We start from the raw sequence: 90,380 nt of genomic DNA, 5'->3' as shown, positions 1-90,380 counted from the left end.
CAGGTCCCACCCCCGCCAATTTCCCGATGACGGATCGAACATCCACATCGTTCGTCGTCGAAATCCGTCAGATATCGATATTGATCGAGTGAGATTCGACAGATCGCGGAAAACTGTCGAAGGTGGGGTGGGTCCGGTTGAGGGGGTGTGAGCGGCATGGATGCCGCGACCAAGCCCCCATGGATGGGTTTACGGCGTCCCCCTCAACCGGACCCACCCCGCCTACCCACAGGAACCCGGCTTTTGACGTTGCTCTGGCCTTGGCTCCGGCCTCTGCGGGTGCAGGGCGCAGCCCTGCAGACAGAACCACTACCTGAACGGGCCATTTTGCGCGGGGTCTCAACCATCGGTTAGACTATGCGGGTCTGCAGCGGCCGTCCGTTTCCCTCCGGGATCGCCGGCGACCTGGGTCCGCCCACTTCGCCCGCCCCCACTCCGACGCCGTTCGTCACGCATTCCAGCCTGCGCTCCGTGCCGGCTGCACCCAATTCTCGCAGCGCGGTTCACGGGAACGCTCCGAGTCAGCCGATCAGTTTGATCTGCCCCCGTCTGTCCGTTCGGACAGGCGTTTCTTGTACTTGGAGCAATCTCAATGTCTTTTGAATCCCTGGGCCTTGCGCCCTTCCTGCTGCGTGCGCTCGCCGAGCAGGGCTACGAAACCCCGACCCCGATCCAGCAGCAGGCGATCCCGCTGGTGCTGGCCGGCCGCGACCTGCTGGCCGGCGCGCAGACCGGTACCGGCAAGACCGCCGCCTTCGGCCTGCCGCTGCTGCAGCACCTGGGCACCGCCTCGCAGGAAGTGCGCACCGGCCCGCGCAAGCCGCGTGCCCTGATCCTGGCCCCGACCCGCGAGCTGGCCACCCAGGTGCATGACAGCCTGCGCGGTTACAGCAAGTACCTGCGCATTCCCAGCGCCTGCATCTACGGCGGCGTCGGCATGGGCAACCAGCTGGACATCCTGCGCCGTGGCGTGGACCTGCTGGTGGCGTGCCCGGGCCGCCTGATCGACCACCTGGAGCGTCGCAGCATCGACCTGTCCGGCATTGAACTGCTGGTACTGGACGAAGCCGACCGCATGCTGGACATGGGCTTCCTGCCCTCGATCAAGCGCATCCTGGCCAAGCTGCCCAAGCAGAACCGCCAGACCCTGCTGTTCTCGGCCACCTTCGAGGACAACATCCGCCAGCTGGCGCTGGAATTCATGCGCAACCCGGAGCAGATCCAGGTCACGCCGAAGAACACCGTCGCTGAAACCATCACCCATCGCGTGCACCCGGTCGATGGCGGCCGCAAGCGCGACCTGCTGCTGCACCTGCTGGCGCAGGACAGCCGCGAGCAGACCCTGGTGTTTGCCCGCACCAAGCACGGCAGCGACAAGCTGGCCGCGTTCCTGGAAAAGTCCGGCATCAAGACCGCGGCGATCCACGGCAACAAGAGCCAGGGCCAGCGCCTGCGTGCACTGGGCGATTTCAAGGCCGGCCGGGTGACCGTGCTGGTGGCTACCGATATCGCTGCGCGCGGTATCGACATCAACGAGCTGCCGAAGGTGATCAACTTCGATCTGCCGATGGTGGCCGAAGACTACGTGCATCGCATCGGCCGTACCGGCCGCAACGGCGCCACCGGCCAGGCAATCTCGCTGGTCGCGCAGGATGAAGTGAAGCTGCTGCGTGCGATCACCCGCCTGCTCGGCCGCGACATGGATATCCGCGATGTGCCGGGCTTCGAGCTGCAGGTGCCGATCCGCTGGGGCAACAGTGCACCGGGCAAGGCCGAGCACGAAACCGGTGAGCGCGCACCGCGCAAGAACCACGCGCGCCGTCCGCACGGCGATGCACCGCGTCACGCGCATGCCGGCCCGAAGAAGGCTGGCGGTGGTCGTCGTGAGGGCGGTGGCAATGGCCAGCAGCGTGCCGGTGCAGGCGCCGGTCAGGGCCAGCGTCGTGGCGGTGGTGGCAATGGTGGCGGCCGTGGCCGCGGCCAGGGCGGCGGCGGCGGTCGCGCCGGCTGATCCCAGCTGACATGGATGGCGCTTCCCGCTGCGCGGGGGGCTATCGAGGGACGGCGCTGACGCGCCGTCCCTTTTTTGTTGCCAGCTACCGTGAGTAGAGCCGGCGGTGTATTGCGCTGAGGGCGGATGGGCGTGGGGCCAGCGCAAAACACGCCGTAAACCCATCCATGGGGGCTCGGTCGGCGCATCCATGCGCCTCACGGTTTTGCGCTGGCCCCACGCCCATCCGCTTCAAGCATTACCTGCGCCTTCTTCTCCCTCCGGGTAGCCGTGGGAAGAAAGATCAAATTCAAATTCAAATTCAAATTCAAATTCAAAGGCAAAAGCCGAAGTCGCAATTCCTGGCTTTGCTTTTTCCCTTGCTCCCGCCTTGCGGTTTGATGCGTCCGCGCCCGCAGGAAACTGTCGAGGGGAGGCCGGGCGGGGTGCGCAGGACCGTTGGCGCCATGGATGGCGCCATCGAGCCCCCAAGGACGGGTTTACGGCGTGTCCTGCGCAGCCCGCCCGGCCTCCCCATACACGCATCAATCAAGGCGCCAACAAGGCGCCAAACGCCTCAACCCCGCGCTTTACTCGGATTCACCAGATTCCCGAAGAAGATCGCGTTGATCAACAGCCGCTCGGTCCCGTGCCAGTACTTGCGGTGCGCCGGATCATCCGCAAACAACACCACGTTGCCCTGCCCCTGCGCCGAGACCAGCAGCCACGCGCTGCCGGCCACGCGGCTGCGGTTGCGCTCGGACAGATAGCCGTTCACCCGCGGCGTGTCATCGATGCGCACCACCGTGGAGAACGGGTTCGCGCTCGGCTGCAACGTCACCGTGTTCTCCTTGTTGATCGCCAGCTGCCGGCGCGGCACGCCGAAGGCCAGCGGATGGCTGGTGTCCACATCAGCGCTGAGGATGTTGCCGCTGACGCGCTCGATCGCAGCAATGTCACGCTGGTCGCCGAACGCGCGGCGGCTTTCGTCAGCAGCGTCTTCTTCCTTGCCGAGCTTCTCGCCGTCGGCCAGCTTCTGTTCGATCGCCCACTTCGAGGCACTACCGTAGGTCACCAGCGAACCACCGGCCTGCACCCAGCGCTTCAGGGCGGCCACTGCCGTGGCATCGACGCCGGTGTAAGTGCCGCCCGACAGCACGATGGTGGTGTAGCGGTCCAGCGGCACTTTGCCCAGCTGTTGCGGGTCCAGCTTGCTGGCCGGCAGGTGCAGCTGCTGATCGAGCAGGAACCAGGCCGAACCGATTTCGGTGGCGGCCACACCCTCGCCCATCACCAGCGCGACGGCGGGCTTGCGCAGCGCCTTGACACCGTCACTGCCGAGGTCGATGCCCTCGCGGCTGCGGCCGCTCGCCAGCGAGTGCACCTGCACACCGGCGTCGCGTGCGGCGGCGGTCACCGCCTCAAGCAACGCCGCATCCTGCAACGGTTGACCGGCGACCGGAATCACCAGGCTGCCAGCAGCGAAGTTGACCTCGCCCTGTGCGGTCGCTGTGGTGAACGACTGGAACGCCGCACGCGCGCTCAATCCCTTGGCCTGCAGCGCGGCCAGCGCGCGCCCGGCATTGTAGTCACGCCAGTCGATGGCATAGGCGAACCCGGCCTGGCCACCCAGCACCGCGCCCTGCTCCGCCGGCACCGCACTTACGCGCGCGCCGCCTTCGATACGACTGCGGCTGCCGGCGAAGGCCACGCCATACGCCGGTGCGATCGCATAGCTGGTGCTGCCGTAGAACACATCGCCCTTGATCGGCGGTGTCTCGGCAAAAATCGAATGCACCAGGCGGAACTGCGCCTGCTGTACCGGCACCACGTAGGCGCTGCCCGCTTCGAAGTGTTGCCCATCGACACTGACTGCACGATCCAGCGCGCGCACCTCGATGCGATGCAGCAGCAACAGTTCCAGCAGGCGCCGGGTCAATGCAGGGTCATGCGCATCACCGAACACGAAGCTCTTCACCGGCTGCTGCGCGGCCTGCTTCAGCGCGCTCTGGAAGAACTGCTTCTGCAGGTCGAACAGCCCGCTGCGCTCGCTCACCGCGCCGCGCACTGTACCCAGACCGGTAGCGACCTGATTGCGGATGGTGAACGGGAAGGTCAACAGGCCGTTCACTGATTCCTGCACGCGGCCGCGCGAACTGGCCTGTTCAACGGTGACGCCCACTGCACCATGGAAGTCCGGATAGGTTGAGCCGTAGACCGGCGAGAAGTTGTCGAAATTCTCGCCGGTGTAGTACAGCGACCCCAACGCATCCAACGCCTGCGCGTGGTACTTGGCCAGGGTCTTGTTGAACTCGTACGAAGCCGGCGGAATCAGCGGGCTGTGCATGCTCTTCGGCGAGGGCTCGAAGTAGTAGGTACTGTCCTTGCCCATCTCGTGGAAGTCGATCTGCACGTTCGGGTACCACTGGTGGAACACCTCCACCTTCGGCCGCGAATCCTGCTGGGTCAGGGCAAGCCAGTCTCGGTTGAGATCGGTGAAGTAGTGGTTGGTGCGGCCCTGCGGGAACGGCTCGACGTGCTCCTTGTCGGCCGGGTCGGCCGAGGCTGGATCGGAGGCCCACGCGTTGTGCCAGTTGGCCGCACGATCACGGCCATCCGGGTTCTGCGCCGGGTCGAACAGCACCACCGCCTGCTGCAGCCACTGCTGGGTTTCGGCACTACGACTGGCCACCAGGTAGTAGGCGGTCAACATCGCCGCCTCGGCACTGGAGGTCTCGTTGCCATGCACGCTGTAGCCCAGCCACACCACCACCGGGCTGTCACCGGCCTCACTGCGCGGCTGCGCCGGATCGGCCAGGGTCGCGTGCTGCTGGCGGATCTGTTCCAGCCGCGCATGATTGCCTGCAGCGGTGACGGTGGCGATCAGCAGCGGGCGACCTTCATAGCTGCGGCCGATCTCGCGCACTCTGATCTTGTCCGAGCGTTTCGCCAGTTCCTGGAAGTACGCCACCAGCTGGTCGTGCCGGGTGTAACGGCTGCCGATCGGGTAGCCGAGAAACTGCTCGGGCGTGGGCACCGATGCATCGAACGCCGCTGCGTCGCTGACCTGCGGGAAGAAGTAGGCGCTCTGCGCCTGCGCCGGCTGCGGCGAGGACAGTGCGGTGGCGGCGGCAAGCAGCAACGGAAGAACGGCATGGCGATGCAAGGACACGGTGACTCCCCTGGAACACAACGGCAGACGATCGCGCGGCCGGTCCCTTCAGGTGACCGGCCGCGGCAGATGGATCAGAAGCGATAGTCGAAGCCCAGCGTGAAGTAGCGGCCACGCAGGTCGTACTGACTGAAGTCGTACGGCGCGCGGATGCCCGGGAACGAGGCGTCGTACGGCGGCGTCTTGTCGGCCAGGTTCTGCACCTTGGCGTACACGGTCAGCTTGTCGATGCCGGTGTAGGCCAGGTACAGGTCGTACTGGCTGTAGCTGCCGACCTGCTGCTGCACGGCCTTGGCGGCGGTGCTGGCTTCCTGGCGATAGCTGCTGGTGTAGTACCAGGTCACCGCCGCGTTGAAGTCGCCGTACTTCCAGTCCAACGTGGTGGTCGCCTTGTCCTTGGGCAGGGTCGCGCCCAGGTTGCTGCCCGCATAGTCCACCAGCGGGCCACCGACCACGGTCGGGCGACGGTAATCGCGCACATGGGTATAGGCCGAAGACACGGTGAAGTCACCGAACGCAGCGGTCGGGATCCGCTGGCGCAGTTCGACATCGATGCCCGAAGTCTTCAACTCGCTAAGGTTCTGGTAGCGGTTGTAGACCGCCTGCAGCTTGCCGCGCTCGTCGCGCTGCACCGCACCGGCGACATTGTCGTTGACCAGGGTCTGGGTGTTGTTGGTACCGACCAGGTTGTCCAGCTGGATGCGGTAGTAGTCCACGCTCAGGTTGGTATTGGCCCACGGCGACAGCACCACGCCGAAGTTCAGGCTCTTGGTCCGCTCCGGCTTCAATTCGTTGTTGCCAACGGTGAAGAAGGTCGGGTTCTGCCGCGAGCCAGGCACGTCCGGATCACGCGGATCGACCACGCTGCCGTAGGCGATGCTGGTGCTGTTGGAGTTCTCCGACAGCGATGGCGCACGGAAGCCCTTCGACGCCGAGGCACGCACCAGCAGGAAGTCCAACGGCTGCCAACGCAGCCCGATCTTCGGCGAGAACGCATCGCCGAAATCATCGTAGTGATCGGCGCGCGCGGCGGCGGACAGCTCCAGCGTCGAGGCCAGCGGCACGTTCACTTCGGCGTAGGCCGCACTGACCTGGCGTTTGCCGTGCACTTCGGCAATGGCCGGGCGCACCTGCAGGCCGGCATCGATCTGCCACGGGTTGTTGGAGTCGAGCTTCTCGCGGCGCCACTCGACACCGGCAGCGAAACCGATCTCGCCGGCCCAGGTATGGCCGAGGCTGCCGGAGATCTTCGCGTCGATGCCCTGCAACTTGGACTCGGCCGGACGCAGCGTGGCGATGTTGATCGAGTCACGCACCGACTGCGGCGTGGCGGCCGGATTCAGCAGGTTGTAACTGCCGGTGGCCAGCGCATCGGCCAGCGCCCAGCGGTTGGCGAAGCCGCCGGAGACGGTTTCGCGCTCGCTGCTGCGCGCGCCGAACGCCGCCACTTCCCAGTCCCACTTCGCGGTGGTGCCACGCAGGCCGAACACGCCGCGGTAGGCGGTGGAGCGGTTGGTCTTGAGGGTGCCGCCGAGGTCGAAGAAGGTGTATTCGATCGGGATCGCACGGCCGTACGGGTTGTACGGATTGTTGGCCGGCAGCAGCGACGACACCGGCTCGGCCAGGCCACTGTCCGCGTTCAGTGCGAAGCGGCCACTCTCCAGCGTGAAGAACGGGCTGCTGCCGAACCACGCAGTGCTCTTGATCTGGCTGTACAGCACTTCGCCGAAGGCTTCGACGTTGTCGTTCAGGCGGAAGGTACCGTTGGCATAGGCCTGGTAGCGCTTGGTCGAAGGGATCAGCGTGGTGAACAGGGCCTGGTTGAAACCGCAGGTATCACCGGCCAGGCCGTCGATCGGCGCGCTGGCAACGCGGGTGGTGCCGGTGGGGCAGTTGCCGTTGGCATCGAGCATCGGCACGGAGGTGCCATTGACCAGATAGCGTGCGCCCTTGGCCGACCAGCCGTTCCAGCGGCCGCCGGGCTTGTCGGTGTAGATGCCGCTCCTGGTCAGGTTGCGCTCGTCCTGGTCCAGTCGCTCGCGGTTGTAGCCCTGCAGGCTGAAGAGGATGTTGTAGCCGTCCTTGTCGATGTCGCCCAGGCCACCAACGAACTTCAGGTTCTGCTCGTGCAGGCCGCCCTGGTCGGCGCCGCCGAAGCTGCCACCGATCTCGGCGCCTTCGAAGTTCTGCCGGGTGATGATGTTGACCACGCCGGCCACGGCGTCGGAGCCGTACACCGCCGAGGCACCGTCCTTGAGCACTTCGATGCGCTCGACTGCGACCAGCGGCAGCGCGTTGAGATCGACGAAGGTGTCGGACAGGCCGCCAGCGGGGAAGCCATAGTTGGCCAGGCGGCGGCCGTTGAGCAGCACCAGCGTGTTCTTCTGCGACAGGCCGCGCAGGCCGATGCCGGCCGAGCCGGAGGCCCAGCCGTTGTTGGTGGTCTCATTGCTGGCGTTGCCGGTGTTGGCCGAGATCGAACGCAGCACATCGGCCACGGTGGCCTTGCCGGTCTGTTCCAGCTGCTGGCGACCAATCACCTGCACCGGGTTTGAGGCCTCGGTATCGGCACGTTTGATGTTGGAACCGGTGACGCGGACGGCAGCCAGGGTGCTGGCTTCGCCACTGGCGTCGGCGGAGGTTTCGGCGGCGGCGGACAAAGGCGCGGCCAGAGCGACGGCCAGGGCCGCCACGAGCAGGGTGTGCTTGGGCATGACGATGTGGGGGAGGTGGTAAGGGCGACGAAGTTCCGCAGTAATCCATGCGTGGCCGGGGGGCGGCCAATAACATCTCTTCATACGGATATAAGAGAAACTATCATCTCTTCATCCGGATGGAAAGAATTTCTTCACCAGGACCCAACATCCGCTCAGGCTCGCTGCCCGCGTGCGGCGTACAATCGCGCCATGGAAATCTTCAAAGTCTTCATGCTCGAGGCGGCGCACCGCCTCCCCAACGTGCCGCCGGGGCACAAGTGCGCGCGCCTGCATGGCCACTCGTTCCGGGTGGAACTGAAGGTCGAGGGCGAGCCCGGCGCGCAGACGGGCTGGATCATGGATTTCGGCGACGTGAAGGCGGCCTTCCAGCCGATCTACGACCGCCTGGACCATCACTACCTCAATGACATCCCCGGCCTTGAGAACCCGACCAGCGAGAACCTGGCGGTGTGGATCTGGAACGAACTCAAGCCCAGCCTGCCGGCGCTGAGCGAGATCACCGTGCACGAAACCTGCACCTCCGGCTGCCGCTACCGCGGCCCGACGACCTGATCAACCCATTGATCTGAAAGGTGTTTCAAAGGCGCCTTGGGCGCCTTTGTTATTTTTGTTGCATTGCCGCATCAACGGCGTATGCTGCATTGCATCAAGCCACTCCCTGATGCCCCCATGGCCTCCGCCTTCAGCGATCGCTTCAGTGATGCAACCCGCCAGCTCGCCGCCGCGGCAACGCGCGCGAACCGGTTGGCGTTGGAGAACGCGGAAAGCATGTTCGGGGTGCAGCTGAAGGCAATGGAACGCAACCTGACCGCGACCGGCGGCTGGCTCGGCGAGCTGGCCCGCAGTGACGACGCGGCCGGGGTGCTCAACAAGGGCGCACAGCTGTGGCAGGACAACCTGCAGCGGCTGGGCCAGGCCCAGCAGGACGTGGTCGGCCTCGGCCTCCAGGCCGGCAAGGCCTGGTCCGAACTGGTGCAGGGCTACAACCAATCAACGGCGGACGCGAACGGCAACAGCCACTGACGCGACGCAACGCTCATTGCATGGGTCCCTCCCCCCATGCAATCCGGACCCGGCAGATCCCTCCCTCTGCCGGGTCTTTTTTTGCCTGTTGTCTGGATGGAAGAGCGCTTCTTCGTCTGGCATCTTTGCGAACTGAAGGGCCCCGCCGGGGCAGGCAGGGGTCTGGGCAAATGTCCCCCGGCGCCGGCCGTTGGCCGTCACCTCCTCCTTTACTTTGCCCAGACCCCTGCCTACCCCGACGAGGCTCGGCTTGCGGCAGGTAAAGCGCAGTGTTCGTGGCAGCCTTTCAACGGGGCGCCGACGAACTCCGAACGCAGGGCGGAGGCCCTTGCGTACGAAGTAAAGGGGGAGGTGACGGCCAACGGCCGGCGCCGGAGGACATTCGTACGCAAGGGCATCCGCCCTGCGCCATGCAGAATGAATCCGCCACACGCAAGACAGCAACGCCTCAGCGCCCGCGGCCACCGTGCCAGTGCTGGTGCCACGCCTGGAACATCAGCACGTTCCACAGGTGCGTGTGCCACTTGCGCTCACCCCGCAGGAAGGCCTCCCAGATGCCGCGCACGCGTACTGCATCGAAGCAGCCCTGGTTGCGCAGCAGCTGCGGGTCCAGCAGCGCCTCGGCCCAGTCGCGCAACGGACCGGCCAGCCAGCGTGCCATCGGAGGGCCGAAGCCGCGCTTGGGGCGGTACACCAGCGGTTCCGGCAGGTAACGCGCCAGCAGGTGTTTGAGGATCCGCTTGTGCTCACCGTCGTGGTATTTCAAATGCTGCGGCAGTCGCCAGGCCAGGCGCACCACCTCCATGTCCAGCAGCGGCGCACGTGTCTCCACGCCGGCCGCCATGCCGGCACGGTCGACCTTGGCGAGGATGCCCTCGGCCAGGTCCATGCGGAAATCCAGCAGCTGGATGCGCGCTTCAGCCGGCAGCGCGGTGTCCTGCTGCTGGAAGATCGTCATTGGTTCGCGCGCGCCCAGCACCACCTGTGCCGGCTGCCGCCAGCGGGTGACGCGCTGCAGGTAATGACCTTCCACGTCATTGGCGGCAACCTCGGCCACCAGCGCGCGCCAGCCACCGAGGCGCCCACGTTCGACGTTCATGCGGTTGCCGCTGCGCCGCGCCAGGTCACGCACCCAGTCCGGCAGGCCACCGCAAAGGCGTGCGTTACGCAGTGCGCGGCCATAGCTGGGATGGCCGAAGAACAGCTCATCGCCACCGTCGCCGGTCAGCGCCACCGGCTTGCGCGCGCCCAGCAGCTCGCTGGCCAACAGGGTCGGCAGCTGCGAGGCGTCGGCAAATGGCTCACACCAGACCTGAGGCAGCCGCTGCAGCAGGTCCAAACCCTGCCGCGCGTCCATCCGGTGCAGGTGATGCTGCACGCCCAGGTGACGCGCGACCTGCGAGGCCCAGTCGCTCTCATCGTGGCCCGGATCGTCGAAGCCCACCGTCCATGCCTCGATCGGCAGCGTCGACTGCGCCTGCATCATTGCCGTCACCAGTGAGGAGTCGGTGCCGCCGGACAGGAACGCGCCGCAGGCCAGCGGCGAATGCATGCGTGAAGCAATGGCCTTCTGCAGTACTGCTTCGAGCTGGTCGGTGGCCTGTTCCAGGCTGGGTGCGGGGTACAAGGGTTCCTGCAGGGCGCTGTGCATCGCATCGCGTGCGCACCAGTAGCGCGAACCACCCTGCGCGGCCTGGCTGGATCCACCGGCGGCGTGGTCGTTCAGATCGATACGCAGCATCGCGCCGGCCACCAGCTTATGGATGCCGCGGTAGATGGTGTGCGGCGCCGGGACATAGTCGTGGCGCAGCAGCAGGCTCAGCGCATCCTGGTCGATGCTCGGCGCGAAACCGGCGAACGCCTGCAGCGCCTTCAGTTCGGAGGCGAACAGGAACTGGCCCTGGTACCAACCGTAGTACAGCGGCCGCTCGCCTACCGGGTCACGTGCCAGCCACAGCACGCGCGACTCGCGGTCCCACACACTGAAACCGAACGCGCCCTCGATACGCGACAGCGCCCGCTCCACGCCCCACTCGACAATTGCCTGCAGCAGCAGCCGTGCATCGCTGCAGCTGCGCGGCAGATCGCGCAGCTGCGACTGCAGGTCAGCCCGGTTGTACAGGCGACCGTCCAGGCACAGCACGTAACGGCCACAGTCCGAACTCAGCGGCTGCAGCGGGGTGTCGGTCGGCGCCCGGCAGTGGCCCAGCGCCAGGCCAGCCTCGGCATCGGTCCAGTAACCAATGCGGCCACGGCCACGTTGCTGCAGGGCGCGAAGCATCGGCGCCAGCTGCTGCAGCAGGTGCTCGTCCTCGGCCGGCGGCAGCCAGGCGCCGACCACGCCGCTCATCGGATACCCCCGCAATGGCGGCGGCGGGACAGGTTCGGCAGGGAGAAGGCAGCGGGCGACATGAGGACGGCACGCGGAACGGAGGAGACTCCATGCTCGGCCCGGCCCCTGCCCCGCGTCAGTCGCTTTGCTGTCAGCGATGGTCACCGGACGTATCACAAAGGTAACGTTTTGTAACGGCAACAAGCTATGCTGGACGCCAAGTTGTTGCCAGGCCTGAGGCCCGGCCCGCGCGCCAGCAACCCCGGCTGAATGGCGCCCGCCCCCAGGACCCGGGCGGCCCGATGGCTGGGATAGCATCGCCGCGCTCGTGCCGTGGCGGTACGTACGCCCCACGGAGGCCTTGAAAATGCTGGATATCGTACTGGTCGAAGACGATGCCCGCCTCGGTACGATGGTCAGCGACTATCTGCAGCGGCATGGCTATCAGGTCGCCCACGAGCGCAGTGGCGAACGCGCGGTGGCCCGGATCCTGGCCGAAAAGCCCGCCCTGGTCCTGCTGGATGTCGGCCTGCCCGACCAGGATGGTTTCGAAGTGTGTCGGCAGATCAGGCCCCACTATGACGGCATCATCTGCGTGCTGACCGCGCGTACCGACAACATCGACCAGGTGCTCGGGCTGGAACTGGGCGCCGATGACTACATCGGCAAACCGATTGAACCCCGGGTGCTGCTGGCGCGCCTGCGTGCCCATCTGCGCCGCCACCGCCGGGTCGAGCCGCGTGACGGCAGCCTGCGCTTCGGCGAGCTGAACATCGACCCGTCCACCCGTAACGTGCACCTGCAGGGCAGCCTGCTGGAGCTGACCACCGCCGAGTTCGACCTGCTGTTCCTGCTGGCCAGCAACGCCGGGCAGATCCTCGACCGCGATGCGCTGCTGCGCGGCCTGCGTGGCATCGCCTTTGACGGCCTGGACCGTTCGATCGATGCGCGCATTTCGCGCCTGCGCCGCAAACTGGGCGACAACCCGGAACAGCCGGAACGGATCAAGACCGTCCGCGGCCGCGGCTACCTGTTCAGCCGCTCGGCATGGGGATGAAGCGCACGCCCTCGGCGATGCGCGGCCACGCCTTCCACTTCCTGCGCTATGGCATCGGCTTCCTGGTCGCCCACCTGCTGCTGATCGTGCTCGGCCTGTGGGCCTGGGACGCCCTGCTGGAAGACCGCACCGAGGCCGGCCTGCAGGCCGAGATGCGCGGTACCCACTCGTTGCTGCAGCACCGTTTCGCCGAGACACCGCGCGACCAGTGGCCCGCACTGGCGCGTGAACTCGACGCTGATTTCGCCTATGCGCTGCGCATGCTGCCACTGGCCGAGGCAGTGAAGGAACTGCCAGCCAGCCAGCGTCCTGCCTTCAACAACGGCCGCGTGCAGATCGACCTGGAACACATGCGCAGCCTGCAGCGGATCGGCGACAGCGACTATGCGGTGATGCTGGGACCGTTGGACGAAGCGCTACCCGATGAGGGATGGCAGGACAGCGAAGTGTCCGGCGTGGCGATCCTGCTTCTGATCCTGATGGTGGCCGTAGCCCTGCCGATGTACGTAATGGTCTACCGCCTGTGGCGCGATGTGTCGCAGCTGGCGCAGGCCGCGCGGCAGATGCGCGACGGCCAGCTGGACACGCGTGCGCCGCGTGCCGGCACCGCGCTGGTGCGGCCGCTGGCCAATGCCTTCAACCACATGGCCGAGCAGCTGCAGCAACTGCTGGAGAGCCAGCGCGTGCTGGCACAGGCGGTGGCGCATGAAGTGCGCACACCGTTGGCACGGATGCGCTTCGGCCTGGCCGATCTGGAGGACACCGCGCTCGACGAGATCCAGCGCGATGCGCTGGGTGGCCTGCGCACCGACGTTGACCGGCTGCAGCACCTTACCGATGCCGGTGTCGAGTACGCCGCGCTTGGCCGCTGCCATCAGCTGACCCGCCAGCGCCTGCAGCTGGCCGCGCTGGTGCGCGGCGTTGTGGCCCAGTTCGCACCGCTGCCGATGCCGGTGCAGCAGGTGCTCTCACCTACCGGCCTGGTCAACGTCAACCGGCACATGCTGGAACTCGCGTTGCGCAACCTGCTCGGCAATGCCTTGCGTTATGCGCGGCGGCAGATCCGCATCGCCAGCACGGTCAACGACGGTTGGCTGTGCCTGCAGGTGGAGGACGACGGCCCGGGCATTGCGCCCGAACTGCGCGGCCAGGTGCTGCAGCCGTATGTGCGGCTGGATCCGGGCAGCCCCGGTTTCGGTCTCGGCCTGGCACTGGTGCAGGTGGTGGCCGACAAGCATGGCGGCCACGTCGAGGTAACCGATTCAGAGCTGGGCGGTGCCTGTATCCGCCTGCACCTGCCGTTGGAAACCGGCGGCATCGTAGAGTGCGAAGCGGCCTGCTAGGCCGCTGGTTCCGCACGCGGCAAGGCAAACACGAACAGCGCGCCACGCTCACTGTCGCGCAGTTCGATGCGGCGGCCATGCAGCTGCACGATCCGCTGCACGATCAGCAGGCCAAGCCCACCGTTCTCGCCACGCCGTGCGCCCAGCGCGGCCGGCGCCTGGAACAACTGCGCTCGCAGCGCCGCTGCCACGCCGGGACCATCATCGGCCACGCTCACCTCGATGCTATCCGCGGTCGCACGCAGGCACACTTCGATCCGGCCACCTTCCGGTGCGTGCCGCAATGCATTGTCGAGCAGGTTGGTCAGCACCCGCTCGACCAGGCCCAGGTCGGCACGTACCAGCGGCAGGCCCGGCGGGAATTCCGCGTGCAGGTGCTGGTTGCGCGCCTGCGCGGCCAGCTCGAACTTCTGCAGTACGTCCTGCAGCAGTTCCGGCAGCGCGAACACTTCCCACTCCAGGCGCACTTCGCCGTGCTCCAGCCGCGCCAGCTCGAACAGCGCGCGCGCCAGCCGACCAACCTTGGCGCTCTGTGCAAGCGCGATACCGAGGTACCGGCGGCGCTCGTCCGGCGACAGCGTGGCGTCCTTCAGCGCCAGCGTTTCCAGGTAGCCATGCAGCGACGACAACGGCGTACGCAGGTCGTGCGAGATGTTGGCGACCAGCTCGCGGCGCTGCAGGTCCTGCTGGCGCAGCTGCTGCCATTGTTCACCCAGCCGCTGCGCCATCTGCGCATGCGCATGTTCAAGGATCACCAGTTCGTCGCGCTCGCCTGGGCGCAGCGGCTCGGGTGGCGGCAACGGTGTCGGCGCATCGATGTCGAAGGCCTGGATGCGCCGGGTAAGCCGCCGCAGCGGACGGGTCACCCAGTAGAACGCCACCAACCCGGCCAGCAGGCCGAGGCTGCCAACCAGCATCACCGACCACCAGGTGGTGTTCCACTGGCTGCCGGCCGCGAGGTCGTCGGCGAGCATCTGCCGGTGTTCGCCGACCAGCACCACGTACACGTAGCCGGCCTGGCGACCCTGGACGATCAACGGTGCGGCGCTGAACACCTTGCGGCCATCAGCGCTGCGCGGGTCATCGCCGAGGATCGGCAGCGGCGCACCGGCCAGCAGGCGGCGCAGCGGTGCCACGTCCACCTTGTTGCGCACCAGATGGCCGCTGGGTGCATCGTGGCCGAGAATGCGGCCCTGATCGTCCAGCAGGTACACCTCGACGCTGGGATTGACCGCCATCAGCTGGCCGAACAGCGCGCGTACCGCCGCATCGCGCATGCCACTGGTGTCCATCAGTTCGCTGCGCTGGGCGATGTGTTCGGCCAGGCCCAGCGACAACCGCTGCACCACCTCCTGTTCGTGACGGGTATTGGCACGCATCTGCAGCGCCAGCAGCGCCATGCAGCACATCAGCATCAGCGCGGCGATCACCGCTGCCAGCTTCTGCCACAGATTGGGCTTGATCATGCCGCCGCTCCGGCCGGGTCGACCAGCTTGTAGCCGCGGCCCCACACCGTCAGCAGCCGCCGCGGGTTGGCCGGGTCCGGCTCGATCTTGCTGCGCAGGCGGTTGATGTGGGTATTGACCGTATGCTCGTAACCATCGTGCTGGTAACCCCAGACCTGGTTGAGCAGTTCCATGCGCGCGAACACCTGGTCCGGGTGGCGTGCGAAGAACAGCAACAGGTCGAATTCGCGCGGGGTCAGTTCCAACGCGTTGCCATCCACCGAGGCGGTGCGCGCGACCGGATCCAGCTGCAGCCCACCCAGCTCGATCGCGCCAGCATCGATACGCGCGCTCTGCGCCATCGCCTCGGCGCGGCGCAACAGGGCGCGCACCCGTGCCACCAGTTCCGGCATCGAGAAGGGTTTTGCCAGATAGTCGTCCGCGCCCAGTTCCAGGCCGACAATGCGCTGGGTCTCGCTGCCGCGCGCGCTGATGATGATGATCGGCACGTAGCGCGCCATCGCGCGTGCACGCTGGCACACCTGCAGGCCGTCCACGCCTGGCAGCATCACATCCAGCACCAGCGCATCCCATGGGCCGTCCTGCTCGAGCAGGCGCAGGCCGGCGTCTCCGCTGGCAGCATGGGCGACGTCATAGCCTTCGTCAGCCAGGTGCATGCGCAGCAGGTCAGCGATGTGGGCATCGTCTTCGACGATCAGCACGCGTTTGGTCGACATCGGCAGCTCGGGGCCAGTGGGGAGGCTGCCCGCATTGTGGCGCGGGACGGCCGCCGATACCTCACGAAAAATTGAATCCTGCGTGAGGATTCGTTGACCCGGGCGGGCGCAGCATGGCCCCGTCGCCCCTTCCCGGAGTCCGCCATGTCCCTCACCCGCCGCCATCTGCTGGGCCTGGGCGGTGTTGCCACCGCCGCCGGCCTGCTTGGCCTGGGGGCCTGCAGCCGCGCTGCTCCGGCCGCCGCCGAAGCGCGCCCGTCGCGACAGTTCGAGGTGATGCACAGCGATGCCGACTGGCGCCAGCGACTGACCCCGGCGCAGTACGCGGTGCTGCGCCAGCAGGCCACTGAGCGCCCGTACAGCAGCCCGCTCAACAAGGAACATCGGCAAGGCACCTTCGCCTGCGCCGGCTGTGCGCAGCCGCTGTTCTCTTCCTCCACCAAGTTCGAGAGCGGCACCGGTTGGCCCAGCTTCTGGGCGCCGCTACACAACGCCATCGGCGAAGACCGCGACGTCACCTTCGGCATGCTGCGGGTAGAGGTGCATTGCCGCCGCTGCGGTGGTCACCTCGGCCATGTGTTCAACGACGGCCCGCGTCCGACTGGACTGCGCTACTGCATGAACGGTGCGGCGATGGTGTTCGTTCCCGGCGCCACTGATGGCACCGCCGATGGCTGGCGGGTGCCGGTCGGTTCTTCCTCTGCTTCCGGAGCCTGACGATGCTGCTGTTGCTGCTTGCCTACCTCGGGGGCGCGCTGACCCTGCTCAGTCCCTGCATCCTGCCGGTGCTGCCGTTCGTGTTCGCACGCGCCGACCGTCCATTCCTGCGCAGCACGCTGCCGTTGCTGCTGGGCATGGCGCTTACCTTCACCGTGGTCGCCAGCCTGGCCGCTGTGGGCAGCCAATGGGTGGCGCAGGCCAACCAGGTCGGGCGCTGGATCGCCCTGCTGCTGATGGCGCTGTTTGCCGTGGCGCTGCTGTGGCCACGACTGGCCGACCATCTGCTGGCGCCGTTCCAGCGTGTGGGTGCACGCTTGAGCGCACGCGCCGATGCCGCGGACGCCGCAGGACGTGGCGGCGCATGGACCTCGCTGCTGATCGGCGTCGCCACCGGTCTGCTGTGGGCGCCCTGTGCCGGTCCGATTCTTGGCCTGGTGCTGACCGGTGCCGCGCTGCACGGTGCCAGCGTCGGCACCAGTACCCTGCTGCTTGCCTATGCATTGGGTGCGATCACTGCGCTGGCGTTGGCGGTGTGGGTCGGCGGCCGCGTGTTCCGTGCGCTGCAGGCGCGGCTCGGCCTCGGCGACGCACTGCGCAAGGTGCTGGGCGTGGCCGCACTGCTGGCCGTGGTGGCGATCGGCCTGGGCTGGGACACTGGCCTGCTGACCCGCCTGTCCACGGTCAGCACCGCGCGCATCGAGCAGGGCCTGCTGGACGCCGTGCCCGGTGCGCAGCCGGCGGCACCGCCGATGATGATGATGGCTGGCCCCAATGCGGGAGCAGATGCACCGCTGCCAGTGGAAGGCACCCTGCCCGCACTGGACGGTGCCACGGGTTGGCTCAACAGTCCGCCGCTGACCGCGCAGCAGCTGCGTGGCAAGGTGGTGCTGGTCGACTTCTGGACCTACTCCTGCATCAACTGCCTGCGCGCGATGCCGTTCGTGCACGAATGGGAACGTCGCTACCGTGACCATGGGCTGGTGGTGATCGGCGTACACACGCCGGAGTTCGCCTTCGAACGCAACCCGAGCAACGTGATGAAGGCGGTGCAGGAACTGAAGGTCGAGTACCCGGTGGCGCTCGACAACCAGTACACGATCTGGCGCGCGTTCAACAACCGCTACTGGCCGGCGCAGTACTTCGTCGATGCACAGGGCAACATCCGCGGCCACCAGTTCGGCGAGGGCAACTATGCACGCTCGGAACAAGTGATCCGCCGGCTGCTGACCGAAGCCGGGCAGACCAACCTGCCACCACCGGCCGACCCCGCCGCAGCCGACCTGCAGGGCGTGGCCGTGCAGGCCGACATGAGCAACCTGCGCTCGCCGGAGACCTATCTGGGCCACGCGCGTGCCGAGCAGTTCGCCTCACCCGGCGGCCAACGCAGCGATAGGCCGTTCGACTACACGCTGCCAACCACCCTGGCACTGAACCAGTGGGGCCTGTCCGGACGCTGGACCGTCACCGACGAGGCCGCGCAGCTGCAGCAGGCCGGTGGCCGCATCGCCTTCCAGTTCCACGCGCGGGACCTGCACCTGGTGCTGGCACCGAGCCAGGACGGCACGCCGGTACGGTTCCGCGTGTGGCTGGACGGCAAGCCGCTGACCGCTGCCGATGCCGGCAGCGATGTCGGTGCCGATGGCAGCGGCGTGGTCAATGAGCACCGCTTGTACCAGCTGGTTCGTCAGCGCGGCACGGTCGGCCCGCACCGCTTCGAGATCGAATTCCTCGACACGGGCGTGCAGGCCTACGCCTTCACCTTCGGTTGAAACGGGAGCACACGATGAAACTCTCTTTTGAACAAGGTATCGCCGCCGGTGTCGCCGGCCTGGTGGCTACTGCATTGATCGCTGGCGTGCTGCTGGTCGACCACGGTGCAGTCGCGGCACCGCTGGAAGCCGGCGCGCAGGCCAAGGCACTACCGGCGCCCAGCGGCGACGCCGCGTTCCGCAATGACGCCACCCACGCCAGCGTGGTGTTCGCCGGCGGTTGCTTCTGGGGCGTGCAGGGCGTATTCCAGCACGTCAAAGGCGTGAGCAATGCAGTGTCCGGCTACATCGGCGGCAGCGCCGCCGATGCACGCTATGAGCGGGTCAGCAGCGGCCAGACCGGTCATGCCGAGGCGGTGAAGATCGACTACGACCCACGCCAGGTCAGCTATGGGCAGCTGATGCAGGTGTTCTTCTCGGTGGTGCACGACCCGACCCAGCTCAACCGCCAGGGGCCGGACCACGGCAGCCAGTATCGATCGGCGATCTTCTCTGATGACGCGCGCCAGCAGGCTGCCAGCCGCGCCTACATCGCCCAGCTCGGCCAGGCCGGCAGCTATCGCGCGCCGATCGTCACCCAGCTCGGGAACGGCCAACGTTTCTACCCGGCCGAGAGCTACCACCAGAACTACATGATCAACTACCCGCAGGCGGCCTACATCCGCTACTACGACGCACCGAAGCTGGCCGCGCTGGGCAGGCAGTTCCCGGCGCTGTACCGGCGCGAGGCGGTGCTGGTTCCGATGCGCTGACGGCTCTACACACAAAAAAAGACGCACGGCCATCCAGCCGTGCGCTTGGGAAGTATCGGCCACGCCCCGATCAGGCCCGTCCGACAACGACATGCTAGGCTCGCCATCATCATGGGTACAGAACCAGATGGCGGAAAGTTCGATGGATACAGATGACCAGAGCGCGATGATCCCACCCCGCTACCAACGGCTGTCGGATGAACTGGCCGAAGCCATCCACGGCGGACGTCTTCCGGTTGGCAGCCGCTTGCCTTCGCTGCGGCAGATGGCGTCGCAGCGCCGGCTCAGCCTGAACACGGTGATCGCGGCCTATCGCCAGCTGGAAGATGCCGGCCTGGTGATTCCGCGGCCGAAGGCCGGCTTCGAAGTTGCGCCGCGGCTGTCGGTTCCGGAACGTTCGCTGCGCGACACTCCGTCCGCACCCACCGCGCCGCTGCAGCAGGTACTGATGGCCCGCGTGCTGGAGGCACAACGCCGCTCCGGTGTGATCGATCTGGCCTTTGCCGGTCCGCGCGGACGCCAGTTCTATCCCGGCGCACAGCTGGCCCGGCACACCGCGCAGGTACTGCGCCACGGTCAGCAGACAGTGGAAACCTACGCGCGCCCGAACGGCTCGCCGCGACTGCTGGCGCAGATCGTGCGGCGCGGTCCGCGCATGGGCCTGCACACCCACAGCGAGCGGCTGCTGCTGACCCACGGCGCGATGGAAGCCCTGCAGCTGGCCTTGCGTGCAGTGACCCAACCCGGTGATGCGGTCGGCATCGAAGCACCGTCCTACTTCAACCTGTACCCATTGCTGGCCAACCTCGGCCTGCAGGCCATCGAGCTGCCCACCCATCCGCAGCACGGGTTGGACGTCGACGCATTGGACGCACTGATGGAGCACACGCCGCTGGCCGCACTGGTGGTGATGCCGACCGTGCACAACCCGCTGGGCTGCACCATGCCGACAGTGGCCAAGCAACGCCTGGCCGAACTGGTCAACGCGCGCCAGCTGCCACTGATCGAAGATGCGGTGTACGCCGAACTGCAGTTCTGCGAGCCGCCGGCACCGCTGCTGAAGGCGTTTGATCGCGATGGCTGGGTGATGGTGGTCGGTGGTTTCTCCAAGACGCTGGCGCCGGACTACCGCATCGGTTGGCTGGACGGGGGGCGCTTCGCCGAGCGCATCGCACTGCTCAAGTTCCAGTCCACCGGTGGCGAACCGCAGCTGCTGGGCGATGCGGTGGCGGCGTATCTGGAAGCAGGCAGCTACGAACACCACCTGCATCGCATGCGCCGCTTGTACCGCGAACAGGTCGGTCGCCTGCGCCAGCTGGTGGCCGAACACTTCCCTGCCGGCACCCGTGCCACCGAGCCACAGGGTGGCTTCCTGCTGTGGCTGGAACTGCCGGGGGTGGATACCCGAGAACTGTTCGAACGTGCGCTGCAGGAAGACATCGTGTTCATGCCCGGCCAGGTGTATTCGCGCGGCGCGCGCTACCGTCACTGCTTGCGACTCTCATGCTGCCAGACGCTGGATGCGCGCTTCATCGGTGCGGTGGAGCGGCTCGGTGCGATCGCGAAGGAGCTGGCAGCTGCAACACGGTAGTGCCGGCCGCTGGCCGGCAACCTCGGGATCGCCGGGTGGATGCAGTTGCCGGCCAGCGGCCGGCACTACTCAGGGTCACTCGAGCAGGTGCGCCGCCAACGCTTCGCCATTCGCCCCCGGAAGGTTGGGCAACCGCCCCCAGCACGGCATTGGCAGGCGCTGCTGCAGCGTGGCGATGTTGTCATCCTGGCGCTGCATCGCCGGGTCGATATGATTGCCGATCCAGCCCAGGCACTCCACGCCGCTGGCCTGCAGTGACTGCGCGGTCAGCCGTGCGTGGTTGACGCAGCCCAGCCGCATGCCGACCACAAGCACTACCGGCAGATGCAACGCACGCACCAGATCGAGCTGGTCCAGCGTGGCCGAGACCGGCGCCAGCCAACCGCCAACGCCCTCCACCACCACGATGTCTGTCTGCGCGCGCAGGCGCTTGAATGCAGCCACGATCGGCGCCAGCTCCACCTGCACGCCGTCCTCGGCAGCAGCCAGCTCCGGCGCCAGCGGCTGCCGCAGCGCATACGGGTTCAGGTCGGCATAGTCCGGCACCGGCCAGCTGGCCGCCTGCAGCGCCAGCGCGTCCTCGTTGCGCAGGCCCTGTCCCAGATCCTCACTGCCGCTGGCCACCGGCTTCATGCCGACCGCGCGCAGGCCGCGCCGGCGCAGTGCATGCAGCAGCGCGGTGCTGGCCGCGGTCTTGCCGATCTCGGTATCGGTGCCGGTGACGAACAGGGCAGGCGGCAGCGTGGCGGGCAACGGCATCGATAAGCTCCAGCGGGGCAACAGAGCGTGCATTATCGCCGGCCCGGCGCGCTTGCTAGACTGCGGGCATGTTCGCCAATGCCTCGCTTACCGGCAGCAAGCCGGAACAATACGCCCAGCTGCTGGAACAGGCCCGTGGCCTGGTCTACGCCGAGTCCGACCGCATCGCCAACGCGGCCAACCTCTCGGCACTGGTCTACCACGCCCTGCCCGACCTGAACTGGGTGGGCTTCTACCTGTACGACGGCAAAGAGCTGGTGGTCGGTCCGTTCCAGGGCCTGCCGGCCTGCGTGCGCATCCCGCTGGACAAGGGCGTGTGCGGTGCCGCCGCCAGCCAGCGCGTGACCCAGCGCGTGGATGATGTCGATGCCTTCCCCGGCCACATCGCCTGCGATTCGGCCTCGCGCTCGGAACTGGTGGTGCCGTTGCTGCGTGGCGATGAACTGATCGGCGTGTTCGACATCGACAGCCCCAAGGTCGGCCGCTTCGATGCCGACGACCAGGCCGGCCTGGAAGCCATCGCCCGCGTGTTCGTCGAGGCGCTGGGATGAGCGCACCGAAGCTGCGCAACATCGGCCCGAAGAGTGCGGCGTGGCTGCGCCAGGTCGGCCTGCGCAGCCGCGAAGACCTGGTTGCGATTGGTGCCGTGGGCGCCTTCGTCAAGGTCAAGCGCGCAGGCTTCAAGCCCAGCCTGAACCTGCTGTACTCGCTGGAAGGCGCACTGCTGGACTGCCATTGGCAGGAACTGAGCGAGCCGCAGCGCGAGGCGCTGGTGCAGGACTATGAGGCGCGCATTGCCGCACATCCGTTGAAAGCGGCCGGCCCGGCCTCGGGCCCGGTGCATGAGCAGCGCTTCGACACCGATGATGACGCGGAAGACAGCGTGGCCGAGAGCGCCGACGAGGATTGAAGCCTCCGCGTTCCTGGGGATGCCGGCCAGCGGCCGGCACTACCACTGTGATGCGGGATCGGTAGCGCCGGGCCATGCCCGGCGAGTGGGCTCAGGGCTGCTGCAGCTCCAGCAGCTCGCCCACCACACTTACCTCACCGCGTTCCAGCCTCACCCGCAGGCGGGTGCCGTGGTCGATGCGCAAGGCCCAGCACAGCGACATCGGCAGGCCACAGACCTGCGACAGCACCATGCGCAGCGGGCCGCCATGGCTGACCACCAGCGTCGGCACCGGATCGTCATCATCGAGCAGGCGATCCAGCGCGCGCGCGATGCGCCGCTCAAAGTGGCCCCAGCTTTCACCGTTCGGCGGTGGGTACGCATGCGGATCTGCGTGGAAGGCCGCCAGTGCATCCTCCGGCAGGTCGAACAGCGACTGCCCGTCCCAATCACCGAAATCCAGTTCTTCCCATTCCTCGTCCGCGTCCACGTCCAGCCCGCGCGGGGTGGCCAGTGCCATGGCAGTGTGCAGCGAGCGCAGCCGCGGCGAGCTGATCACCCGCTCCCAGGGAAGCCCGCCGTAGGCCTCGACCAGTTCCTGTGGCAGGCGGGCCAGCTGCGGCGGATCGCTGCGGCCATCAAGGAATTCATCGCGACCATTGCCGGCGTGGCGGACCAGGTCGAGGATCATGCGTGCGTCCCATGCGGGCGACGCAGGTACAACGGAAAACGGGCGGACATCGGCAACTGCACCACGGGATCTGAGGGGCCATTCTAAGGGCAGTCGAGCAAGCTCGACGCTACGCGCTGCCTGCGATGCCGTAGACTGCGCGCACTTCCAGGTGACCTGCGGCCATGGCCGGCAGGTTGAAACGGGAAGCCGGTGACGCGTGATTCCACGCCATGCCGGCGCTGCCCCCGCAACGGTAAGCACGTCAGTTCCAGGCAAGACCGCCACTGTGCCGCAGGCATGGGAAGGCGCCTGGACGGTGGCCTCGCGCCACCTGGCGGCAAGCCCGGAGACCGGCCCGGAAGCCTCAGGTCGCGATGCGGTGGGCATGGCGCTGGATGACGCGGCCTGTGCTGCGGCATCGGCGCGTGCCAGCCTTCGCGGCTCCTCCCCTTCGCCACGCGGGCGTGCGTGGCACCTGGAGTCCCCCATGAAGCTGCAGTCCCGAATGCTGTCCCTGGCCGTGCTGGCCGCCCTGCCCGCGCTGGCCCAGGCCGCCGATGACACCACCGCGCTCGACCAGATCCTGGTCACCGCCACCCGCACCCCCATCGCCCTGCAGGACAGCATCGCGCCGGCGCAGGTGATCGACCGCGCGCAGATCGAATCCAGCCAGGCCACCTCGCTGCAGGAACTGCTGCGCGGCCGTGCCGGCATCAACCTGACCAACTCCGGCGGCCTCGGCAAGCAGAGCTCGCTGTTCCTGCGCGGCACCAACTCGGGCCACACCGTGGTGCTGGTCGATGGCGTGCGCATCAACAGTGCCGACCTCGGCCTGGCCATGTACCAGGACCTGCCACTGGCGCAGATCGAACGCGTCGAAATCGTACGCGGCCCGCAGTCAAGCCTGTACGGTGCCGATGCCATCGGCGGCGTGATCCAGATCTTCACCCGCCGCAACCAGGGCGACTTCGCCCCGCACTTCCAGCTCGGTGGCGGCAGCAACGGCCTGCGCGAAGCCAGCGGCGGCATCGGCGGTGGTACCGAGCGCGGCTGGTTCGGCGCCGACATCGCCTACCAGCACTCCGACGGCATTGATGCCTGCCGCGGCTCGGCTACGCTGTTCGCCGGCTGCTTTGCCGACGAACACGACCGCGACGGTTACCGCAACCTGTCCAAGAGCCTGCGCGGTGGCTACAGCTTCAATGACCAGTGGACCGTGGAAGGCAGCGCACTGCGCGCCGACGGCAAGAACCACTACGACGGTTACTACAACTACTCCGAAACCCGCCAGCAGGTGCTGGCCGGCAAGGTGCGCTACACCCCGTCCGAACGCCTGGCATTCACCGCCAATGTCGGCCGCAGCGACAACGAGTCAGACAACTTCGGCGCACCGGGTGTGTTCGGCAGTGCGCAGACCCATCGCAACAGCGCCTCGCTGCAGGGTGATTTCGGCCTGGCCGAGGGCCAGCTGCTGAGTGCCGGCGTGGACTGGAGCGAAGACAACCTGGATGGCAGCAGTGCCGGCTACCTCGTCGACAGCCGCCGCAACACCGGCGTGTTCGTGCAGTACCAGGGCCGCTTCGGCCGCCATCAGCTGCAGGCCAGCGCACGCAACGACGACAACCAGCAGTTCGGCAATCACGCCACCGGCAGCGTTGGCTGGGCCATGGAACTGGGCCACGGCCTGCGCGTCAATGCCAGCTACGGCACGGCGTTCAAGGCACCGACCTTCAGCGACCTGTACGACCCGTGGAGCGGCGTGCCGACGTTGAACCCGGAAAAGTCCAAGAGCGCCAACCTCGGTGTTTCGCAGCAGGGCCAGGGCTGGCATTGGGGCCTGGACGTGTACGAAACGCGCATCGATGATCTGATCACCTACGATGCATTCACGATGAAAATGCAGCAGGTGGAGAAGGCGCGCATCCGTGGCGCCGAACTGACCGGTGGCGTGCTGCTGGCCGGTTTCGACATCAATGCGCAGCTGAGCTACAGCGACCCGCGCAACCGCACCCACGGCAGCACCCAGTTCGACAACTGGCTGCCACGCCGCGCGCAACAGACCGCACGCCTGGACATCGACCGCCGCTTCGGCGATTTCCGCGCCGGCCTGACCGTGCAGGGTGCGGGCAAGCGCTATGACGACGCGGCGAACAGAGTGAAGGTTGGCGGCTACGGCACGCTGGACCTGCGCGCCGAGTACGCGCTGACGCCATCGTGGTCGCTGCTGGCGCGTGCCGCCAACGTGTTCGACCGCAGCTACGAGACCGTGGCGTGGTTCAACCAGCCCGGTCGCGAGTACCAGTTGAGCGTGCGTTACCAGCCGAAGTGAGCGCAACGTTCATGGTAGTGCCGGCCGCTGGCCGGCACTACCCATTGCGTCGGCCCGGGTTACCGCCCGGCGACCGGCGTTATCCGTTGAATCAGCCCTGCAACCCCGGCAGTTCACGCAGGTCGTCGATCACCGCCACCGCATGCGCAGTGGCCAGGTCCAGGCCGCGCGGGTAGCCGTAGCGCACCAGCGCGATCGGCATGCCGGCATCTTCGGCGGCGCGGTAGTCGGTCAGCGAATCACCCACCATCAGGCACTGCCCCACGGCCAAGCCGAAGTGCGCGGCGATGTGCCGCAGCGGTTCACCACTGGGCTTGCGCTGCGGCAGCGAATCGCCGCCCAGTATCAGCGCGAACGCATCACCGATGCCCAGGTGCTGCAGCAGCGGTGGCACCAGTGCTTCGGGCTTGTTGGTGCAGATCGCCAGCGGCACATTGCGTTCACGCAGCTTCGCCAGCGCTTCAGCAACGCCATCGAACAGGCGCGGGCTGCGCAGCAGGCATTCGCGGTAGTGCACCATGAACACTGGCATCACCTCGCTCATGTCGACCTCGCGGCCGGCCGCATGCACGGCCTGCTCCACCAGGCGGCGCACTCCGTCGCCGATCCAGCCCAGCACGGTAGCCTCCGGCACGCGCGCAACGCCGATGTCTTCCAGCGTGCGGTTCAGTGCTTCGGCGATATCGGCGGCGCTGTCGACCAGCGTGCCATCGAGGTCGAACACGACCAGCGGATAAGGATACGACAAGGAACGGCACCTGCATGACGTGGGGCCGTCCATTGTACGCCGCCCCTTTTTGGCAGTTCCGCCTCAGCCGATCCGGCGTGCGCGGGTCGCCAGGAAGGTGGGCAGATAGCGGTCGATCAGGAAGCGCGGCTGCGGCTGCCAGTCTTCCATGAAGCGATCGATGACGAAGCCGGCATCGAGCTGGCCGCCGATCAGTTCGGTCAGGCTGTGGCCGAAGGTCAGCGCGTCACCACGGGCCAGCTTCGCCTCGCGCTCGGCCGGTGCCAGGTCTTCCAGGTCCGAATAGGGAATGGCGTACTGCGGCCGGATCAGGCCTTGTGCATCCAGCTGCGGATCGCGCGCGCCGACGAACAGCACCGGGTTGTAGAAGCTGGCCATCAGCATGCCATCGCGCGCCAGCACGCGCCGGCATTCGGTCCACACCGGGCGCACATCGGGCACGTACAGGTTCGAGATCGGGTGGAACACCACATCGAAACTGTCGTTGGCGAACACGTGCAGATCGCGCATGTCACCCTGCACGGTGCGCAGCTGCAGGCCATCGCGCGCGGCGACCGCGCGGTCCTGTTCCAGCTGCCCATCGGACAGGTCGAACACGGTGACCTCGGCACCGGCCGCGGCCAGCACTGGCGCCTGCTGGCCACCGGCCGACGCCAGGCACAGGATGCGACGGCCGCGCACATCACCCAACCAGGCCAGCGGAAGCGCGCGCGGGGTCAGATGTACCTGCCAGCGGCCCTCGCGCGCGGCAGCAATCGTTGAGCTTTCCACCGGGCGCGACCATTCGCGCACTTCGCTGGCCTGGCGGTCCCAGGCAGCACGGTTGTGGTCGATCAAGGCCTGTCCATGGTTCATGTGTTCTCCTTGCCCGGTGGGCGCCAATCCAGATCCTGGAAGGCCGGGCTGGCGAAGCACTCGGCCAGGAAGTCCAGGAATCGCCGCATGATAGCGGGCTGCTGGCGCCGTGACGCGTACACCGCATGAATGCCGAGTTCGTCCAGGCTGAATTCGGGCAGCAGTTCGATCAGTTCGCCACTGCGCAGCAGCGGCGCCACCTGGTAGGTCGGCAGCATGGCGATGCCGGCACCGGCCCGCACCGCCTCCAGCAGCAGCGAAGCCTCATTGGCGCTGATGTTGCCGCCCACCGCCACCGACAGCGAACGCCCATCGCGGTGCAGCTGCCACAGGCTCTTGCCGACGTAATGGTGGGTCAGGCAGTTGTGTGCGGCCAGGTGCTCGGGCGCGGTCGGTGTGCCACGCGCCTGCAGGTAGGACGGCGTCGCGCACAGCACCGAGCGGCAGGTGGCCAACCGCCGTGCGATCAGGCTGGGATCGATCTGGCGCGCGATGCGTACTGCGAGGTCCACCCGCTCCTCCACGAGGTTCACGGTGCGGTCGACCAGCAGCAGCTCGATGCGTGCCGCTGGATGGCGCGCGACGAAGCCGGCCACGGCCCGTGCCAGGTGACTCTGCCCGAATGAGACGCTGGCGGTCACCCGCAGCGTGCCGTGCGGCTCGGGATCATCACTGGCCAGCTCGCCCTGCAGTTCTTCGCCGATCGCCAGCATCTGCCGGAAGCGCAACAGCGCCGACTCGCCGGGTCCGGTCAGGCTGACCCGGCGCGTGGTCCGGTGCAGCAGGCGCGCACCCAGCCAGCCCTCGACCTCGGCCAGGTAGCGGCTGACCATCGCCCGCGACATGTCCAGCACTTCAGCAGCGGCCGTCAGGCTGCCGCGCTCGGCCACCTCGACGAACACGGTCATGGCGGTCATTCGGTCCATATGCTCGATCCATGCAACAAACAAGCGCGTTATACGCTGTTTTTCGAGCGACTGCAGCGGCCTAGAGTGGCCCCATTCCCACCCCACACCGTTCCACGGAGTCCTGCCATGAAGATCGCCCTCGTTGGTTCCACCGGCAACATCGGCCGCCAGATTGCCCGCCACGCGCTGGCCCGCGGCCACGAACTCACCGTCATCGTGCGCAGCGCACAGGACCTCCCGGCTGAACTGGCCGGCGCCCACCCGGTGATCGCCTCGCTGGATGACCAGGACGCGCTGGTTGCCGCCATCACCGGCCACGACGTGCTGGCCAGTGCCTACGGCCCGCGCCCGGGCGATGACATCGGCCGCGTCGGCGAGGTCGCCGCGCAGCTGGCTGCCGCCGCACGCAAGGCCGGCGTGCCGCGCCTGGTGGTGGTCGGCGGTGCCGGCAGCCTGGAAGTCGCACCCGGCGTGCAGCTGGTCGATACCCCCACCTTCCCGGAGGCCTACAAGCCTTACGCACTGGCCCACCGTGAGGCGTTCAACCGCCTGCAGGCGGTGGACGACCTGGACTGGACCTTCTTCTCGCCGGCCGCCGAAATCGGCCCGGGTGAAGAGCGCGGTCAGTACTGCGTGCAGGCCAAGGCCTTCCTCGCTGATGCAAGCGGCCACAGCCGCATCAGCTACGCCGACTACGGCGCCGCGTTCGTTGCTGAGCTGGAAGCGCACGCTTATCCGAAGCAGATCATCACCGCGGCGTATTGATGCCAGGCCGCCGGGCATGGCCCGGCGCTACCCACCTGTAGAGCCGCGCCCACGCTCGGCTCGCCATCCGCCACAAGGAATTCCCATGCGTACCGCTGCCCTGCTGCTTCCCCTCGCCCTTGCCGCCACCTTCGCCAGCGCTCCGTTGCTGGCCGCACCGGCCACCGCGGCGCCGGTCATGGCGACGAAATCCCAGCTGCACCTGCAGACCTTCCATCCCGGCCCGCAGGCGATGTTCTCGGTGTCCTCGGTGCTGATCGAAGGCCGCCACGACGCGATCCTGGTCAATGCGCAGTTTGGTGCCAGCGACGCGCGCAAGCTGGTCGAGCTGATCCGCGCCAGCGGCAAGCAGCTGACCACGATCTACATCAGCCACGGCGATCCGGATTACTACTTCGGCCTGGCCACCCTGCAGGACGCGTTCCCGCAGGCACGCATCGTCGCCACTGCGCCGACCGTCGCCCACATCCAGCAGACCCAGGCCGGCAAGCTGGCCTACTGGGGACCGAAGATGGGCACCGACGTGCCCGTGCGCATCGTGGTGCCACAGGTGCTGGACGGCGATGCCCTGCAGCTGGAAGGCCAGCGCCTGCCGCTGATCGGCCTGGATGGCCCGACCCCGGATCGCACGGTGCTGTGGGTGCCGTCGCTGCGCGCGATCGTCGGTGGCATTCCGGTGGTGGCGGGCGAGCACGTGTGGATGGCCGACACGCAGACGCCGAAGTCGCACACCGACTGGCTGCAGACCCTGCAGCGGCTGCAGGCACTGAAGCCGAAGGTGGTGGTGCCGGGGCATTACGCGCCGGGTGCAGCACTGGATGCCAGTGCGCTGCGCTTCACCGCAGACTACATTCGTGCGTTCGATGTTGAGGCGGCGAAGGCGAAGGACAGTGCGGCGCTGGTGAAGGCGATGCAGTCGCGCTATCCGAAGCTGGCAGGCGTGGAGTCGCTGGAGTTGAGTGCGAAGGTGGCCAAGGGCGAGATGCAGTGGCCATGAAGTAGGAGTTTCTTTTGCAGGGCTGCGCCCTGCACCCGCTCAATGCAACAGCAACAGCCGAAGCAACAGCAGCAGCTGGCTATCCGTGGGATGGCGAGGTGGGTCCGGTTGCGGGGGACGCCGTGAATCCGTCCATGGAGGCTCGGTCGCGCCATCCATGGCGCTCACGCCCCCGCAACCGGACCCACCCCGCCTTCGACAGTTTCCCGCTATCTGTCGGAACCTGCTGCTGGTGGTGGGTGCCGACCGTTGGTCGGCACGGGGTCGGATCCCGCTGCTGCGCAACGGGCTCTGACCCCACTGTTTGATGATTAGGTATCTGTGGGATTGTTCATGTCGTGCTCGAACAACTCCCCCTGCACCACCGGCTCCTTTTCGCGGAACCCACCAAGCCCGACGCCGACCAGCCGATAGCGGGTCTCGGCCGGCAGGTCGACGCGGGCGCGCAGGGCCAAAGCGATGTCGCGCAGTTCTTCCATCGATTCCGGCGGGCGGTCCGGGGTGAAGCTGCGGGTGAGGATGCGGAACTGTGCGGTCTTCAGTTTCAGTACCACAGTGTGGCCGACACGTTCGGTCTTGCGCGTGGCGTTCCAGGTTTTCTCTGCCAGCTGCACGATCGCCTCACCCAGGTCTTCCAGAGGCAGGTCCTCGGCGAAGGTGTCCTCGGAAGAGATCGACTGCACCTGCTGGTCCGGCTCCACCGGCCGTTCATCGACACCGCGTGCGCGGTTGTACAGGCTGCGGCCGAAGCTGCCGAACGCCTCTTCCAGATCGATCAGTGCCCACTGCCGCAGGTCGCCGCAGGTGACGATGCCACGCGCGGCAAGTTTTCCTTCCATCACCTTGCCGACGCCGGGCACCCGGTTCACCGGCAACGGCAGCAGGAAGGCATCCACCCGCTGCGGCGGAATCACGAACTGGCCATCGGGCTTGCGCCAGTCCGAGGCGATCTTGGCCAGGAACTTGTTTGGCGCGATCCCGGCTGAAGCGGTCAGGTTCGTCTCCTCGCGGATCTGCGCACGGATGGTGCGGGCAATGTCGGTGGCCAGTTCGATGCCACTCTTCGGTTCGGTCACATCGAGGTAGGCCTCGTCCAGCGACAACGGCTCGACCAGGTCGGTGTGGCGCAGGAAGATCCCGCGCACCTGCTGTGACACCGCTTTGTAACGTGCGAAGTCCGGCGGTACGAAGATCGCATCCGGACACAGGCGCTCGGCACGCACGGCCGGCATCGCCGAGCGCACGCCGAACACGCGCGCCTCGTAGGACGCCGCGCACACCACCGAACGCGCGCCACGCCATGCCACAACCACCGGCTTGCCGCGCAGTGACGGATCGTCGCGCTGCTCCACCGACGCGTAGAAGGCGTCCATGTCGACGTGGATGATCTTGCGCAGTCGGGTCATGTCAGGCGTAAAGGGCGGAGGCAGGCTGAACCGACCACACGCACAGGTATGGTCGTTGCACATCAACAGGATGCGCGTATTCCCTTGAAAACACTACGGTTGCGTACGGTTGAAATGTTTGATCGGCGCAGTTTCCACGGGCATTCTCGGGCGCTTGTTTCCCTGTTCTTCGCTTCCAGGATTGTGCTTCATGACCCGTCTCCACGCGTTCAACCGCGAACAGCTGCTGGCCAGCGCACGCGGTGAACTGTTCGGCGCCGCTGCCGGCCGTTTGCCCAACGATCCGATGCTGATGTTCGACCGCATCACCGAAATCCGCGAGGACGGCGGACCGCATGGCAAGGGCATGGTACGCGCCGAACTGGATATCCGCCCCGACCTCTGGTTCTTCGGTTGCCACTTCATCGGCGACCCGGTGATGCCTGGTTGCCTGGGCCTGGATGCCATGTGGCAGCTGACCGGCTTCTTCCTGACCTGGCTGGGCGCCCCCGGCAAGGGCCGCGCACTGGGCTGCGGCGAGGTGAAGTTCACCGGCCAGGTGCTGCCGGACGCTAAGCTCGTGCGTTACGAGATCGACATCAGCCGGGTCATCAACCGCAAGCTGGTGATGGCTCAGTCGGACGCCCGCATGTACGTGGATGACCGCGAAATCTACAGCGCGCGCGATCTGCGCGTCGGCCTGTTCACTGAAACCGGGAGCTTCTGATGCGTCGCGTCGTCATCACTGGCATGGGCATCACGTCCTGCCTCGGCAATGATCTGGATACCGTTTCGAATGCGCTGCGCGAAGGGCGCTCCGGCATCACGGCATTGTCCGACCACGCCGACGCGGGCCTGCGCAGCCAGGTCGGCGGCCGCGTCGACCTCGACCTGGACGCGCTGATCGACCGCAAGCAGAAGCGCTTCATGAGCGATGCGGCGGCCTTCGCCTACCTGTCCATGCGCGATGCCATCGCCGATGCCGGGCTCAGCCCCGAGCAGGTCAGCAACCTGCGTACCGGCCTGATCGCCGGTTCCGGCGGCGGCTCCAGCGAATGGCAGATCGGCGCAGTCGACCTGCTGCGCGAACGCGGTGTGCGCAAGGTCGGCCCGTACATGGTACCGCGCACGATGTGCTCGACGGTCTCGGCCTGCCTGGCCACCGCCTACCAGATCAAGGGCGTCAGCTACTCGCTGTCGGCTGCCTGCGCGACCTCGGCGCACTGCATCGGCGCCGCCGCGGACATGATCCGCCACGGCGCGCAGGACATCATGTTCGCCGGTGGTGGCGAAGACCTGCACTGGTCGATGAGCGTGATGTTCGATGCGATGGGCGCGCTGTCGACCAGCTTCAACGAAACCCCGGCCAGCGCCTCGCGTCCGTACGACAAGGACCGCGACGGCTTCGTCATCGCCGGCGGCGGCGGCATGCTGGTGCTGGAGGACTACGATCACGCCGTCGCGCGTGGCGCGCACATCCATGCCGAGCTGATCGGCTATGGCGTGACCTCCGACGGCGCGGACATGGTGGCGCCGTCCGGTGAAGGCGCGGTGCGCTGCATGAAGATGGCGCTGCAGGGCGTGGATCGTCCGCTGGACTACCTCAACACCCACGGCACCTCCACGCCGCTGGGCGACGTCACCGAGCTCAACGCGATCCGCGAAGTGTTCGGCGATGCGGTGCCGCCGCTGTCCTCGACCAAGGCGCTGTCCGGCCATTCGCTGGGTGCGGCCAGCGTGCACGAGGCGATCTACTGCCTGCTGATGATGCGTGATGGCTTCGTTGCTGGTTCGGCCAACATCGGCGAGCTGGACCCGAAGGTGGAGAGCTTCCCGATCCTGCGCGAAAGCCGCGAGCAGAAGCTGGATACGGTGATGTCCAACAGCTTCGGCTTCGGTGGCACCAACGCGGCGTTGGTGTTCGGCCGGGTGTGATGGGAAGGCGTGCCGACCAACGGTCGGCACCCACCAAAGCGGTTGCCATGGATGTAGAGCCGAGCCCATGCTCGGCTCAGTGCCAACCAAGGTTGGCACCTACCAGGGCTTTGAAGCATGCCGTGCCGACCAACGGTCGGCACCCACCGTCAGGGGCGGGCTGTTACCTCGGCAGCAACGGCAGCAGCAGCGCGTGCGCGTCCAACAGCGAGCCGACGATGCGGTGGCCGAATGCGCGCAGCTCCTCATCCGGATGCACCAGGTCCGGCACCTGGATCACGGTCATGCCGGCAGCCAGCGCGGCGCGCGTGCCGGCCGGTGAATCCTCCAGCGCCAGGCAGCGCTCTGGCAGCTGCCCCAGCCGCTGCGCAGCCAGCAGGTAGATGTCCGGTGCCGGCTTCGGCCGCGCCACGTCGCCGCTGGTGATCACCGCATCGAAATACGGCAGCAGGCCGGCGGCGGACAGCTTGCGGTTGGCCCGCGGCTGCCGCGTGGTGGTCGCGACCGCACGCGGTATCGCGTGCGCCTCCAGCAGTTCCAGCAATTCGAGAATGCCTGGCCGCAGCGGCAGGCCGGTCTGCGTGCGTTCCTCGTAGAGGTCGTGGCAGCGTGCGGCCACGGCTTCGATCACGCTGTCCTCGACTCCCTGCGCACGCAGCAACGCGTGCGTATCGCGGTCGCCGAGACCGACCATGCGCAGGAACACCGTTTCGTCCAGGCCCAGGCCGAATTCATCGGCGGCCTGGCTCCAGCAGGCCAGCGAGACCCGCTCGCTGTCGATCATCAGGCCGTCCATGTCGAAGATGACGGCGTCGGGCAGGAACGGCAGCGCAGCGATGGTGGTCATGGAGCGAACAGCGTATCCAGGTCGGTGGGAGTGAGCTGCCGCCATTGCCCTTCGTCCAGTCCCTGCAGGTCCAGCCCGCCGACTCGGCTGCGGTGCAGGGCCTGCACATGGTTGCCGGTGGCGGCGAACATGCGGCGTACCTGATGGTAGCGGCCTTCATGCAGCACCAGGCGTGCGCGGCGCGCATCCAGCACTTCAAGTTCAGCCGGCAGCAAGGGCGTCTTCTCGGACTCCAGCATCAGCGTGCCACTGGCGAACAGCGCCCCTTCATCGCCGCGCAGGTCCTCGCTCAGTTCCACTTCGTAGACCTTGGGCAGCTTCGACTTCGGCGAGATGATCCGGTGCAGCAGGCCGCCATCGTCGGTCAGCAGCAACAGGCCACTGGTGTCGCGGTCCAGCCGGCCGACGGTGGACAGCACCGGGTCGCGGTCGCGGTAGCGCGGCGGCAGCAGGTCGTAGATCAGGCGACCTTTGTCCTTGGTGGAACAGGTGTAGCCGGCCGGCTTGTGCAGCGCGATCGACAGGCCCACCGGCGGGTCCAGCGGCTCGCCATCGACGCGCACCGCTTCATGCGGTACCTGGTCGTCGGCGTACAGCACCTCGCCATCGGCGTCGGTGACGCGGCCTTCGCGGAACATCCACTGCACCTGCTTGCGGCTGCCGTAGCCCAGGTTGGCGATGAGCTTGACCAGCTTCACTTGCCTTTCCCCCTGCCCTTCACCGCCTCGACCAGCTTGAAGCCATCGCGCTCGGCAACCACGCGCACCGCACCGAAACTCTCATTGAGCGTGTATTCGTACGGCAGGTGGCGGTTGGCCACCACGTACAGGCGTCCGCCCGGGCGCAGCGCCTGCGCGGCCACGGCGATGAAGCGCTGGCCGATGTCCGGACGGTCGGCACGCGAGGGCGTGTGGAACGGCGGGTTGCTGATGATGACGTCGTAGTCCGGCTCGATACCGGCGGTGACGTCGCGCCACAGGAAACGCAGCGGCAGCGGGCGCGGCGGCGGCGACAGGTTCAGCTCGGCCAGCGCCAGCGCACGCTGCTCGGCCTCGTACAGGTCCAGCGCGGTGATCTTCGGGCAGCGCTCCAGCAGCTCGCGCGACAGGTAGCCGTAACCGGCACCGAGGTCGGCGGCGCGACCGGCCAGGTCGGCCGGCAGGTGCTCGGCCAGCAGCGCCGAGGCCGGGTCGATCCGGTCCCAGGCGAACACGCCCGGCCGGCTGAGGAAGCGGCCACCGACAATCGGGCGGACCGCGTCCAGGGCGGACCAGCGCTTGGCCAGGTCGGCATCGTGCTGGCCCTGCATCGGCGCGGTCCAGTACGCCCGGCAGTGGTTCTTGGTCAGGCTGCCGCCGAGGCCGGTCAGCTGCTTGAGGTCGCCCTCGCCGGAACGCGCGCCTTCGTTGTTGGACTGGCAGGCGACGATGCGGCCGCCTTCAGCAACCAGCGCCAGAGCGCGGGCGAACAGCGCGCGGGCTTCCTCGCGCTGGCGCGGCGGCAGCACCAGCACCAGCGGATAGCGGCCCTTGCCGGCCACATCATCCAGCTGGCCGCTGACGGTCCAGCCGGCCGCTTGCTGCAGTGGCTGCGCGAACGGGGCGAAGCTCTGCTCGCAGTGCACTTCACGGCCACCGGCCACTTCGCGCAGCGGCCAGCCATCGCGGGCACGCAGGAAGGCCACCGGGCCCTCCGGCCAGCGCAGGGCGCCTTGGGAGAACGGCAGGAGCAGGGTCTGCAGGGGGGCGTCGTCGCTGGAGGCCATCGGCGCGGTTACTTCAAAGCGTGAGGGCCGTCCATTGTACCGGCTTGGCCGCGCAGCCCTCGCCGGCCACTTTGCGAAACCCGAACGGGGCCTTGATCCCCCGGAAACATCGCAGCGTTCAGGGTAAAGGCTCCCCCAATCCCCAGGAGAGCCTGCATGCGTGCCTTGTTCGTCGGTGGCGTGGTAGACAACAGCGAGATGGACCTGGAAGGCAGCCATCCGCCCGTGCATTACCCCGAAGATACCGGCGGTGGCCACTCACGCTACCGCCTGCACCAGGTCGGCCACGGCGCCGATGGCAGCGTGGCCTATGCAGTCTACGGCGCGCCGGACCTGGCCGACGACGAGGTGGCGAGGGTCGCAGAGGAGCGCGCATACGCACGCCGTTTCGAAGCGACCCCGACGTTGTTCGAGCATTGACATCACCGCAGCGCCCGAGCCCGAGCCCATGCTCGGGCGGTGGCGCAGCCGCACGGGCGGCAGCCGAGCGGCGGGCTCGGCTCTACACCGGCTCAAGGTGGCTTGGGTGGCAGGCGGTTGATGCTGGCGATCTCGTCCAACCACACATGGTGCTGCTGCACTGGCGTGTCGTAGTCGTCCAAACGCAGCTGGCCGTTGCTGCCTTCGTCGCCGGCATCGTTGCGGTACTGCTGCACGGTCGGCTTCACAGCGACGGTGCCGAGCAGCCGGCGACCGTCCTGCAGGATGAGTTCCACCTGCGTTTCGCCTTCCAGCTGCGGCAACAGGGCCTCCAGGCGCGCGATCTGCGCCGGATCGGTATGGATACGGGGAGCAATACGGGACATCGGCGACCTCCTGCGTGCAGGGTCGCCGATCAGCCGTGAATGCTCAGTGCAGCGCGCTGTCGGCGCGCGGCACCTGCACCTTGCGTACCGCCGACACCAGCTGCGCCACCGAATAGGGCTTGGCCACATGCTCCTGGAAGCCCGACGCCAACGCACGGCGGCGATCGTCAGCGCGCGCCAGTGCTGTCACCGCCACCGCTGGCAGGGTCAGCGCGTCCACGCCCATGTCCTCGCGCAGCGTACGCACCAGGCCGTAGCCATCCATGCCGGGCATGCCGATATCGGTGAGCATCACGTGGTACTGCAGATGGCCGGTGTCGGCCAGCAATGCCAATGCCTCGCCTGCGGAACTGGCCGCGGACACGCTCGCGCCCTGCTCTTCCAGCATGCGCCGCAGGTACTCCAGCACTTCCGGCTGGTCTTCCACCGCCAGCACGTGCATGCCGCGCAGCGGATACGGTTCAACGATCACCGGCTCCAGGATCGGCCCGCTGATTACTTCGCGCAGCGGACGGCGCTCGGCATCCGGAAGGTGCTGCGGCAGGCGCACGGTGAAGGTAGCGCCGTGGCCGTGCCCTTCACTGGCGGCGGTGACCGTGCCGCCGTGCAGCTCGACCAGCTGCTGCACGATCGCCAGACCCAGGCCCAGGCCGCCATGGCGGCGGGTGGTGGTGCCATCGGCCTGGCGGAAGCGGCTGAACAGGTGGTTGAGGAACTCAGGCGCGATGCCGTCGCCGGTATCGCGCACGGTGATCACCCAGTGATTGCCATCGGCCTGCAGGGCCACGTCGATGCGGCCTTCGGCCGGGGTGAATTTGATCGCGTTGGAGAGCAGGTTCCAGAACACCTGCTGCAGGCGGGTGGCATCGCCCAGCACCAGGCTGGGCCGGTCAGGCAGCTGCAGGTGCACATCCAGCGCCTTGCCTTCGGCCACCAGCTCCTGCGCACCGATCGCTTCGCCCAGCACGCCGCACAGATCCAGCACTTCCACTTCCAGCTGCACCTTGCCCAGCAGCATGCTGCTGAGATCGAGCATGTCCGAGATCAGCCGCTTCTGCGCGCCAGCGCTGTTGGCGATCACGCCCAGGCCCTTGTACAGCGGGCTGGTGTTGTCCACGCGCTGCAGCAACAATTCGCTCCAGCCCAGGATGGTGGTCAGCGGCGTGCGCAGCTCATGCGACAACGTGGCCAGGAATTCGTCCTTCAGCCGCGCCATGTTCTCGGCCGCGCTGCGCGCGGCACGCTCGGACTGCAGCAGTTCCTCGCGGGCCAGTTCGATTTCGCGGCGCTCGGTCACGTCCGGGCTGCTGCCGGCAAGGCCGATGAAGCGGCCCATCCGCGAAAAGCGTGGACGTGCATTCATCTCCAGCCAGCGCCATTGGCCATCGGCACGCCGCGCACGCACCAACGCATGCATCGAGCGCTGCGCCTTCAAGGCCTCCTGCAGCTCGTACTCGAACACCGAGGCGTCGTCCGGATGCACCAGCCCACGCCACACATCCTCGGGAACGCGCGTTTCGTCGCCACCGAAAAACTCACTGAAGGCGCTGTTGACGAAGCGTGCATGGCCACGCTCGTCCAGCACCCAGACCGGCATCGGCAGGCCATCGGCCAGCGCACTGAAGCGCGCTTCGCTTTCACCCAGCTCAACTTCCATCTGCTTGCGCGCGGTGATGTCGAAGAACAGGATGCCGACCTTGTCCTCACCCGGGCGCCCCACGCGCACCGCGTCGACCGCGAACGAGCGGCCCAGCGCCCGCGCTTCCATCTCGAACTGCGCCGGGCGGCCGCTGCGGGCCACTTCACCGTAGATGCGGAACCAGTCTTCCTCGTGGTGCGGTTCCAGCGCGCTCATGCGCTGGCCGCGTGCGTCCTTCAGTCCGGTATGCCGCTCGAAGGCATCGTTGACCTCGATGAAACGGTAGTCCACCGCACGATCACCATCGAACAGCACCTGGATCACGCAGAAACCTGCGTTGATGCGCTCAAGCACGCCATGATGCAGGTCGGGTTCGGGCGCCGGCACCATCATCGGTGGGCGCTCCACTAGGGGCGGCAGTGTGGACAAGGGCGTTTGGACAGGCCGGGTTGGAGGCACAGCATCTTCCAAAGAGCGTATTCACAGCGTCAAGCGCCGTCAGTCATGCTTGACGACAATGAATTGGCGGCAACCACTCTTGTATGTGACGCAATCGGCCATTGCCGTTGCCTGGAAGCAGGATCACACTCGATCCGTGATCAACATCGTCCCCATCGGTGGGACGCAGGAGACCGTCATGAAACGCTCACTCGCGATTGCCCTGCTGGCAGGCGCCCTGGTGGCGGGCGGCGCCAACGCGGCCCCGCGCACCGTGACCGATGCGCAGGCACCACGTGCGCTACAGGCCGATGGCCCGGTCAGCGTGAAATGGGATGATCCGGCCAAATTCACCGAGATCCGCCAGAGCACCAACCGCTTCGAAGCCGAGCGCGGCGACTGGGTGCAGCAGCTCGCGCGCTACCTGCAGACCACGGCGGCCAAGCCGCTGCAGCCTGGCCAGACCCTCGACGTGACCCTGGTCGACATCAAGCGCGCCGGCGACTACGAGCCCTGGCATGGCCCCCGCGGCAGTGACATCCGGATCATGCGTGACATCTACCCGCCGCGGATCAGCCTGCAGTACACGCTGAAGGATGCCAGCGGCCGCATCATCAGCGAAGGCGATGCGCGCCTGAGCGACACCGGCTATCTGCACAACGTAGGGCTGAAGAGCGACAGTGATCCGCTGCGCTATGAGAAGCGCCTGATCGATGACTGGGTGAAGCGCCAGCTGGCCAGCCAGGCCACCGCTGCGCGGTAGGCCCATCGGTAGGTGTCGACCTTGGTCGACACGCAGTCACAGCGCCGAGCATGGGCTCGGCTCTACATGTACACCCTGGCCACGCGCTTGACGCCACACGGCAGCTGGTACGCACTCACGCCGCAGCGCGGCGCCAGCTCGGACAGCGTCGGCGCATTGCCCCACAGCTCCACCACGCTGCCAACGCCCGCCTGCGGATGTGCAGTCAGGTCCACGGTCAGCATGTCCATCGACACGCGACCGATCAGCACGCCGGGCTGACCATCGATCAGCACCGGGGTACCATTCGGCGCGAACTGCGGATAGCCATCGGCATACCCCAACGCGACCACGCCGACGCGGGTGCGTGCCTTGGAGACGAAGCGGGCGCCATAGCCCACCGGTTCCCCCGACTCGATCCAGCGCTCGGCAATAACCTTGGACTGCATGGTCATCACCGGGCGCAGGCGCGCGGTGAGATCGGTGTTGTCCGGCAACGGATTGGCCCCGTACAGCATCAGGCCCGGGCGCACCCAGTCGCTGCGCACATCCGGCCAGCCCAGCAGCGCCGGCGAATTGCACACGCTGGTCTCGCCTTCGAGGCCGTCGATGGCAAGGGCGAACGTCGCCGCCTGCTCGTGGGTGCGTTCGCTGTCCAGCTCGTCGGCACGTGCCAGATGGGTCATCAGCACGATGCGTTCGACCTGCGGCAGCGCCGACAGGCGCGCATGCGCGGCGCGGAAGCTGTCCACGCCCAGGCCGAGGCGATGCATGCCGCTGTCCAGCTTCAGCCACACCGTCAACGGACGCGGGCTGTCGAAGGCGGCCAGCGCCTCCAGCTGCCACGGCGAACCGACGGCGAACCAGAAATCGTGCTCGGCCACCAGCGCCATGTCACTGGCTTCGAAGATGCCTTCCAGCAGCAGGATCGGCGCACGGATGCCGGCCTGGCGCAGTTCCAGCGCCTCTTCGATGGTGGCCACGCCGAAACCATCGGCCTCGCCTTCCAGCGCCTGCGCACAGCGCACCGCGCCATGGCCGTAGGCATCGGCCTTGATGATCGCCAGGGCCTTGCCACCGCCCAGTTCGCGGGCGAGGCGGTAGTTGCTGCGCAGGGCGCCCAGATCAATCAGCGCGCGGGCAGGACGCATGTGCGGTTCTCATGTTGCGGGGCGTGACCGTACTGGCCATAGCGGAAAACATCCAGGCCTTCGGTGCTGATCTGCGGCTGGCGTGCGCTCATCAGGTCGGCCAGGTAGCGGCCCGAGCCGCATGCCATGGTCCAGCCCAGCGTGCCGTGCCCAGTGTTGAGGTACAGGTTGCGGAACGGTGTGGCGCCGATCACCGGCGTGCCATCCGGCGTGGCCGGGCGCAGGCCGGTCCAGAACTGCGCGCGCGACAGGTCGCCGCCCTTCGGGTACAGGTCGCTGACCACCAGTTCCAGGGTCTCGCGGCGGCGCTGCGACAGCGACAGGTCGAAGCCGGCCACTTCGGCCATGCCTCCGACGCGGATGCGGTCGTCGAAACGGGTGACCGCCACCTTGTAGCTCTCATCGAGGATGGTCGAGGTCGGTGCCATCGCCGGATCGGTGATCGGCAGGGTCAGCGAATACCCCTTCAGCGGGTACACCGGCAGGCGCATGCCCAGCGGTGCGACCAGCGCCGGCGAGTAACTGCCGAGCGCGACCACGAAGCGGTCAGCGGTTTCCAGGGTGCCGTTGACGTGCACGCCGGTGATGCGCTCGCCATCGGAGACCAGACCGGTGATGTCCTGGTCGAAGCGGAACTCGACGCCGGCGTCCACGCACATCTGCGCCAGGCGGCGGGTGAACAGCTGGCAGTCGCCGGTCTGGTCACGCGGCAGGCGCAGCGCGCCGACCAGGCCGTCGACATGGGCCAGGGCCGGTTCGGCCTGGATGATGCCGGCGCGGTCCAGTACCTCGTACGGCACGCCGTACTGGGCCAGGATCTCGATGTCCTGCGCCGAGGCGTCCAACTGCTGCTGGGTGCGGAACAACTGGGTGGTGCCCAGGTCGCGGCCTTCGAATTCGATACCGATCTGCGCCCGCAGCTCGTTCAGGCAGTCGCGGCTGTACTCGGACATGCGCACCATGCGCGCCTTGTTGATCGCGTAGCGCTCATGCGTGCAGTTGCGCAGCATCTGCCACAGCCAGCGGTACTGGGCCAGGTCCATGCCCGGCTTGATCGCCAGCGGCGCGTGCTTCTCGAACAGCCAGCCGATCGCCTTCTTCGGCACGCCCGGTGCCGCCCACGGCGAGGTGTAGCCGAACGACAGCTGGCCGGCATTGGCGAAGCTGGTCTCCAGCGCCGGGCCGGGTTGGCGGTCGATGACCGTGACTTCAAACCCGGCCTGTCGCAGGTACCAGGCACTGGTGGTGCCGATCACGCCGCTGCCGAGAACTAGGACTCGCATGGGACTTCTCCAACCCGATCATTCCCTGCACTGGAGCGTGCCGGGACCATAATTGGGGAAGTATAGACAGCCAATACCAGTTGATTTGCCTGATTTGCAATCAACCGGCAGGATGTTCTCCTGCAATTCATTCCCCAAGGTTGACGGCCATGGCCACCCGTACCCGCGAACTGGACAAGATCGACCGCAAGATCCTGCGCATCCTGCAGGCCGAGGGCCGTATCTCCTTCACCGAACTGGGCGAGCGGGTCGGCCTGTCGACCACGCCATGCACCGAGCGCGTGCGCCGGCTCGAGCGCGAAGCGGTGATCACCGGCTACCACGCCCACCTGGACCCGGCGGCGGTGAAGGCCAGCCTGCTGGTGTTCGTGGAAATCAGCCTGGCCTACAAGTCCGGCGACATCTTCGAGGAGTTCCGGCGCGCGGCGCTGAAGTTGCCGAACGTACTGGAGTGCCACCTGGTGTCGGGCGATTTCGATTACCTGCTGAAGGCGCGGATCAGCGAGATGGCCTCCTACCGCAAGCTGCTCGGCAGCACGTTGCTGACACTGCCGCATGTACGTGAGTCGAAGAGCTACATCGTGATGGAAGAGGTGAAGGAGACGCTGAGCCTGCCGATTCCGGATTGAGGCGCCGCTGCGGTTGGGGTCAGAGCCCGCGGTGCGGGATCCGACCCCGGTCAGGATTCGGCAAGGGGTCGGATCCCGCGCAGCGGGCTCTGACCCCGGTCATGGCAACCGTCAACGCTGCTGCGGGTGCTTCTGCGAGCGCTGCTCCTGCTGCTTGCCACCCTTGTGCGGCTGCTGCGGGTCCATCTGCTGCTGTTGTTGCTGCTGTTGCTGCTGCGGGTTACGGCCCTGCGGTTCCTTGCCGGGATGACGGTTCTGCTGGTTTTTCATGATCGCGATCCAGTGGACGAAGGACATGCGGCGGCGGAATGCCGGCGCACGGTCACGTTGGTCCCGGAACGGTTAATCGCAGGCGAAAAAGCAGTGATCGGCAGGATGTTGTTTTCGTGCGTTCAGGCCGGGCATGGCCAGCGCTACCGGATCTGTTGGCCGTCACTACTGGGCATGCTGTCGTAATAGCGGCCGGTACGCGAATCGAATACGCGGTTGGGGCCGGCCGGGCGCACACCCGGGATGATGCGGCCGTTGCGGTCGTAGACCTTGCTGGACGGCTTCGGCGCCGGGACCGGCGCAACCTGGGCCGGGCCGGTGGACTTGATCGGCTGCACTGGCTGCGGCGAAGGCAGCACCTGCGGCTGCGGCCTCGCTGGCTGCACGGGCGGCACCACCGGCTGGGGGGCTACGGTGGTGCTGCTGCGGGTGACGGTCGGATTACCGGTCGGCACCTGAGCCAGCGCCAGCGCGGGCAGCAGGGCCAGCAGCAGGGAAAGGGACTTCATGGCACGCTCCGGTATGGATCGCATTCACCTTGCGCCTGCGCCTGTGTGCCGCCCATGAACGGCCATCACACTTGCAAGGTCGCGCCGACAACCCCACGTTTGTGGGCATCCCCAAGCCATCGACCCCACGGAGTGCCGCCATGACTGCCTTCGACCTGACGCCCCCGACCACCACCCAGACCGAGGCGCTGGTTGCCGGTCTCAGCAATGAGGAGCGCCGCGTGCTGCTGCAGCACGGCACCGAAGCGCCGTTCTGCGGTGTGTTCCTCGACAACAAGCGCGAGGGCGTCTATTGCTGCCGGCTGTGTGCGCTGCCGCTGTTCCGCTCCAGCACCAAGTTCGATTCCGGCACCGGCTGGCCCAGCTTCTTTGCTCCGTTCGACCCGGCGCACGTGCGCGAGATCCGCGATACCAGCCACGGCATGGTCCGCACCGAGATCACCTGCGCGCGCTGCGGCAGCCATCTGGGCCATGTGTTCCCCGACGGCCCGCCGCCGACCCATGAGCGCCACTGCCTGAACTCCGTCTCACTTTCGTTCACCGGCAACGGCGAGCCCTGGCCTGACCCGTTGCAGCGTGGCGGTGCGGAAAGCGGCGTGGCGGGCTGAAATACCCCGCTGACCGATTTCACAGAATTCCCTCTTCAGAAAACCGGGCGACGGGCCGACAAGGAGATATCCCCCCTCCTTGCGTCGCCCCATGCTCATCATCGTTGGATTCCTGGTCGTCATCATCAGCGTGCTCGGGGGCTACCTCGGGGCCCACGGACGCCTGGGTGCGCTCTGGCAGCCCTACGAACTGGTCATCATCGGCGGTGCCGCACTGGGCGCGTTCCTGGTCGGCACCCCGGCCAAGACGGTCAAGCAGACCCTGCAGGCCATGGTCGGCGTGTTCAAGGGCCCGCGCTACAAGCAACAGGACTACATCGACGTCCTCAGCCTGGTGTACGAACTGCTCAACAAGGCCCGCCGCGAGGGCTTCATGGCGCTGGAAGACCATGTCGAGCGCCCGGCTGAAAGCGCGCTGTTCGGCAACTACCCGAAGGTGCAGGCCGACCATCACCTGATCGACTTCATCACCGATTGCCTGCGCCTGATGATCGGCAGCAACATCGAGCCGCACGAGCTGGAGCCGCTGCTGGAACTGGAGCTGGAAAAGCACCACGCCGAGGCGATGGCGCCGTCGCAGGTGCTGACCAAGGTCGCCGACGGATTGCCCGGTTTCGGCATCGTCGCGGCGGTGCTGGGCATCGTCATCACCATGGGCTCGATCGGCGGCGACATTGTCGAGGTCGGCGGCCACGTGGCCGGCGCGCTGGTCGGCACCTTCCTCGGCATCCTGCTGGGCTATGGCTTCGTCGGCCCGATGGCAGCGGCGATGGAAGCCCGCGCCGAGCAGGACAGCCGTATCTACGAGTCGGTGAAGACCGCCCTGCTGGCCTGCCTGCGTGGCTACAACCCGAAGATCGCGCTGGAATTCGCCCGCAAGACGCTGCCGTCGAACGTGCGCCCGGCCTTCTCCGATTTCGAGCAGCACCTGAAGACAGTCAAGTAAGCCATGGCCGAAACCAAGCCCACTGTCATCGTCCGCCGGGTCAAGAAGGCCGGCCACGCCGCCCACCATGGCGGTTCGTGGAAGGTGGCCTACGCCGACTTCGTGACCGCGATGATGGCCTTCTTCCTGGTGCTGTGGCTGATGGCCAGCACCAGCAAGCCCGAGCGCGCAGCCATTTCCGAGTACTTCCGCAACCCCAGCCCGCTGGTCGGCTCCAGCGCGACGCCGGCGCCAGGCATGGCCGGGCCGGGCGGTGCCAGCACCTCGATGATCAAGCTCGGCGGCGCCACCGATGTTTCGCGCGGCAACAGCAACGATCCCTTCCAGAACCAGCAGAAGTCGATACCGCAGCCGGTGGACGAGCAGCAGCGCGACAAGCAGCAGCTGGAAGCGCTGATGAAGGAACTGCAGGAAGCGATCAGCCGCAGCCAGGCGCTGGAACCGTTCAAGGACCAGCTGCTGCTGGACCTGACCCCGGAAGGCCTGCGCATCCAGATCGTGGACAAGCAGAACCGGCCGATGTTCGACCTCGGCAGCGCCACCCTGAAACCGTACACCCAGCAGATCCTGCACGAACTGGCCGAGTACCTGAACCACGTGCCGAACCGGATCAGCCTGACCGGCCACACCGACATCACCGCCTATTCGGCCGCGCGCGGCTACGGCAACTGGGAACTGAGCGCCGACCGCGCCAACGCCGCACGGCGTGCGCTGATCGATGGCGGCCTGGAAGACAGCAAGATCACCCGCGTGGTCGGCCTGTCCTCGTCGGTGCTGTTCGACAAAGCCGACCCGCAGAACCCGATCAACCGCCGCATCAGCATCGTGGTGATGACCCAGGCCGCCGAGCAGGCCGCACTGGCCGGTGCCGGCCCGCAGGTGGGGCTGTCGGCCACCACCGCCGACCCGGATGTGCAGGCGGCGCAGGGGCCGGTGCGCTGAATCGGGGTCAGATCCCTTTCCAAGGGAAAGGGATCTGACCCCACCTGCGCCCGGCCGCTACAATGGCGGTCTTTCCTTTTCAGGTGATTCCACCCCATGTCCCAGAACTCCAAGGCCAAGCGCGACAAGCGCAAGAAGCAGCAGGCCAAGCGTCCGTTCCTCCGTCTGAACGCGCGCGAGCAGGTGCAGAACCATGCCGTGCTGCTCAGCGAAGACGGCCAGGCCGTGGCCGCCATCGGCCTTCAGGGCCGTGAGTGGCTGCTGGCCATCGGTGGCCAGACCATGGGCAACGCCGACAACCCGGTGCCGATGCTGGCCATGCTCAAGCACCTGTCGAACATGCAGGAAGCCGAAGGCCGCACGGTCACCCTGGAATACTCCGAGCTGATGCAGAAGCTGCTGGACACCCTGGCCGCTGAAGCCGGCCAGACCGCCGAGGAGTACCTGGACAAGCTGGTGGCCGAGTTCGCCAGCGAGCAGGCCGAAGACGCAGCCGCTGAAGGCGAAGCAGCTGCCGATGAGGCTGCTGCAGAGACCACCGGCGCCGAAGGCGCTGCCGACGCCGAGGCCACCCCGGCCGCCGACGCCGACGGTAAGCCGCAGGCCTGATCCGGCCACGGCGGTGTCGGTCTACGTCGATGACGCGGTGCATCCCTGGCGCGGACAGCGCTGGGCGCACCTGATGGCCGACACCCTGCCCGAGCTGCACGCCATGGCCGCGCAGCTCGGCATTCCACCGCGGGCCTTCCAGAACAAGGCCAGCGGCGCGCATTACGATGTCACTGCAGACCTGCGTGCGCAGGCAATCGCGCGGGGTGCCCGCGCGATTTCCCGGCATACCGACCGCGCGCTGGTGAAAGCGGTGATCGCCAACGCCAGGGCGCAGTACCGGCCGTAGATGGTTAGCGCCGGGCCATGCCCTGCGAGCGCGCAGCGCGGTGAAAAGCCGCCGGGCATGGCCCGGCGCTACCGATCAATCTCAGAACGGGTCGCTGCCCAAGCGGATTTCCACGTTCAGCAGCGAACACAGCGCCAGCATCGCGTCATCGTCGCGGGTCAGTGCCATCACGCCAGTGAAGCCATCGCTGCCGGCATCCACGCTCCACAGCGTGTAGTTGTGTTCGCGCAGGCGATCAAAAGCGCTGGACATCAGCTGCACACCGTCCAGGTCCTCGGCGAAGTCCTCGTCATCGAGGTCACCACCCCAGTCCAGCTGTACGTTGAAGCGCGCCGACAGCTCATTGACCGCCGACTGCAGCGAATCCAGGTCGTCGCGCTCCACCTCGAAGCCCGACTGCCAGGCGATGGCCGTGAACAGGGCCGGCAGCCAGTCGCTGTCAGCCTCCAGCGGCTGCCCCTGCTCGGCCAGCTGCTCGCGCCAGCGGTTGAACTGCTGCAGGGCCTGTTCGTCATCACCCGGATTGATCAGCACCAGCAGGTTCCAGACACGCGCCTCGAAATCGGCCTCGTCGAAATCCTGGACGTCTTCTTCGAAGTCGAAATAATCGCTGTTGTCGGGCATGGCGGGCACTCCTTGGGGCAGGCGGGCATTCTACGGTTTATCCTGTAGCGCTGAAGCCGGCCTTGGTGGCCGTCACCCTGAATGAAGCGATGAGCGATACCCCTCCCGACCACCTGGCGATCAACCCGGCCAGCCCCTTCCATGATGCGCAGGCGCTGGAGCGCGGCGTCGGCGTGCGTTTCAACGACGTCGAGCGCGACAACGTCGAAGAATATTCGGTCAGCGAAGGCTGGATCCGCGTGCAGGCCGGCAAGGCCCGCGACCGCCGTGGCAACCCGATGACGATCAAGGTCAAGGGCAAGGTCGAGGCGTATTTCCTGGAAACGAAGCCGGAATAAGCACGGCTCTCGGATCCTGGGGTCAGATCCCTTTCCTGCGGAAAGGGATCTGACCCCGATCGACGGCGCCCAACCGCAACGTCATTCGCGCTTGCGCGATTCCAGCAGGTCCAGGTTGCGGATCAGGCGTCGCGAGATCTCATCGGAGATCACCCCGCGCCGGGTCAGCCGGAACAGTTCCTCGCGCTCGGCATTGAGGCCGGCGCTGCGCAGCTGGCGATAGCCCAGTTCCATGCGCTGCACCTTCTCCGGGTCCACGTCGGGCCCGTCGCTGTCCTTCTCCAGGTGCCGCTGGTACAGCAGGCTCACCCGCGAGGCGGCGTCGTTGTACAACTGCACGTTCTCGGTGTTCTGGTTCATCACCATCTGCTGGCGCATGCGCTCCACCCCCGCCAGCGCGGCCTTCGATGACAGCCTGCGTGCCAGGTCTTCTTCCTTGCGTTCGCCCGAATCGGCCGGCAGCTGCAGGCCCTTCAGCAACTGCGGCAGCGCCACGCTGGCGCCGACCAGCGAGAACAGGATCACCGCCGCGGCCAGGAAGATCACCAGGTCGCGCGCCGGGAACGGACTGCCATCAGGCAGGAACAACGGCAGCGTCAGCACGCCGGCCAGGGTGATCGCACCGCGCACACCGGCCACCGAGGTGGCCACCACGATGCGCCAGTTCGGTGCCTCGCCACGCTCCAGCCCGCGACGCCGCGCGCGCAGCAGGTTCCAGCGCAGCGACAGCCATACCCACAGCAGGCGCAGCGTGATCAACGTGGCGTTGATCACCAGCACGTAGACCAGCAACCACCACGCGCTCTGGTGGCCGCTCTCGTTCATGGTGGTGGTGGCACGTTCGACAATGCCCGGCAGCTGCTCGCCCAGCAGCACGAACATGATGCCGTTGAAGCTGAACTGCAGCATGTTCCAGACCCCGGCACGCTGCACGCGCATGCTGCCGGAGACGCGGCCGGTCATTTCCACGTAGCTCATCGAGATGCCGGCCGCGACCGCAGCCAGGATGCCCGAGGCATTGATCTCTTCGGCCAGCAGGTAGGCCGCGAACGGAATCAGCAGGTTGACCAGCATCGCCGCACCCGGCTCCTCGCCGAAGCGGCGCCACAGCCAGCGCTGGAAGGTGGAAACGCCGAGGGTGACCGCCACGCCCACCGCCAGGCCGGCCACCGCCACCCACAGGAAGGTCAGCGAGGCCGTGGCCAGCGAGAAGGTACCGGTCATCACCGCCGCCACCGCGAAGCGGAAGCAGACCAGGCCGGACGCATCGTTGAGCAGCGACTCGCCTTCCAGGATGTGCATCAGGCGCTTGGGAATCGGCGCCTTGGAGGCGATCGCCCCGACCGCCACCGGGTCGGTCGGCGACACGATCGCCGCGAGCGCGAAGCACACCGCCAGCGGCATCACAGGAATCATCCAGTGGATCAACAGGCCGGCACCGATGACAGTGAACACCACCAGGCCGAACGCCAGCTCGAGGATCGCGCCTTTATCGCGGAACAGGCCCTGCTTGGGGATGCGCCAGCCGTCGAGGAACAGCAGCGGCGGCAGGAACAGCAGGAAGAACACTTCCGGCTCCAGCGCGTGCCCGCGGTTGAACACCCCGGCGATCACCGCACCCAGGCCGATCTGCACCAGCGGCAGCGGCAATGAGAACGGCAGGACGCGAACCAGGTAGCCGCTGGCGACAACGGCCACCAGCATCGCCAGGACGACTTCGATGGTATGCATGCTTCTTCCAGGAAGCGGCGCGCGGGGAGGCACGGGGGGCCAGCGCCGGAAACCCGGAAAAAATTACCACACGCGGCCACGACCGCGGCGACCACGGCCGCCGCGCGTCAGCCCCGGCTCATGCCCCGTCGAAGCGGTACAGGTCCATGGCAAGGAATCCGGCGTCGATGCCGGCATCGATGCGACGGGCACCGAAGCCACTCTCGCCGGCCGCGCCCATTGCGAAGAACAGCGGCAGCAGGTGCTCATCGGTGGGATGCGCGCGCTCGGCGAACGGCGCCTGCCGGCGATAGTCCAACAGGGCCTGGCGATCATCAGCAGCCAGGCGCTGCTCCACCCATTCGATGAAAGGCCGCACGTACGGCGCTTCCTTGCCGTCCTGGTAATCGCCCCAGTCGTGCAGGTTGTGGGTGATGCTGCCCGAGCCGACCAGCAGCACGCCCTGCTCGCGCAGCGGTGCCAGCGCGCGGCCCAGCGCGAACTGGTGCTCGGGGCCAAGCAGCGGCTGGATCGACACCGGCACCACCGGGATGTCGGCCTGCGGGCGCAACAACCGCAGCGGCACCCACGCACCGTGGTCGAGGCCACGTTGCGGGTCGAGCGCCACCGGCAGGCCAGCGGCGGCGATACGGCCGGCCACCTCTTCGGCCAGCGCTGGATCACCCGGCGCCGGGTACTGCAGTTCGAACAGCGCGCGCGGGAAGCCACCGAAGTCGTGGATGGTCGGCGGCTGCGGGTGCGCGCCGACCAGCGGCTGCCGGCCCAGCCAGTGCGCCGAGGCCATCACGATGGCACGTGGCGCCGGCAGGTCACGCGCCAGCTCGGCCAGGCGCACGCCGACCTGGCCCGGATGCAGGGCAGTCATCGGCGAACCATGTGAGATGTACAGCGAAGGCAGGCGGGACATGGAATTCTCCAGTTGCAGGATCAAGCGGCGATCAGCGCGAACGCAGGGTCCACTTGCCGTCGCCGACCAGGAACAGCACCACCAGCGCCAGCGCCCAGAACGCCGGGTATTCCCAGCCGCCGCCAGCGTTGGCGAAACTGAAGCCATTGGCGCCATGCACGGTGACGATGGTGCCCAGCAGCAGCGGCACGCCGATCAGGCCCACCCAGCGTGCGTAGATGCCCAGCAGCAATGCGGCGGTGATCACCAGCTCAACGCCGATGGTGAGGTAACCGAGCACGCCAGGCAGGCCCAGCGATTCGAAGAACGCGGCGGTACCGGCCGGGGTGAACACCAGCAGCTTGGTCAGCGCATGGACCAGGAACAGCACGCCCAGGGCCAGGCGCAGCAGGGTGGCGCCATACGGGGCCAGCGGCGAAACAGGAGCAGTCGTGGTGTGCATGGGGGAAACACCTTGAGGGAGTGACCACAGGTTATTGCGCCTTCACGGATCGATAAATACGATCTTTCGACCGTATTTATTTCAAAAGGCGCAACAATGGACACCCTCGAGGCGATGCGCGTGTTCGTGGCGGTGGTCGAGCGCAACGGCTTCAGTGCTGCCGCGCAGGCCCTGGACCTGTCCACCGCCGGCGTCACCCGCCACGTCGCCGCGCTGGAGAAGCGCCTGGCCACGCGCCTGCTCCACCGCACCACGCGCCGGGTCAGCCCGACCAGTGCCGGTGCCGCCTACTACGCCCAGTGCGTGCGCCTGCTGGCCGAGTTCGACGCGCTGGAGGCCAGCATCGGTGCACAGGCGCTGGAGCCCTCGGGCACGCTGCGGATCAACGCGCCGGTCAGCTGGGGCATCGCTCGCCTCGGGCCACTACTGGCCAGCTACCGCGAGCGCTTTCCACAGGTGGAACTGGACCTGGCCCTGTCCGACCGCCTGGTGGACATGGTCGAAGAAGGCTACGACGTGGCCATCCGCATCACCCGCGAGCCCGGCCCCACGCTGATCGCCCGCCGCCTGGGCGAATCGCGGGTGAGCCTGTGCGCCGCACCTTCGTACCTGGCCGTGCACGGTGCGCCGAAGACCCCGCAGGAGCTGCAGGCACATGCATGCCTGAGCTACAGCTACTGGTCCGCCGGTGACCATTGGCCGCTGCAGGGGCCCGGTGGCGAAGTGAAGGTGGCAGTAAGCAGCCTGCTGCACGCCAACAACGGCGACGTGCTGCGCGAAGCAGCAATCGCCGGCATGGGCGTGATCCTGCAACCGGATTTCCTGCTGGAAGACGCGTTGGCTGATGGTCGCCTGGTGCGCATCCTGCCCGAATGGGAGGCCTCGCCGATCGGCATCTTCGCGGTCTACACCAGCCGCAGCCACCTGGCGCCAAAGGTGCGCAGCTTCATCGACCATCTGGTGGATGCGGGGGTGTAGCCGAGTCTGGCGTCTGCCGGCCAGCGGCCGGCACTACTGTCATGTTTCGCTCGGGTAGTGCCGGCCGCTGGCCGGCAGATGCGAAACCCGATCAGGCGGGAACCTCGTCCAGCGCATCAATGATCTGCTCCAGCGGCGCCGGCCGGCCCAGCAGATAGCCCTGTACCTGGTCACAGCCGTGCGCGGCCAGCCAGTCCAGCTGCCCGGGCGTTTCCACGCCCTCGGCGATGATGGTCAGCCCCATGCTGTGGCCCAGCGACAGCAGCGCGCGGCAGATCGAGGCATTGCGTGGGTTGGTTTCCACGTCGGCAACGAAGCTGCGGTCGATCTTCAGGATGTCCAGCGGCAGGTGCTGCAGGTAGGACATGCTCGAGTAGCCGGTACCGAAATCATCCAGCGACACGCTGATGCCCTGCTCGTGCAGGCGCTGCATGGTCTGCATCGCCTGCGCCGGCTTGCGCATCAGGCTGCTCTCGGTCAGCTCCACGTGCAACGCGCCGCGAGCCAGGCCGAAGTCCTGCTGCGCGCGCGTGAACTCGGTTACCAGGTCACTGTTGAAGAACTGCACCGCCGACACGTTGACCGCGATCGGCAGCTCGCCCCAACCGGCATCGACCAGCCGCCGCTGTGCCTTCGCCGCCGCGCGGATCACCCAGCGCCCCAGTGCCAGGATCAGTCCGGTGTCTTCGCACAACGGGATGAACTCGTTGGGCGGAATGAAACTGCCATCAGCCTGCGGCCAGCGCAGCAGCGCCTCCAGCGCTGCCGGGCTGCCATCGCCGGCGTGCCGGATCGGCTGGAAGTACAGCTGGAATTCGTTGTCGATGGCGGCATGGATGCGCCCGGCCAGGCGCAGGCGGTCGGCCAGCCGCGTGGTCACCGCCGCGTCGAACCAGACCACCACATTGCCCTCGGCGCGCGCTGCATGCGCGGCCTGTGCCGCCATGCCGATCACCTGCTCAGCGCTGTGCCCGTCACCGGCCACGTGCGTAGCCACGCCGATACGCGGCTCGAACTGGTGCAGCGAATCCTTGCCGCGCATCGGCGCCGATACGATCTGCAGCAGGTCGTCCAGCACGCGCTGGACATCCTGCCCGGTGCTGATGGCGAACACGAAATCTTCTGCCGGCTGGAAGGCCAGCGTGCCGCAGCGTGCACCCAGCCCGCCGAGCCGGGTGGCCATCGACTGCAGCACCGCATCGCCGATCTCGCGTCCCAGCGTATCGGCCACCAGCTGCAGGCCGCGCAGCTGTACGAACGCAATGGTGTAGCCCGCATCGTGCTCGTCCAGCTGTTCGGTCAGCGCGCGCACGTTGAGCAGGCCGGTGGCCGGGTTGTGCCGCGCCTGGTAGGCCAGGTCGCGCTCATAGGCCAGCCGTTCGCTGACATCCTCGGCCAGCACCAGGCATGCCGGCTGGCCGTCGAAGTCGAGCCGGGACAGATGTGCACGTACTTCAAACACGCTGCCGTCCTTGCGCCGGTGCAGTCGCACGGTGGCGTCCTGCAGCTCGCCGACCCGGGCCTTGGCGATCGCGCCCTTCACCTCGTCCCAGCCTTCGCGCGGGCGGATGTCGAGGATGCTCATCGCCAGGAATTCCTCGCGGCTGTAGCCATACTGGCGCACAGCGGCATCGTTGACCTCGATGAAGCGCAGCGTGTCCGGATCGAATACCCAGAACGGCGCCGGGTTGCGGTCGAACAGCAGGCGGAAGCGACGCTCCGCTTCGCCCATCTGCTCCCGCGCCTGGTAGCGCTCGCTCAGGTCGGTCAGTGCACCGATCATGCGCCGCTCACTGTCAGCCACCTCCACCCGCTGGCCACGCGCACCGACCCAACGCACCTCGCCACCGGGCAGCACCAGCCGGAACACCTGGTCGAGCACCGCACTACCGGCAAACGCCTGGTCGAAGGCGTGCTGCAGGCGCGCGGCGTCATCACGGTGCACGCGCGCGAAGAAATCAGCCACCGGCAGCGCATCGGTCTGCACCCCGAAGATCTCACGGGCCAGCGGCGACCAGCGCAGCAGTGCCGCGTCCTCGTCCACATACCAGGTGCAGACACGGCCCACCTGGTGCGCCAGCCGCAGTTCGGCGTGGCCGGTCTTCAGTTCCTCCGCCATCGACTGCTGGCGGAGGGTGCTGCGGCGCACGGCGTACAGCAGTACCAGCAGCACTCCCACGTAGGCCAGCACGATCGCCACTGACGCCTGCAGGTACGGCCACCATGGCGCCAGCACGTCCTCATCGGCCAACCCGACCTGCACCGCCAGCGGGCTGCGCTCGAGCGTGCTGATGGTGATGATCCGTGGCACGCCATCGACCACGCCCGGCACGCTGCCCAGCTCGACCACCGCCTGCTTGCCGAGCAGGTCACGCCGAGGCAGGTCGAAGCGACGGCCGACCGTGCCATGCGGATCCGGCACCCGCGCCAGCATGTAGCCCTCGGCATCGCTGATCGAGACCAGTCCGTTCGGGCCCACATCCAGCCCGCCGATGATGCGCTGCAGTTCGCCGCAGCGCAGCCGCGCCAGCAGCCAGCGATCGTCGGCCATCGCCAACGCCAGCGGCACCACCCAGCCATCGTCGCCGGCCTGCTGCGGCGGACCGATGTACAGCGCGCTGCCCTGCCCGCGCCGCTGCGGGTCGGTCCACAGCGGCAGGTTCAGATCACCCTTGCCGGCGGTGATCGCGCGGCCGTGGCGGTCCAGCACCACAATGCTGTGCAGCTCGGCATGGCGGCTCAGCACACCGCCGATGGCGGCATCCAGCAGTGCCGGCGCCTGTACCGGCACGCGGCGGAACAGTTCGGCGGCGTCGGCGGCGATGCCGGACATCGCCCGTTCCAGGTTGCGCAGTTCCAGCGCCAGCAGGCGCTCGCTGCCCACCGCCAGCGCGCGGCTCTGGCGCTGCGCAGCCTCCAGCCGGCGGTGGTGGTCGTTGGCCAGCATGGTGGTCAAGCCAGCCACCAGCAACACGCCCAGCAGCACGCCGCCCCAGGTGATGGCGCGCAGCGGCCGGGCCAACGCCCGTTTCAGCGCGGGCATCGGTCGGTCTTCCTTGTGCAGTCGGCTGGCTTCATGCGCGAACGAATCCTCCACGTCCCCGACCTCAACGGCCGGCGGACGCCATTCTTGACGCCTGGCACCGCCCCGCATGGCCACCTCCCCGTGTCCGCGCAGGGTTCCAGCGGCCAGCATGCACCACGCAGCTGGCGCCGTGAAGATCGTATCCGCGCGTTCAGCCAGATCCTGCACAGGCGCTGCGGTGCAACGGAACGGCCAGCTGGGCCGGGGCGGATTAGACTTGGGGTTTTCCGCTGCAAGAGAAGTCCATGTCCAAGCTGCGCCGTCCCACCCTGGCACTGGCCATCGTTGCCAGCCTGTCCCTGGCCGCCTGCGACCGCCCGGCCCAACCGGCCGCCGGTACCGCCGCGCCGGCCGATGCCGCACCCGCAGCGGCCAAGCCGATGCTGGGCAACTTCGGCTTCGATGCCAGCGGCATGGACCGCAGCATCGCCGCCGGCGACGACTTCTTCGGCTTCGCCAACGGCACCTGGGTCAAGAACACCGAGATCCCCGCCGACCGCTCGCGCTTCGGCAGCTTCAACGTCATCGCCGAAAAGACCCTGGCCGATACCCGCGCCATCCTCGAAGGTGCTGCCGGCAACGCCCAGGCCAACGGTGACGACAAGCTGATCGGCGACTACTACGCCGCCTTCATGGATGAAGCCGGCATCGAGCAGCACGGCCTCGCGCCGGTGCAGCCGCAGCTGAAGGCGATCGAAGCCATCGCAGACAAGGCCGGCCTGGCGCGCACGCTCGGCGGCGACATGCGCGCCGATGTCGACCTGCTCAATGCGACCAACTTCTACACCGACCGCCTGTTTGGCCTGTGGGTGTCGGTGGACATGCTGCAGCCGGACCGCACCGCGCCGTACCTGGTGCAGGGCGGGCTTGGCATGCCCGACCGCGATTTCTACCTGGGTGGTGGCCGCATGGCCGAACTGCGCAAGCAGTACCAGGCCTACATCGCGCAGATGCTGCAGCTGGCCGGCGTTGCCGACCCGGCCGGCAAGGCGCAGCGCATCCTCGCACTGGAGACAAAGATCGCGCAGGCACACGCCACCCAGGAAGAAACCAACGACGTGACCAAGGGTGCCAACCCCTGGACCCAGGCCGACTTCAATGCCAAGGCACCGGGCATGGACTGGAACGCCTTCCTCGATGCAGCGGCGCTGGGCAAGCAGCAGGACTTCATCGTGTGGCAGCCCAAGGCCGTGGCTGGCCTGTCCAAGCTGGTCGCCACCGAGCCGCTGGACGCCTGGAAGGACTACCTGGCCTTCCACGCGTTGGACCGTGCTGCGGCGTACCTGCCGAAGAAGTTCGCCGACGCCCGTTTCGCCTTCCACGGCACCGCGCTGAGCGGCACCCCGCAGCAGAGCGACCGCTGGAAGCGCGCGGTGGATGACGCCAACCACGCAGTAGGCGAGGCCATCGGCAAGCGCTACGTCGAGAAGCACTTCGACGCGAAGACCAAGGAACGCGCCGACGAGATGGCGAAGAACATCATCGCGGCCTTCGCCAAGCGCATCGATGCGCTGGCCTGGATGTCACCGCAGACCAAGGCCAGCGCCAAGGCCAAGGTCGCCGGCCTGACCGTGGGCATGGGTTACCCGGAAAAGTGGCGTGATTACAGCGGCCTGGAGATCCGCCGCGATGATGCGCTGGGCAATGCGCAGCGTGCCGAACTGTTCGAGTACCAGCGCAACATCGCCAAGCTGGGCAAGCCGGTCGACCACAGCGAGTGGGCGATGCTGCCGCAGACCATCAACGCGATGAACGTGCCGCTGGAGAACCGCCTGGTGTTCCCCGCCGCGATCCTGCAGCCGCCGTTCTTCGACGGCGCTGCCGACGATGCGGTGAACTACGGTGCGATCGGTGCGGTGATCGGCCACGAGATCAGCCATGGCTTCGACAACGCCGGTGCGCTGTTCGACGAGACCGGCAAGCTGCACAACTGGTGGACCGCCGAGGACCTGAAGCAGTTCAACGCCGCCGGTGATGCGCTGGCCGCGCAGTTCAGCAGCTATGAGCCGTTCCCCGGCGTGCACGTCAACGGCAAGCTGAGCCTGGGCGAGAACATTGCCGACGTGGCCGGCCTGGGCACTGCCTACGATGCCTACCAGCTGTCGCTGCAGGGCAAGCCGGGCCAGACCCTGGAAGGCTTCACGCCGGACCAGCGCTTCTTCCTCGGCTTTGCCCAGGCCTGGCGCAGCAAGAGCCGCGAGCAGGCGCTGCGCAACTCGCTGCTGACCGATGTGCATGCACCGGGCCAGTTCCGCGCGCTCACCGTGCGCAACATCGACGCCTGGTACCCCGCGTTCGAAGTGAAGGAAGGCCAGAAGCTGTACCTGGCCCCGGACAAGCGGGTCAAGGTGTGGTGATGTAACTGGAACGGGCGCCGCAAGGCGCCCGTTCCATTTCCCGGTAGCTGCCAACCTTGGTTGGCGCATGCCTCGCTCTGGTGGGTGTCGACCTTGGTTGGCACATGCCTCGCTCTGGTGGGTGCAGACCTTGGTCGGCACGGGGTGGGAATCCACGCATCGCGTGGATCTACCTGCGGGTGGTGGCAACCATCAGCAGAGCGCTCGCAGCCAACACCGCCGCAGCCCACAGGTTGGCGTGCAACCCGATGCCATCCAGCAGACGGCCCCCGCCCCACGCGCCCGCTGCGATGCCGATGTTGAACACGCCCACATACAGCGCAGTGGCGATCTCGACGGCCTGCGGCACCGCCTTCATCATCCAGCCCATCAGGCCCACCGACACACCGCCGTAGGCCAGGCCCCACAACAGCAGCACCGCAATGCCGCCGGCCGGCGTACTGCCCACCCACAGCAGCAACAGCGGCGTCAGCAGCAGGCCCAAGGCAATCGCCAGCAGCATTCCACGCGGATGCCGTGCGGCCATCGGACCGGCGATGAAGTTGCCGGCGATGCCGGCCAGGCCATAGGCAAACAGCAGGGCGCCGATCCACTTCGCATCCACGCCCGACACCGTCGTCAGCAGCGGCCGCACGTAGGTGAAGGCGATGAAGTGCCCGGACACCAGCAGCACAGTCAACCACAGGCCGCGCTGCAGGCTGCGATGGCCGAGCAGCTGCACGAACTGCGCTGGCCGCACCGACGTTGCCACCGGCAACGCGGGAACCACCACCACATGCAGCAGCAGGACCGCCGCACTGAACAGCGTCATTGCCGCGAATGCGCAGCGCCAACCCAATGCATCACCGATCAGCGCGCCCAGTGGCACGCCAAGGACCGAGGCGGCGGCCACGCCACCGAAGATGATCGAGGTGGCCAGGCCGATCCGCTGTGCTGGCACCAGGCGCGCCGCGAGGCCCCCGGCGACGGCCCAGATGCCGCCCATGCAAAGCCCCACCAGCACGCGCGCGGCCAGCAGCCAGGCGATACCGGGTGCCAGAGCCGAGGCGATGTTGGCCACCAGCAACAGGCCCAGCAGCCCACACAGGATGCGGCGGCGATCAATGCCACCGGCGACTACCACCACCAGCGGCGCGAACAACGCCGCCAGCAGGGCCGGCAGCGAGATCATCAGGCCGGCGGTGCCTTCGGAAGCACCGAGGCTGTCGGCGATCGGCGTCAGCAGGCCCACCGGCAGCATTTCGGTAGTGACCACCGAGAACGTGGCGAGGCCGACGGCGGAAACCGCCCACCACGGATGGCGATGCACAGGCGCGGCATGCGCAGGCGATGAAACGCTCACGGGACGATTCCTTCAGGGGATGTGGTCGACGCAGACGGGCGCAGTGCACGTTGCGCGAGCACGGCAAACAGCAGCACGCCACCGCCTGCCACCAGCGCAACGACAAAGCCGCTGCGCACACCCCCCGCATCGACACTCTGCCCGGACAGCGCCGCGCCCAGCGCCACGCCGATGTTCAATCCGGCCAGCAGCCAGGTCATGCCCTCGGTCAGGCGCGATTCGGGGACGTGCTGTTCGACCAGCGACATCGCCACGATCATCGTCGGCGCGAAGAACAGCCCGGCCAGCAGCACGGCTGCAGCCAGTGCCGGCACGCTGCCAACCCCCAGCAGCGGCAGCGTGGTCAGCGCAGTGGCCGCTGCGCCCAGCAGCAACAGGCGCTGCAACGGCACCTGCAGCTTCAGCGCACCGAACAGCAGGCCTGCCGCACAGCTGCCCAGCGCATAGGCCGACAGCACCACGCTGGCTGCGAGGGGCTGGCCACGCTGTTCGGCGAAGGCCACGCTGGTGATGTCGACCGTGCCGACGATCACTCCCATCGCCAGCATCAGCAACGCCAGCGGGCGGATCTCCGGTTGCCGCAACAGCGAGTGCGAGGGTGTTGCACCTTCGTAGTGCTGCAGCGGCGGCTCGGTGCCACGCTGCAGGACCAGTGCGGTCACTCCAATCACCAGCAGAAGGGCTGCAGCCAGCACGCCAGCTTGTGGCCATACCGCTACTGACAATCCCACCGCCAACGGCGGCCCGGCAATGAAGGTGACCTCGTCGAACACCGTCTCCAGCGAGTAGGCGGTCTGCAGTTGCGGGCGACCGCGATGGATCGCGGTCCAGCGCGCGCGCACCATCGCCGAGACGCTGGGCATGCAGCCGGCCAGCATCGCCGTGGCGAACAGGGTCCAGTCCGGTGCGGCCAGCAGCGTGCACGCGAGCAGCAACAGCAGACCGGCCGCACTGGCCGCCGTGGCCCACGGCAGCACCCTGCCCTGCCCATGGCGGTCGACCCAGCGCGATACCTGTGGCGACAGCAGCGCGTAGGTCAGCACGAAGGTGGCCGACACCGTGCCGGCCAGTGTGTAGCTGCCGCGCAGCTGCGACAGCAGGGTGATGATGCCGATGCCGGTCATTGGCAGCGGCAGGCGGGCCAGCAGCCCGGCCAGGGCAAGGCCGGCGGTGCCGGGGGCGGCGAACAGGTCGCGGTAAGGGGTGGCCATCGCAATCTCCAGGGCAGCGACTTGCCTGACGCGGGAAGCGCCACGACAATACATACAGAGCGTATGAATATGAGACTACATTCATACGTCCTGTATGTAAATAATCATGCGCCACGTATGTAAGGAGCTCCGAATGGTCCGCCGCACCCGCGCCGAGATGGAAGAAACCCGCGCCAGCCTGCTGACCACCGCCCGCCGGGTGTTCAGCGAGCATGGCTATGCCGCCACCTCGATGGACGACCTGACCGCGCAGGCCGGGCTGACCCGCGGCGCGCTGTACCACCACTTCGGCGACAAGAAAGGGCTGCTGGCAGCGGTGGTTGCCCAGCTCGATGCCGAGACCGATGTACGCCTGCAGGCGATCAGCGATGCTGCAGATGACGCGTGGGACGGCTTCGTGCAGCGCTGCCGCGCTTACCTGCAGATGGCGCTGGAACCGGAGATCCAGCGCATCGTGCTGCGTGATGCGCGCGCGGTACTGGGTGGCGCCTCACCGGAATCGCAGCGCCACTGCGTGTACTCGATGCAGCACCTGATCGAACATCTGGTGGCGCAGGGCGTGGTGGCGCCGGTGGATGCGCAGGCGCTGGCGTCGCTGATCTACGGCAGCCTGGCCGAGGCCGCGTTCTGGATCGCCGAGGGCGAGGATGGCGACGCGCGCCTGCGGCAGGCGACGGCGGCGCTGGAGATGCTGTTGCGCGGGTTGAAGTCGGCCGGGTGAAGCCCATCCACGCATGGCGTGGATCTACTACGGAATCCGCCCTGGTAGATGCCAACCTTGGTTGGCGCTTCTGCGGTACCGCACGAAACGCGTGCCAACCAAGGTTGGCACCTACCAAAACCATGGTGTCAGTAGATCTACGCCATGCGTGGATAAAGCTTTATCGCGAAACGCGTGCCAACCAAGGTTGGCACCTACCGGAGCAGTTCAGGCCACTCGCGCAACACCGCCACTGACACGCCCACGCGCGTGCAGGCCCGACTGGCGAGGCCATCGGGCAGCGCGCGGCGGAACAGCGGCGCCATGCCCCGCATCAGTTTCGCCGACGCGGCCGCCTGCGCCCGCTGGCGGCCATTGCGTTCGAGCATGCCTTCGGCCCAGTCCGGCAGCAGCGCGGCACCGGCCCCCAGGAACACTTCGCGCGACAGGCCTGGCACCGGCACCGGAAGACGCACACCGGACAACACCTCCAGCACCTCGCGCGAGCGCTCGTCCACGCGCAGCTCCGGCTGCCGCGCACAGAAGTACGCCGCCACTTCCGCTTCGCTGCACGGCACATCCACCGCACCCAGCGCTTCGGCCACGCGGCGGTACTCGTCGTAATAGCGGTCGGCAATGGGCTCGGGTACCTCGCGCCCGTAGCGGCGAAAACCCTGCAGGAAACCGAATGCTTCGGTCACATGCACCCAGGTCAGCAACTGCGGATCATCGGCGGCATACCCCTCACCCTGCGCGGTCTGCCCACGGATCTGCGCATGGATGCGGCGCACCTTGGCCACCAGCATCTCGACCTCGCCGGCAGGCGCATAGCTGGTGCCGGCCACAAAGGCCGTGGTGCGGCGCAGGCGGCCCACCAGGTCCTGGCGAAAATTGGAGTGGTCGTAGACCCCGGCCAACGCGCGCGGGTGCAGGGTCTGCAGCATCAGTGCGCACAGGCCGCCGGCCAGCATCGACGGAAATTCGGCGTGCAGCCGCCAGGTGACGCTGTCCGGGCCGAACCAGCCCGGGTCACCCAGCGGATGGTCGTAATCGATGCCGCTCTGGCCACGCGGGAAGGCCTCCAGGACCCAGCGCCGGATCGGCGCGGTCACGGGGCGGGAGAATCGCTGCAGCAGAGCCGGCATCACAGGTCCAGGAAAGGCGGAAGAACGGCCACGCGCTGCGCGGTCGGCCCCGATTCTGGGCGATCACGACGCCAACGGCGAGTCTCCGCACTCAGCCACGGTTTCATGTGCGGCCGCAGCACGTTTCACCCTGCGACATCTTGTCGCAGGCTGCAGCCGCGATGCTGCAACGCAGCAACATTCACTCATTCAGACAGAAGCCTTACGCCGCTTGGCCTTGGCCCCATTGCACGGCTCGCTGGAAGTGCTAGAACTGAACCCGCCACACCGTCCAACGCTGATCGACGCACGTTCCACAAGGAGCCAGCCATGATTGCTTTGTTCAAGGGTTTGGGAATTCTGCTTCGCGACAACGAGCTCTACAGCAGCCCGTTCGATAAACAGGTCGCGCACTGGCGCAATCTCAGCGAGCAGCAGATCCGCGACGAAGTGGCTGTGCTGGCCCAGGCCAAGTGCCAATGGCTGATCGCCTCGATCGTGGGCTGGCAGGCGGCGTCGCTGCTGATCCTCGGCCTGATTGCCAACTACCTGTGGCGCGACGATTTCCATATCACCTTCACCCGCGTGGTGATCGTGTTCGGCTCATGGGTATCGATCCTGTTCGTGATCTGGTTCATGGCCAACATGTTCGACCACACCGCCGGTTTCGAGCGCTGGATGAAGGCGTTCAACAGCCGCGCGCGGATCAGTTCCAAGGCCGACAGCGTCGAGCACGTGGCCGAGGCGCTGGACCTGGCCGAGCATTATCCGGAAGTGCTGGACTACAAGCAGGCGGTCACCGCCCGGCGTGAACTGCGCCACGAGGACATCCGCATCATGACCGAGATCGGGCGCATGAAGCAGCATTCGGAACTGGTGGGACGCCTCAACCACGTGGGTGAAACCGAGCACCACCACGAACTGACGCTGCAGCCAGCCTACTGACCCTTCGGGGAAGCGGGGGGACCCACAATGCCACCGTGATCACTCACGGTGGCATTGTTCTTTCCGTTCCTCGTTGACGCACTGGTTGAAGCCCTTCGGCAGGTCACTGAACTCCCGCGTCTCGCCCACCGCCACCGCGAACGACCGTATCGGCGCTTTCGCACATACGGCATCGGGACTGCAGGCCGGGTCCAGCACCAGGTAGTGGCACTGGCCGCTGCGGCTGGCGATGCACTCGAAGCGCGCCACCCCATCCACCACGGTGCGCTTGCTGTACAGCGTGTCCACGCCATTGGCGTTGGTGCGGGTGATCGCGGTCTCGGTGGACTTCTGGCAACCGGCAAGTGCCAAAGCAGCGAGGCCCATAAGCAGGAAGGAACGCATGGAAAGCTCCGCGTATCGGAAGATGCGGGGCGGCTACATGCCGCGGAACAGACTCATGAAGGGCTGGCTGACCACCAGTGTTTCCGCACGCTGGCGCAGGCGCAGTACACCGCGCCCGGTATCGTCGCGGCTCACCGCCGCCACCGCCTTCATGTTGACGATGGTCGAACGATGGATCTGGCGGAAGTGCTGCGGGTCGAGTACTTCCAGCAGCTCGCGCAGCGGCGTGCGCAGCAGGCTTTCGCCGGCGGCGGTGACCACCGTGGTGTACTTGTTGTCGGCGCGGAAGTAGGCCACGTCCTCCAGCATGATCAGCTGCGTCTCACGACCGTTGCTGGCGGTGATCCAGGCCAGCGGCGGGTGATCGGCGCTGCCCTGCGATGGACCCAGCCGTTGCAGCAGGCGTTCAAGTACCGCGTCGTCCTGGCGCGTCGATGGCAGCCGCGACAGGATGCGCTCGCGCGTGGCCAACAGGCGCTCGTCGCTCACCGGCTTCAGCAGATAATCCATCGCACCTTGCTCGAACGCATCGATGGCGTACTGGTCATAGGCGGTGACGAACACCACCTGGGTACGCGGGCTCAATTCGGACAGCGAACGTGCCACCTCGATGCCGCTGATGCCAGGCATGCGGATGTCGAGGAAGGCGATATCCGGCTGCTTCTCGGCCAGCTGCTCCAGCGCACTGGCACCGTCCTCGCACTCGGCCACCAGTTTCAGTTCCGGCCACAGCCGGCCCAGCTGCTCCACCAGTGACTGCCGCAGCAGTTCTTCGTCTTCGGCGATCAGCGCTTCAAGCGGCATGGCTGCGTTCCTTGGCCGACTGCGGCAGTGTCATGGTCGCGGCCACGCCGCTGGGGAAGTTGGCAACGATCGCCACACCGGCCTGCTCGCCGCAGGTCAGGCGCAGGCGCTCGCGCAGGTTCTTCAGGCCGATGCCGGTGCCACTGGTGCCCTGGCCGAAGCCGAGGCCATCGTCGGCCACCGTCACCGTCACATGATCATCGAAACCACGCGCGAGGATCCAGATCGTGCCGCCGCCGGGCTTGGGTTCCAGGCCGTGCTTGATGGCATTTTCCACCAGCGTCTGCAGCGCCATCGCCGGCAGCTTCACCTCATGCAGTTCGGTTGGCACCTGCACTTCCACCGCCAGCCGCGCGCCCATGCGGATACGCAGGATCTCCAGGTAGGCGCGGGTGCGCTCCAGCTCCACGCCCAGGGTGGACACCGATTCGTCCACCTGCGGCAGCGAACTACGCAGGTACTGGATCAGATGGCCGAGCATCTGTTCTGCGCGCGCAGGATCGGTGCGGGTCAGCACCTGCGCGTTGGCCAGCGAGTTGTACAGGAAATGCGGTTCGACCTGCGCATGCAGCAGATTCAGCCGCGCCACCGACAGTTCCTTCTCGACCTGGGTCTGTTCGGCGGCGGCCTGCTCGTCGCGACGCTGGTCGGCAACGCGTCGACTGATTGCGCGGGTGACCGCTTCGGCATTCTCGTAGTTGCTGCCCTCATCCAGCGCCAACAGGTCGGCCCACCAGCCTGCGTCCGGTTCGAACAGCAGGGTGACGGTGCTGGTGCCCTGCCCCGGCGTGACCGTGGCCAGCACGCTGTTGCGCTTGATCGCCAGCCGCGCCGGCAGGTTCCAGCGCGATGGCTGGCGGCCATTCCACAGATCGACGCGGCGTACATAGGCGCGCACCTGCAGGCTGCCGGCCGAGCTTTCCACTTCCTCCACCCGCGGCAGCTCGCCCACCGCCGCCTCGACCACCGCGAAGGCGTGGCCGGCATCCATCGGCAGTTCGATCTGCCGACGCTGGCGCCCGGACAGGGTGGCGCCATCGAGGCGGCCGGCCACCAGCCAGACCCGGCGCACATGGGTCACCGCACTGCCCAGCGCCGAGATCATCAGGAACATCACCAGCAGCCCGAACACCCAGCCGGGGCCGTCGTTCATGCCGCTGAAAATGCCGCTCCAGACCATGCCGGCCACGAACAGTGCCGCGGCCCAGGCCAGCAGGTGACGGAGGATGAGGGAGAGGCTGGCGATCACGGCGGCGCCTTGGTGGAAGGGGGTGAGCCGAGCATAGGGCGGCCCATCGGGCAAGCAAGCGGCCTGCGACGAAGGGCCGGAAAGCGGGGATGGAAGCCCATCTGGTAGTGCCGGCCGCTGGCCGGCTCCCCATTATCTCCGCATGCATCACAGGGTTGCCGGCCAGCGGCCGGCACTACCAGGAGGCGCCGGGCAAACCCCGGCGCGTTGCCTTACTTGCGCTGGTCGGCGCTGGCGTCACGCACGGCGCGGAACGACTCGTCCTTGCTCCAGTTCGGCCAGCTGCGCGAGTTGGCCAGCTGATTGCCCAGCGTGTACAGCACTTCCAGGTCGCGGGCGGCACCGGCGAACACCCAGTCCGGCTGCCATTCGTCGCCCTGCTGGTGGTAGCGCTTGGCGGTGTAGTCCTCCGAGGCCTTCTTGCCTGCGGCCACACCGCCGTCCACCCAGTCCTGGCCAGCCGACCACGACAGCGCGGGCACGCCGCGCTTGGCGAACGGGAAGTGATCGGAGCGGAAGAACAGGCCGGCTTCCGGCTTCGGGTCCGGCGTGTAACGGATGTCCCAGCCCTTCGCGACGTCCTTCAGCTGGTCCAGCAACTCGAAGCGCGCTGCGCCATAGATACCGAAATCACGTGACGGACCGAACGGTGCCATGCCGTCCATGTTGATCATCGCCACGGTCTTTTCCAGCGGATACAGCGGATGGGTGGCGTAGTACTCCGAACCCAGCAGGCCCTTCTCTTCGGCGGTCACCGCCAGGAACAGCACCGAGCGCTGCGGGCGCTTCTGCTTGGCGAAACCGCGGGCAAGCTCGATCAGCGATGCGGTGCCGCTGGCATTGTCCAGAGCGCCGTTGAAGATGCGGTCGCCGCGTGCGTCGGGCTCGCCCACGCCGATGTGATCCCAGTGCGCACTGTAGATGACGGTCTCGTCCGGGTGGCTGCTGCCTTCCAGGCGCGCGGCTACGTTGTGCGAGGTGATCACTTCGGTCTTCACCGCGTACTTCGCATCCAGGCTGGCACCGGTCAGCGGCACCGGCGTGAAGTCACGCTGCTGCGCCTTCTTCTTCAGCGCTTCGAAATCCTGCCCGGCCGAACGGAACAGCTCCACGGCCAGGTCGCGCTGGATCCAGCCTTCCAGCAGCGGATGGCTCTCGGCCGGGTTGTCGCGCACCACGTCGAACATGGTGTTGGTGTTGGAGCCGGCCACGGTGGCCCAGCCATAGGAAGCCGGTGCGGTCTCGTGCACGATCAGCACACCCAACGCGCCCTGGCGTGCTCCCTCTTCGTACTTGTAGGTCCAACGGCCGTAGTAGGTCATGCCCTTGCCGTCGAAATCACCTTGGCCGGTTTCGAAGTCCGGGTCGTTGATCAGCACGACGGCGATCTTGCCCTTCAGGTCCACGCCCTTGAAGTCGTCCCAGTTGCGTTCCGGCGCCTTCACGCCGTAGCCGAGGAACACCAGGGGGGCCTTGCTGATGTCAACGTTGCTGGCGCCGTTCATGGCAGCGCGCACGGCAATCTGCTTGCCCTGCTCAAGCGGCACGGTCTTGCCGCCCTGGTGCAGCGCCAGCTGCGGTGCGCCGACGATGTCTCCTTTGCGCAGCGGCACCGCCTGGGTCCACAGGCGCTTGCCGTCCTTGAGATCGCCGCCCGGCTGCAGGCCGGCGTCGGCGAACTGCTTGCTGAGGAAGGCGATGGTCTTCTGTTCGCCGGCGGTGGCCGGGGAGCGGCCTTCGTAGGCGTCGGAGGCCAGTTCCTTGACGTCGGCGGAGATCCGCGCGCCATCGAATTTCGGGGTGGCCGCCATCAGTGCGCTCGACACTGACAGGGCCAGCAGGCCCAGTACTGCTCGTTTCATTGCTCTCTCCAGCAGGGAAATCCTTCTGGAGTGTAATGGGATTCGGCAGGGCTGCGCCCTGCACCTGCCGAAGCCAGGGCAACAGCAACAGCCGAAGCAACAGCGGCATTCCGTGGGATGGCGGGGTGGGTCCGGTTGCGGGGGACGCCGTAAACCCATCCCTGGGGGCTTGGCCGCGGCATCCATGCCGCGGACACCCCCGCAACCGGACCCACCCCGCCTTCGACAGATTTCTGCTGCTGTTGGTGGGTGTCGACCTTGGTCGACACGGGCCGAAACAAGAAGGGGTCAGATCCCTTTCCCGGCGGGAAAGGGCTCTGACCCCATCTGTGTGCTGCCTTGGCGTGTTACCAGTTCGGGTCTTCGGCCGGGGCGGCGGCGGGCTTGGGCTTCGGCTTGGCTGCCGGGCGTGCAGTGGCGGCCGGCGCAGCCGAGGCAGTCGCGCCGCCAGCAGCGGCGGCAGCCGGCTTGCTGCCCAGCTTCTGGCGCAGTTCGATCTGGCCCGGACGGAAGCCGCCGCGCATGGCGTCGACGCCGTCTTCGATGGTGCCGTAGGAGGTCTGCGCGGCGACGCGGTCGATGCGGATGGTGCAGCACGGGTGCTCGCTGCGGCCCAGCGAGCGGCCGGTCTGCGGGTCCTTCAGTTCTTCGCCCAGGCGCACGGCCTGCCAGCGCTGGCCGGCCTGCACGGTGTCACCGCCCTGGCTCAGCACCACCTGGTCTCCGTCCACCGAAACCACCGACACCGGGAACAGCGTGGTGACGATGGTGGTGCCGATCTGGCCGGACAGCGATTCCATCATCGCCGCGGCCATGTTGCGGCCATTGACCACGCGCGGCAGGGTGCTCGGACCGGTCGAGGCCAGCTGATGATCGAAGCTGTCGGACATCACCACCTGGCCGGTGGTGGCGTTGATCAGACGCAGGGTGATGCGGCCGCCACCGGAGTACGAGGTCACCTGGCGGTCGGACATGCGCAGGTTGCGCACGCTGCGCGGATACTCGAAGCGTTCGATGGTCGGGATCAGGATCAGGTCGGTTGCCAGCTGCTGGCCGACGCGAGCGGTGTCCTGCAGACGCACGTTGCCACTGTTGATGTGGTCGATCTCGGCCTGCAGTTCGTCGCCGAACTCGCGATCCAGCACGATGAAACGCTGGGTCTGGGTCAGTGTGTCGGACAGGCGTGCGCGGATCGCATCGGCCACTTCGTCCGCGTCCACGCGGCCGTCGCCGACGGCATAGCTGCCGGCCTTGGTGCGCGGCAGGGCGACCACGATCTTCGGCTTTCCCTGCTCGTCCGGTGCGCGGTACTGGGCGATCTGTGCGCGCACGCGCACCTTCCAGTAGCTGCGCATGCTGCGATGGGTCACATCGGAATCGTAGGAGCTGGCGCCACGCTTGGCATCGACGTTGACCTTCTCGTCATAGCTCTGCTTGACGCTGGCCGACGCCGAACCGCCCTTGGCCGAGGCTTCGCCGGAAGCGCTGGCCGAGGCCGAGCCCTTGAAGCTCCAGCCTTCATCGCTGGCACGCACGCGGGCGATGGTTTCCTCGTCAAGCTGACGCACTTCATCCTGCGACAGGATTTCATAACCCAGCACTGCGCCCTGCGAGCCGGCGATCATCTGCTGGGTGAACGCGTCGGCGCGGATATCGCCGACGTGTTCGCCATCCACATCCACATGCAGGCCTGCACGCAGGCTCTGCATCTGGCTGGCCACGCGTACGCCGTTGACCTGCGCCACCGCCGACTGCAATGCCGCCAGCACCGCCAGTTCCGGGGTGCTGCCGATGCCGTCGGCTTCACGCGCGACCTGGGTGGTACCGCCGAAATCCGGCGTGCCACGCAGCGGCGCTGCTTCCACTGGCGCATTGCTGGCCAGTGCACTGGTTGCCTTGTCCTTGGCAGGCGCGGCGGCCGGGGCGTCCTGCTTGCCGCACGCTGCAAGCAGCGTGGCGGCCAGGCCCAGGCCGATCAAACGGGTAGTCATACGCATGGAGATTCGCCTCGGATCAGCCCATCTTGTCCAGCTGGCCCAGCATCGAGTCGGCGTTGGACGGCACCTTCACCTTGCTCTGCTTGGCGAAGGTCAGCGCCTGCTTCGACGAGCCGTACAGGCCCTTGATGAAGCCCGGCGATTCCTTGGCCACCCATGCACCGGCAGCAAGCTTGCGGCCGACGGTGGCCAGCTGGGTCGCGCCCAGGTTCTTCATGCCGGCGGTGAAGCTGCTGGCTTCGCCACCCAGCTTCTGCGCTTCAGCGGCTGAAGACAGCAGCGAGACCAGGCCTTCGGCGTAGTGCTGCTTGGACTCAGCGTTCAGTTCCGGCTGTGCGGCCTGGCGCTCATTGATCGCCGCCTGGGCGGCTTCGCTGACCGACACCGACTTCTTCATGGCATCGACGCTGACCGAACCGGACGACAGCGCCTGGCGCTCCGCTTCCAGCAGCTGCACCTGCTCGGCCAGGCCGAAGGCGCGGGCGAACGAGGTCTGGGCCTGCAGCGAGTGCGACTGCGAGCTGACGAAACGACGCACCAGCGCTTCCTGCGCGGCTTCGTCCGGAGCGGCGGCGCTGGAGGCGCTGCTGCTGGAGGTGCCGGTAGCGGCGCCGGCCAGGTCCTTCAGCTTGCCGAACTGGGCGTGGGCCGGCATCGACAGGGTCGCAGCCGCGATGGCCAGGGTGAGAGCAGTGGTACGGATCATGTGAGATTCCTTTGGGAGAGACGGCCGCACTGCGGCGCGCAAGAACGGGTATTGCAGCGGGTCAGTGCCGAGCAAGCGCGGCACCCACCAGAGCCGGTAGCGCCGGGTAATGCCCGGCGAGCGCAGCGGTAACGTCAACGAACCGCCTTGACGTTCAGCTCGTTGATCATCTGCTGGGCAGCCTTCTCGGCGGCCAGCTGCAGGGCATTGGTGCGGGCCACGGTTTCATTCGGACCGGTACCGGAGAACTGCACCGGACCCACCGACGACACGGTGCGCGGGAAGCGCCCGGTCACGTCCAGCACCTTGCCGGTGACGGTAACGAACACGCGGGTGTTGCCACTGGCCGGGTCGCGGTCGCGCATGCCGACGTCGAGGGTGCCGACGGCGATATACGGGATGTTGGCTGCACGGATGCCGTTGGCGGTGTCACGCAGGGTGGCTGCAGACAGATCGTTGCCGGTGCTGAAATCCTTGCGGATGCGCTCGATGCTGAGCAGGCCACGCGACTCGCCTTCCACGTATTCGGCTTCGACCACCTCGTAGCCGGCGGCGCTGAAGGCACCGGTCATCGCGGTGTTGACCTCGGCGGCATTGGCCACCTTCCAGCTGATGTTGTCGCTGCGCTGGGTGGTGCTGCCGCCGCTGGTGACCGACATCGACGCATTCTGGTTGATGCTGCCGTTGGTGCTGACCGAGTTGCCACGGAAGCTGTCGCCTTCACGGGTGTTCTCGTTGTAGCTGGAGCTGACGTCGGTGCGGCGGTATTCCTTGTCCTGGAACGACTGCACGGTGTCCTGCGAGCGTGCCATGAACAGGAAGGTCAACAGCGAGCGCTGCGCAGCGGTGGCGCCAGCAACGGCCGAGCCAGCATCCAGCTTGGTCTGCAGCAGGGTGGTATTGATCTCTGCGCGGACGGTGACGCTGTAGGTCTTGGCCTTCTTGTCTTCGGTGTCCGACAGCTGCACGGCGCTGAGCACGTAGCGGTCGATCTCGCCGATGAACTCGGCGCGACGGGCTTCGAACAGGCGCAGCTTGGCCGCACCGGTTTCAGCGATGTACGCCTCCAGCGCATTGACCTTGGCCTTGTTCATGGCCTGGGCGCGGGTGTCGGCACTCAGGCGCAGGCTGTAGCTGGCCGAACCGGTACCACGCGAGCTGGCGGTCTGCGCGGCGACCGGCGAGGCCACCGCCAGGGCGATGAGGAACAGCAGGATGGTACGCATCAACGACATGACTTGATCAACTCCTGGAGGGCTTGGGTCTGCTGCTGCAACGGGCGGCCGCCCGGCTTCTGCTCGTCCAGCCAGGCGCGCGAATCGGCACGCTTGGCGGCGGCGCCGGCGAAGGCATCAAAGCCGGCCAGCAGGGTTTCGTAGCTGGCCGACCACTGGTCAACCTGCCACTGCGTGACCGGCACCACCTTGGTGGCACCCTTGCGCAGCGGTTGTTCGAAATAGACCTTGCCGGAGAACGGCTCGGTCACCTTGGCGGTGAAGAAGGCGCCGAACAGCATCGTCTTCATCGCCGCGGTTTCTTCGATGACGCCGTTCTTCAGCGCATCGACCTGCACGTTGATGACGTAGTCCGGCTCGGGAATCTTCAGCTGGTAGACCTTGCCGTCGGCAAAGCGTGCAGCCATTGCACCACCGATCGCCTGGCCCGAGGCCGGCGGCAGCAGGCCGACACCGGTGTTGGACGACAGCGTCTTGGACAGTTCATGGGCCAGGGTGGCGCGCAGCGGCGCTTCCCACTTCGGGTCCGGCAACTTGGCCCGCACTGCATCGGACAGGGTCACACCGCCCACCTGCAGGCGGCGCACCGCAGCGTCCGGCAGCTTGGCCTGGGCCAGGCTGGCCGCAAGGACCTGCGACAGGCTGGTGCTGGCGTTGCCATACAGCAGATCAGCGACGATCGCGTCGATATCGTCGCTGTCAGGACGGTAGTCCTGCACGTCGATGCGCTGCAGGGTGAGCGGATAGGAAGCGATCACCTGGCGCTCGCGGAAGTCGAAGAACAGCGCCTGCAGCGCCACCTCGACCAGCACCTTGTACTGGTTGCCGATCGGTTCGACCGACACCAGCTCCCGATCCAGTGCTGCGGCCAGCACGGTGGCGCTTGTGGTGCCGTCGAGCATCGCGACCGGCTGGTCGATCAGCTCCAGGTGGGCCGGCGCACGGCGCTTGAGCGCCTGGACCAGGGTCTGGTTGAGTGGAATCAGGCCGCGCTTTTCCAGCACCGCGTGCGCATGCGGCGTGGTCGCCTGCACGGCGGCGGCATCGGCGGTATAGGCAAAACCGGCCCAGTAGGCCTGCTGCGATTTGTCTGCGGCCTGCACGGCCATCGGCCATACGGCCACGCACAGGGCACAGGCAAGCAGGCGCGCAAAAGCGCGCGATGCGCTCTTCGTCCTTGAATACATCCAACCGCTCCTCGGTCAATACGCACGGAAAGCAGACGCGCATGCGTCCACTGGGCGCGAAACATAACGGCTCGCGCGCCCGCCGACAAGTGCTGCCTTCGTCGGGGTCACTCCACGGGGGGCAGACCGGCCCTTTGCCGCAGCAGGCCGCGCTCTGCCTGGTTCTGGCTGAGTCTGGCGGCTTCCGCAAAAGCGTGACGTGCGTCGTGCTCGCGCCCCAACGACTGTAGTACCTCGCCACGCACCACCTGCAACGGTGCGTAATCGCGCAGGCGCGCATCGTCCAGCAACGGCTGCAACTGTGCCCATGCAGCGAAGGCACCTTCGCAGCGCAGCACCGCCACTACCCGGTTCAATGCGACAACCGGCGAAGGCTGCACCTGCAGCAACTGTGTATAAAGCGAGACGATACGCGGCCAGTCAGTGGCTTCGGCGTGGCGCGAAGCCGCATGGCATGCCGCGATGCGTGCCTGCAGCACATAGGGATCATCGCCACCACCGGCTGCCAGCGCGCGTGCCAGTACCTGCTGCCCGCGCTCGATCTGCAGCCAGTCCCAGCGCGCACGGTTCTGCTGGTCCAGCAGCACCGGCGCGCCGTGCGCATCGGTCCGTGCTGCGGCACGCGAGGCCTGCAGCTCCATCAGCGCCAGCAGGCCCAGCACCGGCGGCACCGGCAGCCGGTGCGCCAGGATGCGCGCAAGCCGCAGTGCCTCCTCGCACAGCGCCGGACGCATCCAGTCGTCACCGGCACTGGCCGCATAGCCTTCGTTGAACACCAGGTAGATCGCCTCCAGCACCGACCCCAGCCGCTCTGGCATCGCCTCCGCGCGCGGCACTTCATAGGGCACCTGCTTCTGCGCCAGCGTGCGCTTGGCACGCACGATGCGCTGGGCGATGGTCGGCTCGGGCTGCAGGAACGCGCGCGCGATCTCCACGGTGGTCAGGCCACCAAGCAGGCGCAGGGTCAACGCCACCCGTGCGTCAGCCGGCAACACCGGATGGCAGGCCACGAACATCAGCCGCAGCAGGTCGTCACCCAGATCATCTTCCAGCGCCTGGCTGTCATCCGGTGCCGGCAAGGGTGCCGGATGCAGCTCCTCGCCCCATTGCGCATGCTGCTGCGCCACCCGCTGGTGCTGGCGCAGCACATCAATGGCACGGTTGCGCGCAGTGGTCATCAGCCAGGCTCCGGGGTTGTCCGGGATGCCCTGCTCCGGCCAGCGCTCCAGCGCGGCCAGCCAGGTGTCCTGGGCCAGCTCCTCGGCGCGGCCGACATCGCCCGCGAGCAGCCGCGCCAGGCGCGCGATCAACACCGGCGATTCCATCCGCCAGAGGGTTTCCAGACGCTGCGTCAGTGCGGGCTCGAGCATGCGCCGATCACAGCACGCGCACCGGGCCCGCACAAGCGCCGCAGCTCACGCTTCAACAATCGGCTTGAAGCCGCCCCAGAACATGCGCTTGGTATCGAACGGCATGTCCTTCGGGCCCAACGATGCCAGCCGCGGGTCCGCCATCACCTTCGCGTTGATACGGTCGCGCGCCGCGCGCGAACGGAACACCACGAAGGCGACGATCACTGTTTCGCCAGGCTTGGACTTGACCGCACGCGGAAACGACGTGCTCTTTCCCGGTTCCACATCGTCAGCCACGCATTCCATGTACTGCAGCGCTCCATGGTCCTTCCACACCGCACCGGCCTTGCGGGCAAGGCGGCGGTAGGCCGCCACCTTGTCCTGTGGGCACGGCAGCACGTAAGCATCCACGTAAGCCATGAGGGTTCTCCCTTGCGGCGGCCGTCAGCCCGGCTCGCCGTCCATGTGTGCGATTTCCCAGAGATGGCCGTCCAGGTCCTGGAAGCCGCGCTGGTACATGAAGCCGTAGTCGCGCGCCGGCTGCGGTTCGCTGGCACCCGCCGCGAGCGCCTTGTCCACCATCACGTCCACCGCCTTGCGGCTGTCGGCCGACAGGCAGGTGATTACCTCGGTGTGGCTGTGCGCATCGGCAATCGCCTTGTTGGTGAACTGCCTGAAGAACGGCTGGGTCAGCAGCATCACGAAGATGCTCTCGCTGACGACCATGCAGGCCGCATCGTCGTTGGTGAAGGTCGGGTTGAAGCTGTAGCCCAGTGCGGCGAAGAAGGCCTTGGACGCGTTCAGATCCTGCACGGGCAGGTTGACGAAGATCATCTGCGGTTGCGGTGCACTCATCGGTGAAGCTCCTTGTGGATGAAAGAGGCAGGAATCACGGCTGCTTCATGCAGTTGACCATCCACGGCTTGCCGTAGCGATCGATCAGCATGCCCCAGCGATGCGCCCAGAACGTTTCAGCGATCGGCATCTGCACCTGGCCACCTTCGGCCAGCGCCGCGAACACGCGTTCGGCTTCTTCGATGCTGTCGACGTCGACATTGATGGTGGTCGAACCACCCTCGCCACCGCCGGGACCGTCGGCCGCCATCACGATGGCACTGCCGATTTCCAGCTGGCTGTGCGCGACGTGGTCCAGGGTTTCCGGCGGCATCTCGTTGCAGCCCGGCGAGCCATCGGAGGGCGGCATGTCGCGGTACTTCATTTCCGAGGTGACCTGGCCACCGAGTGCCTTGGCATAGAACGCCATCGCCTCATGGGCCTGGCCGCTGAAGCCGAGGAAGGGAATCAATTTCATGGCAATGCTCCGTCGTGGGTTTCAGGGTGGTAGCGTCGGGCCATGCCCGGCGGGGGAAATGAATCGGGTCAACCTTCCAGCTGTGCACGCAGACGCTGTTCCTGCTGCTGTAATTCGGGGGTGAAGGCCTCGCCGAAATCCTCGGCGGAGATCAGCGGGCGCAGCTCCAGCGTGCCACCACTGTTGAACGGCGCGCGGCTGGCCCACTCGACGGCCTCATCCAGCGAACGCACGTCCCACAGCCAGAAGCCGGCGATCTGCTCGCTGGCGGGGCCAAACGGACCGGCCTCGACCTTGGGCGCGCCACTGCCGAAATGAATGCGGCGACCGCGCTGGGTGGCGTGCAGGCCTTCACCGGCCAGCATGATGCCGGCGGCCACCAGTTGTTCGTTGAAGGCGCCCATTTCGGACAGTTCCTGTTCGCTGGGCATGCGGCCGGCTTCGGAGTCGGCGTTGGCCTTCACGATCACCATCACTTTCATTGCGGTCTCCCGTGGGGACGCGTGGTGCGTGCCCTTCACTGGGTACAACGAACCAGGGGGCTGGAAATCGACACGTCCTCTGAAAATTGTTTCTTCCGTGGAAAGCACGCCTTCGCCGATCGCCCGCCGCAGGCGGCTTTTCGCGCTGCAGCATGCCCGCAGGCAAACCTGCGCCATCATGGACACCCCGCCCCCGCCAGGACCGTGCCATGCAGCAGTACCTGCTTCTGATCTACATCGAGCCTGCCCTGCTCCAGGCCCTGCCCACCGAAGAATTCAACACGCTGATGCGTGACTGCCTGGCCCACGCAGACAAGCTGCAGGCCGAAGGCACGCTGCTTGCCGCGCAGAAGCTGCAGCCGGTCGACACCGCGCAGACCCTGCGCGTGCGCGATGGCCACAGCCGTGTATTGGATGGCCCGTTCGCCGAGACCCGCGAACTGCTGGCCGGTTTCAACCTGATCGTCGCCCGCGACCGCGACGAAGCCATGCGCGTCGCCCGCGACTTCCCGTGGGCGCGCTTCGGCAGCATCGAAGTGCGGCCGCTGGAAGACATGGACGCCGAGCGCGAACGCTGCGGCGCCCCGGCTGCGGCTATGGCAGCAGCCGTACTCTGATCTCGCGCGGACCCACGCCTTCGTTGCCGCTGTAGTCGCGCACGCTGGCGCGCACGGTGTACTCGCCCGGTGGCAATGCCGCCGGCTGCCAGCGCCCGGTTTCCATCAGGCCATCACGCACGGTGTTGGTGGCCAGGTAGCGGAAGCGGGTTACCGCACTGCCATGCACGGTGATGCCGCTGTCCGGCGCATAGGCCACGCGCACCGCTGCGTTCTGCGGCGGCATGCGGTTGAACACGATGTTCCAGCGCGGCTGCTCATAGCCCTGCAGCGGCTGTCCGCCGGCATCGAGGATCTGGTAGCCCACCTGGTACATGCCCAGCCGGCGCCGCGGCAGGTTGTTGTCAACCTGGTCCCACGCTTCGACCACGATCTGCACGCCACGTCCCTGCCGCGCCAGCATCACCACGCCGTCGCTGCCCGCCGCCAGCGGCTGGTCGTTGTCGTCCAGCAGCGCGACATCGGTGATGCGCGGTGCGAAGTGGTCGGCGTAGTTATGGAAGCCCAGCGCCACGGCGTTGGTTTCGAAGCCGCCGGTGCCCACCGCCAGGTGCACGTGCGCCTGGTTGTTGATGCTGCCCAGGCGATCGCCGACGTGGATGCGCATGCCGCGACGCACCCGCATGCGCTCCAGCTTGCCCTGTTCGTCGTACAGCGCCTGCCAGCGCGCATCGAACGGCTGGTCGCGCGGGGTGCGGCCGACCCGCATGTGGATGTACTTGAGGCGGTCCACTGCCAGGCCCTCGGCCTGCCCCCCCAGGCTCCACGCCGCTACCGGGCTGCTGATCTTGCCATCGGCGATCGCCAACACGGTCTGGCCGACATCGCCGCGCACATCGAAACCGCCGTGCAGGTGGTGGCGGCTCTCGCCCTTGAAGTTGCCGCGCACCTCGCCCAGCGTGCCGACCACTTCATGCCAGCCGTCCTGCGGTGCCAATGGCCAGCGACCACCGGTGTCCGGCAACGCTGCATCGGCAGCGGGCCCGACCAGCGCCGGTGCCGGCAAATCACCCACTGGCAGCGGGCGCAGGCGGTGCAGGCGATAGCTGGCGGAATCGGCGACCAGCACACTGCCGTCGGCATCCATCGCCAGACCGCTGGGCCGGGCCAGGCGCGGCAGGCGGCCGTTGCCCACCAGTGCGATCTGGTGGCCCTGCGGTGTTACCTGCACGATGCGGCCATCAAGGTCACCCACGTAGAGCACGCCGTCGTGCGTGGTGGCCAGCGACAGCGGCCCATTGATCACGCCGCCATCGCCCAGCAGCGTGCTGACCGTGCCATCGGCACCGACGCGACGCACCGCGTTGTTGAACAGGTCGGCCACCAGCAGCGCGCCATGGGCATCGAAGGCCAGCGCCACCGGCGTATCGAAGCGCGCCGCTACGCCCAGGCCATCGGCCAACCCCGGGCGCTCGCCGCCGGCCAGGGTACGCACGTTGCCGTCGGTACCGATCATCCGGATGCGGTCGTTGAAGGTGTCGGCCACATAGACCTGGCCCTGCGCGTCCACCGCGATGCCCATCGGTGCATCGAAGCGCGCTTGCGCGGCCGGCCCATCGGCGTAACCCTGCTCGCCACCGGCCAGCGTGGTCACCTGGCCATCGGTGCCGATACGGCGGATCGCGTGGTTGCCGGTGTCGGCTACGTACAGGTTGCCCTGCGCATCGGCGGCGATGCCCGAGGGCGTATTGAAACTGGCCTGCAGTGCAGGGCCGTCGATGCGCCCCTCGCCCTGCCCGGCCACGGTCTCGATGCGGCCATCCGGCAGGCGGCGGCGGATGCGGTTGTTGTCGCCGGCATCGGTGAAGTAGATGCTGCCGTCGGCACTGCGCAGCAACGCATGGGGATCGGCGAAGCGGGCCTGCGCAGACGCACCATCGCGGTCACCGGGATGACCATCGCCGGCCAGCATCTCGATCTGTGCGGTCCAGGCCAGCGGCGTGGGCGCCGGGCCTGCCGGTTCAGCCAAGGTCTGCAGCGGTGAATCCCACCAGGTCGCGGCCAATGCCACCGCCGTTGCCAACGCGACCCCCGCCGCCATCCATTGCCACCGTGCCATCGTGCTGCGTTGCCTCTGCCTGCAATCTGAAGAGGCACCGACGATAGACGCTGCGCGCGCGATCCGCCATGGCCAAACGTACTCCTGATCGCCAGAGTTCCATCCATCACGCTTGTCCTCGCTGCCTGCAGCAGGTTCAATGCTCTTCCCACGGATGGAGAATCTCCATGCCCCGCCTTCTCCCCCTCACTGCCCTGCTGCTCGCCGCCCTGTCAGTTGCCCCTGCCTCCGCCTCCATCGCGGTGGCGCCACAGAAGCCGTCCGTCACCAGCGACGCGGTGCATACGGCCTATGCCACCCGTTGGGACGAAGCGATCCAGCAGTCACGCAGCGGTAATACGCTGGGCGCGTTGATCGCCATGGAACAGCTGATGGAAGATCCGCTGCTGGATGATTTCGATGCCGAGCATCGTGGTCGCGCCGCGCAGGTAGCGGGCTGGACCGCATTGATGCAGAAGAAGCCGGCACAGGCCCGGCGCTATCTACAGCAGGCGCAGGAATCGTTGCCGGACGATGCACAGATCCTGCTGACCCTGGTGTCGTTGGAACTTTCCGAAAACCAGCCGGCTCCGGCTACCCGGTACCTGGTTCAGGCACTGAAGCACGCCGAGGGCCCGCTGCCGATCGAGCGCCAGCCGATCAATTACCTGCAGTACCGCCTGCGCGACCAGCCACAGCGACGCATGGAACTGCTGCAGGCACTGTTCGACAACGGCTGGAAAGGCGGTGGCGTGGAGCCGACCGGGCTGTGGCTGGCGTTGGCCACGCTGCAGGCCGACAACGGTCGCGGCGACGACATCCCGGCCACGCTGGCACGCATCAATGGCCCGGCCGAAATCATCCGCCTGCGCAGTGACAAGCGCTTCGATCGCTATGTCGACCGCGGCGATGCACGCTTCGATCCGGTGCAGGCCGCACAGAAGCATCTCGATGAACTGCGTGTGTCCGGCCTGCTCGACCGCGCCCTGGACGCGCGCATGGCCGAGTTCAGCAATACGCTGCTGATGCTCGACCGCAACGAGGAAGTCCTGGCACTGACCGATGGCATGGCCCGCGCAGCGGCCGAAGGTGAATCCCCGTCGGCGGCCGAAGCCGAGTGGGTCGCGTGGCTGCTCAACAGCCGGTTCACCGCGCTGCGTCGGTTGGGACGCACCGACGACGCGCTGGCCACCGCGAAGCTGGCTGCGCGCATCGGTGCGCTGGGCCCGGATGGCGCCGAGCACCAGTTCAACGTCGGCTTCGTGCTCAGCTCGCTGGGCCGCGTGCAGGACGCCACCGCAGCGGTGAATGACATGCCGGGCCTCGGCGGCTACGGCAAGGCAGCACAGGCGTTGCTGCAGTTTGCCGCCGCGCGCGAACGTGGCGATGCCAAGGCAATGGACGTCGCTCGCGCGGCGATCCTCGCCGAGGGCGGTGACGCCCGCCTGTTCCATCGCGAAATGCTGCTGGACGAGGGCAATCTGGATGGCGCGGCCGCCGTGCTGATCGAACAACTGCGCTCCCCCGTCGAGCGTGGCGAAACACTGGCCAGCCTGCAGGACATGCGTACCTATCCGTCGCTGCCGGGTGACGTGAAGATCGATGCGGCCTGGCGTGCGCTGAAGCAGCGCGCCGACGTGCAGGCAGAAATCACCCGCGTCGGCCGCATCGAACGCTACGAACTGGTCGGCAGCGCGACCTCACGCTGAGCAGACGCCCTGTAGAGCCGAGCCCATGCTCGGCTGCCGGCAGCATGAGCCGAGCATGGGCTCGGCTCTACACGACACATCCAGCACCGCCAGCCTATCGCGCGGGCACTTCGGTACGGATGCCCATCGCTTCGCGGTAGCGCGCATACAGGGCCATCACCTTGTCCACGTAGGCCAGGGTCTCGGCATAGGGCGGCACGCCCTTGTAGCGGGTGACCGCTCCGATGCCGGCGTTGTAGGCGGCGGCGGCCAGTGGCCGATCACCGTTGTAGCGGCGCAGCAGCGCGCGCATGTAGCGGGCGCCGCCATCGATCGACTGCTGCGGCGAGAACGGATCGCTCACCCCGTACTCCTGCGCGGTATCCGGCATCAGCTGCATCACGCCCTGTGCGCCCTTGGTCGAGACCGCCAGCGCGTCGAAATTGCTTTCGGCGTGGGCGATCGCGCGCAACCATGCGTCATCCACGCCGGTGGCCTTGGCAGCGGCCTTGAACTGCTTGGCATGCTGCGCGAGCTGCGGCTTGCCGACCTTGCCCAGGCCTTCGTGCGCGGGCTCGCCCGGCGGCGTGGCCACGGTGAACTTCAGGAACACCCGCGAACCGGGCAGGTTGCGGGTGGAATAGACCAGCGCGCCGTCCTGCTCGCGTTCGTACAGCACGCCACTGAACACGCCCATGTTGCCCCACAGATTCGGGGCTTGGACGGCGTTGTCGTCGATCTCCTTCGGCGTGCAGCGCGAGCCGGGTTCGGGAGCGGTGGCCAGGCTGACCGTATTGCCCTGCACGCAGCGGTAGACCGTGCGCGCGGCGGCCAGCCCGGGCCACAGGCTGGGCAGCAGCAACAGCGCGAGCAGGAAGGGGTGGCGGGACATGGCGGCCGGATGATCCGGCCGCGCCCGCTAACACCAAGTGAATGGGGGATTTGGCAGGGCTGCGCCCTGCACCTGCAGAGGCCAGATCACACGCAACGGCAATGGCCGACCTCCTGCGGGGAGGCGGGGTGGGTCCGCTGGCGAGAGACGCCGTAAACCCATCCCTGGGGGCTTGGCCGCGGCATCCATGCCGCGGAGACTCCCGCCAGCGGACCCACCCCGCCTTCGATAGTTCCCTGCGGCTGACAGTAGATCCACGCCATGCGTGGATGAAGCGTCTGGAGACGATGGATCAATCGATGGAACGAAGACGTTGGATCACTTCGCGGTCCTCCGACGCACCCAGTACCCCACGCCCAGCAGCACGAACCACGCCGGGCTGGCGATCAGGGCCTGGCGGGTGTCGGCCTGCAGGCTCAGCAGTACCAGCACGCCAGCAAAGAACACCAGGCAGGCCCAGCACATCGCAACGCCACCGGGCATCTTGAAGATCGAGGCGGCGTGGCGCTCCGGGTAGCGGCGACGGTAGACCATGTAGGCCACCAGGATCAGCGACCAGACGAAGATGAAGAGCACCGTCGCCAGCGTGGTGACCAGGGTGAAGGCGGTCACCAGGTTGGGGATCAGGTAGATCAGCAACGTGCCGCCGAGCAGGCACAGGCAGGAGAACAGCAGGCCGCGTGCCGGCACTGCGGCGCGCGAGAGCTTCGACAACCCGCGCGGCGCGTGGCCTTCCTCGGCCAGGCCGTACAGCATGCGGCTGGTGGAGAAGATGCCGCTGTTGGCCGAAGACGTGGCCGAGGTCAGCACCACGAAGTTGATCAGGCTGGCCGCGGCGGGGATGCCGGCCAGCACGAACAGCTGCACGAACGGGCTCTTGTCCGGCACCACCTGGCGCCACGGGGTGACCGCCATGATCGCGATCAGCGCCAGCACGTAGAAGATGATGATGCGCACCGGGATCGAGTTGATCGCCTTGGGCAGATTGCGCTCGGGGTTGGCGGTCTCGGCGGCGGTGGTGCCGACCAGCTCGATGCCGACGAAGGCGAACACCGCGATCTGGAAACCAGCAAAGAAGCCGACCAGGCCCATCGGGAACATGCCGCCGTCATTCCACAGGTTGGACAGCGCGGCGGTATGGCCGCTGGGCGAAGTGAAGCCCCACGCCACCAGGCCCGCACCGGTGATGATCAGCGCACAGATCGCCACGATCTTGATCAGCGCGAACCAGAATTCCATTTCGCCGAACAGCTTCACCGTCACCAGGTTCAGTGCCAGCAACAGCATCACGCAGGCCAGTGCCGGTATCCAGGCCTCCAGTCCCGGGAACCAGAACTGTGCATAGGCAGCAATGGCGATCACATCGGCGATGGCGGTGACGATCCAGCAGAACCAGTAGGTCCATCCGCAGAAGAAGCCGGCCCAGGGACCTAGCAGGTCGGTGGAAAAGTCGATGAAGGATTTGTACTGCAGGTTGGACAGCAGCAGCTCGCCCATCGCGCGCATCACGAAGAACAGCATCGCGCCGATGATCAGGTAGACGAAGACGATGGACGGGCCGGCCAGGCTGATGGTCTTGCCCGAGCCCATGAACAGGCCGGTGCCGATGGCACCGCCGATGGCGATCAGCTGCAGGTGGCGGTTGGACAGGCTGCGGCGCAGGTGCTCGGGGGGCGTTGCGGGCTCGGTCATGGGCGTGGACTGGGGCGGGCGAAGCGTTCGACGTTAGTCCTCCCCGGCCAGGAGCGCCAGCGCCAGATGGCCCGATTACGTCAATGGCGGTCGCTTTCACCACATTGTGACCGAATACCGGATTCGTCCCATTCCGCCCGGCCCGGCGCCATGCTCAGATAGCCGCACCTGCCCAAGGACCGGCCCTGACCATGCGCCCTGACCTGCCTGCCCCGCCGGAGCTCCAGCCATGAGCCGCCTGCGCATCATCATTGGTGGCACCGCGCTGGCGCTGCTGGCCGCGGCTGTGCCGATCGCGGTGATGGCCTATGCCACCTGGGACCGTGCGGTCAGTGTCGAGCAGCAGCGCCTGCGCGACATCGCCGGCCGCGCCCTGCGCCGTTCCGACCAGTCCTACCATGACGCGCTGGCCGCGCTGAAGTCGGCGGAGGCAGGCGTCCACGTGCCGTGCAGCCCGGACCATATCCGGCGCATGCAGACCCTGGTGATGACCACGCCGTCGATCGACCAGATGGGCTATTTCGAAGGCGGCACGCTGCGCTGCACGTCGTGGGGCCCGTTCCTGGCCGATGTGAAGCAGCCCAAGGCCGATCATGTGACCAGCGAAGGGGCCGGCATCGCGGTGGACGTGCGCCCCGAAACCAGCGGGCGCCGCCAGGTGCTGTCGATCCTGTACGGCGCCTACGACGTGCTGGTCGACCCGCGCCGTTTCGTCGATGTCATCGCCGACCCCAACGTGCGCCTGGCCCTGGCCAGCCCGGACGGCCGCCTGCTGGCCAAGCAGGACGGCATGGATCCGGCGCTGCTGGAGACCCTGCTGCGCAACCCGGGCGAAGGGCTTGACCGCAACACCCTCTACGCCACCGCCCGCAATGGCGAATGGCTGGCGATCGCCACCACGCCACGCACGGCACTGGCCGCCACCTTCCGCCAGCAGGCATGGCTGTACGTGCCGCTCGGGTTGCTGATGGCTGCCGTGGGTGCCGGCCTGGTGATCTGGCTGTCGCGCCGCCGGCTGTCGCTGCGCGGCGAACTGGCCACCGCGATCCGCCGCCGCGAGCTGTACCTGCACTACCAGCCGATCATCGAACTGGATACCGGCATCTGCGTGGGCGCCGAAGCATTGATTCGATGGCAGCGTCAGGATGGCACCCAGGTCCGCCCCGACCTGTTCATTCCCCTGGCCGAAGAGACCGGCATGATCGGCGCGATCACCGATCTAGTGATCGAGAACGTGGTGCGCGACATGCGCGAGCTGCTGGTGGCCGACCGCAGCGCGCACATCGCGATCAATCTCGCCGCCGAGGACATCAGCAGTGGGCGTGCATTGAAGTTGATCGCCAAGCACATGGCCGGCAGCGGCATCCTGCCGCAGCAGATCTGGATGGAAGCGACCGAGCACGGCTTCCTCGACCTGGACCGCGCACGCACGATGCTGGCGCAGGCACGCCGGGCCGGCCACAGCGTGGCGATCGATGACTTCGGCGTGGGCTTTTCCAGCCTGCAGTACCTGGAGCAGCTGCCACTGGATGCACTGAAGATCGACAAGTCGTTCATCGATGCGATCGGCACCGAGAGTGCGACCAGTCCGGTCACGCCGCACATCATCGACATGGCCAAGGAGCTGGGCCTGTGGGTGGTCGCCGAGGGCGTGGAGACCGAGGCACAGTTGGCGTATCTGCATACCCGGAAGGTCGAGTTCGCGCAGGGTTGGCTGTTCTCGCGGCCGCTGCCACGGGATGAGTTCGTGGTGTTCCATCAGAAGCGGCAGCAGCGCTATGGCGCGGCGCGGGAGCACATGCAGAACCCGCGGAGTGTGCCGATCGAGCGTGAGAGGATCGAGTAAGGCGGCCAACGGCGGAGCCCCTCGTGGTGGGTCGCGTACGGCTATCCCGGGGTTGGCCGGGACGGTCGGGTTCGCGGGGGACGCCGTAAACCCGTCCATGGGGGCTTGGCCGCGGCATCCATGCCGCAGACACCCCCGCGAACCCGACCGCCCCGGCCTCTGACAGGTTCCGGCGGCGTCCCACCACGGAATCAACAGAAGAAAGCAAAAGCAAACGCGGGTCGCTGCGCTCGGTGGATCCACGCGATGCGTGGATGACGTGGACCACGGTAGTCCCGGCCGCTGGCCGGTACCGCGTCATCGCTGATCAACAGCTACGCCCAGGCCTTCGGCCGTGCCAGCAGCCACGCCACGGTCACCGCCAGCAATAGCAACGGCAGCCAGCCCAGCTGGCTCGGGCCGCTGGCCTGCAACAGCACGCCGCCGGCGACGCCACCGCCGGCAATCGCCAGGTTCCAGCCGGTAACCAACATCGACTGCGCCAGATCCGCGGCAGCACCCGCGCGACGTGCCAGTGCGGTCTGGAACAGGGTTGGCACGGCGCCGAACGCCACGCCCCACAGGATCGTCGCCAGCAGCAGCGCCGTTGCCTGTCCCGGCCATAGCAGCAGGGCCAGCACCGGCAGCAGGAAGCCGATCACCGCCGCCCACACCAGCGCACGCAAGTGGCGATCCACGCCCCAACCGGCAATGCCGATACCGACGATGGCAGCCACACCGAAGGCCAGCAGCAGGCGGTCCAGCCATGGACCGGCACCGGCGTCCACCGCCAGCGGTTCGATGTAGGTGTACAGCACGTTGTGCGCCAGCACGTACAGCACCATCACCGCCAGCGCGCTGCGTACGCCGGGCATGCGCCACACCGTGCCCAGTGACATGCGCTGGCCGGCACCGGCAGACGGCAACGCCGGCAGTGTCCAGCGCGCGTACGCCAGCAGCCCGACACCCAGCACGCTCATCAACGCGAACGCCCAGCGCCAGCCGATCTGCTGGCCCAGCAACGTGCCCGCCGGTACGCCCAGCGACAGCGCCAGCGGTGAACCGACCATCGCCACTGCAATCGCGCGGCCCTGCAGTGACGGCACCACCATGCGAGCGGCGTAGCCGGCCACCAGCGACCACAGCAGGCCACCACAGACGCCAGCAAGGAAGCGCGCGGCGAGGATCAGCGGATAGCTGCTGCTCACGGCGGTCAGCGTGTTGACCACCACGAAGCCGGCAATGGCGGCCAGCAACAAGGGGCGTCGTGGCAGGCGCTGGGTCAACGCGGTCATCGGCAGTGCGGCCATCACCGATCCCAGCGCATACACGCTGACCAGCTGGCCCACCGCGGCATCACTCACACCCAGGCTCTCGCCCATTGGCCGCAATACACCGGCGGGCAGGGTCTCGGTCAGCAGGGTGATGAAGCCGCCACCCGCAAGCGCCAGCAGGCCGGCCCACGGCAGGCGTGTAGCTTCGCCGGCAGGACTCGCCGCATCAATGGCATGGCCGCTCATCGCGCAGCCTCCAGATCGGCATAGACGGCGTCACGCAGTTCATCGACGAAGGCGCCATCCATACCTTCGTACAGGGTGTTGGTCAGCGCCACCACGCTCAGTCCGCGCGCGGGATCAACGAACCAGCTGTGGCCGTAGGCACCGCCCCAGCGCCAGCTGCCTTCGCTTTGTGGCGTGCCACTGGCGGCGGCATCGCGCAGCACCGCAAATCCCAGCCCGAAGCCCCAGCCGGCCGGCTCCGGCGGCCCCTGCTCGCCCACCTGCGGAGTGGCCATCTCCGCCACCAGCGCGGGCGGCAACAGATTCGAGGCCTGTACGTCGCGCAGTGCTTCCAGCACCGCCATCACCTCGTCGGCGCTGCCAATCAGTCCAGCACCGGCCGAGGGGTAACGACTGGCATCGGTAGCACGGGCGAGGCTGTACTCGATGCCGACCGTACCTTCGAAGGGTGCGACCACCTCGCCTTCCTGCAGGCGATGCGGCTGCGGTGCGTCACTCACATACGGCGTGGCCAGCCGCGCCACGTCGGTGGTCGCGAATGCGGTGTCGGCCAGCCCCAGTGGCGCGGCCAGCAGCCGCGCATGCAGGGATTGCAGGGTTTCACCGGTCGCGGCTTCAGCCACGGCGCCAGCGACGTCCACGCCCAACGAGTACAGCCATTGGCTGCCTGGTGCGAACAGCAGCGGCGCCTGCGCGATGCGATGCACGTTGTCGGCCAACGTCAGCGGATTCGCATCCATGCCATCGCTGACGCCGGCCCGTGCGTACGGGCCATCCGCATCGGCTTCGAGGAAGCGGTAACCCAGCCCGCTGCTGTGGCTGAGCAGTTGGCGCAGGCTGATCGGCGGCGTGCTGCCATCGGCCAGCGCCGGACGGAAGTCCGGCAGCCAACGCTGTACCGGCGCGTCCAGGTCCAGCACACCTTCGGCCACCAGGCGCAGGATCACCGTGGTCAGCAGCGGCTTGCTCACCGATGCCAGCCGGAACAGCTGGTCGCGGCGCATCACCGTGGCCGACTCGCGATCAGCCAGGCCGGTGGCGCTGGCATGACGCAGCACGCCGTGCTCGCGCACCAGCACCACCGCGCCGACCAGGCGTAGTGGGTGGACCTGCTGCAGCAACCGCTGTACCGACGGCAGGGCCGGCGCGCGGTAAAGGGAAAGGGCAGCGTTCATCGCGGTGATCCGTGGGGAGAGGCCGCCACGTTAGGCAGCACGCCCCCGTGCAAAAAGCCGGTTGCCGCTCCGGGCATCATGGACCGTGCAGTCCGCAATCGGCATGATGGCCGGAACTGCAAGGCCGCAACGGTCGCCGCGCCGCCCCGCACCACAGTGTTGCGGTGGCGGTGCCTTCCCACGTGATCGCAGCCACCTACCCTGCCGCTTTCATTCCCCCACACGCCCATGTCAGTCCTGGACAACCTCGCCAATCTGCAGACTTTCGTGCATGCCGCCGACACCCGCAGCTTCGTCGAGACCGGACGCCTGCAGGGCATTTCGGCCTCGGCCGCCGGCAAGTGCGTTGCGCGGTTGGAGCACGCACTGGGCGTGCGCCTGTTCCACCGCAGCACGCGCAGCATCACCCTCACCGCCGAGGGCCAGCTGTTCCTGGCGCGCTGCCGGCGCATCCTCGACGAGCGCGATGCCGCGCGCACCGAACTGGCGCAGCCGCATGCCGCACCGAGCGGCACGCTGCGCATCGGCCTGCCGCTGGTGGGTGATCTCACCCTGCCGCTGATGGCCGAGTTCATGGCCGCCTACCCGGACATCCGTCTGGACCTGGATTTCAGCGACCGGCTGGTCGATGTCATCGAGGAAGGCTTCGACGCCGTGCTGCGCGTCGGCGAACCCAGCGACTCACGCATGAACGCCCGACGCCTTGGCGTGTTCCCGCGCCGCATCGTTGCCTCGCCGGCGTACCTGCAGCGCCGCGGCGTTCCGCGTGCGCCGGCCGACCTGCTCCAACACACCCTGCTGCACTACCGCTTCCCCAGCACCGGCAAGCTGGAGCTGTGGCCGATCCAGTGGCCCGGCAATGAAGCCCCGCAGGAACTGCCCGTGCACATGGTGGCCAACACCATCGAAGCGCGCGTGGCGCTGGCACTGCGCGATATCGGACTGGCCTTCGTTCCAGTGCACTCGGTGCGCGATGCGCTGGCCGATGGTCGCCTGGTCACCGTGCTGGACGAGCATGTGCATTCCTGCGGCATCTTCCACCTGTTGTGGCCCTCCGGCCGCCATGTGCTGCCGAAGCTGCGGGTGTTCATCGATTTCGTCAGCGAACGCCTGGAAACCGTGCCGTAGGCCGGTAGATCCGCGCTCGATGGCCGTGCCACGTAGAGTCGAGCTTGCTCGACTGCTCCTCAAAAGCAGTCGAGCAGCTCGGCTCTACAATTCGCATGCCCTGCGGGCGGTATAATCTCCCCTCACTCCTCCCAGAGGCTCGCGACCAATGCGCCATTGATGCCGCCGTCTTCGCAACAGACGGCCTGACTCTTCCCGCCCCTGCGCGCAGGGGAGAACCCGGCATCCATGGAGGTCGCATGACCCCGCATTCCCTCACGCTCGATCGCGTGTCGTATCGATTGGCCGACGGCCGCCCGCTGTTTTCCGATCTGACGTTTTCCTTCGAACCGGTTGCTACCGGCCTGGTCGGTGCCAATGGCGCCGGCAAGAGCGTGCTCGCACGCCTGCTGGCCGGACGGCTATCGCCCGACAGTGGCCAGGTGCGTGGCAGCGGCCGCGTGTTCCTGTTGCCCACACCGGGCTATCCACCAGCCGGCACCGTGGGTGAGTTGGCCGGTGTGGGTGAAGCGCTGTCCGCGCTCGCACGCATCGAAGCCGGCAGCGTCAACGAGGCCGACTTCGCCTGCGTTGGCGACCGTTGGGACCTGCGCGAACGCCTGCAGCAACAATGGCAGGCGCTGGGCTTGCCCGATGATCTCGATCACGCCCACCCTGCTGCGCGCCTCAGCGGCGGCCAGGCGATGCAGGTGGCACTGTCCGGCGCGTGGGCCAGCGATGCCGACTGGTTGATCCTGGACGAACCCAGCAACCACCTCGATGCCCGTCATCGCCAGCAACTGTACGAGCAGTTGCAGCAATGGCGCGGCGGCCTGCTGGCGATCAGCCATGATCGCGAGCTGCTGGGCCGCATGCAGCAGATTGTCGAACTCGATGGGCGTGGCCTACATCGCTATGGCGGCGCGTGGCAGCACTATGCCGAAGTGCGCGCCGCCGAACGCGAAGCCGCCGCCGCCCAGCTCGACCATGCGCGCGCCCAGCACCGACAGCAGCAACGCAGCGCGCGCGAGCAGAACGAACGCCAGCAGCAACGTCAGGCACGTGGCAATCGCGAAGCAAAGCAGGCCAACCAGGCACCGATCCTGCTCGGCCGCCAGAAGCAGCGTGCCGAAGCCAGTCACGGGCGCGCGCAGCAGGTGCAGGCCGAGCGCCTGCAGGCCAGTGCAGAGCAGCTGCGTGCAGCGGCATCCGCGGTTCATGCGGCACCGGAGCTGGCGCTGTTTGCCGGTGCGGGGGAACGTGGCAGCACGCGCCTGCTGCAGGCCGAGGCCTTGGTGCTGCCGCATGGCTGCAGTGCCCCGTTGCAGCTGGAGATCCGTCGCGGCCAGCGCATCGCCGTGGTCGGTGACAACGGCAGTGGCAAATCCACCCTGCTGCGTGTGCTGGCCGGCCAGCTGCGAGCGCGCGATGGCACGGTGCAACGCCACGCGCCACTGGCGCTGCTCGACCAGCAACTGCTGGGATTGTCCGGCGAGCACAGCATCCTCGATAGCGTACAGGCCGCCAATCCGGGTGCGGACCCGGGCGAACTGCGCACTCGGCTCGCACTGCTGGGTCTGGACGCACAGCGCATCCAGCGCCCCGCCAGCAGCCTCAGCGATGGCGAACGGGTGAAAGGCGCACTGGCCAGCGTGTTGTACGCCGATCCCGCGCCGCAGCTGTTGCTGCTGGACGAGCCCGGCAATGCACTGGACCTAAGCGCATTGCAGGCACTGGAAGAACTGCTGGCGGCATGGCCGGGTGCCTTGATGATGGTCAGCCACGACCTGCATCTGCTGCAGGCATTGCGGCCGACGCAGGTATTGCAGGTCACCGCCAACAGCTGGCAATGGCGCGACAGTCTGTAGAGTCGAGCCATGCTCGACTCCGCCATGCATCCATCCACGCATGACGTATCGACCTGGGGTAGTGCCGGCCGCTGGCCGGCAACCCATGGATCATCAATGCACCGTCAACGCTTCCACACAGGGAACGCCTGCGGCAACTGGTGCCACAACAATGGCCCCGCACGCAGCTCCTGGTCGTTGAGAAGGCACGCATCCAGCTCCGCACGCACCGCGCGCTCGTCCATGTGCACACCAATCACCACCAGCTCCTGGCGGCGATCACCCCACAATGGGTGCCACAGCCGCTGCATCGCCGTGTGCGCGGCCGAATCCGGGAATTCCTCAAGCCCCGGCAGCGGCGCGCTCCAGCAATCGGCCTGCTGCCGCGCCCATCCCAGGTCGCTGTAAGGCAACGGCGTCGGCGGCAACAACGGTGTGGTGTCTTCCAGCCCAGCCCGCACGCGGTCGCGCGCGGCATACCAGAAGCCCGCCGCCTGCGTGCGCGTCGCCGCGCCCACGGTGTTCAGTTCACCTACCCAATCCATGCGGTTGGCCAGCCAGAACCAGCCCTTGCTGCGGATCACGCCGGGCATACCCGACTGCAGCGCGCGGGCGAATCGCGCGGGGTGGAACGGACGACGCGAGCGGTAGACGAAGCTGCCAATGCCGTATTCCTCGGTCTCCGGCGTGTGCTCACCACGCAACTCCTTCACCCAACCCGGCGCGCGTTGCGCACGCTCCATGTCGAAGCGGCCGGTATCCAGCAGTTCGGTCAACGGCACGTCGCCGAAGCTCGACAGCAGCAGCTTGGCGTCGCGGTTCAAGCCACGCAGTACTGCCAGCGTGTCCTGCAGCACCTCGTCGTCCACCTGGTCGACCTTGCTGACCACGATCACGTCGGCGAACTCGACCTGCTCGCACAGCAGGTCGACCACACCTCGGTCGTCATCCGGCCCGGCCTGCTGGCCACGCTCGGCCAGCCGCAGGGTCGAACCGAAGTCGGCAAGGAATGCGCTGCCGTCGACCACCGTCACCATCGTGTCCAGCCGCGCGATGTCACTCAGGCTGAACCCGTGCTCGTCGCGCACCGCGAACGTGGCCGCCACCGGCATCGGCTCGCCGATCCCGGTCGATTCGATCAGCAGGTAGTCATAGCGGCCGGCATCGGCCAGGCGCCGCACTTCCTGCAGCAGGTCATCGCGCAGCGTGCAGCAGATGCAGCCGTTGCTGAATTCCACCAGTGTCTCTTCAGTGCGGCGCA

81 protein-coding genes and 1 riboswitch (1 of these 82 only partly in view) are annotated in these 90,380 nt (G+C 67.3%); of the genes, 34 read left to right on the top strand and 47 right to left on the bottom strand.

What is annotated here, in order from left to right:
* Window positions 1-592 precede the first annotated feature (592 nt).
* Entirely contained in the window at window positions 593-2,011 is a 1,419-nt protein-coding gene (locus tag DI041_RS09815; protein ID WP_136639268.1) for a DEAD/DEAH box helicase, read from the top strand.
* 556 nt (window positions 2,012-2,567) lie between these two features.
* Here the strand turns inward: DI041_RS09815 and DI041_RS09810 are convergent.
* A complete protein-coding gene (locus tag DI041_RS09810) occupies window positions 2,568-5,162 on the bottom strand; it encodes a M14 family zinc carboxypeptidase (protein WP_136639267.1) in 2,595 nt (864 codons plus the stop codon).
* A 74-nt stretch (window positions 5,163-5,236) separates the two neighbouring features.
* Window positions 5,237-7,876 carry a TonB-dependent receptor gene (locus DI041_RS09805; protein WP_136639266.1) on the bottom strand — a complete coding sequence of 880 codons (2,640 nt, stop codon included), beginning with the start codon at window positions 7,874-7,876 and terminating at the stop codon, window positions 5,237-5,239.
* Between the two features lie 192 nt (window positions 7,877-8,068).
* Between DI041_RS09805 and queD the strand changes: the two genes are divergently transcribed.
* The gene (gene queD / locus DI041_RS09800; protein WP_046984141.1) at window positions 8,069-8,431 is read left to right on the top strand and encodes a 6-carboxytetrahydropterin synthase QueD; all 363 of its coding nucleotides are present in this window, start codon (window positions 8,069-8,071) and stop codon (window positions 8,429-8,431) included.
* A gap of 117 nt (window positions 8,432-8,548) precedes the next feature.
* Complete coding sequence (locus DI041_RS09795; protein WP_046984142.1) at window positions 8,549-8,902, top strand: phasin family protein; 354 nt, start codon at window positions 8,549-8,551, stop codon at window positions 8,900-8,902.
* Window positions 8,903-9,350: 448 nt separating this feature from the next.
* On the opposite strand, the gene asnB is transcribed toward DI041_RS09795, so the two are convergent.
* Window positions 9,351-11,252 carry an asparagine synthase (glutamine-hydrolyzing) gene (gene asnB / locus DI041_RS09790; protein ID WP_136639265.1) on the bottom strand — a complete coding sequence of 634 codons (1,902 nt, stop codon included), beginning with the start codon at window positions 11,250-11,252 and terminating at the stop codon, window positions 9,351-9,353.
* A gap of 349 nt (window positions 11,253-11,601) precedes the next feature.
* On the opposite strand from asnB, the gene DI041_RS09785 reads away from it, so the two are divergent.
* Together DI041_RS09785 and DI041_RS09780 are read left to right on the top strand one after the other, a co-directional pair.
* Window positions 11,602-12,291, top strand: coding sequence for a winged helix-turn-helix domain-containing protein (locus tag DI041_RS09785; RefSeq protein WP_004141029.1), 690 nt, complete (start codon window positions 11,602-11,604; stop codon window positions 12,289-12,291).
* Entirely contained in the window at window positions 12,288-13,634 is a 1,347-nt protein-coding gene (locus DI041_RS09780) for an ATP-binding protein (RefSeq protein WP_046983053.1), read from the top strand. Before DI041_RS09785 ends, DI041_RS09780 begins: the two co-directional genes overlap by 4 nt.
* On the opposite strand, the gene DI041_RS09775 is transcribed toward DI041_RS09780, so the two are convergent.
* Both DI041_RS09775 and DI041_RS09770 read right to left on the bottom strand, forming a co-directional pair.
* On the bottom strand, window positions 13,631-15,100 hold the full coding sequence (locus tag DI041_RS09775) for a sensor histidine kinase (protein WP_136639264.1): 1,470 nt from the start codon (window positions 15,098-15,100) through the stop codon (window positions 13,631-13,633). The two genes, DI041_RS09780 and DI041_RS09775, sit on opposite strands and share 4 nt — an antisense overlap.
* Complete coding sequence (locus DI041_RS09770; protein ID WP_046983055.1) at window positions 15,097-15,816, bottom strand: response regulator transcription factor; 720 nt, start codon at window positions 15,814-15,816, stop codon at window positions 15,097-15,099. The genes DI041_RS09775 and DI041_RS09770 overlap by 4 nt, the downstream gene beginning before the upstream one ends.
* 144 nt (window positions 15,817-15,960) lie before the next feature.
* Between DI041_RS09770 and msrB (DI041_RS09765) the strand changes: the two genes are divergently transcribed.
* The 4 genes from msrB (DI041_RS09765) to DI041_RS09750 all read left to right on the top strand — a co-directional run bounded on the left by msrB (DI041_RS09765) (window position 15,961) and on the right by DI041_RS09750 (window position 20,648).
* The gene (msrB, locus tag DI041_RS09765; RefSeq protein WP_136639263.1) at window positions 15,961-16,533 is read left to right on the top strand and encodes a peptide-methionine (R)-S-oxide reductase MsrB; all 573 of its coding nucleotides are present in this window, start codon (window positions 15,961-15,963) and stop codon (window positions 16,531-16,533) included.
* A 2-nt stretch (window positions 16,534-16,535) separates the two neighbouring features.
* Complete coding sequence (locus DI041_RS09760; protein ID WP_136639262.1) at window positions 16,536-18,305, top strand: cytochrome c biogenesis protein DipZ; 1,770 nt, start codon at window positions 16,536-16,538, stop codon at window positions 18,303-18,305.
* A gap of 14 nt (window positions 18,306-18,319) precedes the next feature.
* Window positions 18,320-19,057: a peptide-methionine (S)-S-oxide reductase MsrA gene (gene msrA / locus DI041_RS09755; RefSeq protein ID WP_136639261.1), complete on the top strand. Its 738-nt coding sequence runs from the start codon at window positions 18,320-18,322 to the stop codon at window positions 19,055-19,057.
* 142 nt (window positions 19,058-19,199) lie between these two features.
* Window positions 19,200-20,648 (top strand): aminotransferase-like domain-containing protein, encoded by a 1,449-nt coding sequence (locus DI041_RS09750; protein ID WP_046983059.1) that lies wholly within the window; start codon window positions 19,200-19,202, stop codon window positions 20,646-20,648.
* Window positions 20,649-20,723: 75 nt separating this feature from the next.
* Here DI041_RS09750 and bioD read toward each other — a convergent pair whose 3' ends face one another.
* Entirely contained in the window at window positions 20,724-21,407 is a 684-nt protein-coding gene (gene bioD / locus DI041_RS09745; protein WP_046983060.1) for a dethiobiotin synthase, read from the bottom strand.
* A 68-nt stretch (window positions 21,408-21,475) separates the two neighbouring features.
* Between bioD and DI041_RS09740 the strand changes: the two genes are divergently transcribed.
* Both DI041_RS09740 and DI041_RS09735 read left to right on the top strand, forming a co-directional pair.
* Complete coding sequence (locus DI041_RS09740; RefSeq protein ID WP_004140850.1) at window positions 21,476-21,958, top strand: GAF domain-containing protein; 483 nt, start codon at window positions 21,476-21,478, stop codon at window positions 21,956-21,958.
* Complete coding sequence (locus DI041_RS09735) at window positions 21,955-22,317, top strand: TfoX/Sxy family protein (protein WP_125892467.1); 363 nt, start codon at window positions 21,955-21,957, stop codon at window positions 22,315-22,317. Before DI041_RS09740 ends, DI041_RS09735 begins: the two co-directional genes overlap by 4 nt.
* A 91-nt stretch (window positions 22,318-22,408) precedes the next feature.
* Here DI041_RS09735 and DI041_RS09730 read toward each other — a convergent pair whose 3' ends face one another.
* The gene (locus tag DI041_RS09730) at window positions 22,409-22,987 is read right to left on the bottom strand and encodes a histidine phosphatase family protein (protein ID WP_136639260.1); all 579 of its coding nucleotides are present in this window, start codon (window positions 22,985-22,987) and stop codon (window positions 22,409-22,411) included.
* A gap of 132 nt (window positions 22,988-23,119) precedes the next feature.
* A riboswitch (cobalamin riboswitch) is annotated at window positions 23,120-23,342 on the top strand.
* A gap of 114 nt (window positions 23,343-23,456) precedes the next feature.
* On the opposite strand from DI041_RS09730, the gene btuB reads away from it, so the two are divergent.
* Window positions 23,457-25,298: a TonB-dependent vitamin B12 receptor gene (btuB, locus tag DI041_RS09725; protein ID WP_136639259.1), complete on the top strand. Its 1,842-nt coding sequence runs from the start codon at window positions 23,457-23,459 to the stop codon at window positions 25,296-25,298.
* Between the two features lie 91 nt (window positions 25,299-25,389).
* Here btuB and gph read toward each other — a convergent pair whose 3' ends face one another.
* The 3 genes from gph to DI041_RS09710 all read right to left on the bottom strand — a co-directional run bounded on the left by gph (window position 25,390) and on the right by DI041_RS09710 (window position 27,827).
* Window positions 25,390-26,046, bottom strand: a complete 657-nt coding sequence (gene gph, locus DI041_RS09720) for a phosphoglycolate phosphatase (protein WP_136639258.1) — start codon at window positions 26,044-26,046, stop codon at window positions 25,390-25,392.
* A gap of 63 nt (window positions 26,047-26,109) precedes the next feature.
* Window positions 26,110-26,901, bottom strand: a complete 792-nt coding sequence (locus DI041_RS09715; protein WP_136639257.1) for a class I SAM-dependent methyltransferase — start codon at window positions 26,899-26,901, stop codon at window positions 26,110-26,112.
* Window positions 26,898-27,827: a LysR family transcriptional regulator gene (locus DI041_RS09710; protein WP_046983066.1), complete on the bottom strand. Its 930-nt coding sequence runs from the start codon at window positions 27,825-27,827 to the stop codon at window positions 26,898-26,900. The genes DI041_RS09715 and DI041_RS09710 overlap by 4 nt, the downstream gene beginning before the upstream one ends.
* A 108-nt stretch (window positions 27,828-27,935) precedes the next feature.
* Here DI041_RS09710 and DI041_RS09705 point away from each other — a divergent pair, with 108 nt between their 5' ends.
* Both DI041_RS09705 and DI041_RS09700 read left to right on the top strand, forming a co-directional pair.
* Window positions 27,936-28,574: an NAD(P)-dependent oxidoreductase gene (locus DI041_RS09705; protein WP_136639256.1), complete on the top strand. Its 639-nt coding sequence runs from the start codon at window positions 27,936-27,938 to the stop codon at window positions 28,572-28,574.
* A gap of 85 nt (window positions 28,575-28,659) precedes the next feature.
* Window positions 28,660-29,571, top strand: coding sequence for an MBL fold metallo-hydrolase (locus DI041_RS09700; protein ID WP_136639255.1), 912 nt, complete (start codon window positions 28,660-28,662; stop codon window positions 29,569-29,571).
* Between the two features lie 311 nt (window positions 29,572-29,882).
* Here DI041_RS09700 and dinB read toward each other — a convergent pair whose 3' ends face one another.
* Window positions 29,883-30,977 carry a DNA polymerase IV gene (dinB, locus tag DI041_RS09690; RefSeq protein ID WP_136639254.1) on the bottom strand — a complete coding sequence of 365 codons (1,095 nt, stop codon included), beginning with the start codon at window positions 30,975-30,977 and terminating at the stop codon, window positions 29,883-29,885.
* Between the two features lie 190 nt (window positions 30,978-31,167).
* On the opposite strand from dinB, the gene fabA reads away from it, so the two are divergent.
* Window positions 31,168-31,683, top strand: a complete 516-nt coding sequence (gene fabA / locus DI041_RS09685) for a 3-hydroxyacyl-[acyl-carrier-protein] dehydratase FabA (RefSeq protein WP_004140661.1) — start codon at window positions 31,168-31,170, stop codon at window positions 31,681-31,683.
* Window positions 31,683-32,891 carry a beta-ketoacyl-ACP synthase I gene (fabB, locus tag DI041_RS09680; protein WP_136639253.1) on the top strand — a complete coding sequence of 403 codons (1,209 nt, stop codon included), beginning with the start codon at window positions 31,683-31,685 and terminating at the stop codon, window positions 32,889-32,891. The genes fabA and fabB overlap by 1 nt, the downstream gene beginning before the upstream one ends.
* Before the next feature lie 163 nt (window positions 32,892-33,054).
* Here the strand turns inward: fabB and DI041_RS09675 are convergent, their stop codons facing one another.
* The 3 genes from DI041_RS09675 to DI041_RS09665 are packed head-to-tail and all read right to left on the bottom strand — an operon-like array spanning window position 33,055 to window position 35,503.
* Window positions 33,055-33,738 (bottom strand): HAD family hydrolase, encoded by a 684-nt coding sequence (locus DI041_RS09675; RefSeq protein WP_046983071.1) that lies wholly within the window; start codon window positions 33,736-33,738, stop codon window positions 33,055-33,057.
* A complete protein-coding gene (locus tag DI041_RS09670) occupies window positions 33,735-34,436 on the bottom strand; it encodes a pseudouridine synthase (protein ID WP_046983072.1) in 702 nt (233 codons plus the stop codon). Before DI041_RS09670 ends, DI041_RS09675 begins: the two co-directional genes overlap by 4 nt.
* Window positions 34,433-35,503, bottom strand: coding sequence for a class I SAM-dependent methyltransferase (locus DI041_RS09665; RefSeq protein ID WP_136639252.1), 1,071 nt, complete (start codon window positions 35,501-35,503; stop codon window positions 34,433-34,435). Before DI041_RS09665 ends, DI041_RS09670 begins: the two co-directional genes overlap by 4 nt.
* Window positions 35,504-35,659: 156 nt before the next feature.
* On the opposite strand from DI041_RS09665, the gene DI041_RS09660 reads away from it, so the two are divergent.
* Window positions 35,660-35,923 (top strand): hypothetical protein, encoded by a 264-nt coding sequence (locus DI041_RS09660; protein WP_005407925.1) that lies wholly within the window; start codon window positions 35,660-35,662, stop codon window positions 35,921-35,923.
* Window positions 35,924-36,015: 92 nt separating this feature from the next.
* On the opposite strand, the gene DI041_RS09655 is transcribed toward DI041_RS09660, so the two are convergent.
* Together DI041_RS09655 and DI041_RS09650 are read right to left on the bottom strand one after the other, a co-directional pair.
* Window positions 36,016-36,309, bottom strand: coding sequence for a DUF3247 family protein (locus DI041_RS09655; protein WP_136639251.1), 294 nt, complete (start codon window positions 36,307-36,309; stop codon window positions 36,016-36,018).
* Window positions 36,310-36,352: 43 nt separating this feature from the next.
* Window positions 36,353-38,341: a hybrid sensor histidine kinase/response regulator gene (locus DI041_RS09650; RefSeq protein WP_004140574.1), complete on the bottom strand. Its 1,989-nt coding sequence runs from the start codon at window positions 38,339-38,341 to the stop codon at window positions 36,353-36,355.
* A 244-nt stretch (window positions 38,342-38,585) separates the two neighbouring features.
* Between DI041_RS09650 and DI041_RS09645 the strand changes: the two genes are divergently transcribed.
* A complete protein-coding gene (locus DI041_RS09645; RefSeq protein ID WP_046983095.1) occupies window positions 38,586-39,149 on the top strand; it encodes a DUF3016 domain-containing protein in 564 nt (187 codons plus the stop codon).
* 62 nt (window positions 39,150-39,211) lie between these two features.
* Here DI041_RS09645 and alr read toward each other — a convergent pair whose 3' ends face one another.
* Window positions 39,212-40,279, bottom strand: a complete 1,068-nt coding sequence (alr, locus tag DI041_RS09640) for an alanine racemase (RefSeq protein ID WP_046983074.1) — start codon at window positions 40,277-40,279, stop codon at window positions 39,212-39,214.
* On the bottom strand, window positions 40,258-41,562 hold the full coding sequence (locus DI041_RS09635; protein ID WP_004140565.1) for a D-amino acid dehydrogenase: 1,305 nt from the start codon (window positions 41,560-41,562) through the stop codon (window positions 40,258-40,260). Before DI041_RS09635 ends, alr begins: the two co-directional genes overlap by 22 nt.
* A 149-nt stretch (window positions 41,563-41,711) precedes the next feature.
* Between DI041_RS09635 and DI041_RS09630 the strand changes: the two genes are divergently transcribed.
* The gene (locus DI041_RS09630) at window positions 41,712-42,191 is read left to right on the top strand and encodes an Lrp/AsnC ligand binding domain-containing protein (protein ID WP_004140558.1); all 480 of its coding nucleotides are present in this window, start codon (window positions 41,712-41,714) and stop codon (window positions 42,189-42,191) included.
* 111 nt (window positions 42,192-42,302) lie between these two features.
* On the opposite strand, the gene DI041_RS09625 is transcribed toward DI041_RS09630, so the two are convergent.
* Together DI041_RS09625 and DI041_RS09620 are read right to left on the bottom strand one after the other, a co-directional pair.
* On the bottom strand, window positions 42,303-42,488 hold the full coding sequence (locus DI041_RS09625; RefSeq protein ID WP_049424811.1) for a hypothetical protein: 186 nt from the start codon (window positions 42,486-42,488) through the stop codon (window positions 42,303-42,305).
* A gap of 116 nt (window positions 42,489-42,604) precedes the next feature.
* Complete coding sequence (locus tag DI041_RS09620) at window positions 42,605-42,970, bottom strand: classical arabinogalactan protein 4 (protein WP_136639250.1); 366 nt, start codon at window positions 42,968-42,970, stop codon at window positions 42,605-42,607.
* A gap of 140 nt (window positions 42,971-43,110) precedes the next feature.
* Here DI041_RS09620 and msrB (DI041_RS09615) point away from each other — a divergent pair, with 140 nt between their 5' ends.
* From msrB (DI041_RS09615) to DI041_RS09595, 5 genes are all read left to right on the top strand, one after another.
* Window positions 43,111-43,578 carry a peptide-methionine (R)-S-oxide reductase MsrB gene (msrB, locus tag DI041_RS09615; RefSeq protein ID WP_136639249.1) on the top strand — a complete coding sequence of 156 codons (468 nt, stop codon included), beginning with the start codon at window positions 43,111-43,113 and terminating at the stop codon, window positions 43,576-43,578.
* 91 nt (window positions 43,579-43,669) lie between these two features.
* Entirely contained in the window at window positions 43,670-44,524 is an 855-nt protein-coding gene (gene motA, locus DI041_RS09610; RefSeq protein WP_046983079.1) for a flagellar motor stator protein MotA, read from the top strand.
* A gap of 3 nt (window positions 44,525-44,527) precedes the next feature.
* Complete coding sequence (gene motB, locus DI041_RS09605; protein WP_046983080.1) at window positions 44,528-45,466, top strand: flagellar motor protein MotB; 939 nt, start codon at window positions 44,528-44,530, stop codon at window positions 45,464-45,466.
* A gap of 96 nt (window positions 45,467-45,562) precedes the next feature.
* Window positions 45,563-46,075, top strand: a complete 513-nt coding sequence (locus tag DI041_RS09600) for a hypothetical protein (RefSeq protein WP_136639248.1) — start codon at window positions 45,563-45,565, stop codon at window positions 46,073-46,075.
* Window positions 46,076-46,088: 13 nt separating this feature from the next.
* Window positions 46,089-46,364 (top strand): DUF4031 domain-containing protein, encoded by a 276-nt coding sequence (locus tag DI041_RS09595; protein ID WP_136639247.1) that lies wholly within the window; start codon window positions 46,089-46,091, stop codon window positions 46,362-46,364.
* 81 nt (window positions 46,365-46,445) lie between these two features.
* Here the strand turns inward: DI041_RS09595 and DI041_RS09590 are convergent, their stop codons facing one another.
* Complete coding sequence (locus tag DI041_RS09590) at window positions 46,446-46,988, bottom strand: DUF6630 family protein (protein ID WP_136639246.1); 543 nt, start codon at window positions 46,986-46,988, stop codon at window positions 46,446-46,448.
* Between the two features lie 89 nt (window positions 46,989-47,077).
* Between DI041_RS09590 and DI041_RS09585 the strand changes: the two genes are divergently transcribed.
* A complete protein-coding gene (locus tag DI041_RS09585) occupies window positions 47,078-47,326 on the top strand; it encodes a DUF3297 family protein (RefSeq protein WP_012509930.1) in 249 nt (82 codons plus the stop codon).
* A gap of 81 nt (window positions 47,327-47,407) precedes the next feature.
* Here DI041_RS09585 and DI041_RS09580 read toward each other — a convergent pair whose 3' ends face one another.
* The 3 genes from DI041_RS09580 to DI041_RS09570 all read right to left on the bottom strand — a co-directional run bounded on the left by DI041_RS09580 (window position 47,408) and on the right by DI041_RS09570 (window position 50,406).
* Complete coding sequence (locus DI041_RS09580) at window positions 47,408-49,057, bottom strand: Na+/H+ antiporter (protein WP_012509929.1); 1,650 nt, start codon at window positions 49,055-49,057, stop codon at window positions 47,408-47,410.
* A 118-nt stretch (window positions 49,058-49,175) separates the two neighbouring features.
* Window positions 49,176-49,964, bottom strand: a complete 789-nt coding sequence (locus tag DI041_RS09575) for a dioxygenase family protein (protein WP_046983084.1) — start codon at window positions 49,962-49,964, stop codon at window positions 49,176-49,178.
* A 31-nt stretch (window positions 49,965-49,995) separates the two neighbouring features.
* On the bottom strand, window positions 49,996-50,406 hold the full coding sequence (locus tag DI041_RS09570; RefSeq protein WP_004140328.1) for a DoxX family protein: 411 nt from the start codon (window positions 50,404-50,406) through the stop codon (window positions 49,996-49,998).
* 96 nt (window positions 50,407-50,502) lie between these two features.
* Between DI041_RS09570 and DI041_RS09565 the strand changes: the two genes are divergently transcribed.
* Window positions 50,503-51,384, top strand: a complete 882-nt coding sequence (locus DI041_RS09565; RefSeq protein ID WP_046983085.1) for a LysR family transcriptional regulator — start codon at window positions 50,503-50,505, stop codon at window positions 51,382-51,384.
* A 91-nt stretch (window positions 51,385-51,475) separates the two neighbouring features.
* On the opposite strand, the gene DI041_RS09560 is transcribed toward DI041_RS09565, so the two are convergent.
* Window positions 51,476-54,538 carry a bifunctional diguanylate cyclase/phosphodiesterase gene (locus DI041_RS09560; protein WP_046983086.1) on the bottom strand — a complete coding sequence of 1,021 codons (3,063 nt, stop codon included), beginning with the start codon at window positions 54,536-54,538 and terminating at the stop codon, window positions 51,476-51,478.
* A gap of 176 nt (window positions 54,539-54,714) precedes the next feature.
* On the opposite strand from DI041_RS09560, the gene DI041_RS09555 reads away from it, so the two are divergent.
* Window positions 54,715-56,826, top strand: coding sequence for a M13 family metallopeptidase (locus tag DI041_RS09555; protein ID WP_136639245.1), 2,112 nt, complete (start codon window positions 54,715-54,717; stop codon window positions 56,824-56,826).
* A 169-nt stretch (window positions 56,827-56,995) separates the two neighbouring features.
* Here the strand turns inward: DI041_RS09555 and DI041_RS09550 are convergent, their stop codons facing one another.
* Window positions 56,996-58,168 carry an MFS transporter gene (locus tag DI041_RS09550; protein ID WP_136639244.1) on the bottom strand — a complete coding sequence of 391 codons (1,173 nt, stop codon included), beginning with the start codon at window positions 58,166-58,168 and terminating at the stop codon, window positions 56,996-56,998.
* Entirely contained in the window at window positions 58,165-59,379 is a 1,215-nt protein-coding gene (locus tag DI041_RS09545) for an MFS transporter (RefSeq protein ID WP_136639243.1), read from the bottom strand. Before DI041_RS09545 ends, DI041_RS09550 begins: the two co-directional genes overlap by 4 nt.
* A gap of 133 nt (window positions 59,380-59,512) precedes the next feature.
* On the opposite strand from DI041_RS09545, the gene DI041_RS09540 reads away from it, so the two are divergent.
* Window positions 59,513-60,100, top strand: coding sequence for a TetR/AcrR family transcriptional regulator (locus DI041_RS09540; RefSeq protein ID WP_136639242.1), 588 nt, complete (start codon window positions 59,513-59,515; stop codon window positions 60,098-60,100).
* Between the two features lie 194 nt (window positions 60,101-60,294).
* Here DI041_RS09540 and DI041_RS09535 read toward each other — a convergent pair whose 3' ends face one another.
* On the bottom strand, window positions 60,295-61,224 hold the full coding sequence (locus DI041_RS09535) for an oxygenase MpaB family protein (RefSeq protein ID WP_136639241.1): 930 nt from the start codon (window positions 61,222-61,224) through the stop codon (window positions 60,295-60,297).
* Window positions 61,225-61,533: 309 nt separating this feature from the next.
* Between DI041_RS09535 and DI041_RS09530 the strand changes: the two genes are divergently transcribed.
* Window positions 61,534-62,148 carry a hypothetical protein gene (locus tag DI041_RS09530; RefSeq protein ID WP_046983091.1) on the top strand — a complete coding sequence of 205 codons (615 nt, stop codon included), beginning with the start codon at window positions 61,534-61,536 and terminating at the stop codon, window positions 62,146-62,148.
* 39 nt (window positions 62,149-62,187) lie between these two features.
* Here the strand turns inward: DI041_RS09530 and DI041_RS09525 are convergent, their stop codons facing one another.
* The 13 genes from DI041_RS09525 to DI041_RS09465 form a co-directional block, all read right to left on the bottom strand.
* Window positions 62,188-62,532: a hypothetical protein gene (locus tag DI041_RS09525; RefSeq protein WP_046983092.1), complete on the bottom strand. Its 345-nt coding sequence runs from the start codon at window positions 62,530-62,532 to the stop codon at window positions 62,188-62,190.
* A gap of 33 nt (window positions 62,533-62,565) precedes the next feature.
* Window positions 62,566-63,336 carry a LytR/AlgR family response regulator transcription factor gene (locus DI041_RS09520; protein ID WP_004140108.1) on the bottom strand — a complete coding sequence of 257 codons (771 nt, stop codon included), beginning with the start codon at window positions 63,334-63,336 and terminating at the stop codon, window positions 62,566-62,568.
* On the bottom strand, window positions 63,326-64,585 hold the full coding sequence (locus DI041_RS09515; protein WP_012509918.1) for a sensor histidine kinase: 1,260 nt from the start codon (window positions 64,583-64,585) through the stop codon (window positions 63,326-63,328). Before DI041_RS09515 ends, DI041_RS09520 begins: the two co-directional genes overlap by 11 nt.
* A gap of 212 nt (window positions 64,586-64,797) precedes the next feature.
* A complete protein-coding gene (locus tag DI041_RS09510; RefSeq protein ID WP_136639240.1) occupies window positions 64,798-66,447 on the bottom strand; it encodes a M28 family metallopeptidase in 1,650 nt (549 codons plus the stop codon).
* 347 nt (window positions 66,448-66,794) lie between these two features.
* Complete coding sequence (locus tag DI041_RS09505) at window positions 66,795-68,444, bottom strand: CsgG/HfaB family protein (protein WP_136639239.1); 1,650 nt, start codon at window positions 68,442-68,444, stop codon at window positions 66,795-66,797.
* Window positions 68,445-68,460: 16 nt separating this feature from the next.
* Window positions 68,461-69,150 carry a hypothetical protein gene (locus DI041_RS09500; RefSeq protein ID WP_136639238.1) on the bottom strand — a complete coding sequence of 230 codons (690 nt, stop codon included), beginning with the start codon at window positions 69,148-69,150 and terminating at the stop codon, window positions 68,461-68,463.
* Between the two features lie 134 nt (window positions 69,151-69,284).
* On the bottom strand, window positions 69,285-70,385 hold the full coding sequence (locus tag DI041_RS09495) for a hypothetical protein (protein WP_136639237.1): 1,101 nt from the start codon (window positions 70,383-70,385) through the stop codon (window positions 69,285-69,287).
* Complete coding sequence (locus tag DI041_RS09490) at window positions 70,376-71,572, bottom strand: hypothetical protein (protein ID WP_136639236.1); 1,197 nt, start codon at window positions 71,570-71,572, stop codon at window positions 70,376-70,378. Before DI041_RS09490 ends, DI041_RS09495 begins: the two co-directional genes overlap by 10 nt.
* 107 nt (window positions 71,573-71,679) lie before the next feature.
* The gene (locus tag DI041_RS09485; RefSeq protein ID WP_136639235.1) at window positions 71,680-72,942 is read right to left on the bottom strand and encodes an RNA polymerase sigma factor; all 1,263 of its coding nucleotides are present in this window, start codon (window positions 72,940-72,942) and stop codon (window positions 71,680-71,682) included.
* A 45-nt stretch (window positions 72,943-72,987) separates the two neighbouring features.
* Window positions 72,988-73,344, bottom strand: a complete 357-nt coding sequence (locus DI041_RS09480; RefSeq protein ID WP_136639234.1) for a DUF1428 domain-containing protein — start codon at window positions 73,342-73,344, stop codon at window positions 72,988-72,990.
* A 24-nt stretch (window positions 73,345-73,368) separates the two neighbouring features.
* The gene (locus tag DI041_RS09475) at window positions 73,369-73,779 is read right to left on the bottom strand and encodes a VOC family protein (protein WP_136639233.1); all 411 of its coding nucleotides are present in this window, start codon (window positions 73,777-73,779) and stop codon (window positions 73,369-73,371) included.
* A gap of 34 nt (window positions 73,780-73,813) precedes the next feature.
* Entirely contained in the window at window positions 73,814-74,236 is a 423-nt protein-coding gene (locus tag DI041_RS09470) for a VOC family protein (RefSeq protein WP_005407887.1), read from the bottom strand.
* A gap of 68 nt (window positions 74,237-74,304) precedes the next feature.
* Window positions 74,305-74,718 carry a YciI family protein gene (locus DI041_RS09465; RefSeq protein ID WP_049424778.1) on the bottom strand — a complete coding sequence of 138 codons (414 nt, stop codon included), beginning with the start codon at window positions 74,716-74,718 and terminating at the stop codon, window positions 74,305-74,307.
* 209 nt (window positions 74,719-74,927) lie between these two features.
* On the opposite strand from DI041_RS09465, the gene DI041_RS09460 reads away from it, so the two are divergent.
* A complete protein-coding gene (locus tag DI041_RS09460) occupies window positions 74,928-75,335 on the top strand; it encodes a YciI family protein (RefSeq protein WP_136639953.1) in 408 nt (135 codons plus the stop codon).
* Here the strand turns inward: DI041_RS09460 and DI041_RS09455 are convergent.
* Window positions 75,313-77,394, bottom strand: a complete 2,082-nt coding sequence (locus DI041_RS09455; protein WP_136639952.1) for an NHL repeat-containing protein — start codon at window positions 77,392-77,394, stop codon at window positions 75,313-75,315. The genes DI041_RS09460 and DI041_RS09455 overlap by 23 nt on opposite strands.
* A gap of 167 nt (window positions 77,395-77,561) precedes the next feature.
* Between DI041_RS09455 and DI041_RS09450 the strand changes: the two genes are divergently transcribed.
* Window positions 77,562-79,082 carry a tetratricopeptide repeat protein gene (locus DI041_RS09450; protein WP_136639951.1) on the top strand — a complete coding sequence of 507 codons (1,521 nt, stop codon included), beginning with the start codon at window positions 77,562-77,564 and terminating at the stop codon, window positions 79,080-79,082.
* A gap of 94 nt (window positions 79,083-79,176) precedes the next feature.
* Here the strand turns inward: DI041_RS09450 and DI041_RS09445 are convergent, their stop codons facing one another.
* Together DI041_RS09445 and cycA are read right to left on the bottom strand one after the other, a co-directional pair.
* Window positions 79,177-79,953 carry a lytic transglycosylase domain-containing protein gene (locus DI041_RS09445; RefSeq protein WP_046987900.1) on the bottom strand — a complete coding sequence of 259 codons (777 nt, stop codon included), beginning with the start codon at window positions 79,951-79,953 and terminating at the stop codon, window positions 79,177-79,179.
* A gap of 318 nt (window positions 79,954-80,271) precedes the next feature.
* On the bottom strand, window positions 80,272-81,645 hold the full coding sequence (gene cycA / locus DI041_RS09440; protein WP_136639950.1) for a D-serine/D-alanine/glycine transporter: 1,374 nt from the start codon (window positions 81,643-81,645) through the stop codon (window positions 80,272-80,274).
* A gap of 229 nt (window positions 81,646-81,874) precedes the next feature.
* On the opposite strand from cycA, the gene DI041_RS09435 reads away from it, so the two are divergent.
* The gene (locus DI041_RS09435; protein WP_136639949.1) at window positions 81,875-83,491 is read left to right on the top strand and encodes an EAL domain-containing protein; all 1,617 of its coding nucleotides are present in this window, start codon (window positions 81,875-81,877) and stop codon (window positions 83,489-83,491) included.
* A 314-nt stretch (window positions 83,492-83,805) separates the two neighbouring features.
* On the opposite strand, the gene DI041_RS09430 is transcribed toward DI041_RS09435, so the two are convergent.
* Together DI041_RS09430 and DI041_RS09425 are read right to left on the bottom strand one after the other, a co-directional pair.
* On the bottom strand, window positions 83,806-84,990 hold the full coding sequence (locus DI041_RS09430) for an MFS transporter (RefSeq protein ID WP_046984495.1): 1,185 nt from the start codon (window positions 84,988-84,990) through the stop codon (window positions 83,806-83,808).
* Complete coding sequence (locus tag DI041_RS09425; RefSeq protein WP_136639948.1) at window positions 84,987-86,165, bottom strand: serine hydrolase domain-containing protein; 1,179 nt, start codon at window positions 86,163-86,165, stop codon at window positions 84,987-84,989. Before DI041_RS09425 ends, DI041_RS09430 begins: the two co-directional genes overlap by 4 nt.
* A gap of 228 nt (window positions 86,166-86,393) precedes the next feature.
* On the opposite strand from DI041_RS09425, the gene DI041_RS09420 reads away from it, so the two are divergent.
* Entirely contained in the window at window positions 86,394-87,293 is a 900-nt protein-coding gene (locus tag DI041_RS09420) for a LysR family transcriptional regulator (protein WP_046984493.1), read from the top strand.
* A 239-nt stretch (window positions 87,294-87,532) separates the two neighbouring features.
* On the top strand, window positions 87,533-89,140 hold the full coding sequence (locus DI041_RS09415) for an ABC-F family ATP-binding cassette domain-containing protein (protein ID WP_136639947.1): 1,608 nt from the start codon (window positions 87,533-87,535) through the stop codon (window positions 89,138-89,140).
* Between the two features lie 104 nt (window positions 89,141-89,244).
* Here DI041_RS09415 and DI041_RS09410 read toward each other — a convergent pair whose 3' ends face one another.
* Window positions 89,245-90,380: the 3' portion of a GTP-binding protein gene (locus tag DI041_RS09410; protein WP_046984491.1), read on the bottom strand. Its footprint extends 190 nt past the window's final position; only the last 1,136 of its 1,326 coding nucleotides appear in the window; the start codon falls outside the window, past its right edge; its stop codon occupies window positions 89,245-89,247.

The sequence above is a fragment of the Stenotrophomonas maltophilia genome, from assembly GCF_004920835.1.
GTDB classification, from domain to species: Bacteria; Pseudomonadota; Gammaproteobacteria; order Xanthomonadales; family Xanthomonadaceae; genus Stenotrophomonas; species Stenotrophomonas maltophilia_AQ.
Note: the sequence above shows the minus strand (reverse complement) of the source record. Positions and strands in the feature narration are given on the sequence as shown.

Bases quoted from the DNA above. Each gene is read 5' to 3' on its own strand.
- DI041_RS09445 (WP_046987900.1), bottom strand. From the start codon at position 79,953: ATGTCCCGCCACCCCTTCCTGCTCGCGCTGTTGCTGCTGCCCAGCCTG.
- DI041_RS09750 (WP_046983059.1), top strand. From the start codon at position 19,200: ATGGATACAGATGACCAGAGCGCGATGATCCCACCCCGCTACCAACGG.
- DI041_RS09740 (WP_004140850.1), top strand. From the start codon at position 21,476: ATGTTCGCCAATGCCTCGCTTACCGGCAGCAAGCCGGAACAATACGCC.
- fabA (WP_004140661.1), top strand. From the start codon at position 31,168: ATGACCCGTCTCCACGCGTTCAACCGCGAACAGCTGCTGGCCAGCGCA.
- DI041_RS09420 (WP_046984493.1), top strand. From the start codon at position 86,394: ATGTCAGTCCTGGACAACCTCGCCAATCTGCAGACTTTCGTGCATGCC.
- DI041_RS09475 (WP_136639233.1), bottom strand. From the start codon at position 73,779: ATGAGTGCACCGCAACCGCAGATGATCTTCGTCAACCTGCCCGTGCAG.
- DI041_RS09505 (WP_136639239.1), bottom strand. From the start codon at position 68,444: ATGCGTATGACTACCCGTTTGATCGGCCTGGGCCTGGCCGCCACGCTG.
- DI041_RS09510 (WP_136639240.1), bottom strand. From the start codon at position 66,447: ATGAAACGAGCAGTACTGGGCCTGCTGGCCCTGTCAGTGTCGAGCGCA.
- DI041_RS09705 (WP_136639256.1), top strand. From the start codon at position 27,936: ATGAAGATCGCCCTCGTTGGTTCCACCGGCAACATCGGCCGCCAGATT.
- motA (WP_046983079.1), top strand. From the start codon at position 43,670: ATGCTCATCATCGTTGGATTCCTGGTCGTCATCATCAGCGTGCTCGGG.
- DI041_RS09555 (WP_136639245.1), top strand. From the start codon at position 54,715: ATGTCCAAGCTGCGCCGTCCCACCCTGGCACTGGCCATCGTTGCCAGC.
- DI041_RS09655 (WP_136639251.1), bottom strand. From the start codon at position 36,309: ATGTCCCGTATTGCTCCCCGTATCCATACCGATCCGGCGCAGATCGCG.
- DI041_RS09530 (WP_046983091.1), top strand. From the start codon at position 61,534: ATGATTGCTTTGTTCAAGGGTTTGGGAATTCTGCTTCGCGACAACGAG.
- DI041_RS09575 (WP_046983084.1), bottom strand. From the start codon at position 49,964: ATGTCCCGCCTGCCTTCGCTGTACATCTCACATGGTTCGCCGATGACT.
- DI041_RS09455 (WP_136639952.1), bottom strand. From the start codon at position 77,394: ATGGCACGGTGGCAATGGATGGCGGCGGGGGTCGCGTTGGCAACGGCG.
- DI041_RS09545 (WP_136639243.1), bottom strand. From the start codon at position 59,379: ATGGCCACCCCTTACCGCGACCTGTTCGCCGCCCCCGGCACCGCCGGC.
- DI041_RS09650 (WP_004140574.1), bottom strand. From the start codon at position 38,341: ATGATGGTGCCGGCGCCCGAACCCGACCTGCATCATGGCGTGCTTGAG.
- DI041_RS09775 (WP_136639264.1), bottom strand. From the start codon at position 15,100: ATGATCAAGCCCAATCTGTGGCAGAAGCTGGCAGCGGTGATCGCCGCG.
- DI041_RS09590 (WP_136639246.1), bottom strand. From the start codon at position 46,988: ATGCCCGACAACAGCGATTATTTCGACTTCGAAGAAGACGTCCAGGAT.
- DI041_RS09470 (WP_005407887.1), bottom strand. From the start codon at position 74,236: ATGAAATTGATTCCCTTCCTCGGCTTCAGCGGCCAGGCCCATGAGGCG.
- asnB (WP_136639265.1), bottom strand. From the start codon at position 11,252: ATGAGCGGCGTGGTCGGCGCCTGGCTGCCGCCGGCCGAGGACGAGCAC.
- DI041_RS09570 (WP_004140328.1), bottom strand. From the start codon at position 50,406: ATGCACACCACGACTGCTCCTGTTTCGCCGCTGGCCCCGTATGGCGCC.
- DI041_RS09490 (WP_136639236.1), bottom strand. From the start codon at position 71,572: ATGTATTCAAGGACGAAGAGCGCATCGCGCGCTTTTGCGCGCCTGCTT.
- DI041_RS09585 (WP_012509930.1), top strand. From the start codon at position 47,078: ATGAGCGATACCCCTCCCGACCACCTGGCGATCAACCCGGCCAGCCCC.
- DI041_RS09425 (WP_136639948.1), bottom strand. From the start codon at position 86,165: ATGAACGCTGCCCTTTCCCTTTACCGCGCGCCGGCCCTGCCGTCGGTA.
- DI041_RS09620 (WP_136639250.1), bottom strand. From the start codon at position 42,970: ATGAAGTCCCTTTCCCTGCTGCTGGCCCTGCTGCCCGCGCTGGCGCTG.
- DI041_RS09710 (WP_046983066.1), bottom strand. From the start codon at position 27,827: ATGGACCGAATGACCGCCATGACCGTGTTCGTCGAGGTGGCCGAGCGC.
- fabB (WP_136639253.1), top strand. From the start codon at position 31,683: ATGCGTCGCGTCGTCATCACTGGCATGGGCATCACGTCCTGCCTCGGC.
- DI041_RS09675 (WP_046983071.1), bottom strand. From the start codon at position 33,738: ATGACCACCATCGCTGCGCTGCCGTTCCTGCCCGACGCCGTCATCTTC.
- DI041_RS09520 (WP_004140108.1), bottom strand. From the start codon at position 63,336: ATGCCGCTTGAAGCGCTGATCGCCGAAGACGAAGAACTGCTGCGGCAG.
- DI041_RS09770 (WP_046983055.1), bottom strand. From the start codon at position 15,816: ATGTCGACCAAACGCGTGCTGATCGTCGAAGACGATGCCCACATCGCT.
- cycA (WP_136639950.1), bottom strand. From the start codon at position 81,645: ATGACCGAGCCCGCAACGCCCCCCGAGCACCTGCGCCGCAGCCTGTCC.
- DI041_RS09565 (WP_046983085.1), top strand. From the start codon at position 50,503: ATGGACACCCTCGAGGCGATGCGCGTGTTCGTGGCGGTGGTCGAGCGC.
- DI041_RS09450 (WP_136639951.1), top strand. From the start codon at position 77,562: ATGCCCCGCCTTCTCCCCCTCACTGCCCTGCTGCTCGCCGCCCTGTCA.
- DI041_RS09430 (WP_046984495.1), bottom strand. From the start codon at position 84,990: ATGAGCGGCCATGCCATTGATGCGGCGAGTCCTGCCGGCGAAGCTACA.
- DI041_RS09495 (WP_136639237.1), bottom strand. From the start codon at position 70,385: ATGTCGTTGATGCGTACCATCCTGCTGTTCCTCATCGCCCTGGCGGTG.
- DI041_RS09560 (WP_046983086.1), bottom strand. From the start codon at position 54,538: ATGCGGGGCGGTGCCAGGCGTCAAGAATGGCGTCCGCCGGCCGTTGAG.
- DI041_RS09600 (WP_136639248.1), top strand. From the start codon at position 45,563: ATGTCCCAGAACTCCAAGGCCAAGCGCGACAAGCGCAAGAAGCAGCAG.
- DI041_RS09760 (WP_136639262.1), top strand. From the start codon at position 16,536: ATGCTGCTGTTGCTGCTTGCCTACCTCGGGGGCGCGCTGACCCTGCTC.
- DI041_RS09485 (WP_136639235.1), bottom strand. From the start codon at position 72,942: ATGCTCGAGCCCGCACTGACGCAGCGTCTGGAAACCCTCTGGCGGATG.
- DI041_RS09645 (WP_046983095.1), top strand. From the start codon at position 38,586: ATGAAACGCTCACTCGCGATTGCCCTGCTGGCAGGCGCCCTGGTGGCG.
- DI041_RS09730 (WP_136639260.1), bottom strand. From the start codon at position 22,987: ATGATCCTCGACCTGGTCCGCCACGCCGGCAATGGTCGCGATGAATTC.
- DI041_RS09435 (WP_136639949.1), top strand. From the start codon at position 81,875: ATGAGCCGCCTGCGCATCATCATTGGTGGCACCGCGCTGGCGCTGCTG.
- DI041_RS09460 (WP_136639953.1), top strand. From the start codon at position 74,928: ATGCAGCAGTACCTGCTTCTGATCTACATCGAGCCTGCCCTGCTCCAG.
- DI041_RS09535 (WP_136639241.1), bottom strand. From the start codon at position 61,224: ATGCCGGCTCTGCTGCAGCGATTCTCCCGCCCCGTGACCGCGCCGATC.
- msrB (WP_136639249.1), top strand. From the start codon at position 43,111: ATGACTGCCTTCGACCTGACGCCCCCGACCACCACCCAGACCGAGGCG.
- DI041_RS09415 (WP_136639947.1), top strand. From the start codon at position 87,533: ATGACCCCGCATTCCCTCACGCTCGATCGCGTGTCGTATCGATTGGCC.
- bioD (WP_046983060.1), bottom strand. From the start codon at position 21,407: ATGCCGTTGCCCGCCACGCTGCCGCCTGCCCTGTTCGTCACCGGCACC.
- DI041_RS09700 (WP_136639255.1), top strand. From the start codon at position 28,660: ATGCGTACCGCTGCCCTGCTGCTTCCCCTCGCCCTTGCCGCCACCTTC.
- DI041_RS09815 (WP_136639268.1), top strand. From the start codon at position 593: ATGTCTTTTGAATCCCTGGGCCTTGCGCCCTTCCTGCTGCGTGCGCTC.
- DI041_RS09635 (WP_004140565.1), bottom strand. From the start codon at position 41,562: ATGCGAGTCCTAGTTCTCGGCAGCGGCGTGATCGGCACCACCAGTGCC.
- DI041_RS09500 (WP_136639238.1), bottom strand. From the start codon at position 69,150: ATGATCCGTACCACTGCTCTCACCCTGGCCATCGCGGCTGCGACCCTG.
- dinB (WP_136639254.1), bottom strand. From the start codon at position 30,977: ATGACCCGACTGCGCAAGATCATCCACGTCGACATGGACGCCTTCTAC.
- DI041_RS09780 (WP_046983053.1), top strand. From the start codon at position 12,288: ATGAAGCGCACGCCCTCGGCGATGCGCGGCCACGCCTTCCACTTCCTG.
- DI041_RS09580 (WP_012509929.1), bottom strand. From the start codon at position 49,057: ATGCATACCATCGAAGTCGTCCTGGCGATGCTGGTGGCCGTTGTCGCC.
- DI041_RS09630 (WP_004140558.1), top strand. From the start codon at position 41,712: ATGGCCACCCGTACCCGCGAACTGGACAAGATCGACCGCAAGATCCTG.
- DI041_RS09625 (WP_049424811.1), bottom strand. From the start codon at position 42,488: ATGTCCTTCGTCCACTGGATCGCGATCATGAAAAACCAGCAGAACCGT.
- DI041_RS09805 (WP_136639266.1), bottom strand. From the start codon at position 7,876: ATGCCCAAGCACACCCTGCTCGTGGCGGCCCTGGCCGTCGCTCTGGCC.
- btuB (WP_136639259.1), top strand. From the start codon at position 23,457: ATGAAGCTGCAGTCCCGAATGCTGTCCCTGGCCGTGCTGGCCGCCCTG.
- DI041_RS09540 (WP_136639242.1), top strand. From the start codon at position 59,513: ATGGTCCGCCGCACCCGCGCCGAGATGGAAGAAACCCGCGCCAGCCTG.
- msrB (WP_136639263.1), top strand. From the start codon at position 15,961: ATGTCCCTCACCCGCCGCCATCTGCTGGGCCTGGGCGGTGTTGCCACC.
- queD (WP_046984141.1), top strand. From the start codon at position 8,069: ATGGAAATCTTCAAAGTCTTCATGCTCGAGGCGGCGCACCGCCTCCCC.
- DI041_RS09665 (WP_136639252.1), bottom strand. From the start codon at position 35,503: ATGGCCTCCAGCGACGACGCCCCCCTGCAGACCCTGCTCCTGCCGTTC.
- DI041_RS09465 (WP_049424778.1), bottom strand. From the start codon at position 74,718: ATGAAAGTGATGGTGATCGTGAAGGCCAACGCCGACTCCGAAGCCGGC.
- DI041_RS09660 (WP_005407925.1), top strand. From the start codon at position 35,660: ATGCGTGCCTTGTTCGTCGGTGGCGTGGTAGACAACAGCGAGATGGAC.
- DI041_RS09785 (WP_004141029.1), top strand. From the start codon at position 11,602: ATGCTGGATATCGTACTGGTCGAAGACGATGCCCGCCTCGGTACGATG.
- DI041_RS09525 (WP_046983092.1), bottom strand. From the start codon at position 62,532: ATGCGTTCCTTCCTGCTTATGGGCCTCGCTGCTTTGGCACTTGCCGGT.
- msrA (WP_136639261.1), top strand. From the start codon at position 18,320: ATGAAACTCTCTTTTGAACAAGGTATCGCCGCCGGTGTCGCCGGCCTG.
- DI041_RS09715 (WP_136639257.1), bottom strand. From the start codon at position 26,901: ATGAACCATGGACAGGCCTTGATCGACCACAACCGTGCTGCCTGGGAC.
- DI041_RS09480 (WP_136639234.1), bottom strand. From the start codon at position 73,344: ATGGCTTACGTGGATGCTTACGTGCTGCCGTGCCCACAGGACAAGGTG.
- alr (WP_046983074.1), bottom strand. From the start codon at position 40,279: ATGCGTCCTGCCCGCGCGCTGATTGATCTGGGCGCCCTGCGCAGCAAC.
- DI041_RS09795 (WP_046984142.1), top strand. From the start codon at position 8,549: ATGGCCTCCGCCTTCAGCGATCGCTTCAGTGATGCAACCCGCCAGCTC.
- motB (WP_046983080.1), top strand. From the start codon at position 44,528: ATGGCCGAAACCAAGCCCACTGTCATCGTCCGCCGGGTCAAGAAGGCC.
- DI041_RS09735 (WP_125892467.1), top strand. From the start codon at position 21,955: ATGAGCGCACCGAAGCTGCGCAACATCGGCCCGAAGAGTGCGGCGTGG.